Origin of the sequence: Streptomyces thermocarboxydus (assembly GCF_024760485.1) — a bacterium.
Taxonomy (GTDB): Bacteria; Actinomycetota; Actinomycetes; order Streptomycetales; family Streptomycetaceae; genus Streptomyces; species Streptomyces cellulosae.
The window spans coordinates 7277125-7392467 of the sequence record NZ_CP058273.1; the positions used below are offsets into that span (position 1 = coordinate 7277125).

Annotated in this window: 95 protein-coding genes, 2 pseudogenes and 3 CRISPR repeat arrays (2 of these 100 only partly in view); of the genes and pseudogenes, 39 read left to right on the forward strand and 58 right to left on the reverse strand. The window is 69.6% G+C overall.

The window, feature by feature from the left end; genetic code table 11:
- Positions 1 to 716, forward strand: partial view of an NUDIX domain-containing protein gene (locus tag AY578_RS33245; protein ID WP_028961342.1) — the 3' portion only. It extends 4 nt beyond the left edge of the window; 716 of the gene's 720 nt are visible here — the last part of the coding sequence; its start codon lies beyond the left edge, outside the window; it ends in the stop codon at positions 714 to 716.
- A 70-nt stretch (positions 717 to 786) separates the two neighbouring features.
- Positions 787 to 939 carry a DNA ligase-like domain-containing protein gene (locus AY578_RS33250; RefSeq protein ID WP_199781987.1) on the forward strand — a complete coding sequence of 51 codons (153 nt, stop codon included), beginning with the start codon at positions 787 to 789 and terminating at the stop codon, positions 937 to 939.
- A 345-nt stretch (positions 940 to 1284) separates the two neighbouring features.
- Here AY578_RS33250 and AY578_RS33255 read toward each other — a convergent pair whose 3' ends face one another.
- Together AY578_RS33255 and AY578_RS33260 are read right to left on the reverse strand one after the other, a co-directional pair.
- A complete protein-coding gene (locus AY578_RS33255; protein WP_215048673.1) occupies positions 1285 to 2520 on the reverse strand; it encodes an IS701 family transposase in 1236 nt (411 codons plus the stop codon).
- A gap of 207 nt (positions 2521 to 2727) precedes the next feature.
- The gene (locus tag AY578_RS33260) at positions 2728 to 3129 is read right to left on the reverse strand and encodes a hypothetical protein (protein ID WP_215048672.1); all 402 of its coding nucleotides are present in this window, start codon (positions 3127 to 3129) and stop codon (positions 2728 to 2730) included.
- A 366-nt stretch (positions 3130 to 3495) separates the two neighbouring features.
- Between AY578_RS33260 and AY578_RS33265 the strand changes: the two genes are divergently transcribed.
- Both AY578_RS33265 and AY578_RS33270 read left to right on the forward strand, forming a co-directional pair.
- Positions 3496 to 4215 (forward strand): IS6 family transposase, encoded by a 720-nt coding sequence (locus AY578_RS33265; RefSeq protein ID WP_215048671.1) that lies wholly within the window; start codon positions 3496 to 3498, stop codon positions 4213 to 4215.
- 67 nt (positions 4216 to 4282) lie between these two features.
- Positions 4283 to 4420, forward strand: a complete 138-nt coding sequence (locus tag AY578_RS33270) for a hypothetical protein (protein ID WP_215048670.1) — start codon at positions 4283 to 4285, stop codon at positions 4418 to 4420.
- Between the two features lie 203 nt (positions 4421 to 4623).
- On the opposite strand, the pseudogene AY578_RS33275 reads toward AY578_RS33270, so the two are convergent.
- Positions 4624 to 6800, reverse strand: a pseudogene (locus AY578_RS33275) (TerD family protein).
- A gap of 309 nt (positions 6801 to 7109) precedes the next feature.
- On the opposite strand from AY578_RS33275, the gene AY578_RS33280 reads away from it, so the two are divergent.
- A complete protein-coding gene (locus AY578_RS33280; RefSeq protein ID WP_258906961.1) occupies positions 7110 to 8327 on the forward strand; it encodes an IS256 family transposase in 1218 nt (405 codons plus the stop codon).
- Positions 8328 to 9026: 699 nt separating this feature from the next.
- Here the strand turns inward: AY578_RS33280 and AY578_RS33285 are convergent.
- From AY578_RS33285 to AY578_RS33300, 4 genes are all read right to left on the reverse strand, one after another.
- Entirely contained in the window at positions 9027 to 9521 is a 495-nt protein-coding gene (locus AY578_RS33285; RefSeq protein WP_215188780.1) for an SMI1/KNR4 family protein, read from the reverse strand.
- Positions 9518 to 16042: an HNH/ENDO VII family nuclease gene (locus AY578_RS33290; protein ID WP_370879128.1), complete on the reverse strand. Its 6525-nt coding sequence runs from the start codon at positions 16040 to 16042 to the stop codon at positions 9518 to 9520. Before AY578_RS33290 ends, AY578_RS33285 begins: the two co-directional genes overlap by 4 nt.
- A 154-nt stretch (positions 16043 to 16196) precedes the next feature.
- Positions 16197 to 19787, reverse strand: coding sequence for a laminin G domain-containing protein (locus AY578_RS33295; protein ID WP_258906966.1), 3591 nt, complete (start codon positions 19785 to 19787; stop codon positions 16197 to 16199).
- A gap of 835 nt (positions 19788 to 20622) precedes the next feature.
- The gene (locus tag AY578_RS33300) at positions 20623 to 20835 is read right to left on the reverse strand and encodes a DUF6207 family protein (protein WP_258906968.1); all 213 of its coding nucleotides are present in this window, start codon (positions 20833 to 20835) and stop codon (positions 20623 to 20625) included.
- 307 nt (positions 20836 to 21142) lie between these two features.
- Between AY578_RS33300 and AY578_RS33305 the strand changes: the two genes are divergently transcribed.
- The gene (locus tag AY578_RS33305; protein WP_258907582.1) at positions 21143 to 21802 is read left to right on the forward strand and encodes an HNH endonuclease family protein; all 660 of its coding nucleotides are present in this window, start codon (positions 21143 to 21145) and stop codon (positions 21800 to 21802) included.
- Positions 21803 to 21945: 143 nt separating this feature from the next.
- Here the strand turns inward: AY578_RS33305 and AY578_RS33310 are convergent, their stop codons facing one another.
- The gene (locus AY578_RS33310) at positions 21946 to 22716 is read right to left on the reverse strand and encodes a transposase (protein ID WP_189428162.1); all 771 of its coding nucleotides are present in this window, start codon (positions 22714 to 22716) and stop codon (positions 21946 to 21948) included.
- A 39-nt stretch (positions 22717 to 22755) separates the two neighbouring features.
- Positions 22756 to 23016, reverse strand: coding sequence for a hypothetical protein (locus AY578_RS33315; RefSeq protein WP_125497018.1), 261 nt, complete (start codon positions 23014 to 23016; stop codon positions 22756 to 22758).
- Positions 23017 to 23126: 110 nt separating this feature from the next.
- On the opposite strand from AY578_RS33315, the gene AY578_RS33320 reads away from it, so the two are divergent.
- From AY578_RS33320 to cas2e, 9 genes are all read left to right on the forward strand, one after another.
- Complete coding sequence (locus AY578_RS33320; RefSeq protein ID WP_125497017.1) at positions 23127 to 23741, forward strand: TetR/AcrR family transcriptional regulator; 615 nt, start codon at positions 23127 to 23129, stop codon at positions 23739 to 23741.
- 148 nt (positions 23742 to 23889) lie between these two features.
- Positions 23890 to 24408: a CRISPR direct-repeat array (repeat unit 29 nt; unit sequence CGGAACACCCCCGCGTCGGCGGGGAGGAC).
- A 72-nt stretch (positions 24409 to 24480) separates the two neighbouring features.
- Positions 24481 to 27437: a CRISPR direct-repeat array (repeat unit 29 nt; unit sequence CGGAACACCCCCGCGTCGGCGGGGAGGAC).
- A 208-nt stretch (positions 27438 to 27645) separates the two neighbouring features.
- A complete protein-coding gene (gene cas3, locus AY578_RS33325; RefSeq protein WP_258906998.1) occupies positions 27646 to 30462 on the forward strand; it encodes a CRISPR-associated helicase Cas3' in 2817 nt (938 codons plus the stop codon).
- Positions 30463 to 31074: 612 nt separating this feature from the next.
- Complete coding sequence (gene casA, locus AY578_RS33330) at positions 31075 to 32664, forward strand: type I-E CRISPR-associated protein Cse1/CasA (protein WP_258907006.1); 1590 nt, start codon at positions 31075 to 31077, stop codon at positions 32662 to 32664.
- A gap of 81 nt (positions 32665 to 32745) precedes the next feature.
- Positions 32746 to 33372 carry a type I-E CRISPR-associated protein Cse2/CasB gene (gene casB / locus AY578_RS33335; RefSeq protein WP_258907013.1) on the forward strand — a complete coding sequence of 209 codons (627 nt, stop codon included), beginning with the start codon at positions 32746 to 32748 and terminating at the stop codon, positions 33370 to 33372.
- A complete protein-coding gene (cas7e, locus tag AY578_RS33340; RefSeq protein WP_258907018.1) occupies positions 33369 to 34496 on the forward strand; it encodes a type I-E CRISPR-associated protein Cas7/Cse4/CasC in 1128 nt (375 codons plus the stop codon). Before casB ends, cas7e begins: the two co-directional genes overlap by 4 nt.
- A complete protein-coding gene (cas5e, locus tag AY578_RS33345) occupies positions 34493 to 35278 on the forward strand; it encodes a type I-E CRISPR-associated protein Cas5/CasD (protein WP_258907020.1) in 786 nt (261 codons plus the stop codon). Before cas7e ends, cas5e begins: the two co-directional genes overlap by 4 nt.
- Positions 35275 to 35925: a type I-E CRISPR-associated protein Cas6/Cse3/CasE gene (cas6e, locus tag AY578_RS33350; RefSeq protein ID WP_258907022.1), complete on the forward strand. Its 651-nt coding sequence runs from the start codon at positions 35275 to 35277 to the stop codon at positions 35923 to 35925. The genes cas5e and cas6e overlap by 4 nt, the downstream gene beginning before the upstream one ends.
- A 56-nt stretch (positions 35926 to 35981) precedes the next feature.
- Positions 35982 to 36929, forward strand: a complete 948-nt coding sequence (cas1e, locus tag AY578_RS33355) for a type I-E CRISPR-associated endonuclease Cas1e (RefSeq protein ID WP_258907024.1) — start codon at positions 35982 to 35984, stop codon at positions 36927 to 36929.
- The gene (cas2e, locus tag AY578_RS33360) at positions 36929 to 37246 is read left to right on the forward strand and encodes a type I-E CRISPR-associated endoribonuclease Cas2e (RefSeq protein WP_258907026.1); all 318 of its coding nucleotides are present in this window, start codon (positions 36929 to 36931) and stop codon (positions 37244 to 37246) included. Before cas1e ends, cas2e begins: the two co-directional genes overlap by 1 nt.
- An 18-nt stretch (positions 37247 to 37264) precedes the next feature.
- Positions 37265 to 38455: direct repeats of the CRISPR family, unit length 29 nt; unit sequence GTCCTCCCCGCCGATGCGGGGGTGTTCCG.
- A gap of 52 nt (positions 38456 to 38507) precedes the next feature.
- On the opposite strand, the gene AY578_RS33365 is transcribed toward cas2e, so the two are convergent.
- The 3 genes from AY578_RS33365 to AY578_RS33380 all read right to left on the reverse strand — a co-directional run bounded on the left by AY578_RS33365 (position 38508) and on the right by AY578_RS33380 (position 40495).
- On the reverse strand, positions 38508 to 39047 hold the full coding sequence (locus AY578_RS33365; protein ID WP_258907028.1) for a GNAT family N-acetyltransferase: 540 nt from the start codon (positions 39045 to 39047) through the stop codon (positions 38508 to 38510).
- Positions 39044 to 39823, reverse strand: coding sequence for an NsdA family TPR-like regulatory protein (locus AY578_RS33370; protein WP_258907030.1), 780 nt, complete (start codon positions 39821 to 39823; stop codon positions 39044 to 39046). The genes AY578_RS33365 and AY578_RS33370 overlap by 4 nt, the downstream gene beginning before the upstream one ends.
- A gap of 225 nt (positions 39824 to 40048) precedes the next feature.
- Entirely contained in the window at positions 40049 to 40495 is a 447-nt protein-coding gene (locus AY578_RS33380) for a hypothetical protein (RefSeq protein ID WP_258907032.1), read from the reverse strand.
- 357 nt (positions 40496 to 40852) lie between these two features.
- On the opposite strand from AY578_RS33380, the gene AY578_RS33385 reads away from it, so the two are divergent.
- Positions 40853 to 41788 carry a hypothetical protein gene (locus AY578_RS33385; RefSeq protein WP_258907034.1) on the forward strand — a complete coding sequence of 312 codons (936 nt, stop codon included), beginning with the start codon at positions 40853 to 40855 and terminating at the stop codon, positions 41786 to 41788.
- A 59-nt stretch (positions 41789 to 41847) separates the two neighbouring features.
- Here the strand turns inward: AY578_RS33385 and AY578_RS33390 are convergent, their stop codons facing one another.
- A complete protein-coding gene (locus tag AY578_RS33390) occupies positions 41848 to 42822 on the reverse strand; it encodes a hypothetical protein (protein ID WP_258907036.1) in 975 nt (324 codons plus the stop codon).
- Positions 42823 to 42998: 176 nt separating this feature from the next.
- On the reverse strand, positions 42999 to 43808 hold the full coding sequence (locus AY578_RS33395; protein WP_258907038.1) for a TIGR02391 family protein: 810 nt from the start codon (positions 43806 to 43808) through the stop codon (positions 42999 to 43001).
- Between the two features lie 270 nt (positions 43809 to 44078).
- On the opposite strand from AY578_RS33395, the gene AY578_RS33400 reads away from it, so the two are divergent.
- Positions 44079 to 45455 (forward strand): helix-turn-helix transcriptional regulator, encoded by a 1377-nt coding sequence (locus tag AY578_RS33400; protein ID WP_258907039.1) that lies wholly within the window; start codon positions 44079 to 44081, stop codon positions 45453 to 45455.
- 150 nt (positions 45456 to 45605) lie between these two features.
- On the opposite strand, the gene AY578_RS33405 is transcribed toward AY578_RS33400, so the two are convergent.
- The 3 genes from AY578_RS33405 to AY578_RS33415 all read right to left on the reverse strand — a co-directional run bounded on the left by AY578_RS33405 (position 45606) and on the right by AY578_RS33415 (position 48668).
- Complete coding sequence (locus tag AY578_RS33405) at positions 45606 to 47885, reverse strand: AbiJ-related protein (protein ID WP_258907046.1); 2280 nt, start codon at positions 47883 to 47885, stop codon at positions 45606 to 45608.
- 112 nt (positions 47886 to 47997) lie between these two features.
- The gene (locus AY578_RS33410; protein WP_258907048.1) at positions 47998 to 48393 is read right to left on the reverse strand and encodes a PIN domain-containing protein; all 396 of its coding nucleotides are present in this window, start codon (positions 48391 to 48393) and stop codon (positions 47998 to 48000) included.
- Positions 48393 to 48668, reverse strand: a complete 276-nt coding sequence (locus AY578_RS33415; protein WP_258907050.1) for a hypothetical protein — start codon at positions 48666 to 48668, stop codon at positions 48393 to 48395. The genes AY578_RS33410 and AY578_RS33415 overlap by 1 nt, the downstream gene beginning before the upstream one ends.
- A gap of 409 nt (positions 48669 to 49077) precedes the next feature.
- On the opposite strand from AY578_RS33415, the gene AY578_RS33420 reads away from it, so the two are divergent.
- Together AY578_RS33420 and AY578_RS33425 are read left to right on the forward strand one after the other, a co-directional pair.
- A complete protein-coding gene (locus AY578_RS33420) occupies positions 49078 to 49977 on the forward strand; it encodes a hypothetical protein (RefSeq protein ID WP_258907052.1) in 900 nt (299 codons plus the stop codon).
- A gap of 301 nt (positions 49978 to 50278) precedes the next feature.
- Positions 50279 to 50803, forward strand: coding sequence for a hypothetical protein (locus tag AY578_RS33425; RefSeq protein ID WP_258907054.1), 525 nt, complete (start codon positions 50279 to 50281; stop codon positions 50801 to 50803).
- A gap of 89 nt (positions 50804 to 50892) precedes the next feature.
- Here AY578_RS33425 and AY578_RS33430 read toward each other — a convergent pair whose 3' ends face one another.
- A complete protein-coding gene (locus AY578_RS33430) occupies positions 50893 to 51069 on the reverse strand; it encodes a hypothetical protein (RefSeq protein WP_258907062.1) in 177 nt (58 codons plus the stop codon).
- 513 nt (positions 51070 to 51582) lie between these two features.
- On the opposite strand from AY578_RS33430, the gene AY578_RS33435 reads away from it, so the two are divergent.
- From AY578_RS33435 to AY578_RS33950, 3 genes are all read left to right on the forward strand, one after another.
- Entirely contained in the window at positions 51583 to 52206 is a 624-nt protein-coding gene (locus AY578_RS33435; protein ID WP_258907064.1) for a hypothetical protein, read from the forward strand.
- A complete protein-coding gene (locus tag AY578_RS33440) occupies positions 52203 to 54230 on the forward strand; it encodes a hypothetical protein (protein ID WP_258907065.1) in 2028 nt (675 codons plus the stop codon). The genes AY578_RS33435 and AY578_RS33440 overlap by 4 nt, the downstream gene beginning before the upstream one ends.
- 95 nt (positions 54231 to 54325) lie before the next feature.
- Entirely contained in the window at positions 54326 to 56350 is a 2025-nt protein-coding gene (locus tag AY578_RS33950; protein WP_337590635.1) for a hypothetical protein, read from the forward strand.
- A gap of 343 nt (positions 56351 to 56693) precedes the next feature.
- Here the strand turns inward: AY578_RS33950 and AY578_RS33450 are convergent, their stop codons facing one another.
- The 5 genes and pseudogenes from AY578_RS33450 to AY578_RS33465 all read right to left on the reverse strand — a co-directional run bounded on the left by AY578_RS33450 (position 56694) and on the right by AY578_RS33465 (position 61680).
- On the reverse strand, positions 56694 to 59474 hold the full coding sequence (locus tag AY578_RS33450; protein ID WP_258907076.1) for a protein kinase domain-containing protein: 2781 nt from the start codon (positions 59472 to 59474) through the stop codon (positions 56694 to 56696).
- Positions 59475 to 59674: 200 nt separating this feature from the next.
- Positions 59675 to 59989, reverse strand: a pseudogene (locus tag AY578_RS34235) (transposase); the annotation flags it as partial.
- The gene (locus AY578_RS34240) at positions 59905 to 60315 is read right to left on the reverse strand and encodes a transposase (RefSeq protein WP_370879122.1); all 411 of its coding nucleotides are present in this window, start codon (positions 60313 to 60315) and stop codon (positions 59905 to 59907) included. The pseudogene AY578_RS34235 and the gene AY578_RS34240, both read right to left, overlap by 85 nt.
- A 238-nt stretch (positions 60316 to 60553) precedes the next feature.
- The gene (locus tag AY578_RS33460) at positions 60554 to 60793 is read right to left on the reverse strand and encodes a DUF397 domain-containing protein (protein ID WP_258907078.1); all 240 of its coding nucleotides are present in this window, start codon (positions 60791 to 60793) and stop codon (positions 60554 to 60556) included.
- Complete coding sequence (locus tag AY578_RS33465) at positions 60790 to 61680, reverse strand: helix-turn-helix domain-containing protein (protein ID WP_258907080.1); 891 nt, start codon at positions 61678 to 61680, stop codon at positions 60790 to 60792. Before AY578_RS33465 ends, AY578_RS33460 begins: the two co-directional genes overlap by 4 nt.
- Before the next feature lie 261 nt (positions 61681 to 61941).
- Between AY578_RS33465 and AY578_RS33470 the strand changes: the two genes are divergently transcribed.
- The 12 genes from AY578_RS33470 to AY578_RS33525 all read left to right on the forward strand — a co-directional run bounded on the left by AY578_RS33470 (position 61942) and on the right by AY578_RS33525 (position 73615).
- A complete protein-coding gene (locus AY578_RS33470; RefSeq protein ID WP_258907081.1) occupies positions 61942 to 62850 on the forward strand; it encodes an ATP-binding protein in 909 nt (302 codons plus the stop codon).
- Complete coding sequence (locus tag AY578_RS33475; protein ID WP_258907083.1) at positions 62847 to 63386, forward strand: hypothetical protein; 540 nt, start codon at positions 62847 to 62849, stop codon at positions 63384 to 63386. The genes AY578_RS33470 and AY578_RS33475 overlap by 4 nt, the downstream gene beginning before the upstream one ends.
- Positions 63387 to 63423: 37 nt before the next feature.
- A complete protein-coding gene (locus AY578_RS33480; protein ID WP_258907085.1) occupies positions 63424 to 63891 on the forward strand; it encodes a DUF6082 family protein in 468 nt (155 codons plus the stop codon).
- Positions 63892 to 63999: 108 nt separating this feature from the next.
- On the forward strand, positions 64000 to 64245 hold the full coding sequence (locus AY578_RS33485; RefSeq protein WP_258907087.1) for a hypothetical protein: 246 nt from the start codon (positions 64000 to 64002) through the stop codon (positions 64243 to 64245).
- Positions 64246 to 64443: 198 nt separating this feature from the next.
- On the forward strand, positions 64444 to 64608 hold the full coding sequence (locus AY578_RS33490; RefSeq protein WP_258907088.1) for a hypothetical protein: 165 nt from the start codon (positions 64444 to 64446) through the stop codon (positions 64606 to 64608).
- 456 nt (positions 64609 to 65064) lie between these two features.
- Positions 65065 to 66318: a TfuA-like protein gene (locus AY578_RS33495; protein WP_258907090.1), complete on the forward strand. Its 1254-nt coding sequence runs from the start codon at positions 65065 to 65067 to the stop codon at positions 66316 to 66318.
- A complete protein-coding gene (locus AY578_RS33500; protein ID WP_258907092.1) occupies positions 66305 to 67462 on the forward strand; it encodes a YcaO-like family protein in 1158 nt (385 codons plus the stop codon). The genes AY578_RS33495 and AY578_RS33500 overlap by 14 nt, the downstream gene beginning before the upstream one ends.
- The gene (locus AY578_RS33505; protein ID WP_258907094.1) at positions 67459 to 68355 is read left to right on the forward strand and encodes a class I SAM-dependent methyltransferase; all 897 of its coding nucleotides are present in this window, start codon (positions 67459 to 67461) and stop codon (positions 68353 to 68355) included. The genes AY578_RS33500 and AY578_RS33505 overlap by 4 nt, the downstream gene beginning before the upstream one ends.
- Positions 68352 to 69362 carry an NAD(P)H-dependent glycerol-3-phosphate dehydrogenase gene (locus AY578_RS33510; RefSeq protein ID WP_019527696.1) on the forward strand — a complete coding sequence of 337 codons (1011 nt, stop codon included), beginning with the start codon at positions 68352 to 68354 and terminating at the stop codon, positions 69360 to 69362. The genes AY578_RS33505 and AY578_RS33510 overlap by 4 nt, the downstream gene beginning before the upstream one ends.
- Before the next feature lie 68 nt (positions 69363 to 69430).
- The gene (locus AY578_RS33515) at positions 69431 to 69784 is read left to right on the forward strand and encodes a hypothetical protein (protein ID WP_258907097.1); all 354 of its coding nucleotides are present in this window, start codon (positions 69431 to 69433) and stop codon (positions 69782 to 69784) included.
- Positions 69771 to 70628: a hypothetical protein gene (locus tag AY578_RS33520; protein ID WP_258907098.1), complete on the forward strand. Its 858-nt coding sequence runs from the start codon at positions 69771 to 69773 to the stop codon at positions 70626 to 70628. The genes AY578_RS33515 and AY578_RS33520 overlap by 14 nt, the downstream gene beginning before the upstream one ends.
- A 1109-nt stretch (positions 70629 to 71737) precedes the next feature.
- Positions 71738 to 73615 carry a DUF2637 domain-containing protein gene (locus tag AY578_RS33525; protein ID WP_258907099.1) on the forward strand — a complete coding sequence of 626 codons (1878 nt, stop codon included), beginning with the start codon at positions 71738 to 71740 and terminating at the stop codon, positions 73613 to 73615.
- 644 nt (positions 73616 to 74259) lie between these two features.
- On the opposite strand, the gene AY578_RS33530 is transcribed toward AY578_RS33525, so the two are convergent.
- From AY578_RS33530 to AY578_RS33630, 21 genes are all read right to left on the reverse strand, one after another.
- Entirely contained in the window at positions 74260 to 77709 is a 3450-nt protein-coding gene (locus tag AY578_RS33530; RefSeq protein ID WP_258907101.1) for a LysM peptidoglycan-binding domain-containing protein, read from the reverse strand.
- On the reverse strand, positions 77709 to 78146 hold the full coding sequence (locus tag AY578_RS33535; protein WP_215188047.1) for a TadE/TadG family type IV pilus assembly protein: 438 nt from the start codon (positions 78144 to 78146) through the stop codon (positions 77709 to 77711). Before AY578_RS33535 ends, AY578_RS33530 begins: the two co-directional genes overlap by 1 nt.
- Positions 78147 to 78160: 14 nt before the next feature.
- Positions 78161 to 78604, reverse strand: a complete 444-nt coding sequence (locus AY578_RS33540) for a TadE/TadG family type IV pilus assembly protein (protein ID WP_258907584.1) — start codon at positions 78602 to 78604, stop codon at positions 78161 to 78163.
- A gap of 14 nt (positions 78605 to 78618) precedes the next feature.
- The gene (locus AY578_RS33545) at positions 78619 to 79038 is read right to left on the reverse strand and encodes a TadE/TadG family type IV pilus assembly protein (RefSeq protein WP_370879121.1); all 420 of its coding nucleotides are present in this window, start codon (positions 79036 to 79038) and stop codon (positions 78619 to 78621) included.
- A complete protein-coding gene (locus tag AY578_RS33955; RefSeq protein ID WP_337590634.1) occupies positions 79035 to 79367 on the reverse strand; it encodes a hypothetical protein in 333 nt (110 codons plus the stop codon). The genes AY578_RS33545 and AY578_RS33955 overlap by 4 nt, the downstream gene beginning before the upstream one ends.
- 39 nt (positions 79368 to 79406) lie before the next feature.
- A complete protein-coding gene (locus tag AY578_RS33555) occupies positions 79407 to 80291 on the reverse strand; it encodes a type II secretion system F family protein (RefSeq protein WP_258907107.1) in 885 nt (294 codons plus the stop codon).
- Positions 80288 to 81241 (reverse strand): type II secretion system F family protein, encoded by a 954-nt coding sequence (locus AY578_RS33560; protein ID WP_215188051.1) that lies wholly within the window; start codon positions 81239 to 81241, stop codon positions 80288 to 80290. Before AY578_RS33560 ends, AY578_RS33555 begins: the two co-directional genes overlap by 4 nt.
- On the reverse strand, positions 81238 to 82725 hold the full coding sequence (locus AY578_RS33565; protein WP_370879120.1) for a TadA family conjugal transfer-associated ATPase: 1488 nt from the start codon (positions 82723 to 82725) through the stop codon (positions 81238 to 81240). The genes AY578_RS33560 and AY578_RS33565 overlap by 4 nt, the downstream gene beginning before the upstream one ends.
- The gene (locus AY578_RS33570; RefSeq protein WP_215188053.1) at positions 82715 to 83542 is read right to left on the reverse strand and encodes a CpaE/TadZ family protein; all 828 of its coding nucleotides are present in this window, start codon (positions 83540 to 83542) and stop codon (positions 82715 to 82717) included. Before AY578_RS33570 ends, AY578_RS33565 begins: the two co-directional genes overlap by 11 nt.
- Positions 83542 to 84186: an SAF domain-containing protein gene (locus AY578_RS33575; protein WP_258907111.1), complete on the reverse strand. Its 645-nt coding sequence runs from the start codon at positions 84184 to 84186 to the stop codon at positions 83542 to 83544. The genes AY578_RS33570 and AY578_RS33575 overlap by 1 nt, the downstream gene beginning before the upstream one ends.
- 76 nt (positions 84187 to 84262) lie before the next feature.
- Positions 84263 to 85147 (reverse strand): ATP/GTP-binding protein, encoded by an 885-nt coding sequence (locus tag AY578_RS33580; protein ID WP_258907113.1) that lies wholly within the window; start codon positions 85145 to 85147, stop codon positions 84263 to 84265.
- On the reverse strand, positions 85141 to 85740 hold the full coding sequence (locus AY578_RS33585; protein ID WP_258907115.1) for a hypothetical protein: 600 nt from the start codon (positions 85738 to 85740) through the stop codon (positions 85141 to 85143). Before AY578_RS33585 ends, AY578_RS33580 begins: the two co-directional genes overlap by 7 nt.
- Before the next feature lie 316 nt (positions 85741 to 86056).
- On the reverse strand, positions 86057 to 88684 hold the full coding sequence (locus AY578_RS33590) for an ATP/GTP-binding protein (RefSeq protein WP_258907117.1): 2628 nt from the start codon (positions 88682 to 88684) through the stop codon (positions 86057 to 86059).
- Positions 88660 to 89304 carry a hypothetical protein gene (locus AY578_RS33595; protein ID WP_258907119.1) on the reverse strand — a complete coding sequence of 215 codons (645 nt, stop codon included), beginning with the start codon at positions 89302 to 89304 and terminating at the stop codon, positions 88660 to 88662. The genes AY578_RS33590 and AY578_RS33595 overlap by 25 nt, the downstream gene beginning before the upstream one ends.
- A complete protein-coding gene (locus tag AY578_RS33600) occupies positions 89301 to 90413 on the reverse strand; it encodes a C40 family peptidase (protein ID WP_258907121.1) in 1113 nt (370 codons plus the stop codon). Before AY578_RS33600 ends, AY578_RS33595 begins: the two co-directional genes overlap by 4 nt.
- A 35-nt stretch (positions 90414 to 90448) precedes the next feature.
- Positions 90449 to 93187: a hypothetical protein gene (locus AY578_RS33605; RefSeq protein ID WP_258907123.1), complete on the reverse strand. Its 2739-nt coding sequence runs from the start codon at positions 93185 to 93187 to the stop codon at positions 90449 to 90451.
- A gap of 1 nt (position 93188) precedes the next feature.
- Positions 93189 to 93545, reverse strand: a complete 357-nt coding sequence (locus AY578_RS33610; RefSeq protein WP_258907125.1) for a hypothetical protein — start codon at positions 93543 to 93545, stop codon at positions 93189 to 93191.
- Entirely contained in the window at positions 93542 to 96229 is a 2688-nt protein-coding gene (locus AY578_RS33615; protein WP_258907127.1) for an ATP-binding protein, read from the reverse strand. The genes AY578_RS33610 and AY578_RS33615 overlap by 4 nt, the downstream gene beginning before the upstream one ends.
- Positions 96226 to 96801, reverse strand: coding sequence for a hypothetical protein (locus tag AY578_RS33620; protein ID WP_215188061.1), 576 nt, complete (start codon positions 96799 to 96801; stop codon positions 96226 to 96228). The genes AY578_RS33615 and AY578_RS33620 overlap by 4 nt, the downstream gene beginning before the upstream one ends.
- Entirely contained in the window at positions 96798 to 97139 is a 342-nt protein-coding gene (locus AY578_RS33625; RefSeq protein ID WP_215188062.1) for a hypothetical protein, read from the reverse strand. The genes AY578_RS33620 and AY578_RS33625 overlap by 4 nt, the downstream gene beginning before the upstream one ends.
- Positions 97136 to 98068: a conjugal transfer protein gene (locus AY578_RS33630; RefSeq protein WP_215188063.1), complete on the reverse strand. Its 933-nt coding sequence runs from the start codon at positions 98066 to 98068 to the stop codon at positions 97136 to 97138. The genes AY578_RS33625 and AY578_RS33630 overlap by 4 nt, the downstream gene beginning before the upstream one ends.
- A gap of 706 nt (positions 98069 to 98774) precedes the next feature.
- On the opposite strand from AY578_RS33630, the gene AY578_RS33635 reads away from it, so the two are divergent.
- Both AY578_RS33635 and AY578_RS33640 read left to right on the forward strand, forming a co-directional pair.
- Positions 98775 to 100184, forward strand: coding sequence for a hypothetical protein (locus AY578_RS33635; RefSeq protein ID WP_258907130.1), 1410 nt, complete (start codon positions 98775 to 98777; stop codon positions 100182 to 100184).
- 301 nt (positions 100185 to 100485) lie between these two features.
- Positions 100486 to 101646 carry a hypothetical protein gene (locus AY578_RS33640; protein WP_251143034.1) on the forward strand — a complete coding sequence of 387 codons (1161 nt, stop codon included), beginning with the start codon at positions 100486 to 100488 and terminating at the stop codon, positions 101644 to 101646.
- Positions 101647 to 101766: 120 nt separating this feature from the next.
- On the opposite strand, the gene AY578_RS33645 is transcribed toward AY578_RS33640, so the two are convergent.
- The 6 genes from AY578_RS33645 to AY578_RS33670 form a co-directional block, all read right to left on the reverse strand.
- Positions 101767 to 102681 carry a replication-relaxation family protein gene (locus AY578_RS33645; protein ID WP_215188065.1) on the reverse strand — a complete coding sequence of 305 codons (915 nt, stop codon included), beginning with the start codon at positions 102679 to 102681 and terminating at the stop codon, positions 101767 to 101769.
- Positions 102682 to 103107: 426 nt separating this feature from the next.
- A complete protein-coding gene (locus AY578_RS33650) occupies positions 103108 to 103812 on the reverse strand; it encodes a hypothetical protein (protein ID WP_215188066.1) in 705 nt (234 codons plus the stop codon).
- Between the two features lie 125 nt (positions 103813 to 103937).
- A complete protein-coding gene (locus tag AY578_RS33655) occupies positions 103938 to 104282 on the reverse strand; it encodes a hypothetical protein (protein ID WP_215188067.1) in 345 nt (114 codons plus the stop codon).
- 390 nt (positions 104283 to 104672) lie between these two features.
- Positions 104673 to 105083 (reverse strand): hypothetical protein, encoded by a 411-nt coding sequence (locus AY578_RS33660; RefSeq protein WP_215188068.1) that lies wholly within the window; start codon positions 105081 to 105083, stop codon positions 104673 to 104675.
- A gap of 546 nt (positions 105084 to 105629) precedes the next feature.
- Entirely contained in the window at positions 105630 to 106724 is a 1095-nt protein-coding gene (locus AY578_RS33665; RefSeq protein ID WP_215188069.1) for a site-specific integrase, read from the reverse strand.
- A complete protein-coding gene (locus AY578_RS33670) occupies positions 106721 to 106954 on the reverse strand; it encodes a hypothetical protein (RefSeq protein WP_215188070.1) in 234 nt (77 codons plus the stop codon). Before AY578_RS33670 ends, AY578_RS33665 begins: the two co-directional genes overlap by 4 nt.
- Before the next feature lie 118 nt (positions 106955 to 107072).
- On the opposite strand from AY578_RS33670, the gene AY578_RS33675 reads away from it, so the two are divergent.
- Both AY578_RS33675 and AY578_RS33680 read left to right on the forward strand, forming a co-directional pair.
- The gene (locus tag AY578_RS33675) at positions 107073 to 107636 is read left to right on the forward strand and encodes a hypothetical protein (protein ID WP_215188071.1); all 564 of its coding nucleotides are present in this window, start codon (positions 107073 to 107075) and stop codon (positions 107634 to 107636) included.
- A gap of 78 nt (positions 107637 to 107714) precedes the next feature.
- Positions 107715 to 108476, forward strand: coding sequence for a hypothetical protein (locus AY578_RS33680; protein ID WP_215188072.1), 762 nt, complete (start codon positions 107715 to 107717; stop codon positions 108474 to 108476).
- A 332-nt stretch (positions 108477 to 108808) separates the two neighbouring features.
- Here AY578_RS33680 and AY578_RS33685 read toward each other — a convergent pair whose 3' ends face one another.
- The 8 genes from AY578_RS33685 to AY578_RS33720 all read right to left on the reverse strand — a co-directional run bounded on the left by AY578_RS33685 (position 108809) and on the right by AY578_RS33720 (position 114696).
- Complete coding sequence (locus AY578_RS33685; RefSeq protein WP_215188073.1) at positions 108809 to 108979, reverse strand: hypothetical protein; 171 nt, start codon at positions 108977 to 108979, stop codon at positions 108809 to 108811.
- 1071 nt (positions 108980 to 110050) lie between these two features.
- The gene (locus AY578_RS33690) at positions 110051 to 110815 is read right to left on the reverse strand and encodes a helix-turn-helix domain-containing protein (protein WP_258907136.1); all 765 of its coding nucleotides are present in this window, start codon (positions 110813 to 110815) and stop codon (positions 110051 to 110053) included.
- Positions 110816 to 111123: 308 nt separating this feature from the next.
- Complete coding sequence (locus tag AY578_RS33695; RefSeq protein ID WP_258907138.1) at positions 111124 to 111474, reverse strand: hypothetical protein; 351 nt, start codon at positions 111472 to 111474, stop codon at positions 111124 to 111126.
- Entirely contained in the window at positions 111471 to 111857 is a 387-nt protein-coding gene (locus AY578_RS33700) for a hypothetical protein (protein WP_215189211.1), read from the reverse strand. The genes AY578_RS33695 and AY578_RS33700 overlap by 4 nt, the downstream gene beginning before the upstream one ends.
- A 127-nt stretch (positions 111858 to 111984) precedes the next feature.
- The gene (locus AY578_RS33705; RefSeq protein WP_215189213.1) at positions 111985 to 112206 is read right to left on the reverse strand and encodes a hypothetical protein; all 222 of its coding nucleotides are present in this window, start codon (positions 112204 to 112206) and stop codon (positions 111985 to 111987) included.
- A gap of 1266 nt (positions 112207 to 113472) precedes the next feature.
- Positions 113473 to 113814, reverse strand: a complete 342-nt coding sequence (locus tag AY578_RS33710; protein WP_258907141.1) for a hypothetical protein — start codon at positions 113812 to 113814, stop codon at positions 113473 to 113475.
- Positions 113815 to 113836: 22 nt separating this feature from the next.
- Entirely contained in the window at positions 113837 to 114292 is a 456-nt protein-coding gene (locus tag AY578_RS33715; RefSeq protein WP_258907143.1) for a DUF6197 family protein, read from the reverse strand.
- Positions 114265 to 114696 carry a hypothetical protein gene (locus tag AY578_RS33720; RefSeq protein ID WP_251143531.1) on the reverse strand — a complete coding sequence of 144 codons (432 nt, stop codon included), beginning with the start codon at positions 114694 to 114696 and terminating at the stop codon, positions 114265 to 114267. The genes AY578_RS33715 and AY578_RS33720 overlap by 28 nt, the downstream gene beginning before the upstream one ends.
- Before the next feature lie 287 nt (positions 114697 to 114983).
- Between AY578_RS33720 and AY578_RS33725 the strand changes: the two genes are divergently transcribed.
- Positions 114984 to 115343 carry the 5' end (the start) of a phosphotransferase family protein gene (locus AY578_RS33725; RefSeq protein ID WP_215189221.1) on the forward strand. Its footprint extends 576 nt past the window's final position, so the window shows 360 of its 936 coding nt (coding positions 1-360); it begins with the start codon at positions 114984 to 114986; its stop codon lies beyond the right edge, outside the window.

The window sequence follows — 115343 nt, forward strand, 5'->3', positions numbered from 1 at the left end:
GCATTGACCTCTTCGACGTTGAACGGCTCCTGCTCGCCGAAGCTGTGGAGCCGCCGCTGTCGCCCCAGGACGCCGCGGCCCGCGACCGGGTGTGGGACAGGGCGGTCAAGGCCAACCCCGCTCTTTTTGACGGGCCTGTGGTGGCGTGCGGGGAGCTAGAGCGGGCTGGCCCAGGCGTCCTGCGCCTTTCGTGGGTGCGTGTGACCTACCGGCACTACGCCCTGCGTCGCGTTCCCGGTGCCACCGCACTGCCCTCGCTGTTCGTGAACGTGGTTCAGCCGACAGACGATGGCCGCGTGCTGGCGGCGAGGATGTCGCCCTCGACGGCCGCGCCGGGCCGCTGGCAGCTACCAGGTGGTTCTGTGGAGCCTCCCCAGGACGGGGCAGTGCTGGACGAGGCGGCATTGGCCGGCCAGGCCGCACGCGAGTTGGCCGAGGAGCTGGGAGTCGCCACGGCCGCAGAGGATCTTGAGCTGTGGGTTGTCACCCGAGGTGAAAACGGCAGTGTCGGATTGACCTATCTGGCCCCGGCCCTTCCTGAGGTCACGCTGCGCGCTCACTTCAGCGCTGCTGCGGCAGCCGAGCGCAGCCAGGGCCACGACCCCGAACTCGACACCATCGTGCTGTTGGGCTCGCCGGACGAACTGGCCGGCCTGGACGGCCCGCACGCGGATTATCTGAAGCCAATCGTCTGCCGTTTCTTCGAACAGGGCTGATTATGCGCCGGCGAGGAAGTCCCGTCCTCCTGCGGCCGCCCGGCTGGCCGAGGAGTGCCCCGCCCATTTCGTGCCGTTCGATCTGCTGCGCCTGGAGGGCATCGACACCACCGGGTGGCTGTACGAGCGGCGCCGCGCCGCCCTTGAGCGGCTGTACGCCGAGCGCAGGCTGTCCGGCACGTGGGCGCTGTGCCCGTCGACCACCGATCAGAGCACCGTGTGACGACTGGCTGAGCAACTGGACCCCGGTCGGCATCGAAGGCGTCGCCTTCAAGCGGCTGCGCAGCACGGAACACCGCCATGATGGAAGCACTCGCCGACCTGCCACCCATAGTGATCTCGGACCTCGTCGGCATCAGCCCAGTCACCGCCCACCGCTGGGCCCGGCTCGCGGGCGACAGCTGGTCCGACTACCTCGCCACCCGACAATCCCGCCTAGTAGTGCTTCGTTAGGTTCTGGGCTGTCTGTGGCGGGTTCGTGGGCTGGGCAGAGGTCGTCCGCAGGTGGTGCAGGTACCGGTCCAGCACCTCAGTAGGTCCTGAAGAACGTCGAGGACCTGGTAGAGGGTCAGGCCGGTGTGTGGGCTTTTGGGTCGAGCCGCCTGAGGGTGAGGAATGCCTGGGGGGCGGTGACGAGGGTGACGTGGTGGTGCCAGCCGCGCCAGGTGCGGCCCTCGAAGTGGTCCAGTCCCAGGCCGTGCTTGAGCTCGCGGTAGTCGTGCTCGATCCGCCAGCGCATCTTGGCCCACCGCACCAGGTCAGCGGCCGGTGTGGTGGCGGGCAGGTTCGATATCCAGTATTCCGTCGGAGCGTCCTGGCCGTCCGGCCACTCGACCAGGAGTGTCTGGACGGGCAGGACGCCGTCCCACCGGTTGCGGCCGCCACCCGCCTCCTGCGCTGCGGCCAGGGACTGCTTGCCCGCGGGCCGGACCGTCAGGACCGCGAAGCGTGAGGTCATCGTGCCTTTGCTGCCCTGCCTCCAGGTCACCTCGGTGAACCGGTCGGCACCGGCCTCCGCTGCGAGGGCGCAGACGGTTCGCGGTGGGATGCGGTAGCGGGGAAGGGTGGGCGGTCCGAGTCCGCCGTAAGCAGGCTGGTACGGCTCAACATCCTCCGGGTGGGCGACTTCCTTCCCGGTCAGGGCCAGGACATAGGACAGCCCTCGCTCCTCGAGGCCGAGTCGGAAGGGGGTGCTGACGCCGTAGCCGGCGTCGGCGACCACGACCGGTGCCTTCAACTGCCACTGGGCGAGTGTGTCCAGCAGGCCGAGCGCCAGACGCCACTTCTCCTGGTGCACCACGTCGTCGGGGACACCTGCCCTGCGGCATCGCTCCGGTTCGTCCGTCCACTCACGCGGCAGATACAACTGCCACTCCAACGGGCACGAGGCCGTGTCGGTGGCGGCATGGACACTGACCGCGACCTGGCAGTTCGCCCGTTTGCCGACCGCTCCGCAGTACTGGCGGGCCACCCCGACCGACGCCTTGCCGCACTTGGGGAACGACACATCGTCGATCACCCACATCTCGGGCCTGACAACTCCGGACAGCCGCTCGGCGATCCGCTGCCTGACCGGCAGCGGATCCCATGGCGACTGGTTCACGAACTGCTGCAGGGCCTGCATGTTCCCGTCCGGCAGCCGTTCGGCCATCGGCTGGATCGACTTGCGCCGGCCGTCGAGCATCAGGCCCCGCAGATAACACTCGCCCCACCGCCGCTGATCCCGCCGCGGAAACGACCCGAACATATCGGCAACGAACTCCGATAACTCGCCCCGGAGCCGTTCCACTTCCCCCAACCTCATTCCGGGAAGCTGCCCGCGATCAGCCGAGATCACTCAACGTAACGAAGCACTACTAGCACACCGGTCCGTGGCCTCGCTGAGTTCGCGGAAAGATCGTCGAGCGAGTGCCGGCGGTCGTGACACGCGGGAGCGCGCTGCCCGGCGAGAGTTGTGACGGTTGCCACCTGACCGTTGGCCCGCCCCTCGCCACTCCCCTCTCACGGCCCGCTACTGGCCGACGAGAGTTGTGAACTCCTGCTCGCACGCGGTCACGTACTCCTGGGTCTCCCCTTCGGTGTAGAAGCGGATGAACCCGACCCCCTTGACCGCCAGTTCGCAGGCGGTTCCCGGAGGGGTGTCGGTGATCGACACATCCCCGCCATCAGTGTGATTCTGAATTATCCAGTATGCGTCGGACTTTCCTTTCTCCGCGGGGGGCAGTCTGTCCAGACTGTCCGCCGGCTCTGCATTGCCATTGCCACCGGACACGGAACCTAGGAAGAACGAAGCGACGGCGATAGCTGCAACGCTTCCCAGCATGGCCTCCCGTCGGTTCCACCAAGGGCGTATCAGCCCGGGCGTCGACGGCGGGGATGTGGGGTAGGGGGGCACGTGCTGGTGGTTCTCCACAACAGCCTCCTCAAAGCCCTGACCGGCAGCAATGTGGTGCACGAGGTGTCGGGCGACACAGGTTAACCACGATAGATCCATGAGTTCTACACATAGATCACGGCCGTGATCGAGTTGTGAGTTGCTGATGGCCTTTCAGCAGACATACGTGCTGTGCGGAGTGCGGCGGTATCGCCAAATCAGGCCGTCGCTGCGGTGGGCGGGCGTACGGTCGCGGCCTACCGGATGACCCGAAAGACGGGCGGGTCGGGCTCGGCGTCGGCGGCCCGGACCGGCATCGCCCCGCGGAGCAGCTTGGCGGGCGCTGTCACGTTGGCTGACCGGGTGGGAGGATCTTCGGGTTGGTCGTACGAGGAGGAGCCGTCCGTGGGCAGCGCGCCACCGTCGTACAGAGGGCATCGGTACCCGGTGGAGGTCATCTCCCACTACGTGTGGCTGTACTTTCGCTTCCCGCTCAGCTTCCGTGAGGTCGAGGAGCTCATGCTTCAGCGCGGCATCCTCGTCTCCCATGAGACGGTCCGCCGCTGGTGCGCCAAGTTCGGCCAGGCCTATGCCAACGGCCTGCGCCGCCGGCATGCGAGGCCGGGCGACAAATGGCACCTGGACGAGGTCTTCGTGAAGATCAACGGAGAGCAGAAGTACCTGTGGCGGGCCGTCGACCAGGACGGGATGGTGCTGGACATCCTCGTGCAGAACCGCCGGGACACCGTTGCGGCCCGGCGGTTCTTCCGCCGCCTGTTGAAGAAGACGCACGCGGTGCCCCGGGCGGTCGTCACTGACAAGCTCCGCTCCTATGGCGCGGCCCACCGCGAGGTCATGCCCTCCGTCGAGCACCGCTCGCACAAGGGCTTGAACAACCGGGCCGAGAACAGTCATCAGCCCACCCGGCAGCGTGAACGCGCCATGAAAGGCTTCCGCAGCGTCGGCGGAGCCCAGCGATTCCTGTCCGCGTTCAGCGGCATCTCACCCCACTTCCGACCCCGCCGCCACCTGATGAGCGCCCCCGGCTACCGAGCCGAGATGGCCATCCGCTTCGCGATCTGGGATCAGATCACCGGCGCCGCCGGCCAGCCCGCCAAGGCTTGAGCACCGGCCCGAAACCCGGCCCTCCCCACGCCCCGATCCGCGGTCAGAGACCCACGCACCCAATAATGTGACAGCGCCGGGGTTCCACAGCGTCATCGCGGTCATCCTCGCCCGTTCCGAACGCCGCTGGGTCGGCGCGGCCTGGACAGCCCGGTACGACCGGATCACGCCGGTGGAGCTGCGGCTCGACGATCCCGTCGGGTGACGTCCGCAGCATGCCCTCGGGACTAGAGCGAGTGGCTCCGTACGGTACCGCTCACGATGACGCCGCCCCCAACGCCATCGCCGCGTCGGGCCTGGACTGCGTGCCGACGGTGACATGGATGCGGTCGGGCCGGGTGCGGGCCCGTGCAGGGGGACCGTTGCGGGGCGGGCGCAGGCGGCGTTGCCGCCGCCTGCGCCCGGGTGTCATTCGGCTGCCGTGCGTTCCTTGGACGGTGTCCGGCGTCCCGCAGGCGCGTCCAGGTGGACGACGACCGTGGTGTAGAAGCGGTGCACGGCGTCGTCGACGCTGCGGATGAATCCGGTCTCGGCGTTGCCGCGCCCGCTGCCCATGCCCTTGAACAGGGACAGCCGGAACCCGGTGATCTGTGTGGCGCCGTCCTTGGGAAGCAGGTCCGCCGGTTCGGGACGCAGCCGTTCCAGGGTGCCGCGCGGACCCGGCCCGGCGCCGTCGAGAAGGGTTTCGACATGGAGATCGGCCGGTGCCTGTTCCAGACGCCGGACGAGCCGCTTGGCCCAGCTCAGCGGATAGCCCTGGTCGGGTGCGGGGACGTCGATGGCGGTGCGCAGCTTGCCGGTCCGCAGGTCCGCGCCGACGGTGAGAACGCCGGGAGTGCCGTCGATACGCAGCTCCGCCTGGAGACGTCCGTCGAGGCAGAGCTGGTCGGCGAGACGCTCGCGGCGCTCCTTGGGGTCCGTTCCCCGCCTGGCGCGCTGAACGGGCAGGACCTTCTGGCCGAGTTCGCCGCCCAGCCTGAGGCAGACCTGGCGGATGAGCCGCTCCCAGTTCTCGACGACCTCGAGCGCCCGCGCATCGCCCTGGCAGAGGGTCTCGTCGTCGATGCCGTTGCGCACCGGGACCCAGGAGGGCCCCATGTTCTGGAAGCCGTGGCAGCCGGAGTTCTCGTGCTGCAGGTAGTGCAGCAGTTCCTGCAGCAGCCAGGCGTGCGCGGCGTTTCCCAGTCCCTCATGCCGGATCAGCATCTGTGCCTGATGGGCGACTTCCGCCCAGGACAGGTGCCACAGGGCGACCTTGTGCTTGCGCCGCCGGTCGATCTTGACGTCGACGAGGGGGCTGCCTTCCAGAGCGACGTCATTGGTCAGCGTGATCACGGCCTCGTAGCCGCGGCGTGCGGCGATGTCCATGTACGCCTGCACCTGTTCGGCCTTGAGCGCGTTGCCGTTGGTCTTCGTCTCCACCAGGGCCGTCCACAGCTTCCCGGCCCGCTCCACGCGGATGACGCCGTCCGGGCGGCGCGGGCTGTCGCCGTGGGGGAGGGAGACCTCCGTGAACGTCTCCATACGGCCCGCCGGGGCGCCGAACGCGGCGGTGAGCCGCCGGCTGAACTCCGGGACCTGCGCCATCACCGACAGCAGCACCGAGGTGGCCCGCATCTCCCGGTCCCGGTCGCTCTTGAGCGCGGACACGGGAAACAGCCTCGCCGTCTTCCAGGAGTCGTTCTCCGCCAGGGTCTTCTTCACCGTCGCGGGAAGGGTGACCTTCTTCTTCGCGGTGCGGGGCCGGGCAGCCCGCTTCTTCACTGCTTCCGCCTGGCCGTCAGGCCGGCGGGGAGCGGGGACGGCGTCCACCGGCACCGGCCCGGCGGGCACCGGCGCCACCGCACCGCTTCGCCCCTCGGGGCCGGCCAGCACACCGCTGCCGGCGGCAACGGTTCCCGCCCCGCCCGCTCCGCCCGCGCCGCTCCCGCCCCGCCCGCCCCGCCGCCCGCTCCCGCCCCGCCGCCCGCTCCCGCCCCGCCGCCCGCTCCCGCCTCCGCCTCAGCTCCCGCCTCCGCGTCCGCGTCCGCTTGAGCTTCCGCGGCCGCGTCGTCCTCGATGTCGACACCGAAGTCGGTGGCCAGCCCGGCGAGCCCGGTCGCGTACCCCTGCCCGACCGCGCGGAACTTCCATCCCCCGCCCCGCCGGTACAGCTCACCGAAGATGACCGCCGCCACCGCGCCGGCGTCGTCGACGGCAAACCGCAGCAGCGGCTCCCCGGCCGCGTCGGCCAGCGTGATCCTCACGTCGTCCAGCTCACCGAAGCCGGCGTCCCCGTACCTGCTCGCAGCGACAACGATCCGTTCGACCCCGCCCGGCACCGCAGTCAGATCAAAACTGATCCGGTCCTCGCTGCCGTCCGCCGCCGGCGTCTTCCCCAGCAGCTGCACGCTTCCGTCGGCAGCCACCGGATGGTTGTAGAAGTAGAAGTCGCCGTCGCTGCGCACCCTGCCGTTCACATCGAGCAGCAGCACCGACACATCCGCATCGCCCTCGCCGGTGGGGCTGGCCCAGCCGAGACTGACGATCACCGAACCGACATCATCACTCAGGTCCGCCAGGGCCACGTTCGCACCCTTGACCATCTCCTGCACAAAGCCCCCCATGGCGTACCCGGGCACACGGAGACACATTCCGGGCCCATCGCTCTCTTTCACGGCACAAGCTGACGAGCCGCGCGGAGAAAACTGTAATACGCACGAGAACCATGCGTGGAGGTTCCGTGAAGCCACGGCAGGATGGCGTCCCTTGAAGTGGTGTAGCCGTTCTTGGCCGATGTGCGCCCCCGGCTCGCCACCGCGTTGCCCCTGGTGGACCGCTCGTGCGCCCTGAACGAGGACGGGCCACCGTGCAACTCTCCGCGGTGAACGGTGAATCCGACCGGGAGGTGCACGATGGCCCTGGCCCATGATGACCTGCTCCGCCTTCTGGAGTCACTACGCTCGGCGGACGGACTGGAGATCGTCCGGGCCGCGGCCGAACGGGTCCTGCAAGAACTGATAGAAGCCGAGGCGACACAGCACATCGGGGCCGCATGGGGCGAGCACGCCGAGACCCGCACCGCCTACCGCAACGGCCACCGCGAACGGACCCTCACCACGCAGGCCGGCGATCTGGAACCCGCGATCCCCAAACTCCGCGCCGGCACCTTCTTCCCCAGCCTCCTGGAACGCCGGCGCCGCGTCGACCAGGCCCTCTACGCCGTCATCATCGAGGCATACGTCCATGGCGTGTCCACCCGCAGTGTCGACGACCTGGTCAAAGCCCTCGGCTCGGACACCGGCATCTCCAAGAGCGAGGTCTCCCGGATCTGCGGCGACCTCGACGAAAGCCTCACCGCCTTCCGCAACCGCCCCCTGGACCACACCCGCTTCCCCTACGTCTACCTCGACGCCACCTACCTCAAGGCCCGCGTCGACCACCAGATCGCCTCCCGCGCCGTCGTCATCGCCACCGGCGTCACCGAGGACGGCGGCCGTGAAGTCCTCGGCCTCATGGTCGGCGACAGCGAGAACGAGACCTTCTGGACCACCTTCCTGCGTGACCTGCGCAAACGCGGCCTGAACGGGGTCCGTCTCGTTATCTCCGACCAGCACCTCGGCCTGGTCGCCGCCATCGGCAAGGTCATGACCGGAGCCGCACACCAGCGCTGCCGCGTTCATTTCGTCCGCAATGTCTTCTCGGTGATCCCGAAGCAGCACGCCGAGATGGCCGCCGCGACCATCCGCACGATCTTCGCCCAGCCCGACGCCGTCTCGGTCCGCACCCAGCTCGACACCGTCGCCGACGCCTTCGGCAAGCAGTTCCCCAAGGTGAAGCAGATGCTCCTCGACGCCAAGGACGAGCTGACCGCCTTCGCCGACTTCCCCCACCAGCACTGGAAGAAGATTCAGTCGACCAACCCGCTGGAGCGCTTAAATCGCGAGGTCAAACGCCGGGCCGACGTCGTCCAGGTCTTCCCCAACGACGCCGCCGTCGAACGCCTCGCCACCGCCGTCCTGATCGAGCTGCACGACGAGTGGATCGCCTTCCCCCGCCGCTACCTCTCCAACGAGAGCATGGACAGCCTCTATCCGGACAAGACCACCCTGCTGCCCGCCACCACCGAATGATCACCTACACCACGCCAAGGGGCACGACCCTACAGGGGGCTACAGGACGCTCCGGAAGGGCTACAGCGAAGCGGGCAACCGACGAGCGGGACGAGGGCGCCGACCGCGCCGCACTCCGCCCTCCCCGCCCGTGCCCGGGCGCGGTTACTGGCCCCAGTAACCCACAACTCGCTGCCCCCGGTTACTGCTGCCGTAAGCCGTCTCCGCCGGTGCCTCACTGCTTCCGTCCTCCCCGCCGAGGACGGAAGCACGGGTTACGGCGTATCCAGCTCAAAGAGGGGCGGCGGTGTGTCGTCATCGGTCCTCTTCCATGCATCCGCACCTGCAGACTCATCCAGACCAGGCCCCTGTTCGAACCCCACCGACCACCCGAGCGGATAGAGAACAGCCAGTTAGCGGTGGGTCTTGCGTTGGCATGCGGTGCACGGGCCGACCTTGTCGCCGGGAGACGTCAGAGCAGCAGGATCGGGCTCGGTGATCGGCGGAGGCCGGGTGGTCATGCGCTCGGTTGTTGGGACGATTGATGGTGTATCGCCGCGAATGCGGGTTATCGAGGGGTCGGGGTTGCTGGGCATTTGAGCAGAGGAATCTGGGAAGTTGCCAGAACTCGCTGTTCGCTGTTCGTGAATCTATACACCGCAGTCCGGAGCAGGCCTCGCCACGAGGTGCTGACAAGGCCTGCTCCGGTTCCACCGACCTTTACTCAGTTTCGCGCCAACTGGTCACAGCCCGCTGGCATTGAGCATAAGCGAATGGCCCAAAAGCCTCACCGAGCCTTTCAGCGTCCTCGCTGTGCATGACCCCAGGATTCCAGACGACGACGGGGTACTCGCCTTGCTGATCGACATGCGAAGAATCGAGTGCGACTAGGCCGCCCATTCCATCGAACATTACGACGATCAGATTGGGTGGCATTCCGTACTGGTTGCGAGCATCCAGGGTTTCCGCGACGGAACCCAGCAGCGTCGACCCCATAGCGGGCGTTGTGTAAACCCCGAGGAATTCTTCGCCGGCGATGTCCCAAGTTCCGAACTCCTCGATCAAGTAGCGGTACGAGGGCGGGAATGGGATACCCAGAGCGTCCTCGGCGGCGGCCATAGTCTCTGCGTCACAGCCGTCGGCATAGTTCGCGATGTCTTCGTTCCTGTGGATTAGCTCGATCAGCTGCTCACTTGCTTGAATGGCGTTCATCATGGACCAAATCCTGCCGCTCGATCCTTCCAGTACAACTTCTTCCACGCATCGAATGTGTTGCGATCAATCCCACTGGGGATGTCAGTGCCCACCTTCCAGTGCAACTGCCTGTAGTTACCGAAGTGCATAGAGGATGTTACCTCGGCGATCGGACCGTCCTGAGTTTGCAGCATGTGGTGCAGATTTATCGGCTTGTCGTCCGGCCCCATCGGCGCGATACCCTGCTGCATCCTCTTGAGATTGCTTCGGCCGTACTTGTCCTTTGGGGAGAAGTAATCCGGATCTACCAGGTCGTCTCTTTGGTAGACGCGCTGACCATCGTACTCGGACAGCTTCCAGTAGGACTCTTCGGCTTGTTGCTTCTTCCCGCCTCCGCTACTAGCTTTCCCGTCTGCCTCGCGGAACGCGCGCCCAAGTTTATCGGAACCGGAGTCGACCATCGCGGCTCCGGCGGCCGCGACGCCTGCTCCCGCTGCCATAGTCGGAGCGCCTGCCACGCAGAGGACACCCGTCCCGCACTCGACGGCACCAGTAGCGACTAGCAGTCCACCACCAGCCATACCGAACGCGCCGCCAGCAGTTTCGATGATGCCGGACCAGAAGTTTCCATCCGACAGGACGCTGGCGAGGTAGTTCCCAAGGTACTGCTCAGTGTCGCTCGGCCCCACATTCCCAATGCAATGACCGTAAGCGCAAGCGAGCACTTCACCCGAACCGGCGTTGTATATCGTTTGCCCGTTGCTGTCAGATGTTGCGGTACCACAGTGGCTGTTGCATGGATGCTTCCCGAAAGGACCCTTAGCGGCTTCGTTCGGGCGGCCGTTTCCTGCTCTGCCGTCGGGGCGTTTCGGACAGCCGTCTGCTGTGGGTCCGTTTCCGCATGCCAGGCCCATTCCGGTTGGGTCGGAGTGGGTGAGGGGGTTCTGGGCCGCGTATGAGTAGCCGTTGAGGGTTTGGTGTTTGTCGAGTTCGAGGAGTGGGTCGACGCTGATGAACTGGCCGGTTTCCGGGTCGTATGCGCGGGCCCCGATGTGGGTGAGGCCGGTGTTGGTGTCGCGGGGTTTGCCGAGGAAGCCCTTGTCGTCGGGCCAGGGGCCGTGTTGTTGCGGGCCGCGCGGGGCGCCGAAGGGTGTGGTGTAGCGCTTCGTTGGGGTGAAGGTGCCGGCTTCGATTGCGACGTTGGATGTGCCGTGGTGGTCGGCGGCCAGGAAGCTGAGCTTGGTCCCTGAGGTTCCCGATACCGCGGTGCGGACGGCGATGGTCTGGCCGTTGGCGGTGTAGTAGCGGGTGCCGCTGACGGTCTTGGTCGTGCCCTTGACGGTGAGGCGGACTTCGGTGTTGCCGAAGTAGAGGATGGTGTCACCGTCGCCGGAGGCGCGGCGGATGAGCAGTTCGCCGTTAGCGTCGTACAGGTAACCGGTCTGCGCGGTGCCTTCCGTCACCTTGGACAGTTCGCCTTCGGCGTCCCAGGCGAGGGTCTGTTGGGCGGTCGGGCCGGGGCGGGAGGTGGTGTTTCCGCTGCTGTCGTAGGTGTAGCCGGCGGTGCGGTCGCCGGTGGTTTTGTCGAGCGTGTGGGGCTTGGTGTCCTTGGTTGTGTCGTTGTAGACGTACGAGGTGGTCTTGTCGCCGGTCGATGTGTGGGTGGTTTCGGTGGCTCGCTGGCCGGCCTCGTTGTAGGTGTAGGAGGTCCAGTACGGGGCGGAGCCGTCGATGTTGTTGGTGATGCGTCCGGTTGATGCGCAGTCGGCGGTCTTGGGAGTCCATGCCTCGGTCACGCGGCTGTGGCCGTCGTAGGTGAAGCACTGGTGGTCGGGTTTGGCGCTACCGCCGAGGGTGGTGGTGTCGAAGATTGAAGTGACGTTGCCGGCGTCGTCCTGGGTGAAGGCGAGGTCCTGCAGCGGATAGCTGTTGACATCGTCGGTCACTTTGATTCCGGTGAGGCGCCGGGTGCCCTCCTCGTAGGAGTTGGTGACGTAGATCAGCTTTTCGCCGGTGCCGAGCCAGAGATCACGGAGGTCGCCCTGCGGGGAGAAGTTGGCTTTCTGCAGGTAGTAGGAGGATCCCCTGGTGGTGATCTGTTGGCCGGTGGCGTTGTATTTGTATTCGACGGCCTCGGACGGCAGCCCGCCTACAGCCGGTGAACCGGTCTGGCTCACCGTGTTGTCGATCCGGTAGGCCGCCGTTGAGGTGAGCGTGGGCCCTACCCCTGCTGCTCGCAGCGAGTCACCCTCCGGCAGCAGCAGTTGGGTGTTGGTGGCGTTGTAGAGGTAGTCGTACGCGGTGATCTTCTTGGTGTACGCCTTGCCTGTGGCGGCGCCGCCGTCGAAGCGGGTGGCCTCGTACGGCTGTCCCTTGGCGGCGGTGTCGAAGGTCCAGGCGGCCAGCTTGTTCGCGTCCGTCTTGTCCTTCTGCCACATGCTCGTCTTGCGGCCGAGCTCGTCGTACTCGTACAGCAGTTTCTTGTTGGCGTCGGCGTTGGGTGTGGTGCTGGTGACCTGGTCGAGGTCGTTGTACTCGGTGGCGGTGCTGCCCTTGTCCGGGTCGGTGGTGGCGACCTGGCGGCCGAACAGGTCGTAGGTGTACGTCCACTGCGATTCGTCGGGGCCGGTGACGGTCTTCTGCTGGCCGGCCGGGTGGTAGGTGTAGCGGGTGCGGGTGAATTCGGTGCCGGTGGGCTGTGGGCCCGCGTATTCGCGGCGCTCGGTCATCTGGCCCAGGGCGTTGGTGACCACAGCGGTTGCCTGCCCGCCGTCGGGGGCGCTGGTGGACACGGTGTCACCGGCGTAGGTGGTGGTGGTTGTCCAGCGGGTGACACCGTAGATCTTCGTTCCCACCGTCGTGGCGCGGCCGGCGCCGTCGTAGGTGGTGTCCGTCTGGATCGGAGCCTGACCGCCGGAGGTAGCGACCGGAGTCGAGGCGGGCAGGGAGGTGCTGTCCCAGATGTCGTTGTGCTGGCTGACCGCCATGCCGCGCGTGTCGTAGAGGGTCACCGTGATCAGGCGGCCGCCCTGAGGCGTAGGTGACTGGGTCTGCCGGGGACGCAGCTGGGAATCGTAGAAGGCGTACGAGGTGTTGTATCCGGATGCGTCGCCCCTGAGGGTGCTGGTGGACACCCAGGACATGCCGCTGCTGGTGACGTTGTAGGCGTAGACGTAGTTGGGCGTCTTGTTCAGAATCTTGAGGCGGTTGGGCAGCCACACCTTGGTCAGACGTCCGAGGCTGTCGTATTCGGACTCCGTGACCCTGCCGTTCGGGTCGGTGACCTTAGTGGTTGCACCAGTGGCGAAGTCGACCGTGGTGGTCGTCTTGTGAAGCTTGACGTTCTCCACGGTCGTGGCCGTCAAGGGCCCTGCGGCCGCCGGTGTGTAGGTGGTGCGGGAGACCAGCTGGCCGCGGGTGTCCTTGACGATCAGAGTGCGGCCGAGGGCGTCGTAGGTGGCGGTGGACACCTTCTGCCACACGGGGGAGTCATCTGCGCCGTACCCCTTGACGCGACCCGTCCAGGTCGCCTCCCCGACGGTGGGTTTCTGAGTGGCGGTCCAGGTGGTTGCGGTGGGGTTGTCGTAGACGGTGGCGATGTCGGAGATGACGTCGCCGGGACGAGCGGAGTCGGCGGGCAGGTCGAGACTCGCGTCTGCGGTCGCGCAGGGCTTGGCCACGGTGCGGCTGCGGGAGACGAGAGAATTGATGCCTACGGCGTCATTACGGGCGTACCAGCTGCGGGTGCACTTCTCGTCACCCGTCACAGAAACGTCGCCTGCATCTTCGACAGCTTCGGCCATGCCGTAGTCGTCATAGGTCGTGCGGACGGTGCGGATCCGGTCGCGGGGGCTGACGCCGCTGGTGATGTTGGTGCGGGTGTGTGTGGCCGCGGTACGGACGTAGTAGGCCTCGGTGTCCGCGTACGACTTGTGCTGGGTCGCGGTGCGCTTGGACCAGGGATCGTTGACCGTGCCTCCCACTTCGGCGCTGCCGTTGTAGGTCACGGTTTCCCGGGTGAAGCCGGCGTACTGGTCGAGGTCGGTGATCTGGGCGGCCTTGACGCCGGTGACGGTCGCGGTCTTCCGGGCCGTCGGGTCCGGTGTCTTGCCGTCGGAGCCCAGGACACGGTCGCCGTGCATGCCTCGCAGGTACACGGTGACGGTCTTGCTCTGGGTGCCGGTGGACACGCCGGTGAGGTGGGTGACGCGCTCGTAGCCGCGCCAGATGGACCAGGTGCGTTCCTTGGCGGGGGTCAGCGGGTCCTCGTTGTAGTGCCAGGCGCCGCCGCTGGAGGAGTACTGGTAGGAGTGCTGGACCGCGAGGCCGCCGCCGTGGGGGTCGGTGACGGAGACGGCGCTGACGGGGTACTTCTGGAACCAGTCGAGGATCGGCTCGTCTTCACCGTTGGGTGCCCAGTACACCGGGTAGCAGCGCTTGGTGTTGGTGTCGACCTTGGGCATGGTCTGCCCGTATGCGCAGTCGGCGGGCAGGTAGGTGACGATCGTCTGAGCGCCGGTTTCAGAGGTGATGGTCCTCAGCCGCGGCTTGTGCAGCGGGAGGATGTCGTCGGGGCCGTCGACACGGTTGGCCAGCATCTCGTGGCCAAATTTGACCGGGTCCAGGGCGAGGTCGGTGCCGCGTTTGCCGGTGTGGCGGATTTCGTCGAGCCAGAGTGTCTGATCGGTGGAGTCGCCGGTGTCCCCGGGGTCGAGGTAGAGGTGCTTGAGCGTCCAGGTGTCCACCTCTTCGTATGCCGGGGTGGCGGCGGCCGCGTTCCAGGCAGAGGTGGTGACGGCGGTCAGACGCTTGCGGGTGAAGAACGTGGGCCCGTTGTTGCCGGTGCACTTGACGTTGGCCTTGCACACCGCGTCGAAGGGCACATCGGGCCAGTTGTCACGGGTGGACTCGGTCAGGGAGTCGCAGCCGGTGCCGGAGGCGAGGCATCGTTCTTCGTAGCTGAAGACGACCCTGTTCGACGCGGCAGGGGTGGCGAAGAGAGCTCCGGCGCGCTGACCGTAGCGGATCTCCCTGAGGTAGCCACCGCGCACGTAGGGAGTGCCGATGTCGTCGTCGCCGAGCTGGTCGTAGTGGTTGGTGTCGGCCGTGTACCAGTAGGAGCTGGCGTTGCCGTGGGTGTCCTCGACGTAGTCGAGGTTCCACCGCCACGCCTGTGTCTTGACCCGGCCGGAGAAACTGGTGCCGTCGGCATAGCCGGGCTCGCCGGCGTCGTCGCCGAAGACCGGAACGGTCCACACGGAGTTGGTACGGTCGTCGGCTCCCGCTCCGGTGAGCTTGTTCAGACCGAAGACGTACTTGGTGCCGTCGCCGGTGATGACGGTCCAGTGCTCACCGTTGTCGTCGCCGTTCTCGGCGCCGGTCGAGCGGCTGACGGTGGAGGCGTCGTCGTTCTTCAGCCGCCAGGTGCCGGTGGTGTCGTCCTTGACGAGTTCGGTGGCCCTGCCGTTGAGGACAAGGGAGGCATTGTCGTACTTCCAGCACAGGTCGAACTTGTCCGCGTGACCGTCGTCGTCGCAGGAGCCGTACTTCCGCTCGATGTACGACGATGTCAGGTCGAAGCCCTCGCCGACCTGACTGCCCTGGTTGTTGGTGCTGGCGGTGCGGCCGTCGATGCTCCCGGAGTCGTAGGAGATCGCAAGATCGGGCGTCGGGCCCGCTGCAGCCGGCGGGACACGCAGGGGGTAGTTCCAGGTGAACGTTCCCGAGCCGCCGCCCGCTTCCCAGGTGGACGACGACGACAGGGGAGTGGCCTTGTAGTCACCTGCGCCCGACTGGGTACCCGCGGCCAGCGCCAGCATCATCGGCGCGCCGTCGGCCGGCAGGCTCAGCGTGGCGGCAACGTTCTGCTCCGCGCGGTTGTTGGTGGATCCGAGCTCGGTGCGGGTGCGGCAGGCGGATTTGGCAGGGGTGGTGTCGGAGCAGTCGGGCAGGCGGAACAGTTTCAGGCGTCCGGCCCAGTCGCCGCCGTAGGCGGAGGCGAAGGCGGAATAGTCCACGCCGACGCGGGTTCGGCCGCCGTCGGCAGCGGCGACCTTGAGTACGACGCCCTTGACGCCCAGCGCAGCAGCGCCCTTCTGGTCCAGGACCTCGACCGTGAGGGAGCGTGCCTTGTTGCCCTTGGCAGGGGCGGTGGCTGTGACGGGCAGGTCGCCTGCTTCCGTCCGGGCTGTCGCATGTGTCGCGAGACGCAGAGTTGCCTTGCCGGCTGTCGGCCAGGTCGTGGTGTGCTGCTGGTCTCGGCGGGCGCGCTTCGCCGCGGTGCGATCGGCCTGGGCGGCCTCGTTCACGATAGCGGCGGTCTTCTTGTTCACCTTCGCAACGAAGGGGGTCACCTTCGCCGAGCGGGGCGCCTCCAGCGTAGGAGGGCCCAGGGGATCGGGCTCGTCAGCGGCGAAGGCGACCGGGGTGAGCAGGCCGGGGAGCAGGGACAGGCCAGTGAGGGTGGCCAAGCGCCGGGTCCAGCGTCTGCTGCTTCCGCTCCCGCGGCCCGGGGTTCGCCGGGGTATGCCGAAGGGATTCACGTGATGTCTTCCTGATTCGGACCAGGCAGCACCAGTGCCTGGTCTTGGACGAGAGACGGGAAATCTCCGCGCGACGTAGGCGCGGAAGGGTGAGGGCTGTGAGGGCGGAAGCGGCACAGAAGGCCTACCGCCCTCACAGCGGGTGAAAGGTCGATCAGGTGCCGGCCGGATCCAAAACCTGGGAGCTGACCTGGTCAAGCGTCATGGCACCGGTCCACACGCGCAGGCTCTCCAGTGCGCCAGGCAGGTAGTGGCCCACCGCACCGGCCGCTGCTCCCCGCCCCAGGCTCAGCTCGCCGCTGCCCTGCTGAGGGTTGGCGAAGCCTGCGTTTTCGACGTCGGGCTTGAGCACCTCACGGACGTACAGGTGGAGCTTTCCGTAACGGATTTCACTGCTTCCGTCGTCTGAGATCGACTCCCAGCCTTCTTGGGCGTCGAAGACTCCGGTGAGCGTCACGAAGCTGTCCATGTCCGCCAGGGCGTCGTCGGACACAGTGGCACTCTGGCACACCTTCCCGTCCGGTCCGACCGCCGTTCGTGTGAACTCCCAGAGGTGCACGCCCTCGTCCAGCTTGTTGACCCACAGCGCCCACGAGGACTCCCCGCCCAGACGCTGCCCGGCCACCTGCGCGCGATACCCCGCCGGCTTGCCGGCAAGGGCAGCCGAGTCCAACCGGACACTGACAGCAACGGTGAACGACCCCGTCTCATCCACCACCGGTCCCGCCGCGGAGGCGTAGCCGGCTGTACCGTCGAGCACCAGCGCGTTGTCCTCCTCGCTGACCGTCGTCCCGGTCACCGTCATGGCGGGAACCGGGTAGGCCGACCGTTCCGGAATCTGTGTGCCCGTGGCCGTGGCGGCGTCCCAGTGGGCGACGAGTTCGTTGGCAGGTTCCCCGTCCTGCAGAACCTGAGCGTCCTGCAGGAGGTCTTCCGGGGAGAGCGCACGCTGCCATGCAGCGACCTCGTCGATCAGGCCGACGTGGTAGGAGCTGTAGGCGCCGGCCGACTTGAAGCGGCCGAACTGCAGCCCACCGGTCGCGGTCCACGGGGTATAGGTGCCGGCCGTCTGTTGGAGGACGACAGGCTGTCCCTGCGGACGGCCGTTGATGAACAGCTGGATGGTGTCGTTGGCGGGGTCGGTGTCAGGGAGGTTGTCGTCGCCCTCTGTCTTGAACACGCCTGCGACGTGCGTCCACACGTTCAGCTGTGGGCTTTCCTGGTCCGCGACCGACCGGATGTAGGCCGGGCCGGCCACGTCCTTGTCGATCCGGTTGAAGACCCACTTCTTCAAGGCACTCGAGTAGTACAGCGCGAAGGCACTGCCGTTCGTCCCGGGGGCGGACAGCACGACCCGATTGGCGGACGCGTCGGTCAGCTGCACCCAGGCCGAGACAGTGAAGGAGTCCCGAGTGTTCACGACAGGTGCGGACGTGGCCGCGTAACCGGTCTGAGTAGGCGTTGCCGTGTAGTCGTTCAGCCGCAGCGAAAAGTCGTTCTCGCCGCGCCGAGCCCGGGAGGACCATCCGGTACCGGTTCCGTCGAGAGTGGCGTGATTGCGTGTGGAGCCTGCTTCCGCCGTGTCAGTAGCTGTGGTCGTGCCGGAACCGGGAACACCGTCCATATGCCAGCGGCCGACAGCTCCCTCTGCCGGGGCCACCTTGAAGATGAACTCCTGCGGAGCGCCCCACCGGTTGTACACGTCCTTCGCCCGCACGGACAGCACCTGGGTTCCCGCGAGGGGCGGGCTGACGGTGTTCACTGTCGTCGAGAGGGTGGTTCCACGGGGCACGCTCTTGGCCACGGTGGACAGCAGTTTCCACTCGTAGTACGTGATGTCGGTGGTGCCATTGGTGATGTCTGCGGTGTTCGGCTCGAAGACAAACGTCCCGGGGATCCCCGGGCCGCCATTGCCCTCACAGACGGTGGAGCACAGGGTGTACGGCGAAACCGACGTGATCCGCGGTGCCTTCGGCGCGGCCGAGTCCGTCTTGAAGTAGCACCACGAACTGTAGGCGGACCAGAGGTCATCCGGGACGGTCAGGTATGTCCAGTGCGACTGCGTGCGTGCCTTCAACCGGTACATGTAGCCGTCTGCGAGCTGCGGTGTCGCCATTCGCTCGAGGGTGTTGTCAGGATCCCAGCCAGAATCCGGCGCGTCACCGACCCAGATCTGACGCCACACGTTGTCCGTGCCACGCCGCTCGAGAGCGAACTCAGCCTGCAGCAGAGCACCCGACGTCGAGGGCACCTGGGTCTGGACCCGAGCCTGAATCGTCGGCTTCTCCATGGTGACCACCAAGGGGTCGGCGGACGTCCTGCAGTACGCCGTCGTGCCCGTACCCGGAATGATCCCGACGTTGGTCGGCACGCCTGGCTTGTACGCGTAGATGACCTGCAGCTCGGCGTTGTCGTCGAATCGCTTCCAGGCGCGGGGCTCGGACTCGTCGTTGGCGCGCAGCATCAGCGTGAGACGGCTGAAGGAGCCGGCCGCGAAGGAGCGAACCGTGGGAGTGAGGTTCTCGTCGCTCTCGTTGGGGTTGTCGTGAAACTCGATCCAGGCATCCGGCTGGCTGGGGGAGCACAAAGTGCTGCGGCCCGCAGACACTTTGCGGTCGCCCAGATGGTCCAGCGTTGACGGTCCGGGCCAGCGAGTGGCTTCGGAGATGTTGTTGGTGCGCTTCAGGTCGACGGTGTGTGCGTCACAGTTGAACGACCACGTCTCGCGGGCACGGAAGGTGGCATCGAGTATCTGCTTGCCGGCCAGCGCGGTGGGTGCGAACTCGAAGTACATCCGGTCGACGTAGCCACTGCCGCAGGAGTAGCCGTCCGCGGTGCCGCACTTGCCGACACCCTTGTCACCGTCAAACATCCAGAAACGGTCGCCATCGGATGAAATCTTCGTGCGTTCCTGTGCGCCCAGGCCGATCGGCGGGTCAATGTACACGGGGTAAACGGTCTCGGCCCCGCGTAGGAGTTCGAGGTCGGGCTGCACGATGACAGAGCCCTCCTGCACACGCACCGGGAGGATCGCGCTGGCGTCACCCTTGCCGGGCTCCGACGAGTCTTCCCCCCCGCCCTCGCCATCCTCGGCGGCAGCGGCTGTATGCAGCAGTTGCGGCTGAGGACCTGACTCAGCCGTGCCGGCGGAATCCCACATCTGGCCGGCAGGCCCACGGAAGATCGCGTTGCCGTCATCATCAAGGGCGCGCAAACCGCCCCCGGCGCCCGGCACCACCGTCAGCCCATCACCGCGAGCTGTGAGTTCAACCGACTCCAGCTCCGGATGCTGGGCAGCCTCGGGCGTCTTGACGACCAAAACCTCACGGTAACCCTCAGCCGTGGCTGTCAGCTGCAGGTCCACGCCGTCCAGAACGTCCGGGTATGTGGCCGTCGCGCCATCAAGGACCGGCTCCGGCAGCGCACCCGGCCACCCCAGGCTAATGGACCGACCATTCTTACCCAGGTGCAACATGCCTGCGCCGGGGCCACCACCCGAGAACGACAGATCGACCACTGCCCCCTTCGGACCGATCCGCCCGTCAGGACGCCGCTCGAGTGTCGCGTCGACGGCCTCCCAGGTGTCGTCGTCCTGCTTGACACGTTGGGGAGTTGTGGACTGCGTCAGCGTGAGGGTTCCGTCGGGGTTGGCGTGCGTCGTGGTGTACTCGCCGCGAGCCGCCGTCACCTCCACCTGCTGCCCAGAAGCCTTCGCCTCGGCAAGAGCCGTGGCCTCGTCCACCACTCCTGAGGAGGCCTCAGCCGCAGCTGCGGAACTGACTGCCGTCGCCGATACCGGCAGAACGGGCAGCGCTGTAAGGATCAGTGAGGTAGCTACACCCCCCAGAACCCCTGCTCGTAGTGTTCGCAACCTCTGCGACGACTTCCCGCCCCACCAAGCTTTCACAATCCCCATCCCCAGACCACAGCGTTCACACAGAACGCAGAGAGTAAAGACGCGATAACAGAGCCGGTCAATAGTTGTGACGCAGGCAACAAAACAAATGTCCGAATGTGGCCTGACCAGCCGTTTCGTGCTTCCTGACACACCGGCAGAGAGCGGCCAAAAAACACGGCAACGGGCACATCAGCCGTCTTCTGTCCGAACCGGCCGCCTCGATGAGGAGGAGCCAGCACCTCGGATGTCCCGTGTCCGACGAAGAGAGTTCCTCACTCAAAGGCGAGACCACCCCAGAGTGGGGCCAGATACTGCCGCGGGACGCAGACAAGCGCACCGTGCACACCTGGTCCGCTCCCGGCTGGACGCGATCGAGAACGTCAACCACGAGAAGCGGCTGGGGCGGCGAATCTATCCGCCGACCGGCCGGCAGGGCCGCCTGGTGCCCCTCGCGTTCGTGTCCGCCGACATCGCCAAGGCGCAGGTCGACAACACGGTGAAGCCCCCGAGGAAGCAGCACGCCTCCAGGCCGCCAGGGCCACACCATCGGAATCGGAGCCGGAGCACGACCGGGAGCCGGGCAAGCCCCGCAGTAGTCAGTTCCGCCGCCGCGGCTGACCCCGCAATGCGTCGCCGCCCCTCCCGCCGGACACGGGAGAGGCGGCGACGGCAGCGTCCCGGGTCAGGCCGGGGCGGCAGCCTGGCGCAGGTCCAGGTAGCAGCGCAGCCGTACGCCTGGCTCGCCCGGCTCGCGGACCGTGCGGTCCGCGCGTGCGGTTGCCCACCGGGCGGCAAGCAGTTCCTGGATGGCGAAGGCGGTCTGGTCGTCGGCGGCCGCTACTTCTACCACCGCGAGTCCCGGTTCCGCCACGTGCGCGTCGTTGATCGGTCTCATATCCGGCACGACGCTTGGCCGCCTGCTGGAGTTCTCCCGTCCGGGCAGTGTCACCCGGACCGGGTACGGCAGACCAAGCATGCTGACCTCCCACGGCCCGACCACCCGGCCCTACGAGGCCCGACCAGGCCTCTGTCCTCAGGGAAGCCGGGGGAGCCAGGGCAGGGCGTGCTCGGGGTGAGGCTGCGAGGGGGGGGCCGTACCGCCCGGTTGGACGGTACGACCATTGCGCCCATACGGGCGGCGCACTCGAGGAACGCCTGACAGCGCCCCCTGGAGGGCCGTTATCAACGGCTCATGTTCACCGCTGCGCTGCGCTGCGCTGCGCGGCCTGGCCGCCGCCGCCCTCGCCCTCCTGTCCCTCACCGTCCCTGCGCCCGCTCATGCGGTGGAGACGCTGCCGCTGGCCGAGGCCGTAGCTCGTCTGCCGGTGGAGGCTGAGTCCCGTGACGGTTACGACCGGGACGCCTTCCGCCACTGGAACAGCAGAGACGATCCCGATGACGGGTGCAACACCCGCGGGGAGGTCCTGCTCGCCGAGGCCGTCGAGCCGCCCACGGTCGGGCCCCGCTGCCGGCTGTCGGGTGGGCGTTGGTGGTCGTACTACGACCAGGTGTGGGTGACATCCGCCTCCGGCCTGGACCTCGACCATATGGTGCCTCTTGCTGAGAGTTGGGACAGCGGGGCGTCGGCGTGGACGGCGCAGCGCCGTGAGGCGTACGCCAACGACCAGGGCGTCGACGCCAGCCTGGTCGCGGTCACCGCCCGCTCCAACCGCTGCAAGGCCGACCAGGATCCTGCCGAGTGGCTGCCGCCGGCCGCCGAGGTGCACTGCCGGTATGCCGCGGAGTGGGTCGGCGCGAAGCTCCGCTGGAGCCTCGCGGCCGACGAAACCGAGGTGACGGCTCTGCGTGAGACGGCGGCCGATTGCCCGGAGCAGACCGTGACCTACGAACCCGCCACATGATTCCTCTGGTGGCCGGCGGCCAGGCCGCCGGCCACCAGGAACGAGGACGTGTCCGGGCTCGTGCACGAGAATTCCTAAGGGTTGTCCCGTAAATGATCTCCGAGTCGTCTCGGGCATGGTTAATGGCGATGAAGCCCTTTGATCTATCCGGCGAGGGCGAGGTTATGCATCCGTGCGATACCGAGCATGGCGTGGTGGACGCCGTCACCTCTGAGGCGGCAGTCGCGGAGGATCTTCCAGGTCTTCATGCGGGCAAAGACGTGCTCGACGCGGGCGCGGACCTGCTTGTGAGACTTGTTGTGGTCCTCTTTCCAGGCCGGGAGCTCGGTACGGCCGCGCTCGCGGCGGTGTGGGATGACCAGTCCAGTGCCCGGGTAGCCGCCGTCGGCGATCGTGGGGGTCTTGCCGACGGCGGCCTTGGCGCCGGATTCCTCCCATGCCTTGCAGTCGTTGCGGTTCCCGGGGAGCGGCCGGCCGACCACGACGACGCAGCGGGTGTCGGCGTCGATGACGACCTGGTGGTTGGTGGAGTACCGGTAGTTCTTCGACCGCTCGGCGATGGTGTGGTCGCGGGTGGGGACCAGGGTGCCGTCCACGATGAGCACAGTGTCCTTGGCGAACCGCTTGCGGGACTGGAGGGCGAGCCTTGGCCCGAGGTGGTCGATGATCCGGTCCGCCGCCGACTTGGAGACCCCGAACAGCGGGGCGAGCTGGCGCATTGTCAGGTTCGTGCGCCAGTACGCCGCGACCAGCAGAGCCCGGTCCTCCAGAGGCAGGCTCCACGGCCGGCCCTTGCGGACCACGTCCGCGCCCTGGCGCCGTAGAACCGTCACCAGCTTGCCGAAGGCGCGAGGGCTCAGCCCGGAGAACGGGGCTATCCAGGACGGCTCCGACGCCGTGATCACACCAGTCACATCCGGAGCATCTCAGCTCGCCGGTTGCCTGCGGACCTTTCACGGATGACGGTCCGCCCGCCTCCTCGTGTGGTGACGGTGCGCCGCCATTCCCAGCAGGGCCAATCCCGCGAAGCCGACCAGGAGGGCTGTCCACTCGGGCATATGGGCTGCCCGCATGAGGCCGGCGACGCCAAAGCTCGTATCCCATCCGGCCTCCGTGATGGCCGAGCCGAAGCCCTGGATGACAAGGATGGCACCGAACAGCCACAGCAGCCCCTGACCTGTGCTGCTGTCCGGCCGCTTGAACTGATTCGCCATGACGAGCTTTCCCTCCCGATGTCCGCGCTTCGTTTCGATGCGTTCGCATCACATCGTGCAGCCACGCTGGATATGATGCAAGTGCATCAGAACGCGGGGAGGAGTAAACCGTGCCCAGACAGGTCGACTACGAGGACCGACGCCGGCGGATCGCCGAGGCGGTCTGCACACTGATCGCGCACTCCGGCATGGAGGCGGTCAGCCTCCGTGACGTCGCCGCCCAGGCCGGCGTGTCCATGGGAGCTGTCCAGCGGTGCTTCCGCACCAAGGAGGACATGCTGCTCTTCGCGCTGGAGCACATCTCCCGAGACGTCAGCGAACGCGCCAACCGGCGCATCGCCGCCACCTCCACCCCTCAAGCAGCGTCGACTCTGCTGTCCCACACTTTGGCCGAACTCGCCCTGCTGGATGAGGCATCGAAGGCACAGGCCCATGTCTGGCTGGCCTTCGTCGCCCATGCCCCTGTCAGTGAGAAACTGGCCGCCGTCCTGCACGACACCTATGCCAAGCTTCACGGCCTCATTGCGTGGCTCATTCGCTACGGCCAGGACACCAGGGAATTCCCCGAGATCCTTGACCCCGATCGCGAAGCACACACGCTCCTCGCCGTGGCCGACGGCCTCACGGTCCACGTCCTGGCAGGCCACCACTCACCAGCCACCGCGCTGGCCACCCTTCAACGCCACATCGACCGCCTGCTGGAAGAACCGTCCGACTGCAGCTGACCCCTCCACTACAGACATTGGATTCGACCAGTCCCAGGCTGGCAGCCTGCTCAGGCTGAAGCAGGAGTTACGGGACATCGCTTAGGCCAGAGCATCTCCATATCGACGGGGAGGACGTGCAGTCCACGCGGCTGGAGCTGTCCGGCAATGGAACACCCCCGCGTCGGCGGGGAGGACCTGGCCCAGGCCCGCGTGTCGACCACGACGAACGGAACACCCCCGCGTCGGCGGGGAGGACGACGTCTGCATCTACGCCACCCCCGGCGGCAGCGGAACACCCCCGCGTCGGCGGGGAGGACTTGTCCGAGTCCAGGCCCAGGGTGTCCCACGCCGGAACACCCCCGCGTCGGCGGGGAGGACGTCGTCGCGCCTACGTTCCAGCCCGCCTCGAACGGAACACCCCCGCGTCGGCGGGGAGGACCCGCCCAGTACCGGGGCGAGGGCCTCGCGCACCGGAACACCCCCGCGTCGGCGGGGAGGACGCGGACAGGACACCGATGAGGAAACCGGCGAGCCGAACACCCCCGCGTCGGCGGGGAGGACACCCCCCCCCAGAAACGCCGAAGGGCCGCCCGACGGAACACCCCCGCGTCGGCGGGGAGGACCTCGCCATGTCCGGCGCCGCCGAAGGGCTCGGCGGAACACCCCCGCGTCGGCGGGGAGGACCCACGATCAGAGCGGAACACCCCCGCGTCGGTGGGGAGGACTTCACGATTTATCTCCCGTCGCCGTACAACCTTGGAACACCCCCGCGTCGGCGGGGAGGACGAACGCGCCGCCACCGACGCCCGATACAGGGCCGGAACACCCCCGCGTCGGCGGGGAGGACGCCCGCACCCTCGACGAAGCCATCCGCCGCACCGGAACACCCCCGCGTCGGCGGGGAGGACTCTGCGCCGTCCGCCACAGGAAGGTGAACAGACGGAACACCCCCGCGTCGGCGGGGAGGACGGGCGCCATGAGGGTGCGGGCGTCGCGGGCGGCGGAACACCCCCGCGTCGGCGGGGAGGACTCAAAGCCCACAGGAGCGGGAAGAGGGGGCTACGGAACACCCCCGCGTCGGCGGGGAGGACCCGGTCGGAGCCGCCGGGTCCCTGTCCGGTGACGGAACACCCCCGCGTCGGCGGGGAGGACTGGGCACCAGCAAGCGCAGCGCGGAACGCTACCGGAACACCCCCGCGTCGGCGGGGAGGACACCCACCTCGACACCAAGCCCTGGACCATCGCCGGAACACCCCCGCGTCGGCGGGGAGGACAGGGTGGACCTCTCCCGGGCTTGGTAGGGCAGCGGAACACCCCCGCGTCGGCGGGGAGGACCTTGGAGTTGAGGTCCTGCAGGTCCCGCGCGGCGGAACACCCCCGCGTCGGCGGGGAGGACGGTCACGCGGTCTGGTCCTTCCGGGTGCACTGCGGAACACCCCCGCGTCGGCGGGGAGGACGGCGGCGGCCTCTTCATGCCCCTGGAGGGCGACGGAACACCCCCGCGTCGGCGGGGAGGACTCCGGAACACCGACCGGAGGACCCGATGCTGCCGGAACACCCCCGCGTCGGCGGGGAGGACATGTGGTGGATGTGCGCCGCCCAGTCCAGGCCCGGAACACCCCCGCGTCGGCGGGGAGGACGGGCCCCGAAGGACCCGGCACTCGCTACCCGCCGGAACACCCCCGCGTCGGCGGGGAGGACCACCCACATCGACACCAAGCCCTGGACCATCGCGGAACACCCCCGCGTCGGCGGGGAGGACGCCGCGACGTCCCACTGCTCCGTCCGCTGGGGCGGAACACCCCCGCGTCGGCGGGGAGGACAACGCCCCCCAAGGCCGACGCCTGGAGTTCGGCGGAACACCCCCGCGTCGGCGGGGAGGACGACGTGCGCCGCCAGCTGATCCGCATCTTCGGCGGAACACCCCCGCGTCGGCGGGGAGGACGACCAGCCGCTGGTTCACCAGGCCGTCCACGACGGAACACCCCCGCGTCGGCGGGGAGGACGTCACCGCATCCGCATACAGCGCGCCCGCGAGCGGAACACCCCCGCGTCGGCGGGGAGGACACGCCGAGGGTCCGGTTCCCCGCCATCGTGACCGGAACACCCCCGCGTCGGCGGGGAGGACACAGCACTACCTCCTTCGGGTTGGTGCGGGTTCGGAACACCCCCGCGTCGGCGGGGAGGACTTCGACCCGGACCCTGCGACGCCTGCAGCGGTCGGAACACCCCCGCGTCGGCGGGGAGGACGCCATGGCCTCGAGGTCCCGGCGCACCGTGTCCGGAACACCCCCGCGTCGGCGGGGAGGACGGGGGCCTGCGGCAGCGCGAGGGTGCGGGTGGCGGAACACCCCCGCGTCGGCGGGGAGGACCAGACGACGTCCGAGTCGAAGTCGCGGGACATCGGAACACCCCCGCGTCGGCGGGGAGGACCCGGTGTAGACGAGGAACCAGGTGGAGTGGAGCGGAACACCCCCGCGTCGGCGGGGAGGACTGGGAGATGGCGCCGATGCTGGGGTTCTTCCCCGGAACACCCCCGCGTCGGCGGGGAGGACGACGCCGAAGCCGCGTGGAAGCAGGCTCACACCGGAACACCCCCGCGTCGGCGGGGAGGACGTCGCGTCGTCGTTTCCCAGGCTCTCGAGGGCCGGAACACCCCCGCGTCGGCGGGGAGGACGAACGCCTAAACGCCGCCATGAATGAGCGGCGCGGAACACCCCCGCGTCGGCGGGGAGGACCTGGTGCAGTGCCTCGTCCCCCGCCGCTACGGCGGAACACCCCCGCGTCGGCGGGGAGGACGTGGAAGTGCGGATCTCACCCAACCAGATCAACGGAACACCCCCGCGTCGGCGGGGAGGACGAGATCCGCTCCTCCGGACGGCAGGCGGATGACGGAACACCCCCGCGTCGGCGGGGAGGACGTCCACGCCCCCGCCAAGAACCTCCACGAACGCGGAACACCCCCGCGTCGGCGGGGAGGACAGTGGCGTGACCTGCTGTTTCGACCCTACAAGCGGAACACCCCCGCGTCGGCGGGGAGGACGGCACGTCGATCGGGACCACGGACCGCTACGACGGAACACCCCCGCGTCGGCGGGGAGGACGAGGGTCTTGCCGTCGCGGCGGAGTTGGTCGGCGGAACACCCCCGCGTCGGCGGGGAGGACGCGATGTAGGCGGTGAGGGTGCAGAGGGTGGGCGGAACACCCCCGCGTCGGCGGGGAGGACTTCTGCACGTCGTCCAGACCGTCGAGAACAGTCGGAACACCCCCGCGTCGGCGGGGAGGACTGAGGAGCTGCCGGGGGTGCCGCTCGACACAGCGGAACACCCCCGCGTCGGCGGGGAGGACGGCGGGCAGTACGGGCACGATGCAGGTGGACGCGGAACACCCCCGCGTCGGCGGGGAGGACGACTTCGCCGCGGCAGACATCGCCTGACCGTTCGGAACACCCCCGCGTCGGCGGGGAGGACCACAGGTACTCCGCGTCGTACGGGATCGACCGCGGAACACCCCCGCGTCGGCGGGGAGGACGTCGCAGGAGCGCCGTAGGGCGGATCGTGCGGCGGAACACCCCCGCGTCGGCGGGGAGGACCGGCCGCGGCAGCCCTCCGCGTTCGACGCGGACGGAACACCCCCGCGTCGGCGGGGAGGACAGGTTGCGGTCGGCGATGGGCCCGTCGTCCTGCGGAACACCCCCGCGTCGGCGGGGAGGACTCTTCCTGACCTGCGGCTTAGGAGGGGCTTTGCTTTTCCTTTGTCTTAGGGGAGGAGGTTCTGTGTGGTGGGTGGGGCTGCATGTGGTCACTGTATCGGGGTGGGCTGACTGCGGTGTGTTGTCGGTGGGTGCTGGTTGAATGCCGGCTCCGGCAGCGGGGCGGGGCCTGCTTGGGTGGAGGGAACAGGGATGCCGGGGGAGTGGGTAATGCTGGATGAGTCGGTATGGGGTAAGTCGCGTGGGTTGGATCCGGGGCTGGCGCCGTATCCGTTGATCCGGCATATGCTGGATGCTGCCGCGATGGCGCTGCATCTGTGGGATGTGTTCCTGTCGGAGAACCAGCGGGTGCGGATCGCTGATGGGTTGGGGCTTGTGGGTGAGCCGGGACGTGCGCGGGCGGTCGTTGGTCTGTGTGCGGGTCTGCATGACATCGGGAAGTTGTCGGGTTTTCAGTTCTGCTCCTGGCACGGCAGTCAGTACCTGAGCGCGGAGCTGAGTGGTGACCGTGCGGGGATGAGCGCGGAGCGGTTCGGGCATGACGTGGCCGGTCTGCAGAGTGTGCGGGAAGTGCTGGCGGGGCTGGGTTTTGCCGCTGACGGGGAGCTGAGGGCCGCGCAGCGGCTGGCTGAGGTCGTCGGAGGTCATCACGGGCGTTTTCACCGTGCCGAGGACGGTATCGCTGCGTCATTTCTGGGTGGGGCTGCCTGGGCGCGGCAGCGCAGCGCGCATGCCGCTGCGGTGTACGAGGCGCTGGGCGCGCCGGAGGCGCCGGGTGTGTTCAAGGCATCGGCGGCGGTGCTGGCGACGGGGGTGGTCATTCTCGCGGACTGGCTGGTCAGCCAGGAGGACTACCTCCGGAAACGGCAACGAGAGCTTGAGCCGGTGCTGGCGGATCACTTCAAGCGTTCCCAAAAGGATGCACCCGGTCTGCTGGCCGGGGCCGGGCTGGCCCGGGTGCGGCTGCAGCGTAAGGGGTTCGCTCAGGCGTACGGGATCCAGGGAGAGCCCAATCCGTTGCAGCGCTCGGTGATGGAGGAGCTGCCGTCGGCGGTGGGCGAGGGGCGCCGTGGCGGGATCTTCCTGGTCACCGCGGCTCCGGGGGACGGCAAGAGCGAGACGGCGCTGGAGGCCGATCGGGTTCTGTCGGAGGCGTTCGGCACGCAGGGGTATGCGTTTTTGCTGCCGACGATGGCCACCAGTGATCAGATGCACGGGCGGGTCGCGACAGCGCTGTCACGTCAGGAGGGTGAGGATGCCGGGCTGACGCTGGTGCACAGCATGGCCTGGCTGAACAGCGCTTACGCCGATGAGGATCTGGAGGCGCAGAGTGTGCTGACCTGTGAGGAGGTGGGGGAGGGCAGCGGGCGGATGGAGACGGATCTGCGGCCGCAGCGGTGGCTGCGCGGGTCCAAGCGGCCGCTGCTCGCGCAGTTCGCGGTGGGCACGATCGACCAGGCCCTGATGGCGGTGCTGCCGGTGCGGCACAACGCGCTACGGCTGCTGGCGTTGTCGTGCAAGACGTTCATCGTCGACGAGGCGCACGCCTACGACCCGTACATGCAGGTGCTGCTGGGCCGGCTGCTGAACTGGCTCGGGGCCTACGGTGTGCCGGTGGTGCTGTTGTCGGCGACGTTGCCGGCGTCGGTCAGCGACCGGTTGATCAAGGAGTACCTGCAGGGCGCCGGCCACAAGACGCGCGCCCTGAGCAAGCAGACGTTCCCGGCTCCCTACCCGGGGTGGTTGTATGTGGACGGGGACAGCGGCCGGGCCGCCCAGATCTCGTCCGCCCGCCGCCGGGAGCAGGCGCGTGCGCGGAGCATGGAACTGGGTGTCGTGGTGGAACCGGTCGTCCACGGCAGCGACGGTGGCGCCCGGGCTCGGCTGGCGGTGATCGAGCGGCTGCTGAAACCAGTGAGCGAGGCGGAGGGCGGCACCGCCCTGGTGGTGTGCAACACCGTAGGTGATGCGCAGGACACCTACCTCAGGCTCCGCGAACGCTTCGATGAGCGCTCCCACGCCCAGGGCGGAAGCGTGCAGCTGCTGCACGCCCGTTTCCCCGGCGACGTACGCGAGGCCCGCACCCGGGAGGTCACGCAAGGGCTGGGCCGGACCGGTCCGCGTCCGCTGCGCCGGATAGTGGTCGCCACCCAGGTCGTCGAGCAGTCACTCGATCTTGATGCCGACATCGTCATCAGTGATCTTGCGCCGCTGTCTTTGCTGCTGCAGCGGGCCGGACGGTGCTGGCGGCATGAGAACTACTGGGCCCGGCACGGTTATCCGGGTGGCCGCGGCCGCCCTGCCTGGGCGAGCGGACCGCAGCTTGTGGTGCTCGACCCGATCACGGGCGGCGGGGCGGTGCCACGGCAGTGGGGCGAGGTGTACTCCGAGCACCTCCTTGCCACCACCTCCCGCACTCTTGCCGGGATCCAGGGCGGGACCATCTCCATCCCGGACGATGTACAACACCTGGTCGAAGCAGTTCACGGCAACAGCGAGGACTTCGACTGGAACAATCCGGGCGGCAGCGAGACCAAAGCCTGGACCGCCCACAAAGGCAAGGAGATGGCGGAACGCAGCATGGCCGGTCTCCTCGCCGTCCCCCGCGCGCGAAGCGTTTCCACACTGCACGACCTGCACAACCTGCCCGGCGAGGAAGACGAGTGGGAGGTGTCCACCCGGCTTGGCGCCGACTCGGTGCGCGTGCTGTGCGCCTACGTCCACAACGACGGCCGGGTGACCCTGGACGTGGAGGGTGAGCACCTGCTTCCCCAGGCCACGCCGGATGGCAAGATGCCGGTCTCGCTGGTGCGGGAGGTGATGCGCCGCACCATGGCGGTGCGCGCCGACTGGCTCAAGGAAGCCGACCTCGACAGCATCGCCCCGCCGAAGTCGTGGACGCAGCACCCGATGCTCGCAGACCTGCGTGTTCTGCACCAGCCCGTTCAGGGCGGGAGCGCACAGCCGGTGAAAGTCGGCGGCAAGACACTGCGGCTGGATAAGGATCTCGGACTTGTCCGTAAGTGACCAGATTCAGTCAGGCACCCCCACGTCGGCGGGGAAAACACAGGGCTGAAGCAACCTCCCTGCTCCTCGACTGAAACACCCCCGCGTCGGCGGGGAGCGGCCCTCGGGGAGCACCGAGAGCCACCCGTGGGGGTTACCCGGAGAGGCGGCGGTACGCCTCAGCAGCCCCCAGCAGCAAAGCGCTGCACGATCCGACCGTTGCCGGGTCCGGGCGCATACCGATCACGATCACAATGACGGCCACCACAAGCACCCAAGGCGCCGCGGCAGTCCACGGGACGGAAAGGTCCGACTGCATGGTTCTCCTCATGGCTAGGCCGAGCAACGCCCTTGCGAGGTCGGCATGTTGGCGACGGTTGTAACCCACTCGGGACAGCATGGGCAAGTCGATCTTCCCTTTGCAGCACCCTCCCGTACCCTCCTTGCTCTTCGACCTTCTGAAAAAGGCTGCACGCGCCCACCGGGGGTGCTCTACTGATGCCGCGTCCGATGAGAAACGGCCGTGCTGTCAGTGGCGGCTGCTTGAATGCCCGGACGCTGCCAGAGCGGGGCTGCTGGGGGGGGGGCCGTGCCGGTGCGCCATGAGGACCTGGGTTGTTGGAGGGGACGACGGTGAGTGGGAGATTCGATCTGCGGGTAGAGCCGTGGATTCCGGTACGTCTAGTGACCGGGGAGCCGGCGTGTGTGGGTTTATGCGAACTGTTTAAGCAGGCGCATGAGATCGAGGATGTGGAGATCCCAGTGCCGCCGGCGGCGGCGGGCTTGATGCGGATCCTGGCGCCGATCGCGGCGAGGATCGCTGCCGATGGCGGGGACCGGCTCGACGATCCGGACGTCGCGGAGGACATCGACGACTGGTTCGACCTGCGGGAGCGTGTCCTGAAGGCCGGCCGGTTCGATCCGCGGGCGGTGGAGGCCTACTTCAACCGGGAAGACCTGGCAGGCCGGTTCGACCTGTTCCATCCTGAGCGGCCGTTCCTGCAGGATCCCCGCCTGGTCGCCGAGTGCGTGGACGCGAAGGGGGCGCCGAACCCGTCCGGGGTGAACAAGCTCGTGATGGGCCGCCCCACGGGGGTCAACGGAGCGGTTCTGTTCGGGCATTTCACCGACACCGCGCCCGTGCCGGTACCGGCCGCCGAGGCCGTTTGGCATCTGATCGCGCAGCTGTACTACGGGCCATCTGGGCAGTGCACGCCCCGCCGGATCACCGGTGAGCGGGCGGGCAGCGGTGACGCGGCCCCGCTGCGCAAGTCCGTCTCCTACTTTGCCTGGGGCCCGGAGCTGTTCACCACGCTGGTGCTGGCCGTGCCGAGTCCTCAAAGTGAGGTCGACTGGGAAGCGGAGGACGCCTGCCCGTGGGAGGAGGACCTCCACAACCCCCTTGAGGCTTTGCCGCCGATGACGTGGCCGGGCCGGATCCTGACCGGCCGGTTCCGCCATGCCGCGCTGCTCGTGCCGTCCAGGGACGGCCAGACGGTGACAGACGCCTACCTCACCTGGTCGACGCACGAGCCACCGCAGAAGGTGCGGGACCCGTACCAGATCCTCGACCGGCGAAGGGACGGCGACTTCCAGCCCCGGGAGGCCGACGGGGCCAGGGCCCTGTGGCGGGACCTGGACTCACTGCTGCTGGAGGACAGCCGTCAGGACGCCCGACGCCCACCGGCGCTCGAGCACCTGCCCCAGTGGCTGCTGCCGAAACTGCGGGTACGCGCCTACGGCTTCGACCAGGACGGTCAGCAAAAGGACAGCGTCTGGTTCAGGGCGACCAGCCCACAGATCCTGCAGTGGCAGGAGGAGAACGACGCGGAGATGGCCTACCACGTCAAGCGCTGCCACACAGCCGCCGAGCAGGCCGGTGACCGGCTGGACTTCGCCGCAAGGATCGCCTGGAAGATCGCCACCGACACCAGCGTCGACCTGTCGCCCAAGGCCAAGATCAAGCTGGAGGCCCGCAAACCCGGACCGTGGGCCTCGGCCGCGCTGACCCGGTACTGGCCGGCCGCGGAAAAACAGTTCTGGCAGCTCACCGGCCCCGACCGCACCATAAACCGGGTCGACAGGCCGTTCGTGGATGCGGCCCTTACCGCTCTGGACGAGGCCATCGGCCAGGCCAACCGCGCGGACATCAGGGTGGCACGCGCCCGTCACCGCGCCCGTGGGCTGCTGCTCGCCCTGCTGCAGCCCTCCGCCTCCGGCTGAAAGTCGCGCCCGGCCGCGGCCCGCACGGACACGGCCGGTGCCTTGTCACCCCAACCCCTCTCCCCGTACCAGGGATGTCTTATGAATGATTCCGCACCGGCGGCGCCTGCTCCGCCGCCCTCCCCGCGTGTCCGTACCTCGGACCGGTTCGTCGCCTACGTGTACCAGGTGTGCGCCTCCACCCAGGCCCGCGCCGCCCTGCGGCGCGGACTCGGACTGCCGGTGGAACGGTGCACCTACATGCACCGCTACCTGGTGCCCTGGCTGCGCGATCACGACGACCAGCACTACGGCGACGTCCGGCGGGCGTACTACGCGGCGGCCGCGCTGATCGCCGCACGCCCCCGCTCGGCCCGCGACACCACACCCGACCAAGACACACCCATGTCCTGGTACGAGCGGCCCAACCTGGGCGCCTCACTCGGCCAAGCCGTCGCCAAGGGCGTGTTGAAGGAGAACTCCGCCGAAAGCGCTCTTCACCTGATGGCCCGCCAGAGCAGCGACGCCATCCACCCGGGCCTGCCCGCCCTCGTCCGCCAGCTCCTGTCCGGCGGCATCCCCATCGACTGGGCGGTCCTCCTGGAGGACCTCGCCTGGTGGAACCGCAGCCGCGACCGCATCGCCACCCGCTGGCTGGAGAGCTACTTCCGCACCGCCAGCACCACCAACCCCGCTCTTGCTGATTCTGCCGAGGAGAACGACCGATGACCATCTACCTGGACCTGAGCGCCCTGCAGTCGGTGCCCGCCGCCAACCTCAACCGCGACGACCTCGGCTCCCCCAAGCAAGTGCGCTACGGCAACGCCCCCCGCATCCGCGTCTCCAGCCAGTCCTGGAAGCGGGCCATCCGGCTCGGCGTCGAACGCGACCTCGGCGAGAAGGCCGCCCGCACCCGCCTGGTGCCGGCGAAGGTCCAGCACGCCCTCGAGAGCGCCGGCTGGCCCACCGAACTGGCCGCGTTCGCCGGAGCACAGGTCGCCGCGAGCGCCGGGAAGAAGGGCATCGGCACAGAATCGGCCGGCCACACCTCGGTGCTGCTGTTCCTGCCGGAGGCGGCCATCGACGAACTGGCCGCCGTGTGCACCGAACACCGCCAGGACCTGGAGGCGGCCCAGGGCAAGAAGAAGCCCGGCCAGGTACTGCCGCCCCAACAGATCGAGACGATCCTCAAGCGCCGCACCGCCTCCATCAGCCTGCTGGGCCGCATGCTCGCCGAACTCCCGGACGCCAACGTGGACGGAGCAGCCCAGATCGCCCACGCCTTCACCACGCACGCCGCCGAACCACAGCGTGACTACTTCACCGCCGTCGACGACTGGCTGGGCGAAGCCGAAACCGGCAGCGGCCACCTCGACACCGCCGAGTTCAGCGCCGGCGTCTTCTACCGCTACGCGACCGTCAACGTCGCCGACCTGCTGAAAAACCTGAACGGCGACACCAAGGCCGCCCGGACCGTACTCAGCTCCTTCGCCGAGCACTTCCTGCTCTCCCTGCCCCAGGCCAAGAAGAACAGCACCGCCCCACACACCGTCCCCGACCTCGCCTACCTCGCCGTGCGCGAACACCGCCCCCTCTCCCTGGCCGCAGCCTTCGAGACCCCCATCACCAGCGACCAGCAAGGCGGCTTCTCCCAGCCGTCCCGCCAGGCCCTCGACACCTACACCGGCAACCTCAACCGCCTCACCGGCAACCGCAACCGCCGCTTCCACGGCCACACCGTCATCAGCCCCGAAGAAAAACACACCGGGCTCGGCACCGCCCACGACTCCTTCGACCAGCTCATCGACGCCGCCGTCGACGCCGCCGTACCCGCAGCGCAGGACCAGCCGTGAGCGGGCTCCTGCTACGCCTGGCCGGCCCCCTGCAGTCCTGGGGCGAACGATCCGCGTTCACCCCCGTGAGGGACACCGCGTCCTTCCCGACCCGCTCCGCACTGATCGGCATGTTCGCCGCGGCCGAAGGCATCAGCCGCAACGAAGCAGACCTGGACCGCTACCAGGACCTGCGGCTCACCGTGCGCGTGGACCGGCCGGGCGTCCGGCTCATCGACTACCACACCGCCGGCGGCGGTTTCCCCAAGGACCGCACCGCCGCCACCAGCCAAGGCAGCAACAAAGGTGCCGCCGTCATCACCCGCCGCCACTACCTGTCCGACGCGGTGTTCGTCGTCGCCGTCACCGCAGCCGACCAGACCATCCACCGCCTCGCCGACGCCCTGACCCGCCCACACTGGGCGCCCTACCTGGGCCGCCGCTCCTGCGTCCCCGACGAGCCGTTCCTCCTGCGCCGCCACGTCGACGACCCCGAAGAAGAACTCCGCACCCGGGTTCCGCTCAGCCGCACCGCGCCGCGCACCGAAGACCCACAAACCGGGACGATCCCCGTGGAATTCCTCCTCGAACAGCCACCACCCGCCGACCAATCCGAACCACCCGCGCCCATCGATGTCATCGACATCAACGACGTGCCGGTGAGCTTCGCCCAGCACGGCCGCAGCCACACCAGCCGCCGCCTCCACCGCACCCAGCTACCGGTGCCCCGCTCCCTCGCAGGCCCCCCACAGACCCTGATACAGCGCCTGATCGACTACGCCCACCTCGAGGAAAGCGCATGAACGACCACCCGGTGCTCGCCCGCATCCGCCTCAACCCGCACAGCCGCGACGTACAGCGTGACCTGCGCGACGCCACCCAGATGCACCGCACCGTCATGCGGATGGTCCCCGACAACCTCGGCGACGCCCCCCGACACCAGACCGGACTGCTCTACCGCCTGGAGGAGACCGATACCTCCAGCACCCTCCTCGTCCAGGCCGCCCAGCTCGACCCGGCACGCCTGCCCACCGGATACGGCCAGGCCGACGTCAAAAGCCTCACCCCGATGTTCACCGCACTACGCAAAGGACTCGGCGTCCGCTACCGCATCGTCCTCAACCCCGCCAAACGAGAACGGCTCTCCCTCCAAGAGAAAGGCAAGCGAGGACGCATCATGCCGCTCTCCGGCCCTGACGCCGACCACTGGTGGCTCCGCCGGGCCACCGAAGCCGGTCTCGACCTCCACGTCCTGACTCCCACCACCATGGAACCCGCCCGCCCCCGCGGCCGAGACACCCCCCGCATGCGGCACAGCCTGATCCGCTACGACGGCACCGCCACCGTCACCGACCCCACCGCCCTCACCCAAGCTGTCCTGACCGGCATCGGCCGAGGCAAACCCTACGGCGCGGGCCTGCTCAGCCTCGCCCCCGCAACCACCGCATGAGCGCGCCACGACAAGGCGGCCAGGCGCGCAGGCGTCTGGCCGCTCCCACCCTGGCTATGCTCCCGCGCGTCGCGGACTCCCTGTCCTTCCTCTACCTGGACATGGTCCGCGTGGTGCAGGACGACACCGGAGTATGCGCGCAGATCCAGGTCGACGACCACCGCACCGACCTCGTCTACCTCCCCACCGCAGCCCTGTCCTGCCTGCTGCTGGGCCCGGGCGTCTCCATCACCACCCCGGCCCTGACCACCCTCGCCCGCCACAACACCAGCGTCATCTGCGTCGGAGCCGGCGGCGTCCGCGCCTACGCCGGCATCCTGTCGGACTCCCTCACCACCCACTGGCTCGAACAGCAGGTCGCCACATGGGCCGACCCAGAACGCCGCCTCGAGGTCGCCGTCCGCATGTACCAGATGCGCTTCAAGGACGCAGACCTGCCCGAATCCGTCACCCTGGACCAGCTCCGCGGCATGGAAGGCCAGCGCATGAAGGCCTTCTACAAGATCCTCGCGCAGCAACACGGCATCGGACGCTTCCGCCGCAACTACCGCCCCGACCAATGGGACTCCCAGGACCCCGTCAACCTCGCCCTGTCCGCCGCCAACACCTGCCTCTACGGCATCGTCCACGCCGCCCTGCTCGCCCTCGGACTCTCCCCCGCCCTCGGCTACGTCCACGCCGGCACCCAGCACGCCTTCGTCTACGACATCGCCGACCTCTACAAAGCCGACACCACCCTCCCCCTCGCCTTCGCCCTTCACAACTCCGACAGCCCCGAACAACAAGCACGCCGCCGCTTCCGCGAAGACCTCCGACTCCTTCGCCTCCTGCCCCGCATCGTCCAAGACGTCCAGTCCCTGCTCACCCCGCCCCACACAGCCGCAACCAACGACGACACCGACGAGGAACACTGCGAACGACGCGACGTACGCATGGTCCACCTCTGGGACCCCAAAACCGGAGCCCTCCCCGCAGGCGTCAACTACGCCACAGGAGAAGCCTGATGTCCTCCATGGTCGTCATCGCCACCACCGCCGTCCCCGACCACCTTCGCGGTGCCCTCAGCAGATGGACCAGCGAAGTAGTACCCGGCATCTTCGTCGGTAGCGTCTCCGCCCGCGTCCGTGACGAACTGTGGAACGCCGTCACCGAAGTCGTAGGAACCGGCGCTGCCCTCCTCGTCCACCCCGCCACCACGGAACAGGATTACGCCATCCGTACCGCAGGAACCCGCCGCCGGGTCCCAGTCGACTTCGACGGCCTTACCCTGATCCGTATGACCGCCGCACCAAAGGTAAAGGAAATGCAAAGCCCCTTTTAATGTGCAGGTCAGGAAGTGGTCCTCCCCGCCGACGCGGGGGTGTTCCGTCTCCGACGAATCCATCGACCCCCTCGGAGACGGTCCTCCCCGCCGACGCGGGGGTGTTCCATATGCCCAGTCAGGCATAGGCATCGGACGATGGGTCCTCCCCGCCGACGCGGGGGTGTTCCGACGCCGACGGCGCGGCTGGCGGTGAACGGGGGGGTCCTCCCCGCCGACGCGGGGGTGTTCCGCCGACCGACGAACAGGCCGCCCGCGCCGCCGAGTCCTCCCCGCCGATGCGGGGGTGTTCCGTAGCAGCGACGGGGCGACCCGCCGCAGCAGTCGTCCTCCCCGCCGATGCGGGGGTGTTCCGTCCACGCCCACACCACCAGCGGGTTCACCCCCGTCCTCCCCGCCGATGCGGGGGTGTTCCGGATGGATCAGGCGGCGGAAGGCAGGCTCGACGGTCCTCCCCGCCGATGCGGGGGTGTTCCGTCCTCCGTCACCGCATCCGCATACAGGGAGCCGTCCTCCCTGCCGATGCGGGGGTGTTCCGCCGCTGACCGTCTCGGGGGCGGCCAAGCTGCTGTCCTCCCCGCCGATGCGGGGGTGTTCCGGTCTCCCGGCGCAAGGGCAGCAACAGCCGCCAGTCCTCCCCGCCGATGCGGGGGTGTTCCGCGCTGCGCCTCGCCGAGATGTGGGCCCGCGTCGTCCTCCCCGCCGATGCGGGGGTGTTCCGATAAGGGAGGTGACCCCGTGACGACCGTAGAGGTCCTCCCCGCCGATGCGGGGGTGTTCCGTTCGAGGCGGGCTGGAACATGGGCTCGGTCGCGTCCTCCCCGCCGATGCGGGGGTGTTCCGATGAGCGAGCAGGTGGTGAAGCATGGGGCGTAGTCCTCCCCGCCGATGCGGGGGTGTTCCGGCGTACGAGAAGCTCACGGACACCCCGATGAAGTCCTCCCCGTCGATGCGGGGGTGTTCCGCAGCGCCGCGCTGGGGGCGCTTGGCGGCGTAGGTCCTCCCCGCCGATGCGGGGGTGTTCCGCCCTGCGGAACCCCGACACCGTCGACGGTGTGGTCCTCCCCGCCGGTGCGGGGGTGTTCCGCTGCCGGTCGATGAGCCCGCCGGTGCCGCGGAGTCCTCCCTGCCGATGCGGGGGTGTTCCCCCGCTCGTGCGCGGAGCGGGTGGAGCGGGCGTGTCCTCCCCGCCGATGCGGGGGGTGTTCCGATCGGACTGCAGCACGGCGGGCCTCTCCTCGGGGGCCCGCCGTGTCCAGGGTCAGCGGGTGGCGCGGATCATCACGGTGAGTACCGGGGACGCGAGGGACGGCTGGCTCTGCCCGATGTCCTCGTACCCCCACGACCGGTAGAGCGCGTGTACCTTCCCGTCTCCGGCCGCCGGGTTGACCATGAGCGTCACGTACGGCTCGTCACGAGCGGCGAGGAACGCGTCGTGCAGTGCCTTGGCCGTCCCAGTCTTCCTCCAGGCCGGACGGACGCCGATCTCCTTGAGCGCCACGGCAGGCTGACCGGTGTATTCCTGCGACGGCTCCGGGGCGGTCCGCTGCCAGTACCGGTCACCGTGCTCAATGCGGTTGCCGTAGACGTACCCGACCGGGGCCCCCTCCGCGTACGCCAGGACGGCCACAAAACCGGGCTCGGTGCTGTGCCGGTCCAGCCGCTCCCCGAACGCGGTGACCGCGTAGTTCGGCAGGTGGAGCAGCGGGGCGCGGACCTCGGCGTAGGTGCCGAGGATGTCGCCCCGTATCGGGCCCAGGTCGGTGTGGGTACAAAGTTCGGTTGTCGGTGCGCTGGTCATGCGGCGGCCCTCCAGGCGTCGCGGGTGTGCTCAGTCCAGGCTTGCGCGGCGTCGCTCTTCGGCGCCTTCGCGCGAAGGGCTGCGCCGAACTCCTGCAGCATGCGGGACACCCGGGCATGCTGGGTAGCGGCGTCGGCGGGAACATTCATCGCGGTGGTGGTCGCAGTTTCCAGGTCATCCTGGGCGAGCTGGGCGTGTGCGAGGCGCGTCATGGTGATGGCGCGGGAGCGGCGCATGTGCGGGCGCAGGGCTGCCAGGCAGCGGTGCGCGTGGAACTCGGCGGTCGGGTAGTCGCCCAGCGCCAGGTGTGCGGACAGGGCGAGCGAGTGGAGTTCCGCCTGGTCGTAGAAGGCGAGCAGCCACACCGGCCGGTAGTCGTCGGAGTTGGCGCGCTGCATCGCTTCCTGCGCCTGGTCGAATGTGCGGCGGGTGCCGGTGCGGTCCTGGGCTGCGCCGTGGATGGCTGCCTGCCGGGCAAGGCCGAGGGAGGCGAACATCGGGTCGCGGCGTGTGATGTGGAGGTTGCGCGCTACATCGTTGGCGGCGAAGGCGTCGGCGGGGCGGCCCATGTGCCGGTACATGGCGCCGGCGTGGCTCCAGATGCGGAACTTGATGGCCTGGTCGCCGGACATCTCCGCGAGGGCCTGCGCCTCGCGCATGTGCATCTTCGCGTCGTCGTAGCGGCGGCCGTCGATCTTATCCGCCAGCGAATTAGGGTTCGTGCCACGGGGCCGGACTTCGGCCAACCCCGCCGCATCGCAGGAGGACCCCGACATGAAGCGCCGCACCCTCGTAGGTGGCCTCGCTGCTGCAGCGGATGGATGAGCCGTCGAGCCCGCCCGGCCGCCCTGTCAGTTGCTCGAGGGCCCTGTTCACCGCCTCTGCCAGGCTGTTGGAGCTGTGCCCGTGTTCAACCATCCACGCCTCAAGAGCCTCATTGCGAGTGGCGTTCATGCACGCACGGTAGCCCTTCATGCGCCGACCGTCATGTAAAGCATGGGTCAAATCGCCCTAGTGACCTGGGGGCCGACCCGCAGGCCACACCGGCGTGGACCGCGCAAAGCGCGGTCCACGCCGAGCCCGTGACCGCCGGCCCGCTCGGGTGACAGTCGCTCGAGATGGATCACCGACCGGCGCGCCCAGGCCACTTCGAGCCACGCCTCCAGAATGTCCCTCTGGGCGATCTGCTCCTGCGGCGGGACCTCGATGGCGGCCTCACCAGCGACGAGTTCGAGGTAGCGGTACTCCTCCTCGTCGACCGGCTGCGCCCTCTTCAGGAGCAGCGGTCCGGTGAGGTGGGCGCGAAGGAGTGCGGCCGCGACCGGCATCGGCGTGCCGGGCGCGAGCGGCACGCCCAGGGCGTCGGCGAGGTCCCGCTGTGCCGGGGTGAACTCGCCGCTGAGCTCACCGAGGTGTGTCGCCACCCTCTTCCAATTCGTCTCTGCCACCGGCGCCCCGTCCCTTCAGTCGGCCCGCCCTGCCCCGATCGCAGACGGCCTGTCTGGGTGAAGTGTGCCGCGCCCGTAGCCGCGTGCCGGTCTGGCCAGCACACGCCGTCGGGTCGGCCGTCCCGTAGGTCATCGCCGGCGCAGGTCGATGCCGCGCTCGGCGGCCAGGGCCAGCAGGGCGGTGACCGTCGTGCCCTCACGCAGCCGGCGACGAACCTGTCGGCGGCCGTCCTGGACGACATCGAGGGCGGCGGGCCCGATGCCGAAGGCCCCGGCACGCCCGTGCGGCCGCAGCGCCGTCCACGCCCAGGGCCCTCACGACTGCTTAACCGACCGGCCAGCGCCCCCTGGTGGGCGATGATCGTGCGGGCGGGCGCCCCGGAGGGCGCGCGCGGAACGACGGTTCACGAGCCCGAGGGCGAACTGGTGCCGATCCTCGTCGACAGCCTGGGTGAGGCCGTCGTCGCGCGCTGGACGCCCGGCGACGGCCAGCAGATCTGGTACGTGATCCCTGACGGGGTCGACTGGGATCAGGTGGTCGACTGGCTCGTCCAACGTGCCCTTCCCGAGCACGTACCGGCCGCACTGCGCCGCGTCCGCTCACGACACCATGTCGACCCCGCCCTGGAGACCCCCGCGGAGACACAAGCACGCAGCTCCCTCGAAGAGCTGGAGCGCCGCTACCTGGAGGACAAGGCCCGCCTGGAAGACGAATTGGAGCAGGCACGGCAGGAGGCCGAACCGGTGCGGGCCGGTCTGCTGTACGGCAGCGGCAGCGAGCTGGAAGACGCGGTGGCCGTCGTAGTGCGTGCCGCTGGCTTCACCGTCACCGATCTGGACGAGGAACTGGGCGATACTCTGTCCGCGGACCTGCTCGCCGTGTTGAACGGGTCCACCTGCCTGGTCGAGGTGAAGGCCGCCGCGGGGGCAGCGGGGGAGAGGCTGATCTCGCAGCTTCAACGTCATCTGGAGAAATGGCCGCAACTGCGGCCCGGTCAGCCTGTCACCTGCGCTGCCTTGATCGTCAACCACCAGCATCGCCTCGACCCCGCCCAGCGCCCCGCCGAGGTGTATCAGCGCAGGGTCGTCGACACGCTTTCGTTTCCCGTGATCGCCTCCGGCGACTTGTTCCGCTGGTGGCGCACGCAGGACTGGCCGGCCGTGCAGGCCGCCGTGCTCGGCCAGGCCGAGTCAGGAGGGGAACGGGACGAATCCCCTTCCGGTGGGCGGGAGACCCCGGTGGTCGGCCGCAGGCGGTGGCTTCCCTGGGGTAAATCGCAGAGGGCTCGGTAGACCGGGATGGCGAGCCGTCAGCCGCGGGCGGACGCACGCAACAGGCCCAGGCGTGCCGGTCAGAACTTGGCGAACCGGACATCGAGGCAGTCGCTGCACATCTGCGCTTCCGGGAGCGCGAGGACGGCCGCTCGCTGGCAAAAATCGCATACACCGTCCAGCGTATGTGCGCCCCACAGGCACACCAGAACGTGACCGTCAGGTTCGTCGGCTGTCTGGGTCGGCACGACACACGCTTCGGCCGTAGAGCACTCTGCACACGAATAGGCCGGCGGATCACCGCCCTGGGTGACAGCCTCGTAGAAGCTCCCCGCGCCGTACGCGTCCACTGCGCTTTCCACGTCGTCGTACGCCTTGCCGCACAGCAGGCAGCCGACGGGCCGCACTCCATCGTTTCCGGGTGTGACGGGCGCCGCGAAGTGACCGCAGGACAGGCAACGCAGTGTGTACTCGCTGGCAGGCCCCAGCTTCTCGCCCAGCGGGCCAAGGCGGTGGTCGACCAGCCCGCGGATCCGGCCGACCAACGGTCGGATGGTCTCCATCAGCTCCCATGCCTCTTCTGCTGCATCACTGCTGTCGTTGGGCAGCAGTTCCTCGTCGATGAACGTCAAAAGCAGGTCGAGGACCGGTATGGCGCGCGCCTCCACGGCGACGGCGGTGTCGGTGGCCCCGAAGTGCGTGAGTCGGTTGCGTAGCTTGACGAGCGCCTTGAGGGCGGCGTCCTCAGGATCGATGGGGTTGGAGACCTGCACGTCATCGCGCAGCCGCTCCAGGGCGCCCGGTGTTCCGACGCTCTTGAAGTCACCCTGGCGGTGGAGCTGCTCGTCGAACTTCTCGGGCTTCACCCAGACCAGAGCAGGGTCATGCAGCTCCAGCCGCGCCTTGAACAGGGTCTCCGCCGCGAACTGAAGGTGCAGTACCGCGTACTTCAGCGCGCGGCCTCCCGGCTCGTCGACCAGAGAACTGACCGAGCTGTGCAGGTAGTCAAGGCCATTGACGATGACCGGGAAATACATGTCATCGCGGCTGCTCATCCTGTCCTCCCGGTGGCGGCGGGCCTCGGCTCGGGCTCACTCAGCCAAGCCTGATCACCGAGACCACCGCCAGCCTACGAACTCCCAGTCCCGCGCCACAGCTCGGGTTACGCGCACAGGCCGCATCCCACAGCTCGCGGCGCGGGCCAGCGCCGAGAAGGCGGACTCGCACGGCATCAGGGGGTGACGTGCGCGCTGTCGAGCCGCCGGTGCACCATCGACAGCGTGGTGAGCAGTTCCAGCAGTTCCTCGTCGGTGACGGTGCGGTGAAGGCGCGGCTCGTGCGCGGCCGGGTTGCGGTACATGCTGCACAGGCCCTTGACCAGGTTTGCCAGTCCCTTCTGCTCATCCAGCTCGGGCCCCGTGGCGTTCGCGTTGATGGCCACCCGGGCCGTTCCCTGGCCGGGCATGAGCACCGCGTCGACCAGCCGCGCCCCGTCCAGGCCCTGGCCGGTGAGGGTTCGCAGCCGGTCGGCCACCGACTTGACCGCCTCCAGGCTGGCGTGGAAGGGGTTCTTGGCCAGGATCTCCAGGGCGCAGTAGCGCAACACCTCCGGATGCGTGGAGCGGCGGCGTAGCTCGGCTCGCAGGGAACTGGCGTGCCGTGCGGCCTGGCTCAGCGTGGAGGCCGCCGGCCCCCTGGCCACCTGCCCCTGGTCGTTGACCCGCAGCCCGACATGGACCAGGACCTCGTTGAGGTCGTCCTGCCGGCGTGAGAACGTGTGGGGCTGCTGAACGTAGCGCACCGGGGCCATCGCCTCTTTGATGAACGCGATCACGCAGTTCGACGCCCCCTGGCGCGCTTGCTGCGCCAGCAGCGCTCCGGCCAGCCGGTCCCGCTTGTTGCCGCCGTCGGCATCCGGCACCCTCACGACGGCCAGCAGTTGCCCGATCTCCCGCCCAGTCAAGCCGTGATCGGTGTCGCCGAGCACACCTGCCACCGCCGTGATGACCGTCGCCGGCCAAGGCTCGTGACGTGTTGCCATGTCCCGTCCCCTTCCCCTCGTCCCATGGCCAACCGACCAGAATGACACGGGAGTGAAGGGCAGATCCCCGCTTTCTTCTGCGTCCACGGCAGCGGCGGGTGCGGCAGAGCGGCTGCCAGCGGAGTGCCGCCCCGGTGTGACGGTCACGCCAACTCGCCGCTGTGGAACCTGCCTTGAAATAGCTGTACCGATTCGCTTTCCAGTCGTGTACTACTGGGCATCAATAGCGTTGTAGTCATCTACAGCAGTGAAGTCGAGAAGGGGAACACGTTGGTCTACGACATTCGTCCGCTCGCCAACGGGCTGCGGACGGACCACCCGGTGCCCGGTCTGCCGTTCGTCGACGACTCGCACCTGCCGCTCGACGAGGGCCCCGACGCCATCGAGGCCGTCGGCCGCAACAAGGGCGAAGGGATGTGGGGCCGTTGCGACCCCTCCCGTGAGGGAGGATGGCTGGCCTTCACCACCGATCCGATCGCCCACCACCTGGGCTGGGCCGTGCGCTACCACCCCGACCACGGGCGCACCGTGCTCCTGCTGCGCGACGAGGACACCGCCAGCCTGCACACCTACTGGACGGGGGCTGCGCTGCTGTTCCGGGCCGGAGGCTACTGGTGGGATGGCGAAGCCTGGTACCGGCCCGGCCAGATCTGGGACCCGGTCACCGAGGACTACGCCCGCCACAAGGCCCGTGCCACGGCCACCGTCCACGCCGACGACATGCTCGACGGCCGCGCCCATCCGGACCGAGCGCACGTGCACAAGGTCGCCACGTTCGACCCGGCCACCGCGGCACCGGACAACTGGCTCGACGACCTGACCCTGTGGGCGCAGCACCACCAAAAGCAGGACGACCCCCTGCCGCTGGAGAAGTGCGTCGTCGACCTGGCCAGTCCCGAACTCGCAGGCGACCGGTTGCTCGGCGTGCCCGAGATGGCGGCGCTGGGCGGCATCACGGCCTCCACACTGCGGGGTTACATCTCCCGAGGCGAGAACGACGTGCCGCTGCCCCAGGCGACCGTCGGCGGACGGTCCCAGTGGTCACGCCCGGTCGCCGAGGACTGGGTCGAGGCCCGGCGCCGCTCCTCCGAGGGGCTGAGGGAGGCCATGTCGGCCGGTGACCGCCACCGTCTGGCCCCGGGGGCGGCTCAGATCCGCGACCGTTTCAGCGAGACCTTCTTCAGCTTCCTGTGGAAGCGCCCGGACATCCGCAAGCGGTGGGTCTTGCGGCAGCGCAACGAGCCGAGCGTGCGGGAGGTGGCTGACCAACTGGCCTTCGAGGTCGCCGACAGCCTCAGGCGGATCATCCCCACCGATGCCCTAGGGCCGACCATCCGCCATGCCGTCCTGGAGGACTTCGCCACCTCGCTGCGCGTCAGCGAACGCCGGGGCGGCCAGCTCAAGGGCTTCGACCTCATCCTGTCGGTGCCGCTGGCGAAGATGGTCAGCTGGTTCATTCAGCACTTCCCGACCTCGGCCCAGTGGTACCTCGGCGAGATCATGGGCGAGGCAGACAAGCAGCTCGGCATCCCTGCCCAGGTGACGGGCGAAGCGCTGCGGAGGTCCGCGACCACGAACGGGGAACTCGACGGGCAGGCCGCGAAGGAGTTCTTCTCCCGCCTCGTCCCGCGCGAGCCGGAGGACTGAGGTCCTCACGATCGCGAGAGGCGCCAAGCCAGCCAATCCCAGTGGCTTGGCGCCTCTCGTTTACAACTCAACGGCGGACAGGGGAGCCCCACCCGAGAGCGCGGGCCAGCCCATCGCCACGTTGACCGATACGCCCCGGGCTCGACCGCTTCAGCCAGCCGTGCTGGTGCGTAGTGCCTGGCGTATGCGGGGGTCGACGGTGCGGTCGTCGGCTATGTGGCTGAAGTGCTGGGCAGAGTCCGGGTGGTCGCGCAGGACAGCGGCGATGACGGATGCGGCCTCATTGGTCAGAGTTCGCAGCCAGGGGGTGATCTTGCCCTGGGCGTTCCACTGGTTCCACGCGCCGTCCCAGGTGCACATGGTGTGGGCAGCCTCCTCCAGCAGGTCCCAGTCAGACTGGCTGGCGGCGTAGGCACAGATGCCCTGCAGCCAGATCACGACCGCTGCGGCGTCGCCGAACTGCACGATGTGCGTGTCGTCTCCATAGACGTGCTTTGCCAGGGCGCGCAGGAGGCTGTGAGCCTGGGAGGGGTCTCGTGCGAAGGCCGGTCCGGCCTCCTTGGTGTCGAGGCGGGCGAGCACGCCGACGTGCAGTTCATAGTCCTCCGGGTGGTCGCCGACCAGGGTCAGCAGAGTGTCTGCGGCCGCAGAGTCGCCGGTGCCGGCGGCTTCGAGTAACGTCTGGGCCCTCTGGAGGGGGTCTTCGGGGATGGCCGCGTGTTCGCGGTCGACCAGGGCGAGCAGATCACCGACGCTCTGGGGGCGGCGTTCCGGATCCTGCTGGGTGGCGGCACGGACGATGGCGCGCCACGGGCCGGGAGGGGCCTGCAGAGGCAGGTTGGTCTCCGGCATCTTGCCGGTGAGGGCCCAGGCGATGACTCTGCCGATGCTGTAGATGTCGCTGGACGCCGTGGCCTCGTGGGGCGCCCTGAACAGTTCCGGGGCCGCGAAGCCCTCCGTACCGAGGAAGTGACCGGTGCGCCCCACCTTGGTGGTCTGGCCGCGCGGCCGGCGGACGATGCCCCAGTCGGCGAGCGCCCAGCGGCCGTCGAAATAGAGGATGTTCGACGGTTTGATGTCGCGGTGCAGCCAGTCGTGCTCGTGCGCGGTGGCCAGCACCGATGCTAGAGCGTCGACCAGAGCGCGCAGCTCGGCCGGGTCCCGCAGCAGCTCTTGGCGTTGGGCAGCGGTCGCGTCCGCCCAGGGCATCACGAACCACTTGTGGTCGGCGCCGAAGTCAAGAATCGGCATGGCGTGGGGATGACCGTTCAACAGCTGGCCGATCTCGATCTCCCGCCGCATGCGGGCCACTTGCCGTTCGGCCGGGTACTTGCTGTGCAGCTTCTTCAACGCCACGGTCGTGCCGAGGGTCTTGTGGGTCGCCTCGAATACGTCCGCCTGACCCCCGTCCAGGACCGGTTGGCGCGGGCAGGCGTAGTCCTTGCGCTCGCCGCGAGCGGCGCGACGGACCGCGGCGTAGTCGTCTCCGCCGAGCGGTACGGACGGTATGGGCGTGGCGGCGGCCGGGGGAGCGGTGCGGCTGGCAGGGATCCGGCGGGCCTCGTAGACCGGGTAGCCGCTGACCGTGCGGGCCTTGGCGAGCTCGTAGCCGTCGGCGGCCAGATGGCCGTTGACCAGTGCCAGCAGCCGCTGGACCTCGCCGGAGTCCGTCCGCACGGCGGGGTGGATCATCTCCGCCAGAAAGCGGAGCAGGACCTCGTCGGAGCCGTCGGAGAGTCCGAAGCGGTCGTCTCCGAAGACCCAGTTGTCGTCCCAGTCCTCAGGGTTGTTGTAGCGGTGCTGGACGATGTCGCCCTCGGCCGTGGTGAACCGCGGGTCATGGCTTTTCAGGCGGTCCAGGTCGTACAGCCTGCGCAGGAAGGTGACCTCGTCCAGGCTGCCCGACCAGCTTGCCCCGGTGCGGCGCAGCGCGTTGAACAGACGCTGCCGGGTGACCTCGGTGATGGCCGCCGACGAACCTGTGGGTATGCCGGCGCCCCGGAAGCGGCCCGCGACGGTCTCGGCGGAAACGGTCCGGAGCAGGGAGGTGACCGTCACGTTCTCGGTGCGGGCACGGGAGAAAAGGTCCAGATCGAAGGAGACGTCGTTGAGAGCCCGCAGAACGGTGCGCTGCAGATCGGCACCCAGCTCGCGCAGCCGCTCGTAGTAGGTGTCCCTCAGCCCGAGTGAGAAGAAGGCTCCGTCCAGCGTCTCGAAGCCGTCCGGCAGCGGCGTCGTGGCCGGCGCCACCATGCCGAACCTGCCGATCTTGACCCCGCCGATCTCCCTGATCTCGCCGCCTGGATCGACACAGAGCAACTGGAAGGTCGTCTTGAAGCTGTAGTCATCCCAGTTGTCACGAACCAGGAAGGCCTGCCCCGGCAGGGGAGAGACGGGCCACCCGCGGACAGGCAGGACAGCGAACTGCACGGTTCCTCCGGAAGGCACCTCGGCCTGCGGCCGGGCACGTGAGAACAGACGACGCAACCGCCCTAGCAGAAGCGGTGCTGACCGTCTTCTGCCATCGGTGGCTGACCGGTTACTAACCGGGGTGGACGGCCTGGACGCCGGTGCCGGCGTAGGCCTTGGGGGTCAGGGTGAGAAGAAACCGCCCGGCGGGGTGGGCGGCGGATGGGCGAGCGGCGTGGATGGCGTGGACAGCGGCCCAGGAGTGCCCGAAGCGCAGCAACTCGGTGGCGGTGACCGCTGCGTCAGTGTCGAACGCCTCGATCCGGATGAACCGCAGCCCTTTGATGTAGCCCAGCAGTCCGGGCCGCTCGGCGTCACCGGCCGTCAGCGACAGCACCGGCGCATACAGGTCGCCGAGCCCGCCGGAGGCCTGCACGTAGAACGCGGCGACCGCCTCGTTGAACGGATCCTTCGGGTCGTACAGAGCAGCGGCGGTCGTGTGGTCCAGGACGACCGAGATCGCCGCCACTACGCGGCCGTCTGCGAGCCGTGGTGCGCCCCGCCCAGGCGCTCCAGCAGCGCCCGGGCCTTCGCCTCGGCCTCTGGGCTGGGCGCGCTGCCGAGGGCGGAAGCGAGCTCGGCACGGGCCAGCTCGGCACGCTCAGCGTATTCAGCCTGAGTCGGAGTGCCCTGCGCAAGGTCCTCCACCAGGCTGCGAATGGTGGTGCCGTGCTCGGCCGCCAGCTGCGCCAGCCTGTCCCGCGCCGCCGCGCTCACCTTGATGCTCGTCTCGTCTGTTGCCATATTCCTCACTCTACCGCTTCCCTCTACTGCTGGTAGAGGAACGAGTGGCGGGCCCGTAGGCGCCCCTGCGCGCACGCACTGTGCGGGGTCAGGGCACGCCGTCTGCGCACACCCGGTACGCGAAATGTACGCTTGAGGTGCGGGCTCAGTGCCCGGTGGTGCTGCCTCAATGGGCCGCCTGGACCCGGCGCTGCTGAGGAAGGCCCGGGTCCGCTCGGCCTGCGCTCTCGGCAGTAAATGGTCGGGATCGCGCCACACCGGACGTCGGACCGGCGTGCTGGCCGTATGTCCGGCCCGTACCGCGAGGAAGATGGACGTAGGGCTCCCGTCCCGTGTAACCCCCGAGCCGGGACGCCTCCAGCCGCAGGTGGCCTACCTGAGTCCGGTGGCACACGGCACCATGCTCTCCGTGAGGGATCAGCGAGCTCAGGAATTCGCCCGGTGCGCCGTCGTGCTGGCCGTGGAGCTGCGCGAGACACGGCCAGAGCGTGCCGTAGCCGCCGACCCCGAGAAACAAGCGGACCCGTTCGCCGCTCCTGCTCCGACAGGCGATGACCCCTTCGCTCCGTCCATGGCCGGCCGGGAGGGCGTCTTCGATCAGGCGCTGTCCAACGCCCTGGCCGCGATCGTCGCTTCGGAGTGGCCGGGGGAGGAGTTGGACCGCAATGGACGTGTCCGGTCGGCCAGCGCGCTGCTCAGGCTGATCGAGGAACACGTGCCTGCCACGGGCGGCATCGTCCTCGTTCCTGGCAAGGATCCGTTGCCGGAGATCCCCCAGGGCGACACAGACTCGCTCTTCCAGACGCCGCGATTCTCGTCGCACACCCGGATCGATGTGCGCACGCTCCAGGACGGGATCGAGGCCAGTCAGGCAGCCCGCCACGGCCGCGGTGCCGGAGGTTTGCAGCGTCGCCATATCGAGGCCCTGCTGGCCCTCGACGGTCACCGGAGCCTCGGCGTGATGGGAGAAGAACAGCAGGACCGGATCCAGCAGATCGCGCGGGAAGAGGACACGGCCTCCCAGAAACGAGCTGCCGAATACCTCAAACACATCGGCGAGGAAGAAGCCGCCCGGCGCGCCGAGAACGTGACCAACCCCAACGCCTACCACCCGAAGCACAATCCCGACGGACACGACCTCGACACCTGCCCCGTCTGCGGGCACGAGACGTTCTGCGTCGAGGGCCTCGACCCAATCTTCGGCCGGGTGGGGTACGGACAGTGCCTGGTGTGCACCTACATCCGCACCCCGGGCGCCGCAGAGGACGAGGCCTTCACCGAACATCTCCGGTCGATGGACGACGAGTGATGCCATCAGGCACGCCGAGCCGCGTCCCTTCGGCTGCCAGCCCTCACACCGCACCCGAACCGGGGCCAGCAGACCGGTGCCGTAGCGCCGTGACCTCGGCGGGACGACTGTCGTTGTCCTGGCTGGTGCCGCCTCTTTGCCCGCGCTGTGACGGCGCCCGGTCGAGCGCCGCGTCAGCCCACGACCGACGCGGACAGGTAGGCCCCAGGCGCGCCGCGTCACTCATAGCGCCCCGCCGTGGCGGCACCGGCCGCCCAGCAGACGCCGGATCGTGGGACCGGCGGTAAGGGACGGCACGGCCATGACCCCCACCTACCCCCGTAAACGATCCCAGCGGCGCAGCGAAATCCCCCACGGCCCGCAGCAGACCACGGGCCTGCAACAGATCCGCGACACCCTGCCGCCCGCACCCGAACCCCGTACGGTCGAGCCCGCCCCGCGCCCGGCGGGCCAGGAGGTGCCACCTGAGCTGCTGGCCCTGGTGGCCCACCACTGCCGCCGCATCAACGCCTACCTCGCCCGCGCCCAGCACCTGCAGACCCTGCACGGTGATGACATGAGGCAGTGGCAGCGCCTGGTCCTGTACGCCCTGACCGACGTCTTCGCCCACAACTACCTGCTGGTCGGCACCCTCGCCGCCTACCTCCAGCGCCAGGACCTCCCCCCAGATCTGCTGCGCCGCTACCTGCAATCCCCGGACACCGACCGCTACATCACCCGCGAGGCAGTCCAGCACCTCGACGGCCTCACCGGCGCCGTGCCCGAGGAAGCGGCCCAGCCTGTCTGGACCGGCGTCGGCCGACGGATCGCCCGCGACGACGGTTGACGGCCACACGGTCCTCGCTGCGAAGCGACGTCGCCGGAACGCGGGCCCGGCCCTCGCATGGAGAGGCCGGGCCGCCGAATCTGGCTAGGTCACTTGGTCAGGCGCAGTGTTACCGATGCCTTCTTCGTGCCGGGGAACTCGAAGTCGAAGTTGGTCCGTGTTCCCATGCCGCGTGCGTCGACCAAGCGCCAGTGGTGGCCCTCCGGCCAGATCTCGACGATTGCGTCCCGGCCGTCCACGCGGGTGTCCTCGACCCCGCCGTACACCTTCAGGGTGTTGCCGGAGCAGGCCAGTACTCAGTGGGCACGTGCGCCCGGGATGGTCGGGGACGCGGACGAAGGGCAGCTTGCGGCGCTTGCCGGGGCGGCGGTGCCGAGGGCGAGCCCTGCGGTGAGGAGAACGGCAGCCAGGGCGGAGGTGAGGGTTTTCCTGAGTGTAGGCACAGGGCCGTCTTCCTTTCATGGTGAGGGATGACGAGAGCAAAGTACGGGCCTGAGCAGGGCGGAGTGCGGCGCTTCCCCGAACGAGTGAAAGCAGATGCGGTAGGTCGGCGGTCAGCTGTGGGAGGGCAGTCCGCATGGATTCGCGTGCGGAAGCACGGAGGCACACGTCCCTCGATCTTGTTGTTGAACGTCTCCCCATGTCGATGTTGAGCCGGTATGGTCACTGCACGTATGCGCCTGGCAGCAGAGCGATGTCGGCGTGTGTGGTAGGGCGATGTCTCGAGTAAGGGGGTGGTCGGGATCGCTGCTCCGACCACGGGACAGACAGCGGTGCGAATGCTGTTCATCCTGGACCGGCTGGGGGATGCGTGCCGGGCCGGTGACGGCGTGCCGGAGTCGGCGGTGCGGGTGATTCAGTCCGAGCGGAAGCTGCAGAAGCTGGACTTCCTCATACGCAACCCGGACTACCTCGCCAATGTGATCATCTCCGGGTGCGAAGAGGGGCGTCTGCCCGGCCGGCGCCTCCTGGATGCGCGAGTGGTGCTGGAAGAGCGGGAGCCGGAGCTGCACACCTACCGGATGCTGCGGGGCCAGCACGGGGCGTTCGAGCAGTTGAACAACGCGCTGAGTGTGCTGCGGCATCTGGAGCTAATCGCCATCCGGCGGGCGGGCCAGGTGACCGACGCCAAGGTACGGCGCCGCGACTACTACCTGCTGGAAGCCGGAGCAGCCCGAGCGCAGGAACTGCGCACCACGGAGCCGCTTTTGGCCTGGTACGACCAGCAAGCCGCGTATGTGGCGATGGCGGCGGAAGGCATGTCCGGGGGACAGCTCAAAGCGCTGCAGTACGGGCACGAGGAATATGCGGGCACTCCGGAGGGGCGGCTCATCGGAGGGATCACCGCCCGGGTGAGGCAGCGCCTGGAGGCGGCACTGGCACGGGAGGGACTGGCGGCGTGAGCCGGAGCATCACACAGGTCGAAGACGACGCCGCAGGCCCGGTCGAAGCATGGCTGGAGGAGATCGCAGGGGCGTCCCAGCAGCCGGTCGAGGTAGTGCGCGAGGTCCTTGCCGAGCACGGGGTACGGGCGCACACCGCCCTCCCGCGCCCCCACCGGATCCTGGTGACCGCGGTGGAGTTCGAAGGCATCCGCCCGGCTCCCGACGGCCAGCAGCAGGACGCGGCCGACATCCCCTTCCGCTTCCACTGGGAGCCCGGGCCCGGCGTGTGGTGCCTGGCCTCCACGGGAAAGAACGAGGCCGGCAAGTCCAGCGTCCTCGAGATCATCCTGTGGTGCCTGCGCGGCCGGGCGGGCCTGCAGCGGGACGTGCGCAGCTGGCTGCGCCGCGTCCGCACCGAGTTCCTTCTCGACGACGAGCCGCTCGTGGTGGAGATGACGGTGACCGGCGGCATCCCCACCGGCAGCGTGGTGTCGAAACAGACCGGCGTCGAACTGGTGTCGTTCGACGGCATGAAGGCGTTCGAGGAGTCGATGGACGCCTTCATGCTGGACCGCCTGGGACTGGAACCCCTGCGCACCCAGCAAAAGCCCCGCGGGGACGTGGAGGCGCTGCCGGTCACCGGAGAGCTGTCCTGGCCCTCCTACGCCAGCGGCCTGTACATCAACCGCAAGGGCCTGGGACACCTGCTGGGCAACGAGTCCAGGAATGCGCTGCCCACCCGGCTGCTGGAGCTGTTCCTGGGTGCCCCTTGGGCGCCGACCATGGTCGCGGCATCGGTCGCCCAGAAGGTGGTGGCCGCCCAGCTGTCCGCGGCCCGGCAGCGGGCCGCCGCCGACGCCCAGGCACGCCGCGCGCAGCTGGGCGAGCTCACTCGGCAACTGGAGACCGAACGCGCCCGCCTTGAGGCGCTGCCCGAACAAGGACAGGCCGCCGCCGACCTGAGCGCCGCCTACCGGACGCTGGCCGCCGCCACGGCCACGGCCGGCGAGGCGCAACGCGCGCTCGCGGCGGCCCGTCTGCGCCACGACACCCTCGAGGAACAGCGGCACAGCCTCGCCCAGGCCGTGCAGACCGCCCAGGAAGCAGCACTGGCCCAGGCGTTCTTCCACACCCTGATGCCGACCGTCTGCCCCCGCTGCGACACGAAAGTCTCCAAGGAACAGTGGGCCCGCGAGCGGGAGGGGCACTGCTCGCTGTGCACCTCCCGCCTGCCCGAGCCCACCGACCACGACGCTCACGGCGACGAAGAGACGGAGACGGCGGACGATCTGCGCCAGGCACTGGCCGGCGTCCAGCAGGAGGCGGAGGAAGCCGCCGGCCTCCTGGCCGCAGCCCAGGCGCAGGCCTTGGCTGCGGCCGACGCCGTCACCCGAGCCGAGGCCGCCCTCCAGGAAGCCCTGAAGGACCCCGGCACCAGCGAACGGCGCACCGTGGAACTGGCCGTGGCCCGCCTGGAGGGAGCGGTCGCCGAACGCACCGGCCGCTTCGCCGATCTGGACGCAGCCGTCGACATCACCCCACTGGAAGTAGCCAACGCCATCCTCAAAGCCACGGAGAAAGCCGCGCACACCCGCCGGACCACCGCCCTGAAGCACGTCCTCAAGGACGTCGAGAAGGACATCGTCACGATGGGCCGCGCCCTGGGGCTGGAAATGCTCCAACGCGTCGAACTGGGCACCGGGGCCACCCTGACCGTGTGGAAAGGCGGCCAGCAGCACACCTACGGTTCCCTGACCGAAGGCGAACAGCTGCGGCTGAAGATCGTCACCACGACCGCGCTGCTGCGGCACGGCATCCGCAGCGGTGTCGGCCGCCACCCCGGACTGCTGATCGTCGACTCCCCCGGAGCCGAGGAAGTCGACAGCAAGGACCTGCGGCTCATGGTGCAGGACCTGGTCACGCTCACCGACATGGCGCCCGGGCTGCAAGTCATCATCGCCACCGCCCGCGGTGAGGACGTGGCCTCCCTCATCCCCGAAGGCCAGCTGCGCCTCGCTCCGCCGGGAGCACGCCTGTGGTGACTGCACTAGCCCCGCCACGCCAGGACGCCCACCGACCGCGCCTGACCTAGAGTCCAAGCCGCACACACGTCCGGCGGCGGGAAGGAGGCAAGACGATGCCCAGCCCCTCAGGCGACCCTCTACGCCTCCTCGCCGACGCCCGCCGCACCGGCGCACCCCCGCCTGCCCTGACCGACCTCGGCGGCCCCGCGATCCTGACCGACGCCCGCCACGATCTGCTCGACCACGACGACCTGCCCGCCCTGGTGACGCTCGTCTGCAACGACGCCCCCACGCTGGCAAGCCCCACCGGCCGGGACTTCCTGCTTACCGCCGCGGTCCCCGACGACCCGCTGCTCCTCGAAGAGGTCGTCACCGCCCTGCTCACCCACCCCGGCGCCATCGAGGTCCTCGGCGAGGACCTTGCCGACGCCTGGCTGGACGCCAGCCGTACCCGTCTGGACCTTGTCGGCGGCATCGCCCTGGAAGCCAGCGCCCGCCTCATCCTGGCCGGCATCGCCAGCCACTACGGGCTCCTGGACCGGCTACGCCGCCTGCGCAGGGAACTACCACGCATCGACGAAGACTTCGCCGCCCGCGCCGTCCGTGTAGCGGGCGCACTCGCCGAACACTTCTCCGCCCCGGAAACCCCCTCGCTGCTGGAAGACCTGCTCGACCACGACGACGTTGCCGACGACGCCGCCTTCGAGCTGGGCATGCTCACCCTGCGCCAAGCCCTCACCACCGACACCCTGGACCAGGCCCGCCCCCAGCTCCTCAAAGCCCGCGCATACCTCAGCGACGCCCACTGCACGGAGGAACGCCCCGACGCAGCCGGCTTCGGCGCCGCCCTCGACGCCCTCCTTGCCTACAGCTCAGGCGCCACCATCTCCACCGACACCCTCCGCCAGCTCCAAGACGCGATCTTGGACATCCGCCTGAACCTCCTCGGCCTGCCCCCCGGCTGGCGCACCCCCCGCCTGGACACCCTGGGCACCTGGCAACGACTCCTCGACACCCTCACCCGCGCCCAAGCCGCCGACCGGCCAGGCGCCTGGCTGCACGCCGCCGCAGTCATCACCAGCCTGGTCGACGTCTACGCGGCCCACCGCAGTCTCGACCTGCTCACCCCCACCGACGGCTCCCTGCCGGCCACTGCACCTGGCACACCAGTTTTCGCAACCGGCCTGCACGCCGTCCTGGCCCCCCGAGTGGAACAGAGCCTGCTCGCCCGTGAAGGCGGCCTGGCCCTGCTCGACCAGTGGCTCGCCGAGCTCAGCACCGCACCCGAGACCGACCAGGACCCCACGACACCGATCGTGCGGGAACAGGCCACCGCCCTGCGTGAAGCCCTGACAGCCGGAAGGCAAGACCCCGGCCCAAAAGCTGACAGCCCGGCGACCGCACTCGCCGGGCTCCCCCTCCACCCCGACGACGCCGAGCGCCTGTCCGGCTTCCTCGCCACGGCCCCCGAACTCACCGAACGCCTGGCCAGCATGTGGGAGGCCCGCCAGGCCCAGGAACCCGTCGACGAGATCCCCGTCATCGCCGCCGCCTATCGCGCAACCCGCACCGAGCTTGGCCAGCAGTGCCCCGACGGCTACACCGGCCAGTTCGCCGCTGACATCGACCGCATCCTGATCTACCTCCTCCGCTTCCTCGACCTCAGGTTGAACGAGACCCAAAAATTCGGCGGCGACGCCCGCAAGTACCTCCGCCGCCTCAAAAAGGACGAAGACAAACCTCTGGAAAAGGAGCTGGGCAGAGACCTGCGCGACTTCCTCCGCGGCCAAGGACTGCGCGTCGAACTGGAAGTCAGCAACGTGGGAGCCGGACGCGTCGACATCGCCTGGCGCCCCCACGACGAACTGATCACACTCGAACTCAAACGAGACTGGGCCAACCCCACCTGGGATGCCTACACCAAAGCCTTCCTGCCACAGGCCATCGCCTACCAGGTCAACGGCCCGCCCGTGAACTTCCTCGTCGTCCTCGACCTCACCGACAAACCTGACGGCCTGGCCGCGGTGCCCGCCTGCGTGCACGTCCGCACGGTCCCCGGCCCCGCCGGCGACCCCAGACCCCGCACGGTGATCATGCTGCGCATCCAGGGAAACAAGCGCGACCCCCACGAGCTGTAAACATTACGCCGCAAGCGTTCCAACTCTCAGGCATATCCCCAGCTGAAGATGTCGGTCCCCAGCTCGGCCAGTTCTCCTACCGCCGCCGCTTCTCTGCCGCTCGGCTCGCCCCTGGCGTCGTCAAAGCGCGTTCATTCCGCAGTACTCCACTCCACCCCTGACGTCAGATAGACAATAGGAGGACTCCGGCTCCCAAGTGCGAGACGGTGGTTTACCCCGGACGTGATGGTCTGCTCAGCGGACGCGCTGCGATGGTCATCGCGTCTACTCCACGGACCCAGCCGTACGACATCTGGTACCTGTAACAAGCTCACAGAAGGCCGTCGCGTCGATGATCCTGCAGTCAGCGGCTGGTCGCGGAGGCGATGGCACTGCGGATGGCCATGTCCACGGAGCGCTCACTCGTCAGTTCGCAGTAGTAGTGCGCGCTTCCGGGGTGTTCCCGCAGTACACCGGCGAGGATCTGAGCGGCTTGGCCGCGCAGTTGGCGCAGCCAGTCCCGGGTTGCGATCTGCTGGTCGAACTCGTTGGACGCCGCGTCCCAGGTACACATGCCGCGGGCCGCATCCTCCAGCAGATCCCACTCCTCTTCACGGGCGGCGTGGCGTGCGACGCCGCGCAGCCACGCGATGGCCCGCTTGAATTCGTCCCACTTGGGCCAGCTGGTGCCGTCGCCGTGCACGTGCCCGGTTATCGCCTGGACCAGGGCGTGGGCTTGTTCGGCGTTGGCGAGCAGGAGCGGTGCGGCGATATCCATGTCCAGGCGCGGCAGGGCGTCCAGGTACAGCTCGTAGTCGCCGCCGTGGTCGGCTACGAGCGCGAGCAGCCGGCGAGCCGCCTCGGCGTCCCCGTCCTCGGCTCCCTGCAGAAGCTGCTGCGCCCGCGCAATCGGCAGCTCCAGGGACGAGGCCATCTCGCGCTCGACCAGGTCGAGGAATTCGTCGACGGTCTGCGGGCGGTTCGACGGCTCACGGAAGGTGCACTGCCTCACGACCGCACGCCAGGGACTGCCGTGCGGCGGAAGCAGGGGCACGTTCGCCTCGGGTTCGGTACCCGTCAGCAACCAGCCAATGACCCTTCCCAGGCTGTAGATATCGCTGGAGGGACTCGCGTTGTGCGGATCGACGGTCAACTCGGGGGCACCGAACTCGACCGTGCCGATCTTCCGGCCGGTGCGCCCGGGGCTGGTCGTCTGACCGCGGGGTCGGCGCACGATGCCCCAGTCGCCGAGGACCCACCGGCCGTCGAGATGCAGGATGTTGGCCGGCTTGATGTCCCGGTGCAGGTAGCCGAGACGGTGGGCGTCGGCCAGGGCAGCCGCGACCGCGTCCACCAGGGTCCGCAGTTCGTCGCCGTCGTGCTGCAGTTCCGGCTGGCGTTGCTCGGCGGTGCCCTGGGCCAGCGGCATGACGAACCACTCGGCTCGCGGGCTGAAGTCGAGGACCGGCATGACGTGGCGGTTGCCGCCAAGTATCTGAGCGGCCTCGATCTCACGCCGCATCCGCGCGGTCAATTTCTCGCGCAGCGACTTCGGCTTCTTGAACGCAACGACAGTGTTCGTCGGTTTGTGGACGGCCTCGTGGACGACGCCCATGCCGCCCTCGTCACCGCCTGGAAGAGGAAACTTCTCCAAGGCGTAGTCGCTGCGCTCACCACGGGCCTCCTGGCGTACCGCGGCGTACGGATCGGCGGCGTGCGCCGGCGGCTGCTCCTCGACCGCATGCGGCCCGGCAGGGAAATGGCCGGTGATTTTCATCAGGACGGGGTGAATGGCGCCGATGTCGTTCGTCGGCAGCGAGCCCAGCAGGTAGGCGGGCCCGCCCTCTGGGCTCTGGGCCAGGCCCAACACCTCGCCGAGCTGTACCTCGGCGGTCGGCTCGCTCTTGCGGGCCGCCGCATCGAGGGTGTGCAATTCCACGCCGATGCCGGAGCCAGCCCGCCCGGCCACCAGGACGGCATTGCTGCCGCCACGCGCCACGTGCCCCGGGTAGGACACCGGGGTCAGCATCCGATCCTCCCGCCCGCCGGCGCTCGTGCTGACGGAGAGGTCAACGACGGCGCTGTGCCCGCCGGCAGCAAGGAGGAAGCGCCGCCCGTCCAGCCAAACGGCCGACCGCACCGCCGCGTCGAAGGCGATGGAAAACCGATGCTGATCGCCTACCTTGTCACCGAGCCGGGTCAGCGCGAGAGTCGAGCCGGTGGCGGCGCCGAGCGTCGCCCCGGATCCGGACAGCACCCACACGCCCCCATCGGGGCCGATCAGCAGGCTGGCGTTCGCCTCGAACCCACCGCCCACCACCCGCAGCACGCCGCCATGCCACATCACCACCGCCGGCCCGCACAGCACACATACGGCTCCATCCGGCAGCACGATGGCGGCACCGTGCACGTCGGGCAGAGGCAGCCGCCACCGAAGCCCGCCTCGCTGCAGATCCACCTCCGCAAGCCCGCACTCGGTGGTGACCAGCGCCCGCTGTGGCGACTCCCAGGCAAGGCCGCTCGGACACAGCGGCCAGTCTTCCCCGGCCAGAACCACGGAGGCCACGATGCCCGGCGCCGTCCGGGACGGCACGGTGAACGGTCCGGGCGGACGGGACGACAGGGACAGCAAAGGAGCCGGTACCTCCGGCTCCTTCAACAGGAGTTCCTGCAGCGGCGTGTACGGTGGACGCGGCGTGCGGAAGGCGGCGCGGATCAGCGTCGCGAGTGAAACAAGCCCACACACGGCCGCTTCCAGATGGTCCTGGTCGAGGAGCACGCCCTGCCCGCCCAGGGCCACGCGCAGACCATCGTCGACCGCACAGCCGGGAGTCCGCGCACACAGCAGAACCCAGCGCACCTCCGGCCCCAGACCACTCTGCTCCCGGGCCCGCACAGCGGCCCGGGCGGCCTCGGCCACATCGGGTCCGGAAGCCGACAACACGGTGATCGCGTAGTCGCGTCCGGAGAGTTCGAAGAACACGGCCGGTTCATCCGGCGCACGGTAATCCACCGTCACTTCCTCGTCGGCGCGCCGGATGAGGGCCGTAACCACATCGCCGAGAAGCCGGTGCCTGTCCGACTCAGGCAGTTCAACGCTGTGGCACTGCCCGTATTCGGACAGTAGCTCCCGCACGTCCTCCATCGGCCCACCCCGCGCATCGTGCCCACCGGGCACCACGCCCGGAGGACCGATTCTTGCGCACATGCAGGACATGACGTGTGATGATCACGGAGTTCGTCCCCCTCCACCGCCGGACCCATTTTTCCGTACCGCAATGTGCCGATGCGTGCTCGGCGCCTGCCAGCGGCCGGGTCTGATGCAGGTTCGGGTGACAGGTTCGGTCACGCGGCCTGGAGAGCCGGCCTGGTCATGACGGTCTCGAATTCGATGGGGGTCAGCCGGCCGAGTGAGGCTTGTCTGCGGCGTCGGTGGTAGGTCCGCTCGATCCAGGTCACGATCGCGATCCGGAGTTCTTCGCGGGTGGCCCAGACACGGCGGTCGAGGACGTTCTTCTGCAGCAGGCTGAAGAAGGACTCCATGGCCGCGTTGTCGCCGGCGGCTCCGACCCTCCCTATCGATCCGGCCATCCGGTGGCGGTCGAGTGCCCGGACGAACTTCCGGGAGCGGAACTGCGATCCGCGATCGCTGTGCAGAATGCACCCGTCGACGTCTCCACGCCGGGGTAGATCCTTTTCCCGGCAGATGCGCCTGCGACAGATAGGCCGCGGCCCGCTGCAGAACTTCGTTCTCCTGCTCCAGCAGCTTGATCCGACCGCCGCGCTTCCCGAAGCTCGGCGCTCTCCTGGCCGGTCGTTCCGGGCTTGGCCCCGTTGTCGGTGTCCGCACGACGCATCCACTTCCACAACGTCATCGGATGGACTCCGAAGTCGGTGGCCACCTGCTCGACCGTCACACCCGGCCCGCGATTCCTCGCAACCCGCACGACGTCCTGGCGGAACTCTTCCGGATAAGGCTTGGGCACAGCGACATCCTTCCCGCCCGCCCCACAGGGCGAGCCAGTTCAGATGTCACCCGATCGTGCGGCAGACCCTACCTTCCCCGCAACACGGGTCTCACCGATCCTCGAACAGGCGAGCTCTGCCCCCCCTACACTGTGCTGCACGCCGCACCGACGCTGTCGAGGCGACCAGCAAGACGATGACGGCCCCCCCTCAACGTGTCTAAGGGGAGGGCCGTCATGTTGCGTGTGCGCCAGCCGGTCAGGCGGTGGGCTCAATCTGCAGCTCGCCGCTGCCGGCGGCGCTCACGAACGCGGACCAGGAGGACCGTGGGAAGACGAGCGCAGCGCCTTCGGGAAACTTCGAATCGCGGACGCCGACCACGGACGGGAAGGCGGCGGCCTCGATGCAGTTGTTACCGGCACCGTCGGAGTACGTCGACTTGCGCCACACTGCGCCTGCGGCAGTCAGCTCTGGTGCCATGGGGGTGGGCTTCTTCATGCGGTGATCTCTCTTTTCAGGCCGTCAATGAACTCGGTTGTGTCCTCCGGCGGTAGGGCCGAAGCTGTTATGGCGTTGAACTTCCTGGTGAAGCGGCCAACTTCGCGCGGCTTGTCACTGACGGACGTTGCGCTCCATGCGTTGTCGACCTGGACCGATGTGGGCAGTTCGTCGCCGAGGTGCATCACGCTGAAGTCGTGGGAGGGCAGATATCCCCTGATCTTCATCGGGAGCATCGGCAGGACCTGGATGGTCACGTTGGGAAGGCTCGCCAGCTTGATGAGCTCGTCGTACTGCTCCACCATCACGTCGACGTCGCCGATCAGGTTTCGCAGGGCGGGCTCCCAGAGCACTGCCCGCAGGGTCAGGGGTTCCTCCGACCGGGTGAGCGCATCCTTCCGTCGCATGCGAACCTGGACGTTACGGCTGATGAACTCGCTGGTGGTCTCTTCGATGGGCTGCGCCAGCTGGTAGAGAGTGCGGGCGTACCCCTCGGTCTGCAGCAGACCGAGGATCAGACTCGGATGGAACGCCCAGGTTTCACGGGCGGCAGACTCGATGCCGACGAAGCGAGGCATGCCCGAGGGCATGGTCGAACGGTACGGAGTCCACCAGTCCTGGCTCGCCGCTTCGCGCTGGATGGCCAGAAGCTGCTCGACATCACGGTCATCGGTGACGCCGTACAGCTCAAGCAGGGAACGGAGATCGGCAGCCGATCGCAGGTCCTGAAGACCTGTCTCCACCCGTTGCAGCTTGGCGAAGTAGAGGCCAGACACCGCTCCGGAGTCGACGACCTCCTCCAGCGTCATGCTGGCCCGCTCGCGGAGTTGGCGCAGTTCGTACCCCAGCTCGATGCGCCGCACCGTCGGTCTCGGCTTCTGTGCCATGCGTCCGCCCTCCCGTCTCATGCGCTTGCCGAAACCGGCGATGCGCGCAGTCTGACATGCCATTTGCTCGTCGCAGTAGCCCATGCGCGCGCCCTGGCATGTGCCAATTTCGATTCCGGAGAATATTCGTTGGCGTATCCGTTGCGGGATAACTTTCCCACAGGGCACCGTAGTTGAGCCATAGCGCGGAGTGACCGCTGCAGGGTCGTAGGACCCGCTGTGTCCTGCGCTGCAACGCCCGACCAGCTACGGAGGACCGGCATGACTTCGATCCCGGCATGCACGCCGACGACCGTCAGCTCTCCTGCTCTGCGCGCCGGGCACGAGCTCTGTATCCAGCGGGATCCCGGATCCACGCCGGGTCAGCTAACCCGGGCGGATGCAGCTTGGCCCGCACGTCTTCGCCGCATCACGCGGGCCGCACTGAGCAGCTGGCATCGTCCCGATCTCGCCGAGACGGCAGAACTACTGACCACGGAACTGGTGACCAACGCCCTACAGCACGGCTCCGGCTCTGAAGTGAGGTTCCGCCTCTGTCTGCGTGACGACGACCTCCTGATCGAGATCAGTGACGGCTGCTCCGCCGTCCCCACCCCGCGCAGCCCGGCACCAGACGACGAGAACGGCCGAGGCCTGCTCCTCGTCGAGGCACTGGCGGACGCCTGGGGAGTCAGCGAAGACGGCACCACCACCTGGTGCACCCTCCCTTTGACCAAACGACCCCAAGAATTGGACCCCGCCGCCGAGGTGACCGCGCCCGTCTTACGCGAGATGCCGTTGCACTTACCCGCGGACCCGAGCGCAGTGAGGATCGCCCGCGTCTCCGGCCGCACGACCTTGGCGATGCTGGACTGGCCCGGTGACGGACATGCCGCGATCGCGGTGCTTGCCTCGCTGGTCGATAACGCCGTGACCCACGGCCTCCAGCATGGACAGGACGGGCAGAGCATTTCCGCCCGCCTCAGCCTCACCGAGGCCCGCGAACTGGTCATCGACGTCACGGACCCCACCCCGCACTTCCCCGACTTCCTTGAAGCTGTCGACGGTGCGCGGGGGCGTGGATTGTGGAATGCCCGCCAGCGTGGAGCGCGGCTCTCCTGGTTCATCGCCCCCGGCTCCGACGGCAAGACGGTACGGGCCACCCTCAAGCCGGGGCGGGTGGAACTGTGAGCACCCAGGTCATGGCCCCGCTGACCGGCGCTGAGATGATGCAGCACCTGGTCGATTCCGCCGGAGCAACACAGCAGCCGGCCGCCGACATGGCCGACCTCGCCGAGATGATCCGCGCCCTCCTGGCCGTCGAAGCCCGCCAGGACACCCGCCTCCGACTGGGCGGCAACCTGTTCGACGTCGTCATCAGCAGCTCGGGCCCGCAGGCACGACTCGCCGTGGAGCTGATGGACGAGATCCAGGGCGGATGCGGGCCCGTGATCGAAGATCCAGAACATGGCTGGTTCTACTGGCTGGTCCCGCCCGGGTCCGCCGACCAGTGGGCACCGCACTCGCACGCGGTATGCCTCGGCGCCCCGCACACGATCACGCTGCCCTCGCTGAACCGGACCGCCCCGCCGGGCCCGTACTGGCACCGACCGTCAGCCAGCGACCGCCTCGTCCCCACGGGCCCCTTGCGTGCCGCGCTGGAGCAGCTCCGCCCCGAGCCGAACCCGCACGCCGCGCTCGCCGCCCGCCTCGGTACCTCGCTCTAGACGTACGGGCCGCGACCTGCGGCCCCAGGAGACTCCGATGAAATTGCAGAACGTCGCCGCTCTCGCCCTGGTTGCCGTCGGGGCCGCGCACCTCGGCCAGAAGGAACGGCACCAGCGGCAGCAGCACGAAGTGGCCGCCATGCGGAACCAACTCGAATGGCTGCGCCACCTCACGACCCACCGCGACGCCGCGCAGCTCTGGGCGCCGGAGGACATGCCGGTCGAGGAGTACATCCGGCTCCTACACGTCAACTACCAGCTGTGCATGCTCTCCCTGAAACACCGGCTGGGCCTGCTCCGTGGCCGGCCGTTGCGGTACTGCGCCGACGAGGTCATGCGGCGTCCGGACGGCCGGCGGTACTGGGAGCGCCTCGGCGGCATCCGCGAGGCCGAGGCGGACGGCGACACCCGCGAGATCGAGTTCACCGACGTCATGCATGCCGCCTACCTCCGCGCAACCCGCACCAGCGGCGCGCCCACACGCACCGTGCCCGTCGCCGAGTGACGCAGCCTCGTCGATGGGCACGGCACCAGCCCCTGAGGCCTGGAAGATCCGGCCGGCCGCAGACCCTTGCCTTCACCACTGACCGCAGCACCACCTTCGGGGGACACCGTGGACCGACCGATAGCGCCGTACGTAACGCCGTGGACAGGTGAGAGCACGCAGCCCGCGCCGCTGACGGTCACCGCTTCCGGCGTCGCCTCCTCCGACCCGCTGAAGGACGCCCTCGCGCGCGACCTGGACGGCGTGCTCTGGACGTTGTGCTCTGGAGCGACCCGAGGCAGGCCCGAGTACGCGGCCGAGCTGCACCCCTATCGGCAGCGCACGGCAATGGAGCAACTCCTGTGCGCGTGCTGAGCCGACGAGCCAGCCGCAATCAGGACGGCATGCTGTGGGTCCTGCCGCTGCTGGACGAGGCTGTGCAGACGCGGTGGGAAGGCGTGCGCACCGCAATCCCGCCCATGTGCGAGCCCTGCTCCAAGTCGGCGCCCCGCCTGTGCCCGCGGCTGCGCGACGGGCATGTACTTCTCCGCGTACGCGAGGCCGAGCTGATCGGTGTACGCGGGGACGCTCTACCCCCGGCCAGGCTGCCCCGGCCCCGCGGTCGACGATGCGCTCGTTCTGCGCCGCTCCCCGGGCGAGCGGTTCGTCGTCGCCCGCCAGGCGGTGCGTGAGCTGTGCGACATCAGTGTGGTCTCCTTCGCGGCGGCCGCGTCCTGACCGCCTGCCCGGCGACTCGGAGACCCCCGAACGGGCCGCCGGGCAGGCTCCCGACTCCGCTCCAGCTCAGATCCTGCGCTGCCGGCGGTGTCGACCAACGGCAGTCCCCGGCCCGGCAGGGCTGAACACCCATCAGCTTCCCGCCCCTCCCAGGTGCGGGCAGGCGGGCCCTCACCGCAGGGCCTGTGGCATCACCGGATGCGGGCAGCCGTCCCGCTCCGCCGTCTCAATGAACAGGAGGAACATCCCATGCAGTTCGAGTCCACCAGCGCCGCCCAGAGCGCCGTCCAGGCGCCGGCCCAAGAGCCCGACGAGGTCACCGGGCCCGTCGTGGTCGCAGTCGACGTGGAGGACGAGGAGTAGCCCTCCCCTTCTTCCGCACTGTCCTGGTGCTGCTCCCGCCCGGCCTGGGGCCGGGCGGGAGCAGCACCCCCTCGCTCTTCACCCTGGAGGCCTGTGGTGATTCACGTGTTCGTCGGGCCGTCGCTGCCGCGGTCCGAGCCGCAACTCGCCGCTCCGGATGTACGGGTGTGGCCGCCCGCACAGCACGGTGACTTGTTCGCCCCCGAGATCAACAGCGATGACACGGTGGTCCTCATCGACGGCGTGTATCACCAGGCGCCGGCGCTGCGGCACAAAGAGATTCTGGCCGCGATGGGTCGAGGCATCCGGATGGTCGGTGCTGCGAGCATCGGCGCGCTGCGGGCGGCTGAACTGGCGCCGTACGGGATGCACGGCGTCGGCCGCATCTACGCCGCCTATGCACGCGGGGACATCGACGGCGATGACGAGGTGGCCGTCGGCCAGGCCCCTGACGACGCACGCGCCCTTACCTGGCCGCTGGTCAACCTGCGGCACGCCCTTGAGCTCGCGGTCGCGCACGAGGTCCTCGACGCCCCGCGGGCCACCGGACTTCTGCAGGCGCTGCGCGCGGTCTACTACCCGCAACGGACGTGGGCCGCCGTACGGGCCGTATGCCACAACCGGGGCGAGAGGACGTTCGCGGACTGGCTGGACGAGCGGCGCAAGCAGGACCCGCACTTCGCTGACCTCAAGCGCGCCGACGCGATCGCCGCCGTGACGACCGCACTCGACGGAACCGCCGCGGCGGCGAGCGCGGCCGTCGCCCCGCCGCGGTGGGAGACGGCCTACTTCCGCCGCTGGTCGAACGCCGCCGTGCGGGAGCAAGTCGACGGCCTGAACCTGTCCACCGAGGACCGTCTCGTCTATCAGCAGGTGTTCGACCCCGACTTTCCCGGCAGATGGGCGGCCTACCTCGAACACCTCTCCCAGCACCCCGCCGACGGCGAGCCCGGGTTGCCGCTCGCCGAGCGCCTGACCCAGACGTGTGGCGGGCGCCTGCCCGCAGACCGCCTGTTCCACCCCTGGCTCGACCTGCGCTGCGAGGAGACCGTGGGGCTGCTGCTGGCCGGTGAAACCGACCAGGACCGGCGCGCGGTCGCCCGATACGCCGACGTCCTCGCCCGAGCTCGCCGCCGGCGCCCCGGGATGTCCGCGGCCGCAGTCCGCGACGAGGCGGCCCGCGACCTCCTGCTCACGGTGTGGCGCTGCCCGCAGGAGCACCTGGAGACGGAGGCGGCCGCACGGGGACTCGGCCGGGCAGCGAACGCGGTGGAGGCCGCCAAGCGGTTCGTACTCGGGTTCCTGGAAGAGACGCAAAGAATGGAGACGACCTGTGCCGGGCATTGACGAGCGGCTGGTGGCACTGCCAGGCACCGTACGGGCCCGGCCGCCTGAGGACACCTGGGAGGCGGTGGCCGGCCGTCTGGAGGAGTTCGGCATCACCCGGGTCGCAGACCTGACAGGCCTGGACGTGATCGGGCTGCCGGTGTGGGCGGCGATCCGGCCGGCGTCGATGACTTTGTCCGTGGCGCAGGGCAAGGGCGCCACCGCCCTGTTGGCGAAGCTGTCGGCGGTGATGGAGGCGATCGAGCTGTGGCACATCGAGCGGCCGCTGTCCATCGCCACGGTGGGCCCGGCCGCCGAGGTCGCCCCTGACTGCCCGGTGGCCGCGTTACCGACCACCGCCTCCTACCCCGAGGACGCTCTCGCCAGGGTGGTGTGCGAGTGGACGCACGGCCTCGGCCTGGTGAGCGGCGCGAAGACGCTGCTGCCGGTCGACCTGGTTCGCCGCCGCGTTCAGCGCCGCCCGTGGACCGCAGATGTGTGGCGGGCGACCAGTACCGGTCTTGCCTGCGGCAACACCCGCGACGAGGCGATGGTGCACGCCCTGCTCGAGGTGGTCGAGCGCGACGTGCTGCACCAGGACACGCGCACAGGTGGACGGCGGCGCACGCTGATCGATCCCCGCACGGTCGACGACCCCTTCGGCCGCGAGGTGATGGCCCGACTGGCCACTGCGGGCATCGCGCTGGAGATCGCCCTCGTAGAGGGCCCGTACGGGCTGCCGGTGTGCCTGGCGTATCTGTGGTCGGAGGACCACCCGGTCGTCTTCGCGGGCGGCGGCTGCCACAGCGACCCGGCCATCGCCCTGACGCGGGCGGTGACCGAGGCCGCGCAGTCCCGGCTCGCCGCCATCGCCGGAACCCGCGACGACCTCCCCACCGACCCCGGCAGCTTCGACATCCCGCCCTTCCGTCCAGGTCCAGCCCGAACCGCAGGTCTTGCTCCGTGGCCGGAGGTGACGGCGCGCTTCACCCCGGCCACCGGCGGCTTCGCCGACCAGGCCCTGGACATCGCCCGCCGCATCGAGCTCATCACCAGCCACGAGCCGGTCGTCCTGGACCTGACCGCCCCCGGCTGTCCCGTCCACGCCGTGCAGGTCGTCTGCCCCGGCACCCACTCCCGGATCAGAAGGTCGATGCCCCGATGAACCCGACGACCACCGGCCCAGTCCCGGAGCCGCTCACACCCGCGCAGGAGGCCCGCTCAGCCCGGTACGACGCCTTCCACGCCGCCCGCGGCCGCAGCTCTGTGGTGGCCGGCCTGTACGCCCAGGCGATGGGCGAGGACTACCCCGTGGAGGTCGCCGCCTCCAGCTCCTGCGACTGGCCCCTGCTGGGACTGCTGACCGCGAGGTTGCGCCTGCGCCCCGGCCAGCTTCTCGTGGACGCCGGCTGCGGCGCCGGTGGCATCGGCCTGTGGCTGGCCCGTGCCCTTGCCGTCCGTCTGACGGCCTTCGACCTCTCACCCATCGCCACCGCTCAGGCCACTGCCCGGCGCGCCCACTTCCTCGGGCCCAACGCCGACCGCGCCGTCTTCCGCGTCGGGGAGCTGGAGCGCACCGGCCTGCCCGACGGCTGCGCCCACGGCATCGTGTGCGTGGACGCCCTCGGCGGTGCCACCGACCGCGGGGCCGCGGTGCGCGAGCTCGGCCGCATCCTGGCCCCGGGCGGCCGCCTGGTCGTCACCCGCGCGCTGCGGCGCGGCGCAGAACCGGCGTGGCACGAGCAGGCCGACGCCGCCGGCCTGTCGCTGGAGCACCTGGACGAGCGGCCCGACGAGCCCGCCATGTGGGAGCGGCTCTACCAGCTGTGGATCGCCCACGCCGACCAGCTGCGGCGCGAGCTGGGCGCCTCACCGGCCGAGAACATGCTCCGCGAGGCACACCGCATGCTCCCCAAGGTCCGCAGAAGACGGGCCGTTGTGCTGACGTTGCGGCGCCCACCATCAGCGACGAGCGCAAAACGGGCGGCCGATAGGATGACCGCGCCCGACCGCCACCCCAGCGACATGCCCGCGACCAGCGAGGAGACCCCGCAGTGACCCAGCGCCACACCCGTGCGGCGGTGTTCTCGGCCGGTTCCTGGGGCACCGCTGTAGGCAAGATCATGGCCGACGCGGACACCAACGTGATCATGCACGCCCGCCGCGGCGAGATCGCCGACGCGATCAACGCCACGCACCGCAACCCCGGCTACTTCCCGGACGTCGAGCTGCCCCACACGGTGACCGCGACCACCGATCCGGCCGCCGCGCTGGAGGGCGCGGACTTCCTCGTGCTGTCCATCCCCGCGCAGTCCCTGCGTGCCAGCCTCGCGGCCTGGGCTCCGCACATCGGGCCGCACACCGTGATCGTGTCGCTGATGAAGGGCATCGAGATCGGCTCCGGGCTGCGGGCGAGCCAGGTCATCACCGAAGTGACCGGCATCGCCGCCGACCGGGTCGCGGTGCTGTCCGGCCCGAACCTGGCCCGCGAGATCATGGGCGGCCAGCCCGCCGCCGCCACCATCGCCTGCCCCGACGAGGACGTTGCCCACCGCGTCCAGCGCGCGTGCCACACCACGTACTTCCGCCCCTACACCTCCACCGACGTGGTCGGTTGTGAGTTCGGCGGCGCGGTGAAGAACGTCATCGCCCTCGCCGTCGGTATCGCCTCCGGCATGGGACTGGGCCACAACGCCCAATCCATGCTCATCACCCGGGGCCTCGCGGAAACCACCCGGCTGGCCACCGCACTGGGCGCCCACCCGGCCACTCTCGCCGGCCTCGCCGGTCTGGGCGACCTCGTGGCGACCTGCTCCTCACCGCTGTCACGCAACCGCACCTTCGGCACCCACATCGGTCAAGGCCTGACCATGGCCGAAGCAACCGCGGCGACCCGCCAGACCACCGAGGGCGTCAAGTCCGCCAAGGCGATCCTCGCCCTGGCAGGCATCCACGGCGTCGAGATGCCACTCACCGAGATCGTCTCCGACCTGCTGCACGAGAAGGTCACGCTCGACCAGGCCGCGGCCGCGCTGATGCAGCGGCCCCCCAAGCCCGAGCGCTAACAACTGCGGCGCCCGGCCCGAAGGACCGGCCGCGCCTCGCCGTCATCCTCCCCACGGAGGTCTTCACCATGCCCGAATCCATGCTGCCCGCTGCCCAAATCGTGATCACCATTGCCCTCGTGGCATGGATGATCACCGGTTTCACCCCTCTGCCCGGCCGCTGGCTGCGGTGGAAGATGTTCTGCCGCGCCACCTTCACCATCGTCCAGCTCACCGGCACCAAGGACGGCCACGCCGAGCCGGTCAACGTCTACGACCACCTGTCGCCCGGCAGCTTCATCCTCGGCCCGCCCCAGCTCCAGACGATCCTCGACCACCTCACCGCCAGCGGCCGCTACGACCGGATCGACGGCATCGGCCGCGTACTGTCCGCCCGTGGTGAGCAGCCCGTGAAGGTGGTGGCCAGCCGTGTGGTTCTTTGACGCTCTCGCCTCCGGCTTCACCCGCCCCACCGACCCCGGCCGGCTGCAGCTGTTCCGGATCATCTTCGGCACCGTGCTCACCACCCGCTTCGCACTCGCCCTCGGCCAAGGCGGCTGGGACCGCTTCGTCCCCGGCTCCCTCAGCCTTCGCCTCGCCGAACAACGCCTCGGCCCACGCCGATCCCGGCTCCTCGCAGCCGCATACCGGCCCGCCCTGCTCATCCGCACGGCCGCCGCGCTCGCTCTGGCGCTGGGCGCCGCCCCTCGCCTCGCCCTGCTGGTGACCCTGGCCGGAGCCGCCATGGAACTCCTCTACCTCAAGAGCCCCAACGCCGTCCGCTACACCCTGCTGACCGGCGCCTGCCTCGGCCTTGCCGGCGACCTCGGCCACGGATGGCACATCGAGCACACTCCGAGCGCCGCGAACACATGGGCCCTGTGCCTCCTCGTGCTGATCACCACGGACATCTACTGGAACAGCGCCTGGCAGAAGATCCGCAGCGACCAGTTCCGCAGCGGCCTCTACCTCGCGCAGTGGGTGCACACCTACACCCAGGTCCGACAGCACCTCCCGCATCGCCGCGGTCAGTACGCCGTCCCGGCCGTCGTTCGACACCGCCTCGGCAACCTCACTGACCGTGACGTCCGGCTGTGGCGCCTGATCGCCGCTGCCGTCATCACAGCGGAGCTCGCACTGCCGATCGCGCTACTCATCCCGCAGACCATGCCGTACGCCGTTGCCGCCGGCGTTGCGATGCACGCCGCATTCAGCTGCCTCAAACCGCGGCAGCTGATCACCTTCTCCGGCCTGACAACGGGAACCTACGTCGCCTTCTCCGCCTGATCCCGTGGCTCCACCGTGCCAAAAGGCTCAGCGTCCGTTCGGTACTTCAACTCGCGCACGCCCGGCAGGTGCCAGCCGGTGTAGAACACGGCCGCGGAGCGCAGGGTCGCGGCTATAAAGGAAAGGATCATGATAGTGCCGAGGTATAGGCCACGCCGTGCGAGCAGATCGGGTGGATTTACGGTCCACAAGACTGGTGATGTACTCGGCTGGTTGCAGCTGGGTTCGGATTTCGCGCTTCGGGCGGCGTTGGCCGGAGGTCGCGGGAGAGGCCGGGGTGTCGCTGCCGCGGGTGTACGGCGCGCGAACTGGGATGTGGCCTTCGCCGAGGACGTGGACGAAGACGCATGGTCCCTGTGCGTCCTCGGCGAGACCAAACCCGGCGTGCGGGACGGCGGCTGGGTACCGCAGGAACGCGAAGAAGCGGTCGGCCTGCCGGGGGACCAGGGGGGCGAGGCGTTCGCCGGTCTCGTGTGGGGGGTCTCGAGCCGTCAGGGGGTGCCGAGGTAGGCGCCGAACAGGTTGTAGGTGATGAATCTGGCTGCGTTCGCCGGCTGCGGCGGAGGCGGCGCGCGGGCCGAGGAGGGAGTTGCGCTGGCGCAGTTTGCCGGCGGCTGCGGCGAGTCAGGCGTGCGGCGCGCTCCGGGCTTAGTTCCTCGGCCGTGAGCTGCAGCGGTGTGCCGGCGGCTCCGGTGCGGCGGGCAGTCCTTCGTTCCCGAGGGGCCCTGCTGGTCGGCGGGTGCGGCGGACTGTCTGGTGGGGCACGAGGCTCCCGTTCCCGGCCAGGAGTCGGGCAGCAGTGTGCTGGAGACACTGGTGCCTGCGTTCGCCGAGTGCAGGGGCGCGAGCCCGGTTGGGACGGTGAGAGACACCGCGTGGAGTCCGGAAGTCGTGAACAACTCGGTGTATGGCACGGCGGCTCCCCAGCACTCCTGCGCCGGCCGGGCTGCTCAGGTGCAGGACAAGGCCGACTCCCATGCACACTGCGCAGCGATCACTTTTCGCAGATGATCCCTCCGGAGCCGCGCCCTCGGGGGTCACAACGTGTGGCTTGTCGTGACAGTGTGATACCTGCTCAGTCGTGTGGTTTCAGTAAGGGGGGATAGGGCGTGGCGGCGGGGACGGGTGGTGTGCCTCGGCTGACTCGGGCGCATCGGGTTCTCATCGGGGTGGTTGTTTTCGGTGCGGTGGTCATCGCGGGGATCGGCTTTGCGGGTTCGTATGCGGCGGTGCGTGAGCTGGCCCTGAAGAAGGGTTTCGGGGACTTCGCCTACGTCTTTCCGATCGGCATTGATGCGGGCATCTGCGTGCTGCTGGCGCTGGATCTGCTGCTGACGTGGATCGGTATCCCGTTTCCGCTGCTGCGGCAGACGGCGTGGCTGCTGACGGCGGCGACGATCGCGTTCAACGGTGCGGCGGCCTGGCCGGATCCGCTCGGTGTGGGTATGCACGGGGTGATCCCGATCCTGTTCGTGGTGTCCGTGGAGGCCGCGCGGCACGCGATCGGCCGGATCGCGGACATCACTGCCGACAAGCACATGGAGGGCGTGCGGCTGACCCGCTGGCTGCTGTCGCCGGTGCCGACGTTCCTGCTGTGGCGGCGGATGAAGCTGTGGGAGCTGCGCTCCTACGAGCAGGTGATCAAGCTGGAGCAGGAGCGGCTGGTCTACCAGGCCCGGCTGCGCTCCCGTTTCGGCCGTGCCTGGCGCCGCAAGGCCCCGGTGGAGTCGCTGATGCCGCTCCGCCTCGCCCGCTACGGCGTCCCTCTGGCCGAAACGGCCCCGGCCGGCCTTGCGGCTGCGGGCATTGACGAGCTTCCGATTCGGTTCACGGTGGAGCGGACCCCGGCTCCGGCCCAGCGGCGGAGCCCCGAACTCGAGGCCGCCGTCGGCCGGGAGAAGGAACTGGCTTCGGCGCGCGGCGCCCAGCCCCAGCCGGCGGGGCAGCCGCGGTCCGCACCTTCCGAGCCGTCGCACGATCTCGTGGACGAAGGGAACGCCCAACACCTCGCCGACGCCTACCAGGACTGGATCGCCGCCTTCGGATTCGAGCCCACGAGCTCGCAGTTCGCTCTGTGGCTCCAAGACCAGTACGGCATCGCCACCGCGGCCGGCGGGCCACTGCCCGACGAACAGCTCGAACCCCTGCTGCAGCTCCTCAAGCAGCGCCACACGCCCGCAGCTGAGAACGGGGCCGAATCCCACGCTTCGAGCGACGCGGACGACGGCTGGGGTGACTACTTCTACAACGCCTGGCTCGTATACGCGCAAGAGCACGGGGCGTACCCCGATGCGGACGCCCTCGCCGCGTACGTCTACGAGCGGGACCAGATCACCGGCGGCAACGGCCGGCCCATCAAAGGCGCAGACCTGGAGTACTTCGTTTCCGCCTTCCGGCGGCGCGAGTTCGACGAGCCCAAGTCGCCCGTCGATGAGGAGACAACAGAGCACGCCGCGCAGGCACCCGCCGATGAGCCCGTCCCGGACCGCGACGAACCTGAGGGGGCACCGGCCGGCTCGGGCGCGTACCCCGCCAAGGAGGCGCGCAGCTCCAAAGTGAGCGCCTCCGTCGACGGGCCGCCAGGCGAGGACGAGGCGACCGGGGAGCCCGCAGCGCTCACCACCGTTGACCGCTACTACCTTGCTTGGACCGAGTATCGGACCGTGCACGGTGAGGAACCCAAGGCCGAGCAGCTCTCCGTCTATCTTGCCGGCACGAAGGGCATGACCGGCCGCGGTGGAAAGCCGGTCAGCCCTTCCACCCTGCGCCGTTACCTTCTGCCGTTCCGCGTCTACACCTTCTGGGCGCAGCAGCGGGTGCACAGCGAGTCCCCGTCGCTCGACGCTGTTGCGCAGGAATGCGCAGCCTACGGGATCACCGCGCAGCACAACCGGCCCCTCACAGCCGAGTACATCGCCGAGCAGGCCCACGACTTCGAACGGCGCTGGCAGGTACTGACCCGCCACCACGCGCAGTCACAGCAGTAAGAAGCCGCGCCCTGCCCTGTTGCTGCGCACCAGCAAGCCAGCCTGTACCAGCGGCTGCGTGATCAAGAAAAAACGCAGGTCGGCCCAGTATTGCGCAGTCGGGAGGCTCATTTGCGTAGCCAGGGCGCACCGCGGTCTGCGCGCGGCGCACCCGCCACCGGGGCAGGAGGAACCCTGCGCGTGCTGCGCATCGCCTCCGACACCACCGTCAGGGAACTCGACCTGCCCGAGGCCGGTGTGCACTGGCGCGGTCCAAGATCACATCGGAACGGCCAGTGCGGTTGGTCAAGGCGCGTCGCACCGATGAGCCCTCCTGCATATCCACCGGGGGCGTACGTGCGACCAGGCTCACGCAGAACGTCACCGCTTGGGCGCTGGCGAGTGCCTGGCGAGGCATCGCCCTGTACCCGGTCCACGGGCCGGTCATGGGCACCGGACGTGGTCACGTCGGGGGAGTCGTCGGCCTCTACGATGATCTGACCCAGCACGCGCGGTTGCGTAGGCCGTGCGGATAACACTCGGGGGAGTGGCGTAGCCGAACCCCGGCGTCCAACGGTGCGGCCCTCAGCACACTGCTCGCCTACACGGCCCGGGACGTTGCCCCCAGCCAGTAGCGCGCACCGTGCGGCCCTGCCCACCCGCGGCTACAGGGTTTTGCGCGTCGTTGTGCCGGTGCTGTTGAGGAGTTCGTTGATGAGCTGAGATGTCTCCGTCTCCAGTGAGCAGTCCAGGTCCCGGTTGATCTGTTGCACGCGGGTGATCGCGGTGTGCAGTCCGGAGCGGTTCCCTCGCGCAGCTTCAAGACGCATCCAGTCCCGGTAGAGGAGTTCGGCAGTGGGGTCGACGTCGAGGCCGGTTGCGACGGCCTGGCGGGCGGCGTTGAGGTCGTGGTGGGGACCTGTGGGGATGCGGTAGGTGGCCACGGTGTGCGCGACGTCGATGATCCGCGTGATCATTTCCTGCGCGTAGGGCTCGGCCCAGGGCAGCGGCCGGCCGCCGAACGGCCTGCCCCGCACCAGAGCCAGTGCCTTCTCCAGGTCGGTCAGGCCGGACGGGCCGAGTGGCAGCGCCCGCTCGACGAGCTGGAGGAAATGGCTCCAGTCGCAGCGCACGGTGGGGGCGAGCCGGTACGGGTCTTCCCCGGCCTTGCGGCGCGGGACGTAGAGGTTGCCGGAGGAGTCGCTGCCCAGGGAGCTGCGCAGGCCCTGCATCCGCGCGTTGAGGGTGCTCGTCGACCAGGGGCTGACGGGGTCCATGTCGGCACACAGGACATCCGCGGTCCGCCCGGGCCGGAAGTACAGCAAGGCGGCCAGCTGCGCCATCCTGGGGCCGTGTCCGGTGCTGTCGACACCCGTCACTTCGACCGGCCCGAGCACCCGGATCTCCGGGGCGTGCGGGTCCTGCGCCTGGCTCTCTTGCGTGTCCGGCGGTGCGAGCTTCTCGACTGCGGTCTCCGGGTCGTCGGATACGGCAGTTGTTGCCGTGCCGGTGGGGCCGTCATCGGCTGGGGGCGCCGGGACGGACGGCTCGGCTGCCTCGGCGCCCGGTCCGGTTGCGTCGTGGAGCCCGGCCGATGGCGTGGCGGGGGAGAGGAGGTGGAGGCCAGACGGGTCGGTGCTGGCGGCGAGCAGGGCCGGGAAGACCTCGTCGTTCGTATCCGGTGCCTCTGCCGGTGCGGGGATCGATGCGGTGGCGGGTGCGATGGAGTGCTCCGGCGGTGTGTGCTTGGGCTGCTGCATGTTTTCCGGCTCGTCCGGGACGTGCTGCCAGGGCCCTTCGGCCGGGTGGGGCGGCTGCCCGGACACGTTCAACGCGGTGGTGATCTGAAGGTAGGCGGCGTGTTCCAGGCGCTGCACCGTGATGTCGGTGCCGGCGTAGTCGAGGGTCTGCGGGGCGTTGAGGGAGGCGTTGAGGATTGCCGCCTCGGGGAAGCGAGCAGCCGCTGTACTCGCAGGGGCGATCAGTGTGACGGGCACTGGCCCCGCCTTGTCGATGACGTCGGCGAACTGCCAGGCCGTGTCCTCGTCCAGGGAGGATGCGCAGAGCAGCAGATAGGGCTGATGCCGGGTTTCGGGCATCTGGTGTGCTTCCAGCAGTCGTTCGCTCAGGTCGCGCAGCGCGTGCGTGGCCTGACGCATGTGGGCGATCCGCGTGGTGGGCAGCAGTTGCGGCAGGTCCTCACCGAAGCCCACGGTGACGACCTCGACGTCGGCCGCCCAGGGACTCATCCCGAGTTCCAGCGCGAGCGAGGTGCACACCTCGGTGATGTGCACCGGGTTGCCGTCCAGCAGCAGCGCAGGCAGCTGCGCAAGGTTGAGCAGCAGCAGATCACCTTCCTCGGTGCTGCCGATCGTGACCAGCCCCGGATACGGGGCCGGTACGTCGCGGGCGGCCTCGTCGTCCAGGAGGGCGGCGTCGGTGGGCAGGGCCCACCAGCCGTCGTGCCCGGACGTGAAGGGCGCCACCGGGTCCTGGGTGAGGTCCTCGGGCAGGACCTCCACCATTCGGGTGCCGATCCGGGCGGCCCGCAGCGGCGGCAGGGCCGCGTCGTCTCTCTGCTGGGCCACGTGGTGGGCCAGGGTCCGCAGCGCCACGTCCAGGCGGGCTGCGCCGCCGGGCTCGGCGGCCGCTGCCAACTGGGCCTCGGCGGCGGAGGTTTCGGAGACGATGGCGATTTTCTCGCCCGGCTTGCGGCGGCGGCGCTGCAGCGTCCTGCGCAGGGCCAGGGCGCCGGTGACGGCGGCGGCCAGCAGCGCGCCGGCGCCGAGCACGATGCGCAGATTGAGTGGGCCGGCGGGGGCCGCCGGGGTCTCGGGTGCGGGAGTGGCGGGGGAGGAGGCTGCAGGCCCGGACGACTCAACCACCGCCGGGGAGGCGGCAGTGGGGGAGGCGCCGGCGTTGGGCTCGCGTGCGGACGGGGAGGACTGATCCTGCCCGGGCTGTTCGGCGGGGCGACTGGATGGTGTGCTGGGTGCCGACGTCTGTGGTGCAGGCGCCGCGGTGGGGCTTGGCGCAGGTGCCGGCGCATGCCCCGCGCTGTCGTCCGGTTTCTGGTCGCCGTCGGGATCCTGTTTGGCCGGGGGAGTGGTCTGCTGACCACCCGACCCTTCACTGCGGTTCTGTTCGTGGTGCGGCTGGTCGGGCCGGGCCTTGGGTACTGTGACCTGCTGCCCTGCGAAAATCATGTCCGGATCGGTGATCTTGGGCAGGCCGTGTGGCTGCGGCTTGCCCCGGCTGGCCTCGAACAGCTCCACCCACGCGTCGCCGTCGCCGAGTTCCTCCTCAGCGATCTTCGACAGGTAGTCGCCCGGGCGGACCGTAACGACGCGCTCAGCCTCTTCGCCGACCGTCGGCGGGCTGTCACCCGGCTGCGTACGGATCCCTGCCGCAGCCGCGGCGGATTCGGGCATCTGCAGCTGCCAGCCGGCCTGCAGAAAGCTGTTCGCGCGGAACACCGTGCCGTCGACCATGGTCCGGCCCTCGTTCAGGTCGGCGATCTCCCGCCACCGCTCGCCGTCCCCCAACTCCCGCTCGGCGATTGCCCACAGGCTCTCTGCGGGCCGCGTTTCGCGCACCGTATACGTGGTGCGAGACGCCGGTGTGCTCGCCGCGGAGGCCTGAGCCTGCCGGCTCTTGGCGGCGTGCGGGACGTGACCCTGCCCCAGGTCGGGGGCCTCGGTGGCCGGGGCGGCCTGGGCGTCGGAGGCCAGCGCCGAACTCGTGGGCAGCAGCACCAGGATGCTGCCGATCAGCAGAGCCGCGGCGCGTTGCGAGGCGCCCATCCCGCGCGGGGCCTGCCAGGTACGGCACCGCAACTGCGCGATCAACTCGCGTACCGCGCAGAACGCAAACTGCGCCCACCCGATCCACCCCACGGCCACGAGCATCAGCAAGAACACCCTGCCGGCGTCCTGCCGGTCCAGCAGGTGCAGGACGTCATCGTGGGTGGCCGCCCAGATGACCGGGGTGGCCCACGCCAGCAGCAGCGGCAGTCCGGCGACCGCGACCGCCAAGACCAGCAGACTCAAGCCGGCCTTAACGAGCCGCGCCAGGAAGCGGCCGGCGGTTGCGGCGGGGGAGGAGGTGGTGCGCATCAGTTTCCTTCGGGAGCCGTGACGCCATGGAGGAGGGTGGCCTTGCCGTGGCCGGTCACCGGCAGAGAGCCGATCCCGACCACCGACAAGAACTTCGTGTCGTAGGTGCCGTTGACCGTGACGGTGAGCGTCTTGCCATCGCCGGACACGCTGGCCGTGCCGACGGCCCCGGCGGAGCGCAAGTAGGACTGGGCTGCGGCGGCCGCGGCCTGCGGCTCCACGACGATCGCCTTCCCACTGATCGCATCGGCAGGATCGATGGCCTGCCCGCCTGCCCGCGCGGCTTCGCCGGCGATGAAGTCGGCGCGTTCCGTGGCACGCATCTTGCTGCCGCCGTCGACAGCGACGCCGATGATCCCGATCAGCGCGATGACGCACACGGCGACGAACACGGTGACGCCGCCCCGGTCACCCAACCACCCCCGACCCAGAGTCATCTGACGTAACATCATCAATCCCCACGCTGCCTGTACTGGTCCACTACCGAGGTAGCCGTCGACCTGAGCGTCTTCACCCCTGGCACACCCGGCAGCAGAAGGTCCGACAGATCGACCGTGCAGGCCACGGTCACGGTGACCGTGCCGACTTGCCCCACCGGCACACTGAGACCGCCAGTGTTGACCTTCACGGACGTCGAAGCGCACGCGATGCCCTGGTCGTCCAAAGACTCGGCGGCCGCCGACTGCGCAGCACTCTGGGCAGCCGCCGCTGTGCGGTGAATGGATGCCTCCCGGGCCGCGTCCTCAGCCGCAGAATCAATCTTCGCCCCGGATATGACGATCCGCCCGCCGGCGATCGCCAGACACAAAAACATGATCAACGCCGGCAGGACGATCACCGCCTCGATCGCGGCACTGCCCTCATCGCTGCGTACTCTGCGAGCCCAACGGGCCATGAATCGCACCTGGTTCACTCCCCCGGGACTGTCCAGCGCTCCACCGTGCCGGACGCCGACTGCGTGACCCGCAGGCCCGGCACACCCGGGATCACCGACAAGGCCGTGCCGGACACCTGGATACGCACACGCTGACCGTTGCTGCTGGCCAAAACGCTGTAACCGCTCAGGCTGTCACCCGCCGTGCGGCCCAGCACAGACCGCGCCTGGGCCGCGCCGACGGCCTGACTCGACTGGTAGGCACGGGCCGCAGTGACGCCTTCGCGGGCGGCGGTCAGGGCGATCTGCCGCGCGTAGTACCACATGGACGCCTGGATGACGGCCACCGTGGCGAGCAGCACGAACGGAAAGACGATCGCCATCTGGATACTGGTGTCACCGCGGTCCTCGCGCCACCTTCGCCCCTGCCACCAGTCCTTCAGCCGCTCGATCACAGCCCGTTAAGCCTGCCGTTGTACTTCGCGATCACTGCGGCGATAGTCCCCGCGACCAGGACGGCACCGGTGACAGCGGCTACCCAGATGATGACGGTCGTGGTGGAGATATCGCCGCGATCCGGCCGACGGGCGGCCTCCTGCAGGCCTTCCTGCACGCGCGTGGTCAGGCGCAGGACTGCGCCGTTGGCGCGCGCCCAGGCTCGCGCTCCCCGGCCGCCACGCCCCGGCCCCCGGGACGGGGTGTACGGGCCGGTGCGCATGTGCGTATGCGTGTGCGTGGTCGCCCGGAGCACAGCACGGCGGGCGCGGGCTGCGGTGTGCTTCATGTTCCCTACCTCTCTGGAGAGTTGACGAGGTTGTGGTCTTCAGACGGTCAGCATGCGGATCACGGCGGGGAAGGCCATCAGCAGCATCACCAAGACGGCCAAGAGGGCTCCCGGCGCGGTCATCTTCTCGCTGGCCGCGTTCGCTTCGGCGGCCTGATCGGCCAGCAGTTCGGCGTTGAGCGCGGCGGTGCGGGCCCGCAGCGCCTTGTAGACGGCGGCTCCGTCGGTAGCTGAGCCGCGCATGATGTCGGCGACGTCGTCCAGGATGGGCAACTCGTACTCGGCGGACAGCTCCGCGAGCGCTTGATACGGCGGGATCTTCTCCAGCCGCGCCCGGCGCAGCGCGCCCTGCAGATACAGGAAGGGCCAGCCCGCGCCGACCTCGGCTGCCTTCTCCAGCGCCTCGGCGGGCCCGGCGTCGGCGGCCCGCTTGAGCGCGACCAGGTCGAGGTAGGCGGACAGGGCGTGCGCGAACTCCTCCCGCGCCCGCTTGGCCTGGTCCCGAACCGCGAGATCCGGGGTGATGAACAGCAGGGCCGCAACGATGAGCCCGACACCGGCGGGCACGTAGAACGGCAGGCCCACCCCCGCGATGATCCACGGAACCATTGCGATCACCGGGCAGAGCAGACCCAAGGCGGCGAGCGCGGTCTTCTTGAGCATGAACTGGCCCGGCCCCTGCCCGAGCAGGGCCAGGTTCGTGGTGGGAACCCTCACGCCCGGAAGCCGCTCGAGGCGGGCCAGCAGCCACCGGCCCCACACCTCCTCCCGGTCCAGCTCCGGCTCGGACATCGTCAACGTCGCCGGGGCACTGCGCTTCAGCGCCGGCCCCAACGCCGGCTGAGGCTGCAACAGTTCCCGGACAAGCAAGGCGACGCCGGCGCCGACCGTGCCGCCGCTCACAACGACGGGGAGCAGATTCACCAGGCGGCTCCTTCCGGTTCCCGGGCGGCGCTCGGTGCATCCGGCTCCGGCGCAAGAGCAGGCAGCCGGACCGTGCTGGTCGGATCGGTGACCAGGAAGCGGGGGATGCGGCGGAAGCTGCCCAGCTGCCGCATCAGGGCGAGCACGCCGACGAACCCGGCCGTGAGGAAAGCGAGCACGAGCTGGCCGAGGAGCGTGGAGTACGGCCTCGTGTAGCTGGGCACGAAGAACCCGGCCACCACGACACCCACGGTGATGACGGTCATCCACCGCACGGTGGTGCGGGGCTTGGCCCGGTCCGCCTCGATGGCGCGCTTGCGGGCGACTTCCTCGCGGACGGTGCCCGACAGGTCCTCCAGGGCCTGCGCCAGGCCGGGGCCGCGGTCGTTGACCGACAGGATGAGCGCGGCGACCACCTTGTCCGCTGTGACATCGTCCAGTTCATCGGCGAACGCGCGGAGCGCTCCCTCCGGCCGCCACCCCAGGCGCAGCCGGTCGGACAGGTTGATGATCTGCGGGGCAAGTTCGTCCGGCGCCCCCTGACGGCTGGTGATCATCGCCTGTTCCAGGCCCATGCCCAGCCGCAGCAGGCCCGCCAGCCGCTGCGTCCACTCGCTTAAGCCCTCCAGCTGCCCGATGCGTTCCTGCGCCATCTGCGCGGGGGCGATCAGCCAGGGCACGCCGATGACGGCCGCGCCCAGCAGCGCACCGCCGACAAAGTTCCCGCTGATCAGCCACACGGCCACGAACACCACGACGGCGGCGACGATGAAGGTCCGCCGCCGCAGCCGGGCCTCCTCACTTTGGTTCTTCCCACCGCGCAGCACCGCCTGCCAGCGGTGGCGCAGCGGAGCGCGGCGCGGCGCGGTAGTGCCCACGACGCCCACTACGACACCGATCAGCCCGCCGACCACGGCCATGCCGGACAACAGCCCGAACAGCAGCGTCATCGGCTCACCGCCACTTTCAGCGGCAGCGGCGCCGACCAGGCGCCGTACGGCTGCTGCAGCAGCGTCGAGTCGAAGCCGACGCGGCGCAGGTCATCGATGCATTGGGGATCCATTCGCGGCACCGCCCGCAGCTCACCGAACTCGCGGCCCGGAGAGAAGATCTCATTGGTGGCGGGCCGGCCGTTCTCGCCGATCCCGGTCAGTTCCAGGACGTGCGAGACGTAGCGGTGGCGCCGGCCGCCGATCCGCGTCTCGTCCGTCATATCGACGTAGACAATGAAGTCCAGGCCGTTGGCGGTCTGCCGGTAGGCGAGCTGCTCGGACAGATTCTCCTGGGCGAGCGCGTACAGCTCCGCGATCCGGTCGAAGATGATGTCCGGGCGACGCGCGTGGATGGTGCACAGGTTGCCGCCCGACCCGTTCGTCAACGCCTGCATCATGGCGACGACTTCGGGGCCACGGACCTCGCCAACCACAATCCGCTCCAGCGACATCCGCAACGCCGGGTGCATCAGGTCCAGGAGCGTGACCTCACCGGCACCGCGCCCAGTGACGTCCTTCTCCCCGTTGGACTCCCGCCCGACCAGGGACACGACCTGCTTGTGGTAGCCGTTGGCGTGGCAGAACAGCTCGTCCTCGGTCTGGATGGTCGCGAACCGGCACTCCGGGTCGAACTCCCTGAGCATCGCCCGCATCAGCGTGGTCTTCCCGGCCTTCTGCTTCCCCGCGATCATGATGTTCTTCTCGGCGCGCACGCACGCACCGAGGAACTCGCGCAGGATCGGGTCGATGGTGCCCAGCCGAACCAGATCGTCGAGGCCGGCGTGGGAGACCCGGTGCCGACGGATGACCGCATACGTCATCGGCCCCAGCCCGGTGATGGCCTGCAGACGGGAGCCGTCCTGCAGGGACAAGGCGAGGGTGGGGTTCGCGGTGGAAATGGTCCGCTCGCTGTGCCCGGATCCCCGCGCCAACTCCCGCAGCAGCTCCAGCAGTTCCCCTTCCGAGTCCGCGATCGGACCCACCCGGCGACGTTCGCCATCGCCGTAATCGAGCCACACCTCATGCGGACCCTGAATGATGATGTCCTCGACCCGGTCATCGTCCAGGTACGGCTGGAGCCGGCCGGCCCGGAACAGCAGGTCATACACAGCGCGCCGCAGCGCCTCGTCCTCCTGCGGCGTCATCGCCTGGGCATCCGACCACAGCGCGACCGCCTCGGCGATCCAGTTCAGGCAACGCTGCTCCTCACTGGCCCGGTCCATATCGGGCTTGGTCTTGAGCAGTTCCTCGCGCTGCTTGGCGACCTGGGACGCAATGTCCCGGGCCACCCGGTAATCGACAGTGATCTGAGGAGCCGCCGCGCCGAGTACCTGCGTACTCGAGGCAGCACCGGCAGGGGCTGGTGCGCCGCTGGGCTGGTGCATCCACTCCTGAGACGGCGGGGCCACCGTGGGGTCCGGGTGCAAGGGCTTAGCGTGCATGGGCCACCTCCCCGCCCGCTGTGCGCGCGGCGCGTGGATCGAGACGAGCCCGGCGCATAGCGGCCCGCTGAGCAAGCAGCGTGCTGCCCGTGCGGGCGGCCTTCATCAACGATGACCTGGTGAAGTGGCGTGGCTGTTCGGCACCGTCGGACAGCACACGGGCGTCCTTCGGCACGTACGGCAACGTGGCGATCACCGGCACCTGCAGAACACGCTGCACTTCACCCGCGGGATAGGGGCCCTCGTTGATCATCAGCACGCTGACGCCACCGACACGTTCCTCCAATGCGTGCACCCGGCCCTCAGCTGCCTGAAGGCAGCGCAGGGTGTTGCGGACCACCACGAAGGTGGCATCGGCCTGCTCGGCCAAGACCCCGGAGGGCCCATACGCGCCGCGGCGACCGAGATCGATCAGCACGTCGTGACCGCTCTCGGCCTCGATGCCGCGGAACATCTGCGCGAGGATCTTCCAGACCGAGGTGAGGCTTGCCGACTGTGAGGGGTCGGTGATGCCGGGCAGCAGCAGCCGGTCGCGCGGAGACTCCTGCTTGCCGTCGTCGCTGCTCAAGTCGATCAACTGGCGCCAGAAGGCATCGCTGAACTCCCCTTTGCGGGCGGCGACCGAGAGGTTGCGCAGCCCGTATCGATCGCCAAGCGTGCCCTGCAGCAGACCGTGCAGCACGGCGCCACCATCCGGGTCGCACTCGGCCAGGATCATCCGGCGGCCCGCCTCCAGCGGCCACGACAAAAGCAGGGCCAGAGCGCTCGTGGTCACGCCGGGCGCACCACTGCAGCCTGCGAGAGCTATCACAGCCATCAGTAACCGTCCGGAGCAGCGAGGACCAGACGCAGAGTGCCGGCCGCCTCCCACACGGCGGCCGTAGGACCATCGGTGGCGGATGTGGCCACGTCGACGACCACGATTCCCGTACCGGGGGCGGCGCCGGATGCCTTCACCACCCTGCCGTCGATGGTCTGCGGCGTGACGTCGGACGTCTTGCCGGTATCCGTCGTTCCCTGAGCCGGGACGTGCACCAGCTGCACCTTCTGGCCCGGCACCAAAGCGGTAGCCGGAATCTGCTTGGGCTCCAGGCCGATCGGCACCAACTGCTCGCCGGCCTTCACCAGTGAGTCCCTCGTCACCTGCGAGGGAGCCAGCAAGGAACCAGGCTTGAGTTCCACGGCGGCCCGCTTCCCCACCACCGACTTCAGGTCGTCGGCACGCACCGCCTTGACGGCCGGGTCCAGGGCGACGGACGCCTTGCCCAGGTCGTCCTCGGTGAGGACCTGGCCGACCTGGACGTCGCGGACCACGGTCACTACGTCTGTGCGGTTGCCGACCTGGAGCAGCAGGAAGGCAACTCCCGCGCCTCCGGCGGCGATCAGCGCCAGAGACAGGGCGATGACACCTGGTCGTCGCCTGCGAGCCGACACCCGGGGCGGAGCTACCGGTCCGGCCACGCGTCCCTGCTGGGGAACTCCATTCGAGGCTGTGTCTACTTGGGTTTTGCTCACCGTTCTGTCCTTCCGGCGGGCTTTACCTGACGACTTGTACTTCGCCGACTGCCACCTGCACGTTGGTCTGCCGGACCTGGGTGAGCTGGCCGGCCTGTCCGCCGCCTTGCCAGTTGATCGTCCACGTGGAGGTCGCAGTCACCGGGAACTTGCCGTTCTGGGCACCGGCTGAGGTCTTGGAGTACACATGCCCGCAGGTCGGGGACTCGGCCATGCCCTGGGACGACGTGTAGGGCGTGCCGGGGCCGTTGCACGTCACACTGGCACCGTCGCCCATTTTCCACACGATCTTCGACACCTTCGCGGTCGCAGTGACGGTGATCCCGCCCGCCGACGCCGACGCAGTGTTGGGCCCGTAGGTTGTGGCGCTCCTGTTGACCCACATCCACATCGGAACCCCGACCGTGTACTTCCCGGCCACGCGTGGACTAGCGATATCCGGGCCAAGCAGCGTCATCGAGTCGACCGCCCGCTGCGCCAAGACAGCCGGATCGACAGTCTCTTGCGGAGGTGGATCGGCCAACCAGACCATCCGAACGATGACGTCCCCGTCGACGCCACCCCACCCACATGTCTGCTCGTACACGGCCCCGTCTCCGGGTTCGTGGCCTTGCCAGTCCAAGCTGCCGGCAGGCGGTTGCGGGTCCGCGAGCTTGTAAACGCAGACGGTCTTATCGGTGGGGTCGCCACTGTCGGACGAACCGCTTCCACCTGTTCCGTCGGTGCCGCCGCTGCCGCCTGCTTGGCCGCCGCCCTGCCCCGGGACGTCTACCTCGACCTCGCAGTCGTACAGTCCACACTCAATACCGCCGCCGCCCTTAGGGCCGTCCTCCGCGTGGCTGAGGACAGGGACAGAGAGCGTGGCCAAGACGGTTACCGCGGTGACGGCGATGCGGCGCGTCAGCACGACTTCCCCTGGGGCTCATCACGGATGACGCGCCACCCTTCCGGATACTTCTCGACCACGCTGACGATCAGATACTTCGTCAGCCGGTTCTCCGGTTGGGGCACCGGCTTCTTGGTCTCGGCATCGACCCTCCGCCACTTGGAAATGTCCAGGCAGCTGGAGACGGTCGCGTTGGGGATCTTGCCCGAGACGTCCACCTTGGTGACTGTCTGGTCGGTGAGGGCGACGCTGCCGGTGTAGATGCGGCCGCGGTCATGAGCACGCTTGGCATCTGCCTCAGCGTTCTTCAGCGCCGCAGATGCAGCGAACTGATCAAGATGCGCGCTCTTGCCGGTTGGGTCGGCGTAGAGCTTCTCCATCTCCTTCCAGTACGCCCCGTATGCAGTGATCGCCTCCTGCTTCGCCGTCTCCTTCGGGTCGACGGGGGCAGACGATGCCGGGGACTGCGCGACGCTCGGCGACTCGCCTGTCACCTCATTCTTCCCGCCGGATGAGCTGCACGCGGTCAGGGCGAGCGCAGCACACAGCGTGATGAAGGCGGCGGTCTTTAAGTGAACAGCGGAGCGATGAACCTGGTGTGCGCGACGTTTCACGATGCCTCCCCGTACGGCGCGTGACATGACCGCTGCCTGAGCCGCCCACGGACGGCAGTCCAGCCCCGCGGCCTGGTCCAGCTGCGGTGATCCGTTTGCGTAGCCGCAAGATTACGCATATGCCAGTCACAGCTCAATCATCGAGTTCACTCGTACATCTCGGGACGTATCCCGTCACTTTCGGAACCAGATGACGCTTTGTGGCTGTATGCACTCGATGGTTGTCGGCCGCGCATGAACGGGCCCACGGCCCACACGCGCACGAGGCTGCGACAATTGCCCGCCCCAGCGGGATGCGGGCGTGCCGTTGGGCGGGTCACTCGTACTCCTCCTTCGCCAGAGGCACGGAGGCGGCGCCAGCTGGGGGCCGCTCGGCGAGGAAGGCGGCGACGCGGCCGATCTGCTCGGCTGCGCGGTCGGTGAGCTGATTCAGTGGGAGAGCACGGGCGTTCGCGAGGGCAGCATGCTCCAGCGTAGGAACCTGCCGCGGGCGGGCTTGGGCGGCGAAGACCGCGTCGAGATGGGGCCCGCGCAACTGCACAGGTCCCACTCGCCGCCCGTGCACGTTCATGGACACGTAGTGCTCGAATCGCTCCATGGTGGCCACCCGGTCCGGGCTGGGGTTGTCGCCCCACTCGGCGGTGATCGGTGCGATCGCGGACTTCGACCCGGCGGTGGTGGCCAGCGTGGATGCATTCTGCACCAGGGACAGCCGCACAGGGGTGGGCAGGCGGGCCAGCAGCTGTGTCATGCCGTGTACTTGGCACCTGTACTTTCGGAAGTCCTCGAACATGGCGGCGATGGTCTCCGGCGCCGCGCCCGTCAGGGTGATCAGCTCGTCGAAGTACGCCCGGAAAGGCACTCGCTTGGCCTCCGGGGTGTCACGCCGAGAGCGCACAGCCCGCAGCAGATCGCGGGCCAGCAGCGCGGTCACCAGCCGGTCGGTGGGCCCGTTGCCGCCCGGGCACACCCACACGACCATCCGCGAGTCCATCGCGGCGCGGATGTTGTAGACGCCGACCGGCTGGCCGAGGAAGGCACGCGTGAGGGGGTTGGCGGCCAGCCGGGCGATCGGGTTGAGGACCACGGCGAACGCGTCCGGCGGCAGGGTCGGGAAGACCACCTGCCACCAGGAACGGGTCTCCTCGTCCAGGCGGTCGGCCACCGCGGCGAGCGCTGCCTTGCGGAACGCGGTATCGGTGAGCAGTGCCCGCACGTGGAAGATCGTGGCTTGGTCCTCGGGGCGGCCGGCCTGACAGGCGGCCTCGTTGACGGCGACCAGGACGACCAGTGCGGCGGTCAGGATGGCGATTGCCCGGGGTGCGGTCGCATCGTCCCAGGCCAGTGCGGAGGCGTAGGCGTCGGTGATGGCCTCGACGACCTCGTGCCCCGTCTGCTGGTGGTGCATGCCGAGCGGATTCCACGAGCTCACCCGCGGGTCGGCGCCCAGGCCGTTGAGGTCGACGAGGGCGATCCGCCGCATGAGGGCCTGGTGCGCCAGGTACGTGGTGGCCCGGGGCCAGGAGTCACGGTGCGGGTCGACGAACAGCAGGCCGCCCCCGGCATGCGCCCAGCCGATCGCCTGCGCCAAAGCCCGCTCGGTCTTGCCCCCGCCGGCCTTGCCCACCCCGACCTCGAACAGGGTCTCCTCGGCGTAGGTGGCGACCAGGCGCTCGCGGCCGTCCGGGCCTCGGTAGATGCCCTGAAGCAGCAGCTCCGAATCGCCGAACTCGAACGTCGGTAGGTCCCCGGCGAGTACCGGCAGACGGCAGTGCATGGTGGGCGGCTTGAGCAGGCCCGTCAGCTCTTCCAGCCTCACCCAGTTGGCGCGAGGCGGCTGGCAGTGCCCCAGGTTCCAGCGGCGTTCGAAACCACGCTTGGTGGGCCAGTGGTCGGCGCCGATCCGCCACGGTCCCAGCCGCCATCCGCGCATGGCCCACCTCGAGCGGCCTCCGAACACGTCAAGCGCAGCCTGAAGTTGGGCGAGCCTGGCCTGGGCTCGACCCTCGGTGTTCGAGGCGCACATCACCAGCAGTTGCACCCGGACGAGGTGGTCGTCGTCGGCGAGCTTGCCCAGCGCCTCGGTCGGCTCGACCCGGCGGGGCACCGGCGGCATGACCAGCCGCCGGCTGGCGCCAGCAGCGGGCTTGTCGCTGAGTAGCTGCTGCAGCTGCCAGGTGAGGGAGTCCTCGATGCCGCTGGCATCCTGCCGCAGCCAGCGTGCGGCCCGCTGGGCCTCCCGGCGCTCCGCGCGGCGGGCGGCGCTCATCAACTGAATCCGGCGCGCTCGCAGCGCCCATTTGGGGGCGCGCTGGATGTCGAGCCGGATCTCGGCGAGGTCGCCGAGCTCGGCGCGCAGGTCGGACACGGCGTCGATGAGCGGCTGCAGCGGGTCGGGAGTGAGGGGCACCTCACGCAGCGGGGCAGTGGGCTTGCCCCGCAGGATGAACTCCGCGCGCACGGTGTGCGTCCGTGTCTCATCGGCGATCGGCCGGGCCCGGTTGACGGTGACGTCCGGCCCGAACGGGGTGATGGACAAGAGCCGCTGGCCGCCGGCCGGGCCCTCGATGCGGTAGCGCAGCGGGCTAGAGCCGTCCGCACGCAGCCTGATCTGCACGGCCTTCGTCCTGCGGGGCGCCCACCAGGGCATGGCCGTGGAAGCGCGAGCTAGCTGGACGCCGCGGCGGAAGATCTCCTCCAGGCTCGGGTCGAAGTGCCGGTTGGACACCAGCTCCAGGGCCATCCGCTCGGCCGAGGCGCGCACCGCTAGCCGACGTACCACCAGCTCGCCCACCCCCCAGCACACGGCCATGGCCAGGGCGAGCAGATACCAGTGGTTGTAGAGCCAGCCGGCGGCGTCGACCAGGCCGCTGACCAGGCCGAGAACCTGACCAGCGGCCGTGTCATTGGACCGGTCCGTCAGGTACGGGGCTGCGGAGTCCACGTCGCTGCTCCCTTCTTGATAGTGCGGGTGAAGAACCAGTCGGTGATGCGCAGGTCGGTGAAGGTGCCGCCGCGGTCCATGCCGGCCCACACCAGATGGACAACCGCCCTGTTCGGGCTGCCGTCGCGGCGGGCGATCGCGGCCTGGATGCGGAAGCGAGCGGTGGCGAACGCCGGGGCCACCGCTTGTCTCGAGTCGCCGAAGACTGTGGGCCACTTCTCGCGGCCGACCCCGATGGCGTCCGCACGCAGCAGCGTGCGACCGGCGGTGAGCAACGTCCGCTCGTCGGCGGCGGGAAGGTAAGCGGGCCAGGCTGCCTCCAGGTTCCGCTGGATGGCCCGGTCGCCGGCTACACCTTCGCCGTGCGGCGGCACAACGGACTCGACGGTCGACGGCGTCGACGGAGCCGACGTCGCGGGAGGAGCTGCACCGACGGTCGGGTCGCTGAGGGAAAGCGGAGCAGCCGCCGATGGCCAATCCGTGGCCGCGTGCACGGTCACCCTCGTCGCTGGGGCTGTCGGTTCCTGACCGTGCGGCATACCGAGCAGAGCGACGCCTGCGACGGCGAGCAGGACGGTAGTCAGCAGCGGAAGGCGTGGTGAGCGCGAGGTGGTGGTCACAGCAGGCGTGCTCCCCCCGCGTAGCCGGACATCGCGTTGACGGCGTCCAGGCGCACCACGGTGCCCGGGCGCGGGGCGTTGACCATCTGCCCGCTGCCCAGGTAGATGCCGACGTGGTAGATCGTGGAATCGTGTCCAGGGGCGGTGGCATAGAATACGAGGTCACCGGGCTTGAGCGCGCCCGTGCCGAGGCTGGCCGGGATCCGCTTGGCGACACCGGCTTGGGCAGCCGCGGTGCGCGGCAGGCGGATGCCGACCTTGGCGTACGCGTAGGTGGTGAGCCCTGAGCAGTCGAAGCCCTTGATACTCGCGCCGCTCTTGCCGCTGGGCGAGCAGCAGAACCCGTACGACTTGCCGCTCGCGTTGCCGCCGCCCCACGAGTACGGGACACCCCGCTGGGACAGAGCGGCCTCGATGACGGTGCGGACCTTCCCCGTGACGTTCTTCAGGTCCGGGTCCTCGGCGGCCGCCGTGTACTGATCGATCCACCCCAGAACGTTGGCGACGTACTCGCTCGAGTGGTTGTACTGCAGGAGCGCGGCCTTCAACTGCGACCGCCTCGTCAGGTCACGGCCGCCTCCGCACAGGTAGATCGCGGCGCCGAGGGCGGCGTCGTCAGCGTTGTGCGGGTCGGCGCTCTTGTCGCCGTTGGCGTCCTTGCCGTACCCCTCCCAGGTGGAGGGCAGGAACTGAAAGGGGCCGACGGCGCGCTCCCCGTTCGCGGTGCCGTCCCACTTGCCGCCGTCCGTGTCGGGGAAGACGGTGGTGTTGCCGCCCTGGCCGGAGCCGTTGAGGAGCACCCCATAGATTTTCGGGCGGATGTCGCCGTTGTCGGCGATGCTCCGTCCTGTGGCGTGATTGGACTCGACCTTGGCGATCCCCGCGAGGATCGGCCAGCGCATGCCCTGGCACTTCGGTGAGTACTTCCCGACCTGCCGGACGGCGTTCTTGTAGGCGGTCAGCATCCGCGGAGGGATGTCGGCGGCGCTGCCCCCTTCGGCGATACCGCCGTCGTCCTGCGCACCCGCCTTCAGCGCGACGTACGCGCTGATCGTATTCCCCACCGGAGCGGCACAGCACACGGCGGCGAACATCAGCAGCGCCACCATGCATCCCCACCGCCCGACGCGGCGTCCCGGCGGCTTCACTCGTCGTCACCGTCCTCGCTTTGCCGCTGGGCCCGTTCCCGGCGCAGACGTTCGGCCTCGGGCGCCGTGCGCCGCATCAGGTCCTGCATCCGGGCCCGCGCCTCATCACGCGCCCGGTTACGGGGGCCTCCGCCCCCGGGAAGGGCAGACCCGCCGACACCGGACCGCGGCGGACCGAGAGGGGTTGCCCGGCGAGGGAGCGGCTCCGGCGGCGGAGCAGCCGCCGTACCGCCCGCCGACGGCGTGGGCCGCGCGGGGGCAGGGGCCGGACGCGCGGGGCGTCCCAAGCGGACAGGCCGAGCGGGTGCAGTTGGGCCAGGGGTCGGAGTGGCTGCGGTGGGCAGACGGCGACCGACGAACGGACCAGGTCCACCGCTGTCATCGGTGTGCTCCCGCAGGACCCGCGCCACGTGACGCCCGGTATCTGCCCACGCACGGCCGTCCTCGCGGACGGTGTTGCCCCACACCCGCACTTGCTGGCGGGCGTCCTGGGAGTAGCGCGAGCCACCCGCCCGGGCCCGGCGGACGTTGGCCGGCAGACCGACCATCGCCCCGTATGCCGCCCGGCCGCCCCGGTTGAGGATGCGGTACCCGCGGAAACGGACCAGCCGGTTGTGGGCCCGCGTCGACAGCAGCGTGCGGTCGCTGTTCTGGTCGTGCAGCACCTGACCGGTGTTGCGGTCGACGACCTGCCCCTGCTCGTTGCGGTACCGGTCGGGCGGGCCTGAGGGCCGGCGCGGACCTGCGCCGCCGCCTGAACCACCGTCCCCGCCGCCCGACGGACCACCCGCGCCCGAGCCAGGGTCGCCGTCGGCGGTGGGCTTGCGCCACTTGGCCAGCTGATCCTTGTCCGGCCGGCGGCCGATCAGCAGCCAGTGCGCGCCCTTGGTGCCGAGCCGTGTGCCCAGCCCGCCCACGGCCGCGGCCGCGGTGAGCGGGGCCAGGCCGCGCCCGGCTTCGGCGGTGGCATCGGAGAGGATCCTGCCGGTGTCCACCGGCATGCCCGCGCCGTCGAAGAACGAGGTGAGGGCGCCCATCAGCCGCTGCCGGGTGCCGAGCATTCCGAACCTGCCGCCGCCCCCGCCGGTGAAGGCGCGCAGTCCGCCGTAGCCGCCCATTGCGGCGGGGGAGTTCATGGCGAGCGCGGCGCCGAGCTCGGAGGTGTCGCCCGGCATGTGGGTGCCGCCGACCTTGGCGTAGCGCATCCGCATCGCCATGCGCCGGCCGAAGGAGGTGATGCCGGTCAGCAGGCGGCGGTGTCCGGCCGCGCCGGCAATGGCCAGGACGTCGATGAGCAGGATCCGCTCCACCATCAACTGGGGTCCGTTAGTGATGGTGGCGTCCACGGCGATCCCGAAGAACGGGATGAACGCGCAGATCCCGACTACGGCCAGGACCGCGATCCCCCACAGGGACAGCCACCGCCACACGCTCTGCCGTGGCGGTCCCGGCAGCATGGCGGCGATCAACGTGACGCCGCCGGCGGCCGCCGCGGCCGCGCAGATGCCCTGGGTGCCGAGCAGAACGATGGCGCTGGACAGCAGCATGCCGCAGATGAACAGGGCGGCGATCAGCATCAGGAAGGCACCGCCGAGCCGCCACCAGGTGGGCTTCTCGGCGTAGACGGCGCACGACCTGCCGACCGGGCCGGCCTTCTTCATGTCGGCGAGGAACGCGGCGAACGCCTGGTCTTCGTCGGTGACGATCGCGTTCGAGGCGTCGAGGAGTTCGCCACCGGGTGTGAACTCAGGCAGCGCACCCTCGGTTCCGGTCTCCTCCTGGCCCCGCTCGCAGTAGGCCCGGCCGGGCCCTTTGAGCATGTCGCAGGGATCGTTGTCCTTGCCTGTGTCGTCATGGGCGTCGGGCTTGTATCCGCCGGTGACCCACTTCAGATGAACCGCGTAGGCCTTGCGGTCGGAGTCCTTGGCAGGGTTGAGGATGCGCCCGTACTGGAGGAGCATGTAGGGCTTGACGATCAAGGCGTTCGTGATCGAGTCCTGAAGGGGGCGGGCCACCTCTGTTGAGGAGACCGGTCCTTCCCCTTCCCGCTGCTCGCACTCGAATTCGGCGTTGCCGCTTCTGCGGGAACATGCGTCATAGCCGGCGAGCTTCCCGCCCCAGTCGTAGGAGTTGACGCTCTGCTGGGCGACCTCGGCGGCCACCTGCTGGGACTGGCCCAGAGGGCCGTTGGGGCCGAGCAGGGTGTCGGGGCGGATGAGAGCTGAGGCGGCGATCGCCCCGATGAGCAGGGTGAGGAAGATTTCGCCCAGACCGCGGCCGACCCGCCCGCGCACGATCATGAACCCGGTGAAGACGAACGCCCAGGCCAGCAGGAGACTTTTCAGCCCCAGGGTGTCGACCACCACGGTGTCGTAGGTGTCGGCGACCTTCTGCGCAGGTCGGGTGAGGATCTTGAGCAGCGGGAACCGGAAAGCGACCTCGATCGCCCACCCGGCCAGACCGACCAACAGCCGGATCAGGGTGAACAGGCCGCTGAGCGCGAAGGCGAGGGCCTGCGTCTTGAAAGCGACGATGGAGCCGCCGGAAGCGTTCAGGTCGTAGCCATCGATCGGCACACCCTCGGAGGAGGTGATGTTCAGCGGGGCGAGCAGGTCTCCGGTCTCGCTGTTGCCGCCGGCCGCGTACACGACCTGGCTGTTCACCAGGAGAAAGGTGCCGGTGAGCAGCACGACGAAGCCGGCCGAACGAAGGGTCGCGCGGTCGGGACTGAACACGTCAGCGCCGCCTTTGCCCAGCGGCGGACCGGGGCCGACACACCACCAGGGCAGCTACACCGGCCCCGGCGGTGCCCAACCTCCACGCTGCACCAGTCACGTCCTGCCCTCCAGCGGACGCGGTGGTGGTGGCGCCCCGTTCGCAGTAGGCCTTGGCCGGGCCGACGATCAAGGCGCAGGGATCGTGGTGCGCGGTGCGGGTGCTGGTGGCGAAGGCCTGTCCGGTGTGCGGCCACCAACCGTCTGGCACGCCCACCCCAAGGGCGAGGATGACCGCGCCCGCGACGACGGCGAGAACGGTGAGGACGCTCGCGGCCGCGGCGACGCGCCGGGCGCGGTTCCAGGAAGACGTGGTCATCGGACGTACTCCTTCGGATGGCTATCCACGGCCTCGCCAGCACCGGTTACGGAAGGCGGGGCAGCGCTCGTGCGGCGTCCTGGCGTGGTGGTGATGGAGGTGGTGATGCGTGGGATGCGGGGGATGGAGACCTTGATCCGGCCGGTGTTCTGACGCGGGCAGGTCAGCAGGAACTCGCCCTCTCGCCCCTTCTGGCCGACGGGGGACAGGCCGGTGGTCACCAGCCGCACCAGTGCGTCGTCGTTGGGATCGAGCCCGACGAACTCCAGGCCGCGGCGGGCTCGTTCGCGGTCGGTGGTGCGGGCGAGCGCGCGGTAGGCCATGAGGCCGCGGTCCGGGCCGAGTTCCTCGGCGTCGTGCGAGCCCGCCAGGAGCCCGGCGCCGTGCTTGCGGCCGTCGTGGAGGATCTCGTGGACCAGGGCGGTGCCCTCGGCAGAGGAGGTCAGCCAGTACAACTCGTCCAGGACCACCTGGGTGAACCGCTCGGGTTCCTCGAAGGCGGTCTGTCGGGCGATCGCGGCGATCAGGTAGAGCACCGCGCGGCCGATCAGCGCCTCCAGCGGCTGCTGGTGCAGGACCTCCGGCTTGTCGAACGCTGCCTTGGGAGGCAGTTTCAGCCCGGTCGTGGTGATCACGATCATGTCGGTGGTGCTGGAGGCGTCCAGCCGTACCGGCGGCAGCGTCGGGTCGAAGACCATCCGGGCCAGGGAGTTGCTGGCGACGACGCGGATGAGTCCGGCGAGGGTCGAGGCCGAGTCCTTCCGCTTGCCCACCTCGTGCGTGGCCATCTCCTCGAGGACCTCAAGGACGCGGTGCATGGACGGCTCCGGGCCGGCGGCTGCCTGCTCGACGGCGTGGTGGAGGACCTCGCCGTTGGTGCTCATCGGTCCGATGCCGAGCTGCAGGGTGAGGTAGGACAGGGCGTAGTGCCGTCCTTCGGGCCCGCTGAACATGCGCAGCGGGTCGATGGAGACCTCGGCCTGGGCGGCGTCGATGATCTGGGCCCGGCCCTTGGCCGCGCTGCGGGCGAAGGTGGCCCACTCACGGACCGGAGTGCGGTCGATGCAGATTGCGCAGCCGCCGCGCGCCCACACCGCCTCTGCGATCAGCTTCTGCAGCACGCTCTTGCCCGCGCCGAGATCCCCGACGATCCCCATCGACGCGGACGCGTCGACCTTGGGCGCGTCCGCCAGGTTGATCATGACGGGGCGGGTGGTACCGCAGTCCAGGTCGATGCCGAGGAACATCCCGTTGGGGTCGCCGACCTGAGCGGTGGTGAAGGCCCCGGAAAGCGCCCAGTCCTCACTGATCTGGTGCTGGGTGAACTCCCGCACCACGCCGGGCCGTACGGTGCCGGGCAGGCCGAGGGTGAACAGGGCTTCCTGCAGGCCGGCCGGGCGCACGGCGCGGTAGTCGGCTCCGCCGAGCAGTGCGGCCAGGGCGCGGGCCCGGGCGTCGCAGACGGCCGCCGTCGGCCCCCACACCGTCAGCACGGTCACCGACTGCACCTCAACCTCGACCGACGTGCGCGACAGGCGGGCATCCAGCTCGCCCAAGTCGCGGGCGGCCTCGGTCAGCGAGGCCGGCATGCCGGTCGGGCGGGCGTCGTACTGGTCGGCCTGGTCGATCAGTTCGTTCTTCTTGCGCCGCACCTGATCGCGGGCCTTCTCCGCGGGCACCAGCGTGAGGTCGACCGTGTAGTCGACGGGAAAGTCGAGCAGCTCCAGCTGGGCGAACAGGTCCGCGGCGTCCTGGCTGACCGCGGGCGGGCACTCGGCCAGCGCCAACTGCGCCTGATAGCCCACCCCGGTGTCGGACTCGACCTGCAGCCAGCGCCGCCCCAGCGGCGAGCCGGTGTTCACCCGCCACCAGGCCTTGCGGCCCGACCGGGTGATCCGGCCCGCGGTCTTCAGCTCGTCGACGTCGTCGAGCTCGGGGTCGATGCCTCCCTCCTGCAGGCGGACCTGGCCAAGGTCGGCGTAGCTGGGGGAGCGCAGCACGCCGTCCCGGAGCTGCCCGCCGTACAACTCGCTGCTCTCGGCCTCGGCAAGCAGGGGCTCGGCAAGACCGCGGTGGAGCGCGTGCTGGATCATCCACACGATCTCCGCCGGACGGGCGGGGCGGAAGGCGATGCCGCCGGCGAGCGCGGCCTCCACCCGGGAGGCCTGCTCGCGGTAGGCGCTCACCTCACGCCGGGCCACCGGTGTCGGGCGCATGCCCAGCATCGGCGCGATCTCGGCCCACGCCGCGCCGAGTTGCGCGGAGACCTGCAGGCCGCCGGTCTCGGTCTGCAGGGGCACGGCCAGCCACAGGGTGCGGCGGTGCATCTCCTGGTCGTCCAGCAACTCCAGGGTGGCCTCGACGTTCTCCACCCACGGGTGCCGACCCGCACCGGGTGCCGGCTCGGCCGGCTCAATGCCCTCGATCATCTTGAGGGCGATCTCACCCGGATCGACCTGCGCGCACAGCCCGAACAGCCGCGGTGCCCCGGACAGCGACCGCACCAAGTGCGTGACTTTGGCGAGCTGTTCGTCGCGGACGGCGGCGGGCACGTACGTGCCCTGGACGGTCTCCTCACGCTGGCCCTGCGCGTCCGGGCCAGGGTGCAGGCGGTAGACGGCCCACACACTGCCGTGCGTCGACCACACGAGGTGCCCGGCGATGTGACGGATTGGAACCCTCACCGCGCACCCCCCTGCTGGGCGAGCGCGAGCAGCTGCTGCACACCAGAGACCGGCCCCGCCGGCATGACAGGAGCAACCGGCTCCGTGGGCCGGCGCGCGGACGAGCGACCGGCGGCCGACCGCGCAAGCGGCGCTCGAGAGGCAGCACTTTGGCGAGCCACAGAGAAGGGTGTGGCCTTCGGGTCCAGCCCTGGCGCGCCCTCGACCGTGAAGCCGCCGAGGAGAGGTCGGGCAGCGCGGTCGCGGGCGGCCCGCCCACCGATCCGCCCTCCTCGCGGCTGCCAGGCGAGCAGCACCCAGCCCAACGCGGCCTGCATCGGCGCACGGCCCCGGATCTTCGGCCGGCGTACCGCCCAGATCGCCAGCAGCCACGCGACGATGGGGACCGGGCCCATCCACGACCACCAGCTGATGGTCTTGATCAGGAGGAAGCCGCCGCCGACGGCGACCACGATCTGTGCGGGGGTGTAGGGGCCGAGCGGGATCTTCCAGTCCGCGACCTTGCCCAGCACCCATGGATGGCGTCGGGCGGCGGTGTAGAAGCGGCCCACCCGCGCCGACGCCGCGCTCAAAGCCGGCCCCCGACGCCCCGCGAGTGGTCACGAGAGGACGGGAGTTCGGACTGAACGACGCCGGGGACGACGGGTGCGCCCTTGGCCGGGTTCTTCACCTCGTCCTCGAACATGTTCGCGAGACTCTCGCGGGAGTTGTACAGCCCAAGCGCGATGATCATCAGCAGCAGGGCGCCGATCCCCGCCTTGAGACTGAACTTCTGGATCATGATGACGACGACGAGGCAGACGAGACCGGCCTGCAGACCCTTGGTCGCCCACTCCTTGAACATGTTGATCCACGAGTCGCCGAGGTCGTTGAGCTGCCCGGCGAGCACCAGGCTGTGCATCGTGTTCACCGGGCACCCCCGCCCTGAGCGGTCCCGGACTGAAGCGCGGCGACTTCCCACCGGCCGGAGCGGGCCTTGAGCGTGAGCTCGTACGCCAGCGGCCACCGACCACCGGCGTCCCGACCTTCCACCCGGACGAGGACCCGCACCGCCGTGCCGTCGGCCGGCACCTTCTCGGCGGCCGCGTCTTCCTCGACCGCGGACACCTGCTCGACGGACACCGCCGTGTACGGAGCGGGGGAGACGGCCGACATCCGCACACCGGGCGCGAGGTAGCGGTCGACCTCGCCGGCACCGGTCAGGTAGGCGGCGAGGAACTCCCCTACGGCTGAGGACAACTCACCCTCCGGGACATTCACGCCGTACGGCGACCTCGGCACCTCGGCCCGGCCCGGGCCGGCCACCACGCCGGGCGCGCCGGTCACCGTGAACGAGGCGCCCGAGGCCTCGGCGGCCACCGGCACCGTGTAGTAGCGCACCGTTCCGTTGGCGTACTGCGCAGCCACCGTCACCGACCACGCGCCGTCCGCGCGCTGCGCACTGCGCACCGCGGTCACGGACGCAGGCGACGACTGCGCACCCGCTGCCGGGTTGGGCAGCTCGACGTCCGGCGCCATCGACTGCGCAAGCCGCGCCTGCGCAGTCGTCGCGTCATCGGCGCTGCTGCGCAGCCACGCGCTGACGAACAACTGCGCATAGCCGGCCGGGTTGGCGGCGGCCGCCGCGGTGCGCACTGCGGTGGGCTTGGCCGGAGTAGCCGCCTCGACTGTGGTCGGGGTGGAGGCGACGGCGACGGCCAGGGCGACGGGGCCGGCCGCGATGACCGTCCAGACCGCCAAGCGCGAGAGCCGGACGCGGCGCCGCATCGCCTCCAGCCGGGCGCCACCCGCCATCGGAGCAGCAGCCTCGCTCTGTGAGGCCTGCTTGCCAGGAGACATGGTCAAACTCCCAGGTAAGAACGTGTGATTGCTGACCTTGAGAAAACCCGCCGACCCCGACCCGACCACCAACCACGAGACTCCGACCACGGTCACGATGGGGACACGAAGCCCGTGGTCGGGGTCATGGTCGGCCCGACCACAGACCCGACCATGGAGCCAACCTGGGTCTGTGGGCGCTCACCGCGTCATCCGCCGGCACCCCGCCGACGGATGCGCTGGCCCCCGTCTGCCGCACCCCGGCCGGCGCCGTACGCGAGCGCGCAGAAGGACACCACCAGACCCGCGGGGGCAGCCTGCGCATCGGCACACCCGACCCTGCGCAACAGGACATCGGGATCCGCGGGCCGTACTGCGCACCCGCGGCACACAACCCGACTGCGCACGACCCTCGATCGGTTGCGCAGGCCCATTGCGCAACGCTCACGGAGGCTGCGCAATCGGGGGCTGCGCAACGACTGCGCACCGTGCTGGCACGGCATGGTCGGCCCGACCACGACCCCGACCACGGCAGCTAGAAGGCTGCGTTGCCGGATCGTGACCGATGGTCGGGGCTCATGGCCGTCAGCCTGGTCGGGGCCGGCGGATGAGCTGACGGCATGGAACGCACGTACGCCTCCGCCTTCGCGCCCACCGGCCGCCCCACCCCGGCGGGCACGGTGCGTTGCCGTGGCCACCGCACGCGGCCTGCGTACCGGACGGCGCGATGAGCGGCTTCGGATCCGGGGTCCGCCGCGGCGTGATGGCGGCCGATCAGTTCACGCAGATCGCCAACGGGTTGTTCCGCGACAGCCGCATCTCGTACCGAGCCAAGGGCCTCTTCGGCTACATCAGCACCCACCGCAACGGATGGCTGGTGACCATCGCCGCCCTCGTCGCCCTGGGCCCCGACGGGCGGGACGCGGTGCGGGCAGGACTGAACGAGCTGGAGAAGTTCGGTTACCTGGTCCGCGAGCGCGTGCGCCGCCCCAACGGCACCCTCGGAGAGATCGTCTACAGCATCACCGACCGTCCCGCCGCTCCGGACGTTCCCCCGATCGACCCAGCATCCACCTTCCGGGAAGCCAGCAGCGACACCGACTTCGGCGCGGGCATCCGCCGCGGGGTGATGGCCGGAGACCAGTTCACGCAGATCGCCAACGCGCTGTTCAGGGACAGCCGGATCTCCTTCAAGGCGAAGGGACTGTTCGGCTACATCAGCACCCACCGGGACGGCTGGCAGATCACCGTCGCCAACCTGGTGCGACACGGCCGCGAACGCGTCGACGCGGTGACCACCGGCCTGGAGGAACTGGAGCACCACGGATTCCTGCTGCGCGACCGGGACCGCAACCCCGACGGCACGCTCGGGCAGGCCCTGTACTTCATCACCGACCTGCCTGCCCTGCAAAATCCCAGCTCACAGCCAGAGTCGGGTTATCCAGGATTGGCTGAGCCAGTGTTGGCTGAGCCCGGCACTAAGAACACCATCGTTAAGAAGACCAACAAGCAGAAGACCAACCCCCTCCGTCCGTGCGATCGCGGCGACGCGGCGCGCACGAACGCACGGACGGCCCCCTCGCACGCGACAACATCGCCGAAGCCACCGCCTCCGGCGGACGAGATGCACGCGGGGATCCGGCTGCTGCTGGACATCGGGGCGAGCCGTCCCGAACTGCTGCTGACCGGGCCGGCACTGACTGATCAAGGCCGCGTGGCGACCGTGATGCTGGAGGCCGGCTGGAGTCCCGAGCAGCTGCGCCACGTCATCACCGACCGGCCGCTGCCGAACCCGGTGCGCACCTCGATCGGCGCGATCATCGCCGCCCGGCTCCGCGCCGCCCAGGCCTACCCGCCGCCCGCCAGCGCCGCCCGCCCCGCCGCGGCCCCGCTGGACGAACCGTTCGTGGACGCGACCAGGTCATCGACAGCGGTCGCCGCCCGCTCCGTGACCCAAGCCCTCACCTACCGGGCCCTCGTCGAGTGCGCCGGCTGCGGCGTGCCCGCCACCGCCCCCGGCGAAGACCTCTGCCCCACCTGCCTCGGCTGGCCGCTGTGCCGCACCTGCCCCGGCCCGACTCGCAAGCGAGCCCACCCCGACGGCGACGGCCGCTGCACGACGTGCGCCTCCGCCTGACCGACCAACCGGAAGGAAGCAGCCCGTGACCGACACCCGCCGCACACCATCGCCACCCGGGTTCGCGCAACACCTGCACCCCTTCGCGGCTGCCCCGGGCCGGTGGGAGGCGGAACACGCACGCGCCCTGCGAACCGGCCACGTCCGCGACCACACCTGCACAGCCGAGTGCGAACCCGTGCTCGTCTACGAGCGCACCCGGTGGGGCTGGCTCGCCTGGACGGTCCCAGGCGACGGTACACGGCCTGAACTACCCCACCAGATCGGAGTCCTCACCCCATCGGCCACACCCACGCAGCGCATGGCCTTGCGCTGGCTGACCAGGCGCCCCGCCCGGCGCATCGGCCTGGCCACCGGCATCCGCGCCTCGCTGCGCTTCGGCACCGTCGCGGTCGCGTTCTTCAGCCTGGTCGCCGGCCTGTTCGCCATGGCCGATGGCATCCCCGCCGACGTCGCCCTGCCAGCGATCTTGCTCGCTCCGCTGCTCGCCGAACACCTGCCGGCCACGCTGGACGCCCGGGCCCGCGAACACGTCCGCAGCGTCGAAGGCGCCAGCGCCTGCCGCTACCTCCAGCGCCTCGCCGCCCTGCACACCTGCCTCATCCAGGCCGCCGCCGGCAGCGACCGCTACGAACTGCGCCGGTCGGCCGAGATCGGCCAGCACCTGCTGTGGGACGCCGCCGACATGCTGCAGACGCAAGACACACGCTCGGCCTCATGCGCACTCATCACCTGCGAACGGCTGATGCTCCAGCTCGCCGACCAGGTCGCCCAGATTCTCAAGCACGCACCTGCCCAGGCCCGGCCGGACCACGCCGACCAGGCCCCCAAGCCGGGGCGGCCGCCTGGCGCCCGATCGACGACACGGCCAGCACCTCAGCACACGCCCGGCACCTCACCACCGGAGGGAGCACTCGTCATGCCCGGACCCAACACCGCTGCCCGCACCTCAGCCGTCTACCTGCTCTTCGCACACGAGCCCTACTACCCCGGCCCCGGAACCCAGGAGGTCAACACCACCGTCGTCGCCGCCGATTCACTGCTCCACCCGCAGGTGCTCCAGCCCGACGGCACCCGGATCCACGCCCTGCTCACCCAGGGACGGCGGCCGGGCGAGATCATCCCGCTGGCCTCCCTCACCCACGAACTGAACGGCGGCGCCGACTGGCCGACAGTCGGAGACTGGGAGAGCGTCACCGTCGACCTGGTGCACCTTGTGCAGAAACAGAGGTGCGATGCCCTCAGCCTCGGACTCCCCGAAGTCGCCCGGGCCCTGATCTGCACCGGCCCCGAAAGCCACGTGCGCGCCTTCGACGCTGCAGCAGGGGAGTTCACCGTCTACGGACCGGACGACCGCACCAAGGTCCTGACCGAGGTCGGCACGTACCTCACCGGCCTCGCGGCCGAGCGACCCTTCTGGCCGGGCGACGGACTCCTGCCGCCGCTGTGCCAGAGCGTCTGACAGCAAGTGGGAGCAGCACGCTGATCAAGCGATCACGATGTTTCAGGAATACGTCTGACGCCCCAGGACCGGTGTCCTGGGGCGTCAGGCTGATCCGCACTTAACGCTTGCGCCGGCGGCTCACAGATCCGTCCACGGGCGAGTCCTGCCGCCGGCCAGAGGCAGCCACACGTCCTGGGAGGGACCGTGCTGCTCCAGGTCTTCAAGCACGGCGGCTCCCAGCCGGACTTCCCGGGCGAGGGCCGCCACGAGGGGGTGCTGGGCGACCATTGCCTGCAGATCGCTCATCCGATTCTCCAGCCTGGCCCGGGAGGCGCCGGTGAGCACGAAGAGCACACGTGGAAAGACCGGATACCAGCGCAGCCAGGCGGGACCTGCGGTGGCCTGCCTCCGTCGGCCGACGGGCTGGGCCTCGTACTGGAACAGGCGGGCGTATTCGATCAGCTTCACGGCCAGTCGCTCACTGCTCATGGTGCTGCGATCGACTTCCACGAACGCGCGCAGCTTTCGCCGGTGTTCGCTCTCGACGACCGTGTAGTACATCACCGCGTCGGCCATGATCCGCTCGCCCTCGCCGATGGAGTGGGACACCTCAGGGGTCCAGTCCCATGGACCGTGCTCGTGCCCGAGCTGGCGGGCTTCTGCGGCGAAAGCAAGGTGAGCGCGAACGACGGCGAGCGTGTGCGGGGTCTTCAGAGACGCTGCCGCGGTCGAGGTGATGGGGTAGGGCGGCCGCCCCCGCAGGACGGGCAGGTTACGGGTCAGCCGGGCGCCTTCCTGCGTGAGGTACCAGGCGTTGGTACGGGTCCGGTTCGCGTCCGGCAGCACCGTGCAGTCGACGAAGCCGTCGGAGCGCAGCCTGTTCAGAACACGGGACATCAGCTGTCGCGTGCCGTCCGGGCGCAGCATCCGGCGCAACTGGCTGGTGGTGGCGATGCGGTGCTGGGCGAGCCCCGCCAGCACTTGGTGGGCCAAGGGCTCAGCGGGGCTGGGGGCCGGTTTCGTCGCCGGAGTGCTCCGTGCGGCGCTGCTCATGAGACGTTTCCTTCCGCGGCCGTGGCGGTCTCCGGCGGAGACCTTCCGGTTGCTGCTTCAGGAAACCCGCAGGCCCCGACCAGACCCCCGACCAGGAAGCCCCGACCATGGTCACGAAGTCGAGACAGCCTCGCGCTCTGCGTCTTTGCTGACGTCCATGGCCCCGACCACGGGGCGGGCCCGCGCGCCAGAGCAGCTTGATCCTGCCGGGGAGTTCGACAGCTTTACGGCAAGGGGCTGGGGGTGAACCAGGAAGAGGGCGGCCCCATGAGAAGTTCGGCGATGGCCGGTCCGCAGCAGCCGAGGGCTGCTGCGGGGCGTGGTGGCGAGCCACGCCATGCCGGCCATCGTGCGACACCCGGCCCGCAAGGGACCAACGACCCGTAACCGGATGCCGCGTCTATGGGACGGTGGGCGAAAGGGCGCTCACCGCCGGTTTCTGCCCCGGGGTTGGGCGGCCTGCTCGAGGATGCGCCGACGCGTCCACCGTCGGCGCCCGCCCTTCTCCGTGAGAGCGTCGGGGGTTTCCAGCAGGGGCAGATTGCCCTGGGACAGGCTGCTGGAGAAGGAGTTGACGCTTTTGAACCCCAGCAGTGCCGCGGCCTGAGTCGCTCCGAGGAGCTCGTCGGGGTCGCCGTCGACAGGGACGTCGGGCAGTGCGGGGGCAGTGCGCTTCGCGCCGGCGTGCTTGCCGCGGCCCGGCCGGGTGGCCATCCAGTCCAGCAGGGTCTGCACGCGCCACAGCTGCCGGCGGTAGGGGTTTTCGGCGGTGCCCAGCTCTTCGACGACGTCCGGGTCGGGGAAGTACCCGGGGTGGTCGCGGACGAAGGTGGTGACCTGGTTGGGATTCTTGTAGCCCAGGAACCTCGAGGCCTCGGCGGCGTTCAGCAGGTCCTGCGGGTCACGGGCGGGCGGTGTGTGCTCGCGCAGGCGTGCCGGCGGGCGGTTCGCGAACCACTCGCTGACTTTCGCGTGGTCCCACAGGCGGGCGCGGCCGCGCATGTCGGCGATTTCGGGGAAGCCGTTCTCGGCGCGGTCGTTGTAGAGGCCGCTGATCCGCGCGGGCGTCAGGCCCTGTTCAGCCGCGATCTCAGCAGCGTCGGCCAGGCGAGGCTCACGGCGCGAGGTCATGGCAGAGGTGTCCATCCTGTCGGAGGTGAGCCGGCCTGCCCGGCTCACAACTCACATAATGGCAGGAGTTTGGGGTGGGGGTCCAGTACGCTGCCCAGGTTTTCCCGGCTGGCGCGAGGAAGAAGTCATTCCTCCGGGATCAGGCACACACCGCGGCGAGCCGCGTCCTGGGCCATCTCCGAGTAGGCCAGGGCCGCCGGAATCATCTCCCACTCGGCCAGGGCGAGCAGCAGGACCAGCTCGTCGCGGTCCTGGGACGCATCGCACGGCATGCCGGCCGCGGTCGCGGCCGCCACCAGATCCCCGCCGGACAGCCCGGCGAAGCGGGCCGCCACCGTGTCGCGCAGGTCTGCAAAACCCTGCTGGTACAGCTCGCTCGCTTCGCGCAGGAGCAGCACCAGGTCCTCGTCGTGGGTGGCTGGTGCGGCCGCGGCGAGGTCGAGGAGGCGCTGGGTGGTTGTCGTCACCATCAGCAGTATGCCTTTCGAGAAAGATCAGAGCGTGTGGGAAATCTTCAGAGCGGAGCGGCACAGCCATCGCACGGAGATCGGCGTGTCCGCAGGGCCAGGTCGGGCTCCTTGCGGGGCTCATCCTCCAGGGCCGCGCGGACCTGCTCCTCGAGGGCGGTGAACTCCGGGCCGTCGTCGGAGCAGACCACGCTGGTGGTGCTCCTGGCCCTGCTCGGCTTCCCTGAAGCCGCAGCAGCAGTCGCCGCTGTCGGAACCGCCGGCGGGGCCGTCCAGGTGGCTCTCCACCCCCGGCGATAACGCCGGACGATCCACCTGCTCAAGATCGACCAGCAAGGCATGGAAAAGGGGGGGGGGCCGCCATCAGGCGGCGCCCCTTTTTTCGGTCAGAGATCAGGAAGCCGGGAGAGGCGTGTGCAGCCGTACCCGGAGGACCGCGACGGTCAGAGCCTCCTGGGCGAGCGTCCCGGCGAGGACCAGGAGGACACCCGTCACCCCATAGCGCCCCAAGAGGGCCACAACGAGGCCCCCGACCACCACCAGGTGCGCCAGGACCAGCAGCACGTCAAGGGCCCCCAGCCGAGCGCCCAGCCGCACGGAGTGCTCCCGCAGGGCCACCAGTAACCCGAGCGGCGCCACCGGCACGAGGGCGAGGAGAGCCGTGAGGACGACGGCCGCCGCAGTGGTAAGCCCGTGCGATCCGCTCAGGCCCTCCCACAGCACGGGGACGGTGAATACCCACGCCAGGCCGACGACGGCGACACCAACCCACAGCAGGCCACGCCCTTCCGTAACCGGGCTCACCGGGCCACCTCCGCACGGGCGCCGGCCGTCTCGTTATCGCCAGTTCGACGAGAGCCAGGACGGCGGCGTGCTCTTGGTCGTCCAGCCCGAGCGGGCGGGGTCGGCCTTCCGCGAGGTTTCCCCGGTACAGCCGGTGCTGGCCCTCGGCCCACGCGCGCAGCAGCTCCCGGGCGTCGTCCGGGAAGACGTCCAGCGCGGCCGCCACCTCGGACCAGGTGGCCCCCAGCTCCAGGGCCTCCCGCACTCGGCTGCCGTGCTCGTCCGCGATGCGCCGGCGGACGGCCTCCCCCAGCGCGAGACCGGCGAGGGCGTCGGCGGCCGTGCCGCGCTCCAGCGGGTGCGGGTGGTCGGCGGGGAGGCGGTTGTTCATGAGCCGGTCGTCGTGCTCGATGCGCTGCTCCACCAGCCGGGACAGGGCGGTGAACGGGGGGACGTCGCCGGGGCGGCGGATCTCCAGCCGCTCCCCACGGGCCTGGTCGGTCGTCGTCATGTGGGTGTCCTCCTGGTGGTGGGCGGTGCTGCGGGCAGGTACGCGGCCGGGCCCGGTCACAGGCCGATCCCGACGAGGGGGGAGTTCCGCACGCGGTCCACGTCGTCCATGTACCGGGCGAGGACGCGGGAGCCGTCGACCCACCCGCCCGCGCGGGCGATCTCCAGCGGGTCATGCCCGGCGGCCCGGGCGGCGGTGGCGAAGCCACGGCGCAGGGAGTGCCCGGACCAGTCACCGGAGAGGCCGGCGGCGACGGCCAGGCGCTCCACGACCTCGGCCGCGGCCTCCGCCGTCATCCGCCCGGTGGGGTCCCCGATGGTGCGGCCGCCCCGGGTCATCGGCGGGGCGATGCGGTCCCACCGGTCGACGCGGACGAACAGCGGGCCGTCCGTACGTCCGGCGGCCTCCAGGGCGGCCAGGTAGGCGCGCAGGGCCCGCACGGGGCAGGTGGCCGGGTCAGCGCCGTACAGGATCGCGTTCGTCGTGTGCTTGCGGACCTTCTTCCGGTACAGCGTCACGTCGTAGCCATGCTCGGCCTCCTCCACGGCGGAGACGTCCAGGGCGACCAGCTCGGAGACGCGGGCCGCCGTGGCGAAGCCGAGGAGCACCAGGGCGGCGTTCCGCCGTCCGGCGAGGGTGGTCCGGTCGACCCCGGCGAGCATGGCGCGGAGCTGCGCGGGGAGCGCCGCCGTCGCCTGGCGTGCCTGCGCGGCCTCGTCCCTCGCCTCGGCGAGCCGGTCGCGGTAGGCGTTGAGGACGGCCCGGGCGCCGCGCATGTTCGGCTTGGGGTGCCCCTGCTCCTGGTGCCAGGACGTCACGGCGGACATGGCGCGCTCGATGGTCGACGGCCCGGCGGGCTTCCCGGTGCGCGGCCGGGGGATCACGGTGAGGTGCCGGACCCATTCCGCCATCGTCTCCCCGGAGGCCGGCACCGGCACCCGGCCCTCCTTGGCGCACCAGGCGGCGAACAGCTCCCGGTCCGTGGAGTAGGCGCGGCGGGTGGACGCGGCGGCGCTCTCCTCGATGGCGGCCACGGTCTCCGGGGACAGGTGCCGGTCCCGGTCGGTGTGGACGGCGACGGGGGCCCCCGCCGTCTCGTCGTGCACCAGCTCCGCGTCAACGACGTCGGTGACGGCGAGCTGTCCGCTCATGAGCGGACCCCGACCTGCTGCATGGCGGTCTCTGCCATCCCGCACGGCCAGGGCTCGCCGCAGCCGCGGCACGAAGGGGCGGGGCCGTCGGCCGGCGGGTGCTCCAGCAGGACCTTGCCGTTGAACTCCCGGAAGGATGCTTGACCGCCGGTTGACGGTGCCTGGCCGGCGCTGATCTGTGCGCTGAGCGCGCGCTGGTAGCGGTTCTGTTCGGCCGTCTCGTTCCCCACTGGCACTCCCTCACATCTGGCTCTAGAGAAGGAACATTATCAAGAGTCAGATACGGAGCGGACTGCAATAGACGGAAACGGACCGCAACATCCGGCTTCGGGACGGCAGAATCCGCACATGGACGTGTTGCTGCCAGCAGTGTTCGGTCTCCTCGGCGCCGCTGTCGGCGCCATCGCCGCGATATGGGGCGCGAAACGGACGGCGGACGCCGCGATACAGCAGGTCTTTCACCAGCACGAGTTTGAGCGGGAACGGTGGCGCAGGGAGCAACGGCAGCAGGCATACGTCGCCTACCTGGAAGCTGTGGACGTCTTGAAGTCCCTTGTGGAGTCCCTCGCCGTGCGAGTCGATACCGGGCGCTCCATCAACGGGGAGGAGTGGCTACGGATGGACGATGCGGACGTGGCCGTCATGCGAGCAGCGGACAGGATCGAGCTGACAGGGCCACAGCGCGTGGCAGAGGCGGCCGTCGAGCTCAGCGCGGCCTACAGCGATATCTGCAGCGCCCTGCTCCCCGGAGAGGGACGGCCAGCTGAGAGTCGTTATGCCGAGTACCGAGAGCTTGAGCCAGTTCGGCACTCGGCATACGTCGCGTTCCGCCGCGAGGCACGATTGACCTTGGGATTCGAAGACTCCCCGACGAGGCATCCGGTCCGTAGGGGGAACGCGAGAGTGCAGTGAGGCTCACTCCGCCCGGCGACGGACTGGCGCTCAACATCACGCGTCTTGGGGCGACTTCACGGTGGCAGGATGACCGCCATGTCGAGCACTCCATCCGAGATTCCCGAGGAGGACCTCGCGCGCCTGCGGGAGTCCCTCCAGCGCGCCCTCCAGCCCCAGACCAACCAAATCCGCGAAGCCCTCGCCCGGATACACACCCAGAACGCTGTCCAGCTGGAAGCGCTCCGCGCCGGCATTCCCAACGCGTTGATCCGTGAGCCCGTGCAACGGCTGCTGCGCGAAGCCCTCGCCCCGACCAACCAGGCCCGCATGGAGATGCTGGCCCGCGCCCGCAACGAGTGGGTGCACGGCATACGCCGGGCCATGGAAGCATCTGGCAGCAACCCCTTCGCCGCACAGTTCGTCGCTGGCGCGCCCGTGGTCGACGGGAGCCCCCTCGGCCAGTTGCTGCGGGACATGGGCGTCTGGCGCCAGCTGACGGCCGAACAGCGGGCCCAGGCGGTCGCTGTCGCCGAGGAGACCTATCAGGCGGCCAGCCCGGACGAAGTGTCCGACGAGACGGTCGACGACCTGGCTGACCTTGTGCGTGACTTCGCCGGTTCTGAGGCGCAGTATCTGCCGCTCGGTGTCCGCCGGCAGTCCTTCGTCGCGTGGGTGGGCGGGGTCGCTCTGAGCGCCCTGATGGTGTTCGCGTTCACCAGCGACACCGCCGACGGCGTGATGACCAAGGCGCTGGAGCTGAGCGGGGCGGCCGGTCTGGCGATGATCGCCGCGGGCAAGGCGTGGGACCGGCACTACCGAACCTCGGGTGACGGCGCAGAGCAGGACGACCGTAACTAGGCGGACCGTGGCGAACTGATATCAGTTGTCCTGTCCAAGCGAACCCTGCGAAGTCCGAGTCAAGGTTGCGAGTGACGTTGTGGCGTCCGCGGGAACCGTGCGAGCAGCTGGCGGAACGCGTGTGCAAGCCGCTCGCTCAGCGTGCCCCCTCGTGGGTTCCACGGGTCCACCTGGACGACTCCGGCCGTGTCTGTCCAGCGCAACTCTGCGAGCCGGAGGTGGTCACACCGTGCCGCGCTCGCGGATCGCAGCCGCACGGGATACCTGCGGCCCGGCTTCCGGCCGGGCCGTTCCTGTCTCCGTCCCGCGGCCCGACCGGCTGCCGCGCCGCGTCACTCGTTGCCCGTCAGGAGATGGGCCACCACTGCCCGAGTGGCTCCGGAGACGAGAGCACCGACCACGGTCAAGGTTCCCTTCTTCGCGAACTCCCGGCGCGTGTCCGGTGACGGCTGCAATGCCGGCGCCTGGGTCGGTTGCTGGTCGTGCTGCTGCTGGGTGCTCACGTCTCCTCCAAAGAATCTCGGCGTTGGCCGTGACGATGGGGGAGCGGAGTGCAAGCCCCGCAACCCCCACTCGTACATCGAGAAGACGGGTCGGGTCGTCCCAGAAGAAGCCGGTGTGCCACCCCAGCAATCGCCCCGGCCGGGAGGGCGCGTACGTCATCGACGATCGTCGTACGTCACGGTGATGACGTACGACGACGAGCACCAGGAGCACGACGAGAGCAAGCAGCCCCACACCCTTGCATTCCGATCCGAAGGCGCCCGCCGACACCGCTCCCATCAAGAAGTCGGCGCGCGAAACGGCAGCCGATCGCCCTCTTGTCCACCAGGTCACGACACCGAACCGGACGCGGCCGGAGATCAGTCCTGTGCGACCCAGAACGCGACGCCGGGCGGGACCCAGGATGCGACCCAGCGCATAACTCAGGGCGTAACCAGCCGAGGTACGCCCGAGCTGCCCGTGACAGATCTTGCAGGTCCGTGCAGAGCATCCGACAAGACGCGGGAGACTCCCGGAAGGGATGCCGTCACCCCATCGCGGCAGCAGCCCGGTCCCCATCGACCCGAGACGGGCGGTTCGGTCGCCTCATGCAGCTCAGCCCTGCGACGGCGGGGGTACGACGGATCCGGCGACTCCTTGCCTGCCAGACGGCCGTACAGGGTTCAGGTGGACCCGTGGAACCCACGAGGGGGCACGCTGAGCGAGCGGCTTGCACACGCGTTCCGCCAGCTGCTCGCACGGTTCCCGCGGACGCCACAACGTCACTCGCAACCTTGACTCGGACTTCGCAGGGTTCGCTTGGACAGGACATCAGTACACCCCTCGCTGGCCCCGGTCCTGGCGGCAGTAACCGGGGGCAGCGAGTTGTGGGTTACTGGGCCCAGTAACCGCGCCCGGGCACGGGCGGGGAGGGCGGAGTGCGGCGCGGCCGGCGCCCCCGTCCCGCTCGTCGGTTGCCCGCTTCGCCGTAGCCCTCCCGGAGCGTCCTGTAGTCCCCTGTAGCCCTCCGGGGCGCGGCACGGAGGGCGTCGTCCTGGCGGCCGCCGTGGCGGGTGTTGTGGCGCGGCACGTCAGGCGTCGGCGTCCTCGTCGGGGAGGTCGGCCAGGAGCGCGGCGAGCTGGTCGGCGTCGGCGGTGAGGTCGACCAGCTCGGCCGTGTCGGCGGCCTCCATCAGCTCCGCCAGGTCCTCCGGGTCGATACCGAACCGGGCCTCTGCCCACGCGGTGAACGCGGCGTCGGTTTCCTCCGGGAGCGGCCGCACCTCGGACGGCTCCCGCTGCGCCCTGGCCTTCGCCGGGGCCGCCGTCCGGGTCTTCAGGTCGTCCAGGGGCGGCAGGGCGGCGAGAGCAGCCGTCAGGGCCTCCGGGCCGCCCTCCTCCTGCCACAGCTCCGCGCCGCGCCGTGCCCACTGCCACGCGGTCCACGGGGAGACGCGCAGGGCCCGGGCGATGTGCCGGTAGGGGAGGCCGGCGGCCGCGAGGGCGGCGACCGCGCGGAGGCGGTCCGGGTGCTCGTCCTCGATCTGCCGCTCCACCTGGTCCAGCTCCTCCCGCGTGGGGCGTCCCTCCAGGAGCGCGGAGAGCCAGGCGTCCGGCCGTTCGCGCTCGGGGACCAGGCGCTCGAAGAGAGCGGCCGCGGCCTGCGGTGCGCGGCGGATCTCCTCCACGACGGCGAGCTTCCACGGCCAGTAGACCTCCGCGTACCAGCGCTCACGGCGGGCCCGGCGCTCCTCGGCCGTCAGGCCCGGGTCCTGCTTCGGAGGACGGGGCGCCCAGCGACGGCGGGGCGGCCACGGGTGCAGCTCCCCGTACGCGACGCGCCACAGGGTCGTCACGGCGGGGTCCTGCGGGTCGGGGACGGCATAGGCGCCGTCCGGGAGACGGGAGACGGGGGACGGCGGGACGGGCGGCGAGCTGTGCGGCGGACGCCATGCGCTCCTCCTGCGGCGGTCGACGGGCCCCGGTTTCACCCTCTTGTCACCCAGTGAGCGAACGCTCAGGGGACGGGAGTGCCTGGTCGGGGCCGGGGGTGGGTGGGCCGTGACGGGGCCGGTGTACGGGCGTAGCGGGGTCGGAAGGGGCCCGGTAAGCGCCGGCACCCGTGGACGGGCGTAGCGAGGTGCCCGCCCACGGGTGCCGGCGCTTACCGGGTGGCCTGGCGGTGGGAGGGAGGGATGCGGGACCGCTCGAATGCGTCCGCCTGGTCCTGGAGTTCGGCGGCCGCGGCCTCCAGCCATCCGGAGCGGTAGCCGGTGGTGTGCCACTCGCGCGGGAGCCGCAGGGCGGCGTACAGGGCGGAGGAGGCGCGGGACCAGGAGGAGCGGCCGCGCGGCTGGAGCGTCCAGCAGCTCAGGCAGAGGTGCCCGGACACATGGACGTCGGAGCGCAGCGTCCGCTCGGGGCGGCCGGGGACACCGCACAGCCAGCACCGGGTGTCCTCGGGGCGGCGGATGCCGACGATGCTGTCGGCGGCGGTGGGACGGGATGCCTTCACGGGGCGGTGGTCCTCTCTCGTGGGGCAGTGAGGTGGTCGACGGCCGCCGACCAGTCGGGGACGGCGGCCGGGCGGAGCGCGTAGGCGTCCGTGCCGTGGCGTACGGCGACCCCGGCCGCGACGGCGGCGGCGAGGTACCGCACCGTGTCCTCCGTGCTCAGGCAGGCGCCCCGGGTGAGGTCCTGGACGACGTCGGCACCGTGGCGCGGGCGGACGTGCCCGAGTTGGTCGGCGCGGTCGTGGAGGACGTAGAGCAGCCCGAGGAACCGGGAGCGGAGCAGCACCGCCGGCATGGCGGGCTCCCACTCCCGGGCGAGCAGCCCGAGGTAGGCGGCCGCCAGGGGCCCGGCGGACGGTCGGGTGACGAGGTCGACGGCAGGCACGGGCGCCTCCGTGGTCGCGGGTGTCGCCAGGCCCAAAACCATCGGCGTCAGGAGGCAGCGGCGCGGCCGGCCTCCGGGTGGTGCAGCGCGCCCGGGCCCATAACCACGCAGGCGCGCACGGTGGCGGTCAGACGGCCGCCGGGGTGTCCTCGGTCGGGACGTGCCCACAGCTGCGGCGGGCGATCTCGGAGCGGTGGATGCGGACGCGGTGCCCCGTGGGGCCCAGCCGCTTCACGCGCATGTCCGGGTCGTCTCGGATCCAGCGGGAGACGGTGCCCGGGTGCACCTGGACGGCGGCGGCGAACTGCGCCCGGGGCAGCCACTCGGGGCCCTCGTCGGGCTCGCCCATGGCGGCCTCCTTCGGTCAACGGCAACGGATCGCAACGGGCCGTCACGCATGGCAACGGACCGGAGCAGCGGGGCAGTGTGCCATACCGGTGCGGACTCCGGGGAACGCAGAAAGGCCCCCGGCTGCGCCCCTCGTCGGAGGGGCGGCCAGGGGCCGGGGGTTGAGGAACATCGGAACGAAAGCCTTCGTCGGCCCTGGTGGGCGGCTGACGGGCCGTCGGCGGCCGGACCCCCTGTGAAGTCGTTCCGCAGATAATGGCCCGTTACCTGCGGCACCGGTCACGGTGGGCTGCGACGGCACCCGGCCGGGCTTGCGCGGAGCGGTCCCGTTATCTGCGGCGAGGCCGTTGGCTCCGGTTGGGAAAGTCTGCATTCTGCTCTCATGGATGAGGGAGTTGTCGCACTCGTAGCTGCTGGCGTGGGGCTTGTGGGAGCAATCGGAGGCGCTGCCATTGGAGGGTTCGCGGCTGCCAGAGGAACGCGACTGGGAGCAGAGACAGCGGCACAGGCGACTGTCAGGCAGGTGCACGACCAATCGATTGCTGAGCATGAGCACTGGTTGCGAGAACGACGTCTAGAGACGTGCACAGCTCTCCTCGCTGCGTATCACAGGTACGCCATTCAAGCATCGGCGCTGCATAGAGCGCTTGAGGACGAGTCTGCAGAGTCCGCCGAGGTGGGTGGGCAATTGAGGCAATGCATCACGGACTTCAGGAATACCTGCTATCAGGTCCGCTTGGTAGCGACAGAAGACATCAGGGAAGATGCACTTCAGCTCCAGATGCAGGTGGAGGACCATATCGAATGCATCGACGAATGGTTTGATGCATTTCTCAGCAACAGGGGCGGTGCGGCTGTGGCCGAGGCCAGAGCTAGAGAGGAGAGGGCTCGCGAACAGCTCGCGACTCTTCACACTGCCTTCATGGAGGCAGCAAGGCGCTCCGTGTCTCGTCGTCCGGTAGCGGATCGAGCGGATCAACCGCCCAGCTGAGACAGATGCCCGCCCAAATCGGGAGCACGGGCAACGACGTGTCCGGGACCGTCGGAACCTGTCCGCACGCGCCACCGGGGGCCACACAGGGCAGGCCGGGTGTCGTGGCAGCCCACCGTGACCGGTGCCGCAGGTAACGGGCCATTATCTGCGGGACGACTTCAGACCGGTCCCGCCGCCGGGCCACCGCCAGTCGCCCACCAGCGGCGACGGAGGCGTAGCGCACGATCTGACACCGATGTTCCTCAGACCTCGGGCCCGGTGCGCGTCGGGAGGTCAGTCGGTGCCGGTGGGCACCGCAGCCTCGTCGTCCTGGTCCTGGTTGGTGTCCTCGCCCCAGTTGGGCGGGGCGGGGAGGACGTGCCCGCAGTGGTGGCAGCGGTCTCCGTCGGCGGTGGTGAAGGTGCTCCCTCCGCACACCGGGCAGTCCCCGCGCTCCAGGACGGGCAGGCCGCCCCGGGCGCAGCAGGGGCACCGGGTGGAGAGACCGCCGGCGCGGACCTCCCATCCGGCCCGTTGGGCGGCGTACCGGGCGGCGTCCGGCCCGAGCCGGGGCGCGGCCACGTAGAGGGCGAGGCAGGCGTCGACGTCGCAGCAGACGGCGCGGTGCAGGGTCATGCTGGTGGTGCTCCTTCGGTGGTCAGAGGTTGCGGGCGTGCGCGAGGTCCGCGGCCTGGTCCAGCACGCGGAAGACGGCGCGGGGCCCGTGGGTGTCCTTGAAGCCGGGCAAGGTCTCCTCGTCGGGGAAGTGCCGGCGGATGGCGTCCAGCAGGACGGCGAGCGCGTCGTGCAGCTCGGCGGCGTCGGCGGCCTCCGCGCGCAGCGCCCCGTACAGGCAGCGGGCGCCGTCCTGGTCGACCGTGGCGCCCTGGCACCAGCCGTCCCGCTCCAGCCGCGCCCGGGCCCGCTGCAGCAGGGCGGCGGCCGGGGTCGGGTAGAGGTCGACGGGCGGCCGCCAGGGCTCGACGGCGGCGGGGACGCGGAGGACGTCGGCCAGGTCGACCGGTCCGCCGTCGGCGTCGGGGACGCGGAGGGCGGTGTTCACCGCGACGGCGAGCGCGGCCAGGGTCAGCCGCTCGTCCATGAGGTCGGACACCGCCGTGAGGCGGGCACCTGCTCCTCGAGGGCGGTGAACTCCGGGCCGTCGTCGGAGCAGACCACGCCGGGGTCGGGTGCTCCGCAGGCCGCGGCGTGCCGGACCAGATCGGTGATGCGCCAGTCAGCGCGGAAGCTGTCGCCTCGGACCTGTTCGACCTCGGCGTACAGGTCGGCCAGCCGCGGCCGTCGGCCGATGGAGAGCAGCACGTCGCGGCGGGAGGCGAAGACGCACAGCGACACGAGCGGCGGGAGGTTCCGCCCCAGTCGCCCGCACCGGGTGCCCGAATCGTACGTCCAGCAGTATGGCACCGGCGCGTCGGTGTGCCATTCCTTGACCGCATCGGTCGACCAGTCCTTGACGGGCAGCCACTCGTCGACGACACGCGCATTGTTGGCCTGCACGTACGGAACGCCGCCTGCTGGCGGAGCGCAATACTCGATTCTGCCGAATGGTCTCCAGGCGGAGATACGGACAGTGAGTGACCGTCGTGGGACTTAGCGATAGTGATAGGGGCTCTTTGAAATTCCCCATCCCTCGCTATGGGTGCGGCCAGACCTGCTCGCCCAACTTCCCCACCCGCCACCTGCACGCTGACTCGCGGACAGGCCCGCAAGGGTTCGCGTGTGCCGCCGTCCGGATGATGAGGTGGCACGGTGACCAATCATGATAAGCCAGCGATGTGCGACCGTTGACACTGGCCTGGGTGCACCGGCACCTGGAGGCCGCCGAGCGGATCGTCGGAGTCGAGGCGCTGCACGGCGGCGCCACCGCCGACATGCGGAGGCTGACCATCGGCACGCGGGACGGAGGCATCCGGCACCTGGTGCTGCGCTCCTTCGTCGGCCCGACCCGGCAGGGGCCGGCCGAGGACCTCCTGCACAGGGAGACCGACGCCCTGACCACGCTCACCGGCACCGGCGTGCCGGCTCCCGGACTCGTCGCCGTCGACCCAACCGCCGCGCACTGCGAGTACCCCTCGCTCCTCATGACCCACCTGCCGGGCCGGACGGTCCTCGACGACGAGGGGCTGGAGACGCGCCTCCCCCTG

Excerpts from the sequence above, each read along its gene's own strand:
- AY578_RS33255 (WP_215048673.1), bottom strand. The coding sequence starts at position 2,520 with ATGAGGTTGGGGGAAGTGGAACGGCTCCGGGGCGAGTTATCGGAGTTC.
- AY578_RS33280 (WP_258906961.1), top strand. The coding sequence starts at position 7,110 with ATGGCCCTGGCCCATGATGACCTGCTCCGCCTTCTGGAGTCACTACGC.
- AY578_RS33285 (WP_215188780.1), bottom strand. The coding sequence starts at position 9,521 with ATGATGAACGCCATTCAAGCAAGTGAGCAGCTGATCGAGCTAATCCAC.
- AY578_RS33300 (WP_258906968.1), bottom strand. The coding sequence starts at position 20,835 with ATGAGACCGATCAACGACGCGCACGTGGCGGAACCGGGACTCGCGGTG.
- AY578_RS33315 (WP_125497018.1), bottom strand. The coding sequence starts at position 23,016 with ATGGCGAATCAGTTCAAGCGGCCGGACAGCAGCACAGGTCAGGGGCTG.
- cas3 (WP_258906998.1), top strand. The coding sequence starts at position 27,646 with ATGCTGGATGAGTCGGTATGGGGTAAGTCGCGTGGGTTGGATCCGGGG.
- casB (WP_258907013.1), top strand. The coding sequence starts at position 32,746 with ATGAATGATTCCGCACCGGCGGCGCCTGCTCCGCCGCCCTCCCCGCGT.
- cas7e (WP_258907018.1), top strand. The coding sequence starts at position 33,369 with ATGACCATCTACCTGGACCTGAGCGCCCTGCAGTCGGTGCCCGCCGCC.
- cas6e (WP_258907022.1), top strand. The coding sequence starts at position 35,275 with ATGAACGACCACCCGGTGCTCGCCCGCATCCGCCTCAACCCGCACAGC.
- cas1e (WP_258907024.1), top strand. The coding sequence starts at position 35,982 with ATGCTCCCGCGCGTCGCGGACTCCCTGTCCTTCCTCTACCTGGACATG.
- cas2e (WP_258907026.1), top strand. The coding sequence starts at position 36,929 with ATGTCCTCCATGGTCGTCATCGCCACCACCGCCGTCCCCGACCACCTT.
- AY578_RS33365 (WP_258907028.1), bottom strand. The coding sequence starts at position 39,047 with ATGACCAGCGCACCGACAACCGAACTTTGTACCCACACCGACCTGGGC.
- AY578_RS33370 (WP_258907030.1), bottom strand. The coding sequence starts at position 39,823 with ATGTCGGGGTCCTCCTGCGATGCGGCGGGGTTGGCCGAAGTCCGGCCC.
- AY578_RS33385 (WP_258907034.1), top strand. The coding sequence starts at position 40,853 with ATGATCGTGCGGGCGGGCGCCCCGGAGGGCGCGCGCGGAACGACGGTT.
- AY578_RS33390 (WP_258907036.1), bottom strand. The coding sequence starts at position 42,822 with ATGAGCAGCCGCGATGACATGTATTTCCCGGTCATCGTCAATGGCCTT.
- AY578_RS33395 (WP_258907038.1), bottom strand. The coding sequence starts at position 43,808 with ATGGCAACACGTCACGAGCCTTGGCCGGCGACGGTCATCACGGCGGTG.
- AY578_RS33415 (WP_258907050.1), bottom strand. The coding sequence starts at position 48,668 with ATGGCAACAGACGAGACGAGCATCAAGGTGAGCGCGGCGGCGCGGGAC.
- AY578_RS33425 (WP_258907054.1), top strand. The coding sequence starts at position 50,279 with ATGACCCCCACCTACCCCCGTAAACGATCCCAGCGGCGCAGCGAAATC.
- AY578_RS33435 (WP_258907064.1), top strand. The coding sequence starts at position 51,583 with ATGCTGTTCATCCTGGACCGGCTGGGGGATGCGTGCCGGGCCGGTGAC.
- AY578_RS33950 (WP_337590635.1), top strand. The coding sequence starts at position 54,326 with ATGCCCAGCCCCTCAGGCGACCCTCTACGCCTCCTCGCCGACGCCCGC.
- AY578_RS33450 (WP_258907076.1), bottom strand. The coding sequence starts at position 59,474 with ATGGAGGACGTGCGGGAGCTACTGTCCGAATACGGGCAGTGCCACAGC.
- AY578_RS33460 (WP_258907078.1), bottom strand. The coding sequence starts at position 60,793 with ATGAAGAAGCCCACCCCCATGGCACCAGAGCTGACTGCCGCAGGCGCA.
- AY578_RS33465 (WP_258907080.1), bottom strand. The coding sequence starts at position 61,680 with ATGGCACAGAAGCCGAGACCGACGGTGCGGCGCATCGAGCTGGGGTAC.
- AY578_RS33470 (WP_258907081.1), top strand. The coding sequence starts at position 61,942 with ATGACTTCGATCCCGGCATGCACGCCGACGACCGTCAGCTCTCCTGCT.
- AY578_RS33480 (WP_258907085.1), top strand. The coding sequence starts at position 63,424 with ATGAAATTGCAGAACGTCGCCGCTCTCGCCCTGGTTGCCGTCGGGGCC.
- AY578_RS33505 (WP_258907094.1), top strand. The coding sequence starts at position 67,459 with ATGAACCCGACGACCACCGGCCCAGTCCCGGAGCCGCTCACACCCGCG.
- AY578_RS33515 (WP_258907097.1), top strand. The coding sequence starts at position 69,431 with ATGCCCGAATCCATGCTGCCCGCTGCCCAAATCGTGATCACCATTGCC.
- AY578_RS33530 (WP_258907101.1), bottom strand. The coding sequence starts at position 77,709 with ATGCGCACCACCTCCTCCCCCGCCGCAACCGCCGGCCGCTTCCTGGCG.
- AY578_RS33535 (WP_215188047.1), bottom strand. The coding sequence starts at position 78,146 with ATGACTCTGGGTCGGGGGTGGTTGGGTGACCGGGGCGGCGTCACCGTG.
- AY578_RS33540 (WP_258907584.1), bottom strand. The coding sequence starts at position 78,604 with ATGGCCCGTTGGGCTCGCAGAGTACGCAGCGATGAGGGCAGTGCCGCG.
- AY578_RS33955 (WP_337590634.1), bottom strand. The coding sequence starts at position 79,367 with ATGAAGCACACCGCAGCCCGCGCCCGCCGTGCTGTGCTCCGGGCGACC.
- AY578_RS33560 (WP_215188051.1), bottom strand. The coding sequence starts at position 81,241 with ATGACGCTGCTGTTCGGGCTGTTGTCCGGCATGGCCGTGGTCGGCGGG.
- AY578_RS33565 (WP_370879120.1), bottom strand. The coding sequence starts at position 82,725 with ATGCACGCTAAGCCCTTGCACCCGGACCCCACGGTGGCCCCGCCGTCT.
- AY578_RS33570 (WP_215188053.1), bottom strand. The coding sequence starts at position 83,542 with ATGGCTGTGATAGCTCTCGCAGGCTGCAGTGGTGCGCCCGGCGTGACC.
- AY578_RS33600 (WP_258907121.1), bottom strand. The coding sequence starts at position 90,413 with ATGGTGGCGCTGCTGATGTTCGCCGCCGTGTGCTGTGCCGCTCCGGTG.
- AY578_RS33610 (WP_258907125.1), bottom strand. The coding sequence starts at position 93,545 with ATGACCACGTCTTCCTGGAACCGCGCCCGGCGCGTCGCCGCGGCCGCG.
- AY578_RS33630 (WP_215188063.1), bottom strand. The coding sequence starts at position 98,068 with ATGTCTCCTGGCAAGCAGGCCTCACAGAGCGAGGCTGCTGCTCCGATG.
- AY578_RS33635 (WP_258907130.1), top strand. The coding sequence starts at position 98,775 with ATGAGCGGCTTCGGATCCGGGGTCCGCCGCGGCGTGATGGCGGCCGAT.
- AY578_RS33640 (WP_251143034.1), top strand. The coding sequence starts at position 100,486 with ATGGCCTTGCGCTGGCTGACCAGGCGCCCCGCCCGGCGCATCGGCCTG.
- AY578_RS33645 (WP_215188065.1), bottom strand. The coding sequence starts at position 102,681 with ATGAGCAGCGCCGCACGGAGCACTCCGGCGACGAAACCGGCCCCCAGC.
- AY578_RS33650 (WP_215188066.1), bottom strand. The coding sequence starts at position 103,812 with ATGACCTCGCGCCGTGAGCCTCGCCTGGCCGACGCTGCTGAGATCGCG.
- AY578_RS33655 (WP_215188067.1), bottom strand. The coding sequence starts at position 104,282 with ATGGTGACGACAACCACCCAGCGCCTCCTCGACCTCGCCGCGGCCGCA.
- AY578_RS33665 (WP_215188069.1), bottom strand. The coding sequence starts at position 106,724 with ATGAGCGGACAGCTCGCCGTCACCGACGTCGTTGACGCGGAGCTGGTG.
- AY578_RS33675 (WP_215188071.1), top strand. The coding sequence starts at position 107,073 with ATGGACGTGTTGCTGCCAGCAGTGTTCGGTCTCCTCGGCGCCGCTGTC.
- AY578_RS33680 (WP_215188072.1), top strand. The coding sequence starts at position 107,715 with ATGTCGAGCACTCCATCCGAGATTCCCGAGGAGGACCTCGCGCGCCTG.
- AY578_RS33705 (WP_215189213.1), bottom strand. The coding sequence starts at position 112,206 with ATGGGCGAGCCCGACGAGGGCCCCGAGTGGCTGCCCCGGGCGCAGTTC.
- AY578_RS33710 (WP_258907141.1), bottom strand. The coding sequence starts at position 113,814 with ATGACCCTGCACCGCGCCGTCTGCTGCGACGTCGACGCCTGCCTCGCC.